The sequence below is a fragment of the Spirillospora sp. NPDC047279 genome (genome assembly GCF_040643285.1).
GTDB lineage: Bacteria > Actinomycetota > Actinomycetes > Streptosporangiales > Streptosporangiaceae > Spirillospora.
In genome coordinates this window covers 57,672-168,678 of sequence record NZ_JBEYUA010000010.1, presented here as the reverse complement: position 1 = coordinate 168,678, position 111,007 = coordinate 57,672, and the positions used below count along the sequence as shown (strand labels likewise).

Annotated in this window: 109 protein-coding genes and 1 tRNA gene (2 of these 110 only partly in view); 57 read left to right on the top strand and 53 right to left on the bottom strand. The window is 69.9% G+C overall.

The window, feature by feature from the left end; all coding sequences use genetic code 11:
• Window positions 1–2,226 carry the 5' portion of a DUF6049 family protein gene (locus ABZ810_RS25965; protein ID WP_358407404.1) on the bottom strand. Its footprint begins 426 nt before the window's first position, so only the first 2,226 of its 2,652 coding nucleotides appear in the window; the start codon lies at window positions 2,224–2,226; its stop codon lies beyond the left edge, outside the window.
• A 75-nt stretch (window positions 2,227–2,301) separates the two neighbouring features.
• Window positions 2,302–2,838 carry a YbaK/EbsC family protein gene (locus ABZ810_RS25960; protein WP_358407403.1) on the bottom strand — a complete coding sequence of 179 codons (537 nt, stop codon included), beginning with the start codon at window positions 2,836–2,838 and terminating at the stop codon, window positions 2,302–2,304.
• Between the two features lie 443 nt (window positions 2,839–3,281).
• Here ABZ810_RS25960 and ABZ810_RS25955 point away from each other — a divergent pair, with 443 nt between their 5' ends.
• Both ABZ810_RS25955 and ABZ810_RS25950 read left to right on the top strand, forming a co-directional pair.
• Window positions 3,282–4,751, top strand: coding sequence for a CCA tRNA nucleotidyltransferase (locus ABZ810_RS25955; RefSeq protein ID WP_358407402.1), 1,470 nt, complete (start codon window positions 3,282–3,284; stop codon window positions 4,749–4,751).
• The gene (locus ABZ810_RS25950; RefSeq protein WP_358407399.1) at window positions 4,751–6,064 is read left to right on the top strand and encodes an adenosylmethionine--8-amino-7-oxononanoate transaminase; all 1,314 of its coding nucleotides are present in this window, start codon (window positions 4,751–4,753) and stop codon (window positions 6,062–6,064) included. Before ABZ810_RS25955 ends, ABZ810_RS25950 begins: the two co-directional genes overlap by 1 nt.
• A gap of 17 nt (window positions 6,065–6,081) precedes the next feature.
• Here ABZ810_RS25950 and ABZ810_RS25945 read toward each other — a convergent pair whose 3' ends face one another.
• Window positions 6,082–7,110: a sigma-70 family RNA polymerase sigma factor gene (locus tag ABZ810_RS25945; RefSeq protein ID WP_358407397.1), complete on the bottom strand. Its 1,029-nt coding sequence runs from the start codon at window positions 7,108–7,110 to the stop codon at window positions 6,082–6,084.
• 107 nt (window positions 7,111–7,217) lie between these two features.
• Here ABZ810_RS25945 and ABZ810_RS25940 point away from each other — a divergent pair, with 107 nt between their 5' ends.
• The gene (locus tag ABZ810_RS25940; protein ID WP_358407394.1) at window positions 7,218–9,572 is read left to right on the top strand and encodes an excinuclease ABC subunit UvrA; all 2,355 of its coding nucleotides are present in this window, start codon (window positions 7,218–7,220) and stop codon (window positions 9,570–9,572) included.
• A 267-nt stretch (window positions 9,573–9,839) separates the two neighbouring features.
• Here the strand turns inward: ABZ810_RS25940 and ABZ810_RS25935 are convergent, their stop codons facing one another.
• The gene (locus ABZ810_RS25935; protein ID WP_358407392.1) at window positions 9,840–11,132 is read right to left on the bottom strand and encodes an MFS transporter; all 1,293 of its coding nucleotides are present in this window, start codon (window positions 11,130–11,132) and stop codon (window positions 9,840–9,842) included.
• Between the two features lie 143 nt (window positions 11,133–11,275).
• Between ABZ810_RS25935 and ABZ810_RS25930 the strand changes: the two genes are divergently transcribed.
• Window positions 11,276–11,671 (top strand): RidA family protein, encoded by a 396-nt coding sequence (locus ABZ810_RS25930; protein WP_358407390.1) that lies wholly within the window; start codon window positions 11,276–11,278, stop codon window positions 11,669–11,671.
• A gap of 49 nt (window positions 11,672–11,720) precedes the next feature.
• Here ABZ810_RS25930 and ABZ810_RS25925 read toward each other — a convergent pair whose 3' ends face one another.
• From ABZ810_RS25925 to ABZ810_RS25915, 3 genes are all read right to left on the bottom strand, one after another.
• On the bottom strand, window positions 11,721–13,502 hold the full coding sequence (locus ABZ810_RS25925) for an ABC transporter substrate-binding protein (protein ID WP_358407388.1): 1,782 nt from the start codon (window positions 13,500–13,502) through the stop codon (window positions 11,721–11,723).
• 231 nt (window positions 13,503–13,733) lie between these two features.
• The gene (locus ABZ810_RS25920) at window positions 13,734–14,813 is read right to left on the bottom strand and encodes an inositol-3-phosphate synthase (protein ID WP_358407385.1); all 1,080 of its coding nucleotides are present in this window, start codon (window positions 14,811–14,813) and stop codon (window positions 13,734–13,736) included.
• A 71-nt stretch (window positions 14,814–14,884) separates the two neighbouring features.
• Entirely contained in the window at window positions 14,885–15,517 is a 633-nt protein-coding gene (locus tag ABZ810_RS25915; protein WP_358407383.1) for a PadR family transcriptional regulator, read from the bottom strand.
• Between the two features lie 189 nt (window positions 15,518–15,706).
• On the opposite strand from ABZ810_RS25915, the gene ABZ810_RS25910 reads away from it, so the two are divergent.
• Window positions 15,707–16,090 (top strand): DUF5318 family protein, encoded by a 384-nt coding sequence (locus ABZ810_RS25910; protein ID WP_358407380.1) that lies wholly within the window; start codon window positions 15,707–15,709, stop codon window positions 16,088–16,090.
• 598 nt (window positions 16,091–16,688) lie between these two features.
• Window positions 16,689–19,241 (top strand): transglycosylase domain-containing protein, encoded by a 2,553-nt coding sequence (locus ABZ810_RS25905; protein ID WP_358407377.1) that lies wholly within the window; start codon window positions 16,689–16,691, stop codon window positions 19,239–19,241.
• A 445-nt stretch (window positions 19,242–19,686) separates the two neighbouring features.
• Here the strand turns inward: ABZ810_RS25905 and ABZ810_RS25900 are convergent, their stop codons facing one another.
• Complete coding sequence (locus tag ABZ810_RS25900) at window positions 19,687–20,100, bottom strand: hypothetical protein (RefSeq protein WP_358407376.1); 414 nt, start codon at window positions 20,098–20,100, stop codon at window positions 19,687–19,689.
• A 36-nt stretch (window positions 20,101–20,136) separates the two neighbouring features.
• Between ABZ810_RS25900 and ABZ810_RS25895 the strand changes: the two genes are divergently transcribed.
• From ABZ810_RS25895 to ABZ810_RS25885, 3 genes are all read left to right on the top strand, one after another.
• A complete protein-coding gene (locus tag ABZ810_RS25895) occupies window positions 20,137–22,392 on the top strand; it encodes a transglycosylase domain-containing protein (protein WP_358407373.1) in 2,256 nt (751 codons plus the stop codon).
• A gap of 116 nt (window positions 22,393–22,508) precedes the next feature.
• Window positions 22,509–23,951 carry a glycosyltransferase 87 family protein gene (locus ABZ810_RS25890; RefSeq protein ID WP_358407371.1) on the top strand — a complete coding sequence of 481 codons (1,443 nt, stop codon included), beginning with the start codon at window positions 22,509–22,511 and terminating at the stop codon, window positions 23,949–23,951.
• A gap of 76 nt (window positions 23,952–24,027) precedes the next feature.
• Window positions 24,028–25,068, top strand: coding sequence for a serine hydrolase (locus ABZ810_RS25885; protein ID WP_358407369.1), 1,041 nt, complete (start codon window positions 24,028–24,030; stop codon window positions 25,066–25,068).
• Here the strand turns inward: ABZ810_RS25885 and ABZ810_RS25880 are convergent.
• Together ABZ810_RS25880 and ABZ810_RS25875 are read right to left on the bottom strand one after the other, a co-directional pair.
• On the bottom strand, window positions 25,043–26,014 hold the full coding sequence (locus ABZ810_RS25880) for a MerR family transcriptional regulator (RefSeq protein ID WP_358407366.1): 972 nt from the start codon (window positions 26,012–26,014) through the stop codon (window positions 25,043–25,045). The two genes, ABZ810_RS25885 and ABZ810_RS25880, sit on opposite strands and share 26 nt — an antisense overlap.
• A 149-nt stretch (window positions 26,015–26,163) precedes the next feature.
• On the bottom strand, window positions 26,164–26,637 hold the full coding sequence (locus tag ABZ810_RS25875) for a hypothetical protein (RefSeq protein ID WP_358407363.1): 474 nt from the start codon (window positions 26,635–26,637) through the stop codon (window positions 26,164–26,166).
• A gap of 257 nt (window positions 26,638–26,894) precedes the next feature.
• Between ABZ810_RS25875 and ABZ810_RS25870 the strand changes: the two genes are divergently transcribed.
• A complete protein-coding gene (locus tag ABZ810_RS25870) occupies window positions 26,895–27,326 on the top strand; it encodes a ribonuclease domain-containing protein (RefSeq protein WP_358407360.1) in 432 nt (143 codons plus the stop codon).
• Window positions 27,327–27,343: 17 nt separating this feature from the next.
• Window positions 27,344–27,793, top strand: coding sequence for a barstar family protein (locus ABZ810_RS25865; protein ID WP_358407359.1), 450 nt, complete (start codon window positions 27,344–27,346; stop codon window positions 27,791–27,793).
• Window positions 27,794–27,808: 15 nt separating this feature from the next.
• On the opposite strand, the gene ABZ810_RS25860 is transcribed toward ABZ810_RS25865, so the two are convergent.
• From ABZ810_RS25860 to ABZ810_RS25850, 3 genes are all read right to left on the bottom strand, one after another.
• Window positions 27,809–28,186: a DUF4190 domain-containing protein gene (locus ABZ810_RS25860; RefSeq protein ID WP_358407357.1), complete on the bottom strand. Its 378-nt coding sequence runs from the start codon at window positions 28,184–28,186 to the stop codon at window positions 27,809–27,811.
• 205 nt (window positions 28,187–28,391) lie between these two features.
• On the bottom strand, window positions 28,392–29,162 hold the full coding sequence (locus tag ABZ810_RS25855; protein ID WP_358407354.1) for a deoxyribonuclease IV: 771 nt from the start codon (window positions 29,160–29,162) through the stop codon (window positions 28,392–28,394).
• Between the two features lie 31 nt (window positions 29,163–29,193).
• The gene (locus ABZ810_RS25850) at window positions 29,194–29,499 is read right to left on the bottom strand and encodes a hypothetical protein (protein WP_358407353.1); all 306 of its coding nucleotides are present in this window, start codon (window positions 29,497–29,499) and stop codon (window positions 29,194–29,196) included.
• Window positions 29,500–29,662: 163 nt separating this feature from the next.
• Between ABZ810_RS25850 and ABZ810_RS25845 the strand changes: the two genes are divergently transcribed.
• The 6 genes from ABZ810_RS25845 to ABZ810_RS25820 all read left to right on the top strand — a co-directional run bounded on the left by ABZ810_RS25845 (window position 29,663) and on the right by ABZ810_RS25820 (window position 32,775).
• Complete coding sequence (locus tag ABZ810_RS25845; protein ID WP_358407352.1) at window positions 29,663–29,833, top strand: hypothetical protein; 171 nt, start codon at window positions 29,663–29,665, stop codon at window positions 29,831–29,833.
• 206 nt (window positions 29,834–30,039) lie between these two features.
• On the top strand, window positions 30,040–30,330 hold the full coding sequence (rpsF, locus tag ABZ810_RS25840; RefSeq protein WP_358407350.1) for a 30S ribosomal protein S6: 291 nt from the start codon (window positions 30,040–30,042) through the stop codon (window positions 30,328–30,330).
• Between the two features lie 58 nt (window positions 30,331–30,388).
• Complete coding sequence (locus ABZ810_RS25835; RefSeq protein WP_358407347.1) at window positions 30,389–30,946, top strand: single-stranded DNA-binding protein; 558 nt, start codon at window positions 30,389–30,391, stop codon at window positions 30,944–30,946.
• 100 nt (window positions 30,947–31,046) lie between these two features.
• Window positions 31,047–31,283, top strand: a complete 237-nt coding sequence (gene rpsR, locus ABZ810_RS25830) for a 30S ribosomal protein S18 (protein ID WP_019631633.1) — start codon at window positions 31,047–31,049, stop codon at window positions 31,281–31,283.
• Between the two features lie 18 nt (window positions 31,284–31,301).
• Window positions 31,302–31,748, top strand: a complete 447-nt coding sequence (gene rplI / locus ABZ810_RS25825; protein ID WP_358407344.1) for a 50S ribosomal protein L9 — start codon at window positions 31,302–31,304, stop codon at window positions 31,746–31,748.
• A gap of 172 nt (window positions 31,749–31,920) precedes the next feature.
• Complete coding sequence (locus ABZ810_RS25820) at window positions 31,921–32,775, top strand: peptidoglycan recognition family protein (protein WP_358407342.1); 855 nt, start codon at window positions 31,921–31,923, stop codon at window positions 32,773–32,775.
• A gap of 12 nt (window positions 32,776–32,787) precedes the next feature.
• Here the strand turns inward: ABZ810_RS25820 and ABZ810_RS25815 are convergent, their stop codons facing one another.
• A complete protein-coding gene (locus ABZ810_RS25815; protein WP_358407340.1) occupies window positions 32,788–32,952 on the bottom strand; it encodes a hypothetical protein in 165 nt (54 codons plus the stop codon).
• Window positions 32,953–33,046: 94 nt separating this feature from the next.
• Window positions 33,047–34,378 (bottom strand): MATE family efflux transporter, encoded by a 1,332-nt coding sequence (locus ABZ810_RS25810; protein ID WP_358407338.1) that lies wholly within the window; start codon window positions 34,376–34,378, stop codon window positions 33,047–33,049.
• Between the two features lie 342 nt (window positions 34,379–34,720).
• Between ABZ810_RS25810 and ABZ810_RS25805 the strand changes: the two genes are divergently transcribed.
• Window positions 34,721–38,626, top strand: coding sequence for a replicative DNA helicase (locus ABZ810_RS25805; RefSeq protein WP_358407337.1), 3,906 nt, complete (start codon window positions 34,721–34,723; stop codon window positions 38,624–38,626).
• A 147-nt stretch (window positions 38,627–38,773) separates the two neighbouring features.
• Here ABZ810_RS25805 and ABZ810_RS25800 read toward each other — a convergent pair whose 3' ends face one another.
• Together ABZ810_RS25800 and ABZ810_RS25795 are read right to left on the bottom strand one after the other, a co-directional pair.
• Window positions 38,774–39,142 carry an MmcQ/YjbR family DNA-binding protein gene (locus ABZ810_RS25800; RefSeq protein WP_358407335.1) on the bottom strand — a complete coding sequence of 123 codons (369 nt, stop codon included), beginning with the start codon at window positions 39,140–39,142 and terminating at the stop codon, window positions 38,774–38,776.
• 3 nt (window positions 39,143–39,145) lie between these two features.
• Complete coding sequence (locus ABZ810_RS25795; protein ID WP_358407334.1) at window positions 39,146–40,063, bottom strand: LLM class flavin-dependent oxidoreductase; 918 nt, start codon at window positions 40,061–40,063, stop codon at window positions 39,146–39,148.
• Window positions 40,064–40,203: 140 nt separating this feature from the next.
• Here ABZ810_RS25795 and ABZ810_RS25790 point away from each other — a divergent pair, with 140 nt between their 5' ends.
• Window positions 40,204–40,686 carry a MarR family winged helix-turn-helix transcriptional regulator gene (locus ABZ810_RS25790; RefSeq protein ID WP_358407333.1) on the top strand — a complete coding sequence of 161 codons (483 nt, stop codon included), beginning with the start codon at window positions 40,204–40,206 and terminating at the stop codon, window positions 40,684–40,686.
• Window positions 40,687–40,690: 4 nt separating this feature from the next.
• Here the strand turns inward: ABZ810_RS25790 and ABZ810_RS25785 are convergent, their stop codons facing one another.
• From ABZ810_RS25785 to ABZ810_RS25775, 3 genes are all read right to left on the bottom strand, one after another.
• Complete coding sequence (locus ABZ810_RS25785) at window positions 40,691–41,779, bottom strand: FAD-dependent oxidoreductase (protein WP_358407330.1); 1,089 nt, start codon at window positions 41,777–41,779, stop codon at window positions 40,691–40,693.
• A gap of 158 nt (window positions 41,780–41,937) precedes the next feature.
• Window positions 41,938–42,738: a metalloregulator ArsR/SmtB family transcription factor gene (locus ABZ810_RS25780; protein WP_358407328.1), complete on the bottom strand. Its 801-nt coding sequence runs from the start codon at window positions 42,736–42,738 to the stop codon at window positions 41,938–41,940.
• Window positions 42,739–42,807: 69 nt separating this feature from the next.
• A complete protein-coding gene (locus ABZ810_RS25775; protein WP_358407326.1) occupies window positions 42,808–43,260 on the bottom strand; it encodes an Lrp/AsnC family transcriptional regulator in 453 nt (150 codons plus the stop codon).
• A 90-nt stretch (window positions 43,261–43,350) separates the two neighbouring features.
• On the opposite strand from ABZ810_RS25775, the gene ABZ810_RS25770 reads away from it, so the two are divergent.
• Entirely contained in the window at window positions 43,351–43,839 is a 489-nt protein-coding gene (locus ABZ810_RS25770) for a DUF2000 domain-containing protein (protein ID WP_358407325.1), read from the top strand.
• A 208-nt stretch (window positions 43,840–44,047) separates the two neighbouring features.
• Here the strand turns inward: ABZ810_RS25770 and ABZ810_RS25765 are convergent, their stop codons facing one another.
• Window positions 44,048–44,632: a GNAT family N-acetyltransferase gene (locus ABZ810_RS25765; protein ID WP_358407322.1), complete on the bottom strand. Its 585-nt coding sequence runs from the start codon at window positions 44,630–44,632 to the stop codon at window positions 44,048–44,050.
• 68 nt (window positions 44,633–44,700) lie between these two features.
• Between ABZ810_RS25765 and ABZ810_RS25760 the strand changes: the two genes are divergently transcribed.
• Window positions 44,701–45,282, top strand: coding sequence for an alpha/beta hydrolase (locus ABZ810_RS25760; protein WP_358407319.1), 582 nt, complete (start codon window positions 44,701–44,703; stop codon window positions 45,280–45,282).
• 12 nt (window positions 45,283–45,294) lie between these two features.
• On the opposite strand, the gene ABZ810_RS25755 is transcribed toward ABZ810_RS25760, so the two are convergent.
• The 4 genes from ABZ810_RS25755 to ABZ810_RS25740 form a co-directional block, all read right to left on the bottom strand.
• On the bottom strand, window positions 45,295–46,182 hold the full coding sequence (locus tag ABZ810_RS25755; protein WP_358407318.1) for a hypothetical protein: 888 nt from the start codon (window positions 46,180–46,182) through the stop codon (window positions 45,295–45,297).
• 191 nt (window positions 46,183–46,373) lie between these two features.
• Window positions 46,374–47,915 (bottom strand): DHA2 family efflux MFS transporter permease subunit, encoded by a 1,542-nt coding sequence (locus ABZ810_RS25750; RefSeq protein WP_358407316.1) that lies wholly within the window; start codon window positions 47,913–47,915, stop codon window positions 46,374–46,376.
• A gap of 76 nt (window positions 47,916–47,991) precedes the next feature.
• On the bottom strand, window positions 47,992–48,585 hold the full coding sequence (locus ABZ810_RS25745; protein ID WP_358407313.1) for an NAD(P)H-dependent oxidoreductase: 594 nt from the start codon (window positions 48,583–48,585) through the stop codon (window positions 47,992–47,994).
• Between the two features lie 175 nt (window positions 48,586–48,760).
• Window positions 48,761–49,123: a nuclear transport factor 2 family protein gene (locus tag ABZ810_RS25740; RefSeq protein WP_358407310.1), complete on the bottom strand. Its 363-nt coding sequence runs from the start codon at window positions 49,121–49,123 to the stop codon at window positions 48,761–48,763.
• 133 nt (window positions 49,124–49,256) lie between these two features.
• Here ABZ810_RS25740 and ABZ810_RS25735 point away from each other — a divergent pair, with 133 nt between their 5' ends.
• Window positions 49,257–49,766, top strand: coding sequence for a helix-turn-helix domain-containing protein (locus ABZ810_RS25735; RefSeq protein WP_358407308.1), 510 nt, complete (start codon window positions 49,257–49,259; stop codon window positions 49,764–49,766).
• A gap of 810 nt (window positions 49,767–50,576) precedes the next feature.
• Here ABZ810_RS25735 and ABZ810_RS25730 read toward each other — a convergent pair.
• Both ABZ810_RS25730 and ABZ810_RS25725 read right to left on the bottom strand, forming a co-directional pair.
• Entirely contained in the window at window positions 50,577–51,329 is a 753-nt protein-coding gene (locus tag ABZ810_RS25730; protein ID WP_358407305.1) for an SDR family oxidoreductase, read from the bottom strand.
• A complete protein-coding gene (locus ABZ810_RS25725) occupies window positions 51,326–52,156 on the bottom strand; it encodes an NAD(P)-binding domain-containing protein (protein ID WP_358407302.1) in 831 nt (276 codons plus the stop codon). The genes ABZ810_RS25730 and ABZ810_RS25725 overlap by 4 nt, the downstream gene beginning before the upstream one ends.
• A gap of 91 nt (window positions 52,157–52,247) precedes the next feature.
• On the opposite strand from ABZ810_RS25725, the gene ABZ810_RS25720 reads away from it, so the two are divergent.
• Window positions 52,248–56,144 (top strand): BTAD domain-containing putative transcriptional regulator, encoded by a 3,897-nt coding sequence (locus ABZ810_RS25720; protein WP_358407299.1) that lies wholly within the window; start codon window positions 52,248–52,250, stop codon window positions 56,142–56,144.
• Here ABZ810_RS25720 and ABZ810_RS25715 read toward each other — a convergent pair.
• From ABZ810_RS25715 to ABZ810_RS25705, 3 genes are all read right to left on the bottom strand, one after another.
• Entirely contained in the window at window positions 56,110–56,886 is a 777-nt protein-coding gene (locus ABZ810_RS25715; protein WP_358407297.1) for an alpha/beta hydrolase, read from the bottom strand. The two genes, ABZ810_RS25720 and ABZ810_RS25715, sit on opposite strands and share 35 nt — an antisense overlap.
• A 201-nt stretch (window positions 56,887–57,087) precedes the next feature.
• Window positions 57,088–58,233: a class I SAM-dependent methyltransferase gene (locus ABZ810_RS25710; protein ID WP_358407294.1), complete on the bottom strand. Its 1,146-nt coding sequence runs from the start codon at window positions 58,231–58,233 to the stop codon at window positions 57,088–57,090.
• Entirely contained in the window at window positions 58,230–59,096 is an 867-nt protein-coding gene (locus ABZ810_RS25705) for a helix-turn-helix transcriptional regulator (RefSeq protein WP_358407293.1), read from the bottom strand. The genes ABZ810_RS25710 and ABZ810_RS25705 overlap by 4 nt, the downstream gene beginning before the upstream one ends.
• Window positions 59,097–59,253: 157 nt before the next feature.
• On the opposite strand from ABZ810_RS25705, the gene ABZ810_RS25700 reads away from it, so the two are divergent.
• The 5 genes from ABZ810_RS25700 (at window position 59,254) to ABZ810_RS25680 (ending at window position 64,210) form a co-directional block, all read left to right on the top strand.
• Window positions 59,254–60,699, top strand: coding sequence for an MFS transporter (locus ABZ810_RS25700; RefSeq protein WP_358407290.1), 1,446 nt, complete (start codon window positions 59,254–59,256; stop codon window positions 60,697–60,699).
• 7 nt (window positions 60,700–60,706) lie between these two features.
• Window positions 60,707–61,573, top strand: a complete 867-nt coding sequence (locus ABZ810_RS25695) for an alpha/beta hydrolase fold domain-containing protein (protein ID WP_358407288.1) — start codon at window positions 60,707–60,709, stop codon at window positions 61,571–61,573.
• The gene (locus tag ABZ810_RS25690; protein ID WP_358407286.1) at window positions 61,570–62,058 is read left to right on the top strand and encodes a hypothetical protein; all 489 of its coding nucleotides are present in this window, start codon (window positions 61,570–61,572) and stop codon (window positions 62,056–62,058) included. Before ABZ810_RS25695 ends, ABZ810_RS25690 begins: the two co-directional genes overlap by 4 nt.
• A gap of 104 nt (window positions 62,059–62,162) precedes the next feature.
• Complete coding sequence (locus ABZ810_RS25685) at window positions 62,163–63,659, top strand: AlkA N-terminal domain-containing protein (RefSeq protein ID WP_358407284.1); 1,497 nt, start codon at window positions 62,163–62,165, stop codon at window positions 63,657–63,659.
• Between the two features lie 20 nt (window positions 63,660–63,679).
• A complete protein-coding gene (locus ABZ810_RS25680; RefSeq protein WP_358407282.1) occupies window positions 63,680–64,210 on the top strand; it encodes a methylated-DNA--[protein]-cysteine S-methyltransferase in 531 nt (176 codons plus the stop codon).
• Here the strand turns inward: ABZ810_RS25680 and ABZ810_RS25675 are convergent.
• Window positions 64,207–64,734 (bottom strand): DUF3995 domain-containing protein, encoded by a 528-nt coding sequence (locus tag ABZ810_RS25675; protein WP_358407279.1) that lies wholly within the window; start codon window positions 64,732–64,734, stop codon window positions 64,207–64,209. The genes ABZ810_RS25680 and ABZ810_RS25675 overlap by 4 nt on opposite strands.
• A gap of 145 nt (window positions 64,735–64,879) precedes the next feature.
• Between ABZ810_RS25675 and dnaN the strand changes: the two genes are divergently transcribed.
• Window positions 64,880–66,043 carry a DNA polymerase III subunit beta gene (dnaN, locus tag ABZ810_RS25670; protein WP_358407278.1) on the top strand — a complete coding sequence of 388 codons (1,164 nt, stop codon included), beginning with the start codon at window positions 64,880–64,882 and terminating at the stop codon, window positions 66,041–66,043.
• Window positions 66,044–66,245: 202 nt separating this feature from the next.
• Here the strand turns inward: dnaN and ABZ810_RS25665 are convergent, their stop codons facing one another.
• Together ABZ810_RS25665 and ABZ810_RS25660 are read right to left on the bottom strand one after the other, a co-directional pair.
• Complete coding sequence (locus tag ABZ810_RS25665) at window positions 66,246–67,253, bottom strand: hypothetical protein (RefSeq protein WP_358407275.1); 1,008 nt, start codon at window positions 67,251–67,253, stop codon at window positions 66,246–66,248.
• A gap of 171 nt (window positions 67,254–67,424) precedes the next feature.
• Window positions 67,425–67,988, bottom strand: coding sequence for a helix-turn-helix domain-containing protein (locus tag ABZ810_RS25660; RefSeq protein ID WP_358407272.1), 564 nt, complete (start codon window positions 67,986–67,988; stop codon window positions 67,425–67,427).
• A gap of 128 nt (window positions 67,989–68,116) precedes the next feature.
• Between ABZ810_RS25660 and ABZ810_RS25655 the strand changes: the two genes are divergently transcribed.
• From ABZ810_RS25655 to ABZ810_RS25645, 3 genes are all read left to right on the top strand, one after another.
• Window positions 68,117–68,785, top strand: coding sequence for a phenylalanine--tRNA ligase beta subunit-related protein (locus ABZ810_RS25655; protein ID WP_358407270.1), 669 nt, complete (start codon window positions 68,117–68,119; stop codon window positions 68,783–68,785).
• Window positions 68,779–69,660, top strand: a complete 882-nt coding sequence (locus ABZ810_RS25650; RefSeq protein ID WP_358407267.1) for an EamA family transporter — start codon at window positions 68,779–68,781, stop codon at window positions 69,658–69,660. Before ABZ810_RS25655 ends, ABZ810_RS25650 begins: the two co-directional genes overlap by 7 nt.
• A 142-nt stretch (window positions 69,661–69,802) precedes the next feature.
• Window positions 69,803–70,357, top strand: a complete 555-nt coding sequence (locus tag ABZ810_RS25645) for a snapalysin family zinc-dependent metalloprotease (protein ID WP_358407265.1) — start codon at window positions 69,803–69,805, stop codon at window positions 70,355–70,357.
• A gap of 374 nt (window positions 70,358–70,731) precedes the next feature.
• Here the strand turns inward: ABZ810_RS25645 and ABZ810_RS25640 are convergent, their stop codons facing one another.
• Window positions 70,732–71,661: a helix-turn-helix transcriptional regulator gene (locus ABZ810_RS25640; RefSeq protein ID WP_358407263.1), complete on the bottom strand. Its 930-nt coding sequence runs from the start codon at window positions 71,659–71,661 to the stop codon at window positions 70,732–70,734.
• Window positions 71,662–72,002: 341 nt separating this feature from the next.
• On the opposite strand from ABZ810_RS25640, the gene ABZ810_RS25635 reads away from it, so the two are divergent.
• On the top strand, window positions 72,003–72,581 hold the full coding sequence (locus ABZ810_RS25635) for a hypothetical protein (protein WP_358407260.1): 579 nt from the start codon (window positions 72,003–72,005) through the stop codon (window positions 72,579–72,581).
• 149 nt (window positions 72,582–72,730) lie between these two features.
• Here the strand turns inward: ABZ810_RS25635 and ABZ810_RS25630 are convergent, their stop codons facing one another.
• Together ABZ810_RS25630 and ABZ810_RS25625 are read right to left on the bottom strand one after the other, a co-directional pair.
• Complete coding sequence (locus ABZ810_RS25630; protein WP_358407257.1) at window positions 72,731–73,297, bottom strand: hypothetical protein; 567 nt, start codon at window positions 73,295–73,297, stop codon at window positions 72,731–72,733.
• A gap of 550 nt (window positions 73,298–73,847) precedes the next feature.
• Window positions 73,848–73,979 carry a hypothetical protein gene (locus tag ABZ810_RS25625; protein ID WP_358407255.1) on the bottom strand — a complete coding sequence of 44 codons (132 nt, stop codon included), beginning with the start codon at window positions 73,977–73,979 and terminating at the stop codon, window positions 73,848–73,850.
• Window positions 73,980–74,043: 64 nt separating this feature from the next.
• Between ABZ810_RS25625 and ABZ810_RS25620 the strand changes: the two genes are divergently transcribed.
• The 4 genes from ABZ810_RS25620 (at window position 74,044) to ABZ810_RS25605 (ending at window position 77,570) form a co-directional block, all read left to right on the top strand.
• On the top strand, window positions 74,044–74,178 hold the full coding sequence (locus tag ABZ810_RS25620; protein WP_358407252.1) for a hypothetical protein: 135 nt from the start codon (window positions 74,044–74,046) through the stop codon (window positions 74,176–74,178).
• A 220-nt stretch (window positions 74,179–74,398) separates the two neighbouring features.
• Complete coding sequence (locus ABZ810_RS25615; protein ID WP_358407250.1) at window positions 74,399–75,526, top strand: hypothetical protein; 1,128 nt, start codon at window positions 74,399–74,401, stop codon at window positions 75,524–75,526.
• 14 nt (window positions 75,527–75,540) lie between these two features.
• On the top strand, window positions 75,541–76,551 hold the full coding sequence (locus ABZ810_RS25610) for an aspartyl/asparaginyl beta-hydroxylase domain-containing protein (RefSeq protein ID WP_358407248.1): 1,011 nt from the start codon (window positions 75,541–75,543) through the stop codon (window positions 76,549–76,551).
• 2 nt (window positions 76,552–76,553) lie between these two features.
• Window positions 76,554–77,570, top strand: a complete 1,017-nt coding sequence (locus ABZ810_RS25605; protein ID WP_358407246.1) for an NAD-dependent epimerase/dehydratase family protein — start codon at window positions 76,554–76,556, stop codon at window positions 77,568–77,570.
• Here the strand turns inward: ABZ810_RS25605 and ABZ810_RS25600 are convergent.
• Complete coding sequence (locus ABZ810_RS25600) at window positions 77,567–78,289, bottom strand: helix-turn-helix domain-containing protein (protein WP_358407244.1); 723 nt, start codon at window positions 78,287–78,289, stop codon at window positions 77,567–77,569. The genes ABZ810_RS25605 and ABZ810_RS25600 overlap by 4 nt on opposite strands.
• Before the next feature lie 232 nt (window positions 78,290–78,521).
• Here ABZ810_RS25600 and ABZ810_RS25595 point away from each other — a divergent pair, with 232 nt between their 5' ends.
• Entirely contained in the window at window positions 78,522–80,012 is a 1,491-nt protein-coding gene (locus tag ABZ810_RS25595) for an MFS transporter (RefSeq protein ID WP_358407242.1), read from the top strand.
• Window positions 80,009–80,332, top strand: coding sequence for a helix-turn-helix domain-containing protein (locus ABZ810_RS25590; RefSeq protein ID WP_358407240.1), 324 nt, complete (start codon window positions 80,009–80,011; stop codon window positions 80,330–80,332). Before ABZ810_RS25595 ends, ABZ810_RS25590 begins: the two co-directional genes overlap by 4 nt.
• 201 nt (window positions 80,333–80,533) lie before the next feature.
• On the opposite strand, the gene ABZ810_RS25585 is transcribed toward ABZ810_RS25590, so the two are convergent.
• The gene (locus tag ABZ810_RS25585) at window positions 80,534–81,268 is read right to left on the bottom strand and encodes a class I SAM-dependent methyltransferase (protein ID WP_358407239.1); all 735 of its coding nucleotides are present in this window, start codon (window positions 81,266–81,268) and stop codon (window positions 80,534–80,536) included.
• 300 nt (window positions 81,269–81,568) lie between these two features.
• Between ABZ810_RS25585 and ABZ810_RS25580 the strand changes: the two genes are divergently transcribed.
• Window positions 81,569–82,588 (top strand): methyltransferase, encoded by a 1,020-nt coding sequence (locus ABZ810_RS25580; RefSeq protein WP_358407236.1) that lies wholly within the window; start codon window positions 81,569–81,571, stop codon window positions 82,586–82,588.
• Window positions 82,589–83,008: 420 nt separating this feature from the next.
• Entirely contained in the window at window positions 83,009–85,030 is a 2,022-nt protein-coding gene (locus tag ABZ810_RS25575) for a KedN5 family methylcobalamin-dependent radical SAM C-methyltransferase (protein WP_358407234.1), read from the top strand.
• A gap of 367 nt (window positions 85,031–85,397) precedes the next feature.
• Here the strand turns inward: ABZ810_RS25575 and ABZ810_RS25570 are convergent.
• The 5 genes from ABZ810_RS25570 to ABZ810_RS25550 all read right to left on the bottom strand — a co-directional run bounded on the left by ABZ810_RS25570 (window position 85,398) and on the right by ABZ810_RS25550 (window position 87,614).
• Window positions 85,398–85,485 (bottom strand) — tRNA-Ser (locus ABZ810_RS25570).
• A 10-nt stretch (window positions 85,486–85,495) separates the two neighbouring features.
• Window positions 85,496–85,933, bottom strand: a complete 438-nt coding sequence (gene tadA / locus ABZ810_RS25565; RefSeq protein ID WP_358407849.1) for a tRNA adenosine(34) deaminase TadA — start codon at window positions 85,931–85,933, stop codon at window positions 85,496–85,498.
• A gap of 34 nt (window positions 85,934–85,967) precedes the next feature.
• Complete coding sequence (locus ABZ810_RS25560; RefSeq protein WP_358407233.1) at window positions 85,968–86,405, bottom strand: hypothetical protein; 438 nt, start codon at window positions 86,403–86,405, stop codon at window positions 85,968–85,970.
• Window positions 86,406–86,494: 89 nt separating this feature from the next.
• Window positions 86,495–86,980: a tRNA adenosine deaminase-associated protein gene (locus tag ABZ810_RS25555; protein WP_358407230.1), complete on the bottom strand. Its 486-nt coding sequence runs from the start codon at window positions 86,978–86,980 to the stop codon at window positions 86,495–86,497.
• A 151-nt stretch (window positions 86,981–87,131) separates the two neighbouring features.
• Entirely contained in the window at window positions 87,132–87,614 is a 483-nt protein-coding gene (locus ABZ810_RS25550; protein WP_358407228.1) for a hypothetical protein, read from the bottom strand.
• Window positions 87,615–87,697: 83 nt separating this feature from the next.
• Between ABZ810_RS25550 and upp the strand changes: the two genes are divergently transcribed.
• From upp to ABZ810_RS25515, 7 genes are all read left to right on the top strand, one after another.
• A complete protein-coding gene (upp, locus tag ABZ810_RS25545) occupies window positions 87,698–88,336 on the top strand; it encodes a uracil phosphoribosyltransferase (RefSeq protein WP_358407226.1) in 639 nt (212 codons plus the stop codon).
• A 345-nt stretch (window positions 88,337–88,681) separates the two neighbouring features.
• Window positions 88,682–88,942, top strand: coding sequence for a hypothetical protein (locus tag ABZ810_RS25540; protein ID WP_358407224.1), 261 nt, complete (start codon window positions 88,682–88,684; stop codon window positions 88,940–88,942).
• A gap of 76 nt (window positions 88,943–89,018) precedes the next feature.
• Complete coding sequence (locus ABZ810_RS25535) at window positions 89,019–89,177, top strand: hypothetical protein (protein ID WP_358407223.1); 159 nt, start codon at window positions 89,019–89,021, stop codon at window positions 89,175–89,177.
• Between the two features lie 7 nt (window positions 89,178–89,184).
• Window positions 89,185–89,712: a PH domain-containing protein gene (locus tag ABZ810_RS25530; RefSeq protein ID WP_358407220.1), complete on the top strand. Its 528-nt coding sequence runs from the start codon at window positions 89,185–89,187 to the stop codon at window positions 89,710–89,712.
• 167 nt (window positions 89,713–89,879) lie between these two features.
• Complete coding sequence (locus tag ABZ810_RS25525; RefSeq protein ID WP_358407219.1) at window positions 89,880–91,274, top strand: helix-turn-helix domain-containing protein; 1,395 nt, start codon at window positions 89,880–89,882, stop codon at window positions 91,272–91,274.
• Between the two features lie 203 nt (window positions 91,275–91,477).
• A complete protein-coding gene (locus ABZ810_RS25520) occupies window positions 91,478–92,179 on the top strand; it encodes a FadR/GntR family transcriptional regulator (protein WP_358407217.1) in 702 nt (233 codons plus the stop codon).
• A 280-nt stretch (window positions 92,180–92,459) separates the two neighbouring features.
• Window positions 92,460–93,695, top strand: coding sequence for an MFS transporter (locus ABZ810_RS25515; protein WP_358407215.1), 1,236 nt, complete (start codon window positions 92,460–92,462; stop codon window positions 93,693–93,695).
• An 807-nt stretch (window positions 93,696–94,502) separates the two neighbouring features.
• On the opposite strand, the gene ABZ810_RS25510 is transcribed toward ABZ810_RS25515, so the two are convergent.
• Together ABZ810_RS25510 and ABZ810_RS25505 are read right to left on the bottom strand one after the other, a co-directional pair.
• Window positions 94,503–94,802, bottom strand: coding sequence for a type II toxin-antitoxin system VapB family antitoxin (locus tag ABZ810_RS25510; protein WP_358407212.1), 300 nt, complete (start codon window positions 94,800–94,802; stop codon window positions 94,503–94,505).
• A gap of 18 nt (window positions 94,803–94,820) precedes the next feature.
• Window positions 94,821–95,672: a neutral zinc metallopeptidase gene (locus tag ABZ810_RS25505; protein ID WP_358407210.1), complete on the bottom strand. Its 852-nt coding sequence runs from the start codon at window positions 95,670–95,672 to the stop codon at window positions 94,821–94,823.
• Window positions 95,673–95,897: 225 nt separating this feature from the next.
• On the opposite strand from ABZ810_RS25505, the gene ABZ810_RS25500 reads away from it, so the two are divergent.
• Window positions 95,898–97,337: a DUF2079 domain-containing protein gene (locus ABZ810_RS25500; RefSeq protein WP_358407207.1), complete on the top strand. Its 1,440-nt coding sequence runs from the start codon at window positions 95,898–95,900 to the stop codon at window positions 97,335–97,337.
• 200 nt (window positions 97,338–97,537) lie between these two features.
• On the opposite strand, the gene ABZ810_RS25495 is transcribed toward ABZ810_RS25500, so the two are convergent.
• Window positions 97,538–98,167: a helix-turn-helix domain-containing protein gene (locus ABZ810_RS25495; protein WP_358407205.1), complete on the bottom strand. Its 630-nt coding sequence runs from the start codon at window positions 98,165–98,167 to the stop codon at window positions 97,538–97,540.
• A 120-nt stretch (window positions 98,168–98,287) separates the two neighbouring features.
• On the opposite strand from ABZ810_RS25495, the gene ABZ810_RS25490 reads away from it, so the two are divergent.
• The 4 genes from ABZ810_RS25490 (at window position 98,288) to ABZ810_RS25475 (ending at window position 105,900) form a co-directional block, all read left to right on the top strand.
• Entirely contained in the window at window positions 98,288–100,075 is a 1,788-nt protein-coding gene (locus ABZ810_RS25490; protein ID WP_358407203.1) for an ABC transporter ATP-binding protein, read from the top strand.
• 2 nt (window positions 100,076–100,077) lie between these two features.
• The gene (locus ABZ810_RS25485; RefSeq protein WP_358407200.1) at window positions 100,078–101,793 is read left to right on the top strand and encodes an ABC transporter ATP-binding protein; all 1,716 of its coding nucleotides are present in this window, start codon (window positions 100,078–100,080) and stop codon (window positions 101,791–101,793) included.
• Window positions 101,794–102,609: 816 nt separating this feature from the next.
• Entirely contained in the window at window positions 102,610–105,393 is a 2,784-nt protein-coding gene (locus tag ABZ810_RS25480; RefSeq protein WP_358407198.1) for a restriction endonuclease, read from the top strand.
• A 123-nt stretch (window positions 105,394–105,516) separates the two neighbouring features.
• On the top strand, window positions 105,517–105,900 hold the full coding sequence (locus ABZ810_RS25475) for a DUF4282 domain-containing protein (RefSeq protein WP_358407195.1): 384 nt from the start codon (window positions 105,517–105,519) through the stop codon (window positions 105,898–105,900).
• Here the strand turns inward: ABZ810_RS25475 and ABZ810_RS25470 are convergent.
• From ABZ810_RS25470 to ABZ810_RS25440, 7 genes are all read right to left on the bottom strand, one after another.
• The gene (locus ABZ810_RS25470; RefSeq protein ID WP_358407193.1) at window positions 105,897–106,169 is read right to left on the bottom strand and encodes a hypothetical protein; all 273 of its coding nucleotides are present in this window, start codon (window positions 106,167–106,169) and stop codon (window positions 105,897–105,899) included. The genes ABZ810_RS25475 and ABZ810_RS25470 overlap by 4 nt on opposite strands.
• A complete protein-coding gene (locus ABZ810_RS25465; RefSeq protein ID WP_358407192.1) occupies window positions 106,166–106,468 on the bottom strand; it encodes a hypothetical protein in 303 nt (100 codons plus the stop codon). Before ABZ810_RS25465 ends, ABZ810_RS25470 begins: the two co-directional genes overlap by 4 nt.
• A gap of 96 nt (window positions 106,469–106,564) precedes the next feature.
• The gene (locus ABZ810_RS25460; RefSeq protein WP_358407189.1) at window positions 106,565–107,374 is read right to left on the bottom strand and encodes a helix-turn-helix transcriptional regulator; all 810 of its coding nucleotides are present in this window, start codon (window positions 107,372–107,374) and stop codon (window positions 106,565–106,567) included.
• 50 nt (window positions 107,375–107,424) lie between these two features.
• On the bottom strand, window positions 107,425–107,949 hold the full coding sequence (locus ABZ810_RS25455; protein ID WP_358407187.1) for a DUF6879 family protein: 525 nt from the start codon (window positions 107,947–107,949) through the stop codon (window positions 107,425–107,427).
• Complete coding sequence (locus ABZ810_RS25450; RefSeq protein ID WP_358407184.1) at window positions 107,924–108,175, bottom strand: hypothetical protein; 252 nt, start codon at window positions 108,173–108,175, stop codon at window positions 107,924–107,926. Before ABZ810_RS25450 ends, ABZ810_RS25455 begins: the two co-directional genes overlap by 26 nt.
• 79 nt (window positions 108,176–108,254) lie before the next feature.
• Window positions 108,255–108,788, bottom strand: a complete 534-nt coding sequence (locus ABZ810_RS25445) for a guanylate kinase (RefSeq protein WP_358407182.1) — start codon at window positions 108,786–108,788, stop codon at window positions 108,255–108,257.
• Window positions 108,785–109,642, bottom strand: coding sequence for a GntR family transcriptional regulator (locus ABZ810_RS25440; RefSeq protein ID WP_358407181.1), 858 nt, complete (start codon window positions 109,640–109,642; stop codon window positions 108,785–108,787). The genes ABZ810_RS25445 and ABZ810_RS25440 overlap by 4 nt, the downstream gene beginning before the upstream one ends.
• A gap of 223 nt (window positions 109,643–109,865) precedes the next feature.
• Between ABZ810_RS25440 and ABZ810_RS25435 the strand changes: the two genes are divergently transcribed.
• The 4 genes from ABZ810_RS25435 to ABZ810_RS25420 all read left to right on the top strand — a co-directional run.
• Complete coding sequence (locus ABZ810_RS25435; protein WP_358407178.1) at window positions 109,866–110,009, top strand: hypothetical protein; 144 nt, start codon at window positions 109,866–109,868, stop codon at window positions 110,007–110,009.
• Window positions 110,010–110,048: 39 nt separating this feature from the next.
• Complete coding sequence (locus tag ABZ810_RS25430; RefSeq protein ID WP_358407176.1) at window positions 110,049–110,354, top strand: WhiB family transcriptional regulator; 306 nt, start codon at window positions 110,049–110,051, stop codon at window positions 110,352–110,354.
• Window positions 110,355–110,357: 3 nt separating this feature from the next.
• Window positions 110,358–110,675 (top strand): hypothetical protein, encoded by a 318-nt coding sequence (locus ABZ810_RS25425; protein WP_358407174.1) that lies wholly within the window; start codon window positions 110,358–110,360, stop codon window positions 110,673–110,675.
• Between the two features lie 95 nt (window positions 110,676–110,770).
• Window positions 110,771–111,007: the 5' end (the start) of a DUF2637 domain-containing protein gene (locus tag ABZ810_RS25420; protein ID WP_358407173.1), read on the top strand. 888 nt of this gene lie beyond the right edge of the window; the window shows 237 of its 1,125 coding nt (coding positions 1–237); it begins with the start codon at window positions 110,771–110,773; its stop codon lies beyond the right edge, outside the window.

Here is a 111,007-nt window from a genome sequence, read left to right as displayed (position 1 = left end):
TCCGGGGAACCCTGTCCCCGGGGATCCGGTCGTCCCTGCTGGTCCCATTCCGGGTGACCCGTCACCGGCTGCCTCCGCTTTCCGGCGGCGCCTTGCTCGCATGGCCCGCACTCCGACGCCCACGAAGAGTACGGCAAGTCCGCCGCCGGTGATGAGCAGCGCCCACCGTCCGTACAGCGTGCTCCGCACCGTCAGGTCCTCACCGGTGCCGTAGGCCCGCCCCCGTTCACCGGTCGGCGTGTACAGCTGGATGCGCACCTTGAAGTTGCCGTTGCCCGATGCCTGGACGGGGATGCGAGCGGTGTGCTTCTTGCCCGGGTCGAGCTCGATCACCTGCTCGTCCCTGGGCTCGAGCCGGCCGATCTGGAGCCCGGGGCTCTGCGACACGACCTCGAACCGGAACCGCACGCGCCGGCCGCGCAGGTCGTTGGCGATCGTGATGGGGATGCGCCCCGAACTGCCCGCGACGCTCACCCGGTCGTTGGTCGGGACGACGACGTGGACCTTCTCCATCTCGGCCTTGAGCTCGTTCGACACCATCGTCCGCGCCTGCACGGCCTGGGGGCCGCGCCCGCGCCAGTGCGACGACTCCAGCCGCAGGATGGCCCGCTGGTAGGGGTTGACCTCCGGGTTGAGGATCGCGCGGAAGGTCGCGGCGCGGCGGGCGATGGCCTGGACGTCGCGCAGGTAGAGCTCGCCGAGCTCGTAGCGCTCGTAGGCGCTGGAGTAGCCCTGGAAGGCCGCGTCGCCGGGCGCTGCCGCCGCGGTGTCGCTCACGCTGGTGCGCTCGTCGAGCCAGTCGGCCTTGGCGCTGTAGACCAGGAGACGCTTGGCCAGCTCGGGGTCGGGGTTCCAGCGCCGGCTGGGCGCCACGACGAGCGTGCGCCGCGTCGGCGACTCGGCGGTGATCATGGCGGTCTCGGCCAGGAACCGCTGCTCGACCAGCAGGGCCGACCCGGGCGAACGGGTGTCACCGCTGATGATGTCGCTGAGCCCCTCGTCGTAGATGACCGCGCGCATCTGCCCGCCGTCGGTGGGCACGCGCGCCGCCGCCGTCGGCGTGAGCGTCTGTGCCTGCGACTGGTATTCGCGGCTGCTCATCAGGAACGCGCCGGTCTTGGGGTCGAGGCCGGCCGACTTGGCCAGCTGGGTGAGCGTCTGCTTGCCCGCGGCGCCGGACGGCGGCCAGGCCACCGGGACCGTCGGCTGCCGGCCCAGCACCTGCGTGTTGACCGCCCTGGAGTCGTTGTAGGCGGTGGTGAGGTGGGCACCGAGCTTGTGGCGGACGAGCGCCACGGCGTCGGGATCGGAGTACGGCAGGTTGAAGAACGGTTCGTTCTTGGACGTCTCGCGCAGCGCCGACAGCCAGTTGACGGCGTCCTTGTTCTGCGGGCGGCGGGTCGCCTTGGCGTTGCGCGACGGCGCCCTGACCGTGTAGCCGTTCTTGGCGGTCATCGCCTGCGCGTCGTCGAGCAGCGCCGGGTCGATCGCCCACGTGACCGAGGACGTCCTGGCCTCTCTCTTGGCCGCCGACGCCGCGCCCACCAGGCCGGAGAGCCGCCCGCCGGCCGCCATGTCGCGCGCCAGCCGGTCGTTCATGAAGTTCTGGTCGTTGGCGCGGTGCACGCCGCCGATGATCGGCCACACCCAGGCCACCTGGAGCGGGGCGGCGAACCCCTTGCCCTTGGGCACGTAGGTGACGAACGTCGTCTGGCCGGCGACGGGCTGCCCGTTGCTGGTGACCTCGACCCCGATCGGGTACGCGCCGAACCCGCTCAACCCCATGCTCGCGGTGTTGCCCGTGATCGTGAACTTCTGGCTGCCGCCCGCCCCGGCCGCCTGCTGGAGGGGCTGCTCGTCGGCGACGCCGCCGAGCTGGCCCGGCGAGCCCGACGCCCACTGGGCGACCTGGCCGCGGCTGCCGGCGGGGCTGGCGGAGTAGCGGAGGTTGACCTGGAGCCCGGGCAGCGGCTGGCCGGACTTGTTGGTGACCGTGCCCGTCACCCTGATCGTCGCGGCGGACGACGGCGCCGGGCGCGCGATCTTGGGGCTGACCGACTCCAGGACGAGCGACACCTGGTCACGCTGCGACGTTTCGCGGTTGGACTGGCGGGAGGCGCGCTCCTGACCGCGTTCGCGCGGCTCGAGTGCCAGGGCCGGGGCCGCCGAGGCCAGGATGCAGGACAGCGTCGCGGCCAGCGCGGCCGCGCGGTTGACCGTTCTCACGCCATGTCCACCCGAAGGCGACGGGCGTCGCATTCCCGCATCACGGCCTCGATGTTAGCCGTGACACCGCTCCGCTCAGACCTTCCTGGCCACCTCTGTTGATCGAATCTGGTCAGCACCGGTCGCAAGATCCACCGGCTTGGCGCCGCTGAGGGCGAAAAGATCGAGCGCACGGATGCCGAGCGCGGTCGAGGCCTCGCCGGTCGCGGTGTAGACGACGTCGTCGACCGGCAGGCCGCCGACGGTCTCCTCGTCGATCAGCAGCGGCATCGACTCGGGCAGCAGCAGCGGGCACACCAGGCCCGCCGCGTACGCGGTGACGGTGTTGACCAGATCGGGCCGGGCGGGACGGATCAGCCGCGCCCCCACCGCCAGCCGGATCCGCTCGGTCGGCGGCCGCACCCCCGCCGGGACGATCACCCCCACCAGGAACCGGTGGCCGCGGTGGACGTCGTTGCAGGCGTAGACGCGGGTCACCAGGCACCGGCTCGCAGGGAGGCCCAGTGCCTTGGGCAGCTGGTCGGCGTTCGCGATCGCGATGGGAAGACGCACGATCTCGTGGACGGTCTCCCGTTCGAGAAGCGCGCGGTGAATGGTGAGAGCGTCCTTCATCTCAACAGCTCCGTCCTGCGGGGCGGACCCCGCACAACCCCCGATCGAGACCTTCTGCCCCCGTCACCCCTCAGAGTCAGGGGGATCTCCCCACCTACCCAGGGTCCGGGGCTTAATCCTCGCCGTACGTTCTGTGAACCGGTGCGTCCCATGAACCCTGTAGGTCTCAAGAACCCTGTACGTCTCATCGACCCTGCGCGTCCCGTGCGCCCAGGGCGTTCGGCCCGGTGCCGGGCGTGACCGCCGCCCTACGGACACCGCTACCGTTGGTCGTACGGGAGGATCCGGCCCGCGGTCGCGTCCGCGTCTTCGTAGGGGTGTCCAGAACGTAACTCGGGGATCGCGCCGTGTGAAGAGGCCTCTTACCTTTCTTCCGCACCGGGTCGTCCACGCCCGGATCGTCCAAAGTCTTTTGTCAGCCGCTCACCAAGGAAATACGCTCGATGGCCGTGCCTGAAGAGAACGTCAACCCGTCGGAGCCGCAGCGGGTCGCGATCGCCGAGTTGCTGCGCCAGGTCGCGCCCGTGGCCGACGAGCTCGGCGCACGTTTCGCGGCCGCGGGGCACGAGCTGGCCCTGGTCGGCGGCCCGGTGCGGGACGCGCTGCTGCGCCGTCCGGGCAAGGACGTCGACCTGACCACGGACGCGCCGCCGGACCGCATCCTGGAGGTCATCGGCGGCTGGGCCGACGCGGTCTGGACGATCGGCATCGAGTTCGGCACGGTCGGCCTGCGCAAGGACGGCCACGAGCTGGAGATCACGACCTACCGCAGCGAGTCGTACGACCCCAAGTCGCGCAAGCCCGAGGTCTCCTACGGCACGTCCCTGGTCGAAGACCTGCGGCGCCGCGACTTCGCGGTGAACGCCATGGCGGCGCGGCTGCCCGGGTACGAGTTCGTCGACCCGTTCGGCGGGCTCACCGACCTCGGGCGCAAGGTGATGCGCACGCCGGGCAAGCCGGAGGACTCGTTCAGCGACGACCCGCTGCGCATGATGCGGGCCGCCCGGTTCACCTCCCAGCTCGGCTTCACCGTGGCGCCCGACGTCGTCCAGGCGATGACCGACATGGCCGGCCGCATCGAGATCGTGTCCGCCGAGCGGGTGCGCGACGAGTTGTCGAAGCTGATCTGCGGCACCTACCCGCGCGAGGGACTGGCGCTCCTGGTCGACACCGGCCTGGCCGCCCAGGTGCTGCCCGAGCTGCCCAAACTGCGGCTGGAGATCGACGAGCACCACCGGCACAAGGACGTCTACGAGCACTCGCTGATCGTCCTGGAGCAGGCGATCGCGCAGGAGGAGGACGGCCCGGACCTGGTGTTGCGGCTGGCCGCGCTGCTGCACGACATCGGCAAGCCGCGGACGCGCCGCTTCGAGGCCGGCGGGCGGGTCTCGTTCCACCACCACGAGGTCGTGGGCGCCAAGATGACCCGCAAGCGCCTCACCGAGCTGCGCTACCCCAAGGACGTCGTGTCCGACGTGTCCCGCCTGGTCGAGCTGCACCTGCGCTTCCACGGGTACGGCACCGGCGAGTGGACCGACTCCGCGGTGCGCCGGTACGTGCGCGACGCCGGGCCGCTGCTGTCACGGCTGCACAAGCTGACCCGGGCCGACTGCACGACGCGCAACAAGCGCAAGGCCGACCGCCTGCGCCGCACCTACGACGACCTCGAGGCCCGGATCGCCCGGCTCTCCGAGGAGGAGGAGCTCGCCTCGATCCGCCCGGAGGTCGACGGCAACGAGATCCAGGAGATTCTGGGGATCACGCCGGGCCCGCTGGTCGGCAAGGCCTACCGTTACATGCTGGAGTTGCGGCTCGACCGCGGCCCGATCGGCAAGGACGCGGCCGTCGCCGAGCTCCGCCGCTGGGCCGTCGAGCACGGCCACATGGACGGTGCCGCGCGGAACGGGGAGTGATGATCGATCTCAGGCTCGGCCGCATGAGCCCGCACGAGGCCGAGCGGCTGCTGGCCTACGACCGCGAGCACGTGTGGCACCCGTACGCGCCGATGCCCGCCGCCTACCCGGCCGAGCTGGTGGTCTCGGCGGCGGGCGTCCGGCTGACCCTGGCCGACGGCTCCGAGCTGATCGACGGCATGTCGTCGTGGTGGGCGGCGATCCACGGTCACAACCACCCGGAGATGAACGCCGCGGTCACCCGGCAGCTGGGCAAGATGGCGCACGTCATGTTCGGCGGGCTGACGCATCCGGCGGCGATCCGGCTGGCCGAGCGGCTCGTGGACCTCTCGCCGGAGCCCCTGACCAAGGTGTTCTTCGCCGACTCCGGCTCGGTCGCGGTCGAGGTCGCGATCAAGATGGCGTTGCAGTACTGGCGGTCGCAGGGCAGGCCCGAACGCCACCGCCTGCTCACGGTGCGCGGCGGCTACCACGGCGACACGTTCGGCGACATGGCCGTCTGCGACCCGGTCAACGGCATGCACCATCTGTTCTCCGACGTGCTGCCCCAGCATGTGTTCGCGCCGGCGCCGCCGCTCGGCTACCTGGCCGAGCCGGACGAGGACTACCTGGCCGGCCTGGCCGACCTGGTCGGCGCGCACGCGGGCGAGCTCGCCGCGATCATCGCCGAGCCGATCGCGCAGGGCGCCGGCGGCATGCGCTTCTACGCGCCCGAATACCTGGGGGCGCTGCGCGACCTGGCCGACGAGCACGGGCTGCTGCTCATCCTCGACGAGATCGCCACCGGGTTCGGCCGGACCGGCGAGTTGTGGGGATGCGACCACGCCGAGGTCGCGCCCGACATCATGTGCGTCGGCAAGGCGCTGACCGGCGGCTACCTGACGATGGCCGCGACCCTTTGCAGCGACCGGGTCGCCGAGGGCATCACGTCCGGCGAGGCGGGCGTCCTGATGCACGGGCCGACCTACATGGCCAACCCGCTCGCCGCCGCGGCGGCGAGCGCCTCGATCGACCTGCTGCTCTCCCGCGACTGGCGTACGGAGGTCGACACGATCGAGGCGCTGCTGACCGCCGGCCTCGAGGACGCCCGCGATCTTCCCGGCGTCGCCGACGTGCGGGTGCTGGGCGCGATCGGCGTCATCGAGGCCCGCGAGCCCGTCGACGTTCCCGCCGTCCAGAAGGTCGTCATGGAGCACGGCGTCTGGCTGCGGCCGTTCGGCAGGCTGATCTACGCGATGCCGCCGTACGTCTGCACCGAGGACGAGATCGGTCACATCACCGAGGCCATGTACGCCGCGGCCGAGTCGCTCTGAGCGGCGTCCCCGCCTGATCAGGCGTCCACGCGGGGCGGGAGCCCGAACAGCGGGAACAGCCGGTCGGTGTCGCGGAACGAGTGGATGGCGGCGACGCGGCCGGCCACGATCTCGACCACCTGCAAGGCGAACGGGGCGAAGCCGTCGCCGCCGGTGCTCGGCCGGTACTGCCCGAACGCGGGGCAGCCGTTGGCCACCGTCCGGATCAGCCTGGAGCCGCGGCAGCCGACGCCGGGCCCGAGCAGCCAGGCCTGGATGGCGTCCGGCCCCTTCATCCACACCGGGTGCGGCGGGAGGCAGAGCGTCGCGTCCACGTGCAGGATCAGGCTGAGCGCTTCCATGTCGAAGCGTTCGAACGCGTCGACGTACCGTTCCACCAGCGCGTTCTCGAGGTCGTCCGAGACGGGGGCGGCGGGCGGGCCGGCCTCGCCCCGACGGGCGGCGAGCGTGGCGCGCGCCCGCTGGAGGGCGCTGTTGACCGACGGGACGCTGCTGTACTGCAACTCGGCGATCTCGCGGGCGGACAGCCCGAGCACCTCGCGCAGGAGGAGGACGGAGCGCTGCGTCGACGGCAGGTGCTGCAACGCGGCGACGAAGGCCAGCTGCACCGACTCGCGTCCCACCGCCACGTCCGCCGGGTCGGTGCCGCGCGAGCCGTGCCCGGTGATCCGGTCGTCGGGGACCGGCTCGATCAGCCGGTCCGCGGCCCAGGGCTCGCCGGGACCGCTCGCCCCGGAGGACGGGCCGGACAGGTCCATCGGGCGGGCCCGGCGCCGCCCGCCGGCGAGCATGTCCAGGCACACGTTGGTGGCGATGCGGTACAGCCAGGTGCGCAGGGACGAGCGGCCCTCGAACCGGTCGAGGCTCTTCCACGCCCGGACCATCGTCTCCTGGACCGCGTCGTCGGCGTCGAACGCAGACCCCAGCATCCGGTAGCAGTAGCCGGTCAGCTCGGTCTGGTGACGCTTGATCAGGAGGTCCAGCTCGGTGCCGTCCGCGACCGCCTCCAGGAGCGGCTCCCCGCCGCCCGCCGATCGATCGTCCATGTCGTCCCGTTCGCCGGTACGTGCGCCCTCGGGCCCGTTATGGGCGCTGTGCCATCACGGTACACCGGGTGCCTGACCTGCCCGGACGCCGTTGTAGCGTGGAGATCATGGACGCCGGAGGCGGAGCGGACGACCCGTACGTCCGGGTGCGCGGGGCCCGCGTGCACAACCTGCGGAGCGTGGACGTGGCCGTGCCGCGCGACGCGCTCGTCGCGTTCACCGGGGTGTCCGGCTCGGGCAAGTCGTCGCTGGCGTTCGGCACGCTCTACGCCGAGGCCCAGCGCCGGTTCCTGGAGTCCGTGGCGCCGTACGCCCGCCGCCTCGTCCACCAGGTCGGCGCCCCCGACGTGGACGAGATCACCGGCCTCCCGCCCGCGGTGGCGCTGGAGCAGCGCCGGTCCGTGCCGTCCTCGCGGTCGTCGGTCGGCACCGTCACCACGGTGTCCAACTCGCTGCGGATGTTGTTGTCGCGGGCGGGCGACTACCCGCCCGGCGCCGAACGGCTCGACTCCGACTCGTTCTCGCCCAACACCCCCGTGGGCGCCTGCCCGCACTGCCACGGCCTCGGCCTGGTGCACGAGGTCACCGAGGAGTCGCTCGTCCCGGACCCGTCACTGTCGATCAGGGACGGCGCCGTCGCCTCCTGGCCCGGTGCCTGGCAGGGCAAGAACCTCCGCGACATCCTGGACACGCTGGGGTACGACATCGACCGGCCGTGGCGCGAGCTGCCCCAGGACCAGCGCGACTGGATCCTCTTCACCGACGAGCAGCCGGTCGTCACCGTGCACCCCGTCCGCGAGGCGCACCGCATCCACCGTCCCTACCAGGGCACCTACTCCAGCGCCAAGCGCCTGGTCCTGCGCGCGTACGCCGAGTCCAAGAGCGAGAGCCGCCGCAGGAAGGCGGCGGAGTTCCTGGTGAGCACCGTCTGCCCGGTGTGCGGCGGGCGGCGGCTCAAGCCCGAGGCGCTCGCCGTCACGTTCGCCGGGCGCACCATCTCCGAGCTCGCCGCCCTCCCGCTGGCGACGCTCGCCGCGGTCCTGCGCCCGTACGCGGACGCCGCGGACACCGGCCCCGCGGCCGTCCTGTCGCGCGACCTCACGGCCCGCATCGAGGTGCTCGTCGAGCTCGGCCTCGGCTACCTGTCCGCCGACCGGCCCAGCCCCACCCTGTCGGCCGGGGAACTGCAACGCCTCCGCCTGGCGACCCAGCTGCGGTCCGGGCTGTTCGGCGTGGTCTACGTCCTGGACGAGCCGTCGGCGGGCCTGCACCCGGCCGACGCCGAGGCGCTGATGTCGGTGTTGCGGCGGCTGAAGGACACCGGCAACAGCGTCTTCATGGTGGAGCACGACCTCGACGTCGTGCGCCGCGCCGACTGGGTGGTGGACGTCGGGAAGGGCGCCGGCGTCAACGGCGGCCGGATCCTCTTCAGCGGGCCGATCGACGGGCTGCGTGAGGCCGCCGGCTCCGTCACCCGCCGCCACCTCTTCGGCGAGGTGGTCCGCCCGGCGCGTCCGGCCCGTTCCCCCGCGGGGCTGATCCGGCTGCGCGGGATCACCCGCCACAACCTGCACGGCCTGGACGTGGACGTGCCGATGGGCCTCTTCACCGCCGTCACGGGGGTGTCCGGCTCGGGCAAGTCGACCCTGATCGACGTCCTGTCCGAGACCGACGAGGCCGGACGGGTCGTCCGGGTCGACCAGAAGCCCATCGGCCGGACGCCGCGTTCCAACCTCGCCACCTACACCGGGCTCTTCGACGCGGTGCGCAAGCTCTTCGCCGCCACCGGAGAGGCCAGGGCGCGCGGCTACGACGCCGGCCGTTTCTCGTTCAACGTGACCGGCGGGCGGTGCGAGACCTGCCAGGGCGAGGGCTACGTCTCGGTGGAGCTGCTGTTCCTGCCCACCACGTACGCGCCCTGCCCCGACTGCCACGGCGCCCGCTACAACCCGGAGACGCTGGAGATCACCTACCGTGGCGTGACCATCGCCGGGGTGCTCGGCATGACCGTCGACGAGGCCGCGGAGTTCCTGGCCGACGTCCCGGCCGCCGCGCGTTCGCTGCGGACCCTGCGCGAGGTGGGGCTCGGCTACCTGCGCCTCGGCCAGCCCGCCACCGAGCTGTCCGGCGGCGAGGCGCAACGGATCAAGCTCGCCACCGAGCTCCAGCGCACGCGGCGCACCGGCGCGCTCTACCTGCTGGACGAGCCGACCACGGGCCTGCACCCGGCCGACACCGAGGTGCTGATGCGCCAGCTGCACGCCCTGGTCGACGGCGGGAGCACGGTCGTGGTGGTGGAGCACGACATGGACGTGGTGGCCGGCGCCGACCACGTCATCGACCTCGGCCCCGGCGGCGGCGCCGAGGGCGGCCGGGTCGTCGCGCGGGGCACCCCCGCCGAGATCGCCGCTTCCCCCGACAGCCGCACCGCCCCCTACCTGAAAACCCGCGTCACCACCTGACGTCAGACGGTGCGGACCAGGCGGCGGGGTGAGGCGTGGGCCCGCGCGTCATGGGGCACGGAGTCCGTCCGAGCCGAGGAGCGACGTCCGTCCGCGCTGGGGGGCTTGGAGTCTGTCGGCGCTGGGTTTGGAGTTCGTCCGCGCTGAGGTCCGGTGCTGGTCCGCGCTGGGCTTGGAGTCTGCCGCGCTTCTGCCGCGCTGAGGCCCGGTGTGGTCGGCCCTGAGGCCCGGTGCCGGTCCGCGCTGAGGCCTGGTGCTGGTCCGGGGTCAGCTGGGGATCGGTGACCGGGGGCGGGTGACGCGGGCAGAGGCGGCGCGGTAGGCGGCGGCGCCGAGGGCGTAGGCGACGACGATCAGCGCCAGGGTCGGGTACGAGACGCCGTCGGCGGGGAGCCAGGTGGCGGCAGCGGCGGCAGCGGCGGCGAACGTGGCGTTGAAGAGCATGTCGTAGACGGCGAACACGCGGCCGCGGTAGGCGTCGTCGATCGACTCCTGGAGGATCGTGTCGACGCACAACTTCACGCCCTGGGAGACGACGCCCAGGGCGAAGGCGCCCGCCGCCCAGAAGGGCTCGGTGAACGGCATGCCGAGGAGGAGCAGCGACACCGCGCCGCCGGCCAGCAACCCCGCGATCCACGCCTGCTTGCTGATCCGGCGGACCACCAGCGGCGTGATCAGCGCGGCGGCGAAGTAGCCGGCGCCGGAGACCCCGAGCATGATCGCGAACTTCGTGAGGCCCTCGTCCGCGTCGGTGGTGAAGTGGTTGCGGCACAGCAGCAGCGTCATGATCAGGATGACGCCGTAGACGAACCGGTGGAACGAGATCGCCCCCAGCGCGAGCGCGGCGGACGGCCGGTCGCGGATGTGCCGGGCGCCGTCGGCCAGGCCGTGCAGCACGTTCCCGAGCGCCTCGCGGGTCTGCTCGGCGGCCTGTTCCAGGTGCGGGCCGAGCAGCAGGCGCGGCAGCGTGGTGGCGATGAGCCCGGCGAGCAGGAACAGCCCGGCGGCGCAGACCAGGATCAGCGCGGTGCCGTCGTGGCCCGCGCCGAACACCTGGCGCAGCAGGTAGCCGGCCCCGGCGCCGATGAACGCGATGATCGTTCCGGACGTGACGGCGAACGCGTTGGCCGTGACCAGGTGTTCGCGCCGGACGACGTGGGGCAGCGCGGCCGACAGCGCGGCCAGGAAGAACCGGTTGACCCCGAGGACGAGCAGCACGCCGAGGAAGAACACGGCGCCGTCGCCGCCCGACGCCACCAGCGCCGCGACGCCGAGCACCATCAGGGCGCGCAGGATCGGGGCCCAGACCAGGATCTGCCGCCGCTGCCACCGGTCGATGAAGACCCCGGCGAACGGGCCGAGCGCCGAATAGGGGAGCAGCGTGATCGCGAACGCGGCGGCCGCCTTGCCCGCCGACGCCTGCCGTTCGGGGGAGAAGAAGACCCAGCCGGCCAGGGCGACCTGGAACACGCCGTCGGTGAGCTGGGAGGTGAGGCGCGTCGCGTACAGCCGCCGGAAATCCCGGCCGCGCAGGATCACCCGTAGCTCGCTCGCCCTCACCCGATCACCCTACGCGCAACCCGCCGATGCTCCCGGCGCATCCGTGCCGGTGGTCCACGTCACCGGGGCGTCCCTTGCGCTTCCTATTCTGGATATTTATTATCCAGGATAGGAAGGCGATCGCAGGGAAGAGGAAACGAACGATGGCGCACACGATCATCAACCCGAGCGGACTGCACGACCCGGTGCGCTTCGGGTACGGCCACGTCGCCGACACGCCGGGCGGGCTGGTGTTCGTCGCCGGCCAGTACGCCTCCGACGGCACGGGCGAGGTGGCGACCGACGACTTCGACGAGCAGGTGGGGCTGGCGCTGGCCAACCTGCGCACCGCGCTCGGCGCCGCCGGCCTGGACTTCGAGCACGTCGTCCAGCTCCGCACGTACATCGTCGATCACGACCTGGCGAAGCTGGAGATCCTCGGCCGGCGGATCGGCGAGATCTGGGGCGACCGGCCACCGCCGCAGACGCTCACCGGCGTCGCCGCGCTGGCCCTGCCCGCGATGAGGTTCGAGGTCGACGCCGTCGCCCTGCGCCCCTGACCCTCCGGGCGGACGTTCGGCTCCGCGCGGGCGGAGCCGAACGCCCGGGTCAGTCGGCCAGCCAGACGCGCGTGTAGTCGTAGCCGGTCGCGGTGGGCAGGTAGCGCGCGCCCTGGACGCGGCCCGAGCGGAAGATCGGGAAGGACCGGTTGAGCAGCGGGATGATCGCCGCGTCCTCCATGATCTTCTGGTCGGCCAGCTGCCAGTAGCCCGCCGCCCGGCCGGGGTCCGGCGCGGTGAGCGCGGAGTCGATCAGGGCGTTGACCTGGGGGCTGTCGTAGCCGCCGAAGTTGGTGGAGTTGGGCCCGTACGCGCGGCCGTCGAACAGCGGCTGGATCAGCGAGCGGCCGTTGTTGCCGTACCAGTCGGGCGTCCAGCCGGGCGCGGCGATGTCCCAGGCGCCCTCGCGCGTCTTGGCCGGGTCGGCGAGCGTGCTGCCGTAGTAGTTGCCGCCGGTGTCCGGGATCAGCTTGATCTTGATGCCGCAGCCTTCGAGGTTCTCCTTGAGCGACTCCGCGATCCTCTTGTGGGAGCCCTGGACGCGGTAGGGGAACTTCAGCGTCAGGCCCTCGGGCACGCCGGTGCGGGCGAGCAGCAGGCGGCAGCGCGCCGGCTCCCCGCTCTCGCCGGCCGTCGCGTACCGGTTGGACGAGAAGTGGCCGGCGTTGCCCGGCGGGATGATCGTGTGCAGCGGCTCGGCCACCTCGGGACCACCCACGATCTTGATGAGCGCGGTGCGGTCGACCGCGTACTGGAGCGCCTGCCGCACCTCGCGCCTGCCGAGCGCGCCGCCGCCCGTCCGGCCGCGGGTGTTGAAGACCAGGTACGGGCTGCTGCTCGGGGTGTCGCGGATCGCGAACCGCTCGTCCCGGCTCCTGCGCAACCGCGCGATCGCGGTGGTCGGGACCGGCTGGTCCCAGGAGAGGTCGGCGGTGCCCTGCTCGAGCTGGCGCTGGACGGCGTCGGGCGACTCCTGCCCGAGGGTCAGCCGGATCTTCTCGACGTGCCGCTCGCGCAGCGGGTCGGTCTCCTTCCGCCAGGCCGGGTTGCGGGTCAGCTCGTACGAGAGGCCGGGCCGGTAGGAGGTGATCTGGAACGGGCCGTTCGAGATCGTGTGCTGCCGGAACTCCGCGCTGTCGGGCACGTGCTCGTCGTACTCCCTGGGCGCCGCCGCGGTGAACTGCAACGTCAGCAGGTTGAGGAAGTCGCTCGCCGGCCGCTTGAGCCGGAAGACGATCGTGTCGTCCCCCTCGGCCTTCACCCCGGAGATCTCGTGCTCGTTCTGGTACGCGGCCATCGCGGCGGCGTCCTTGGCGTTCACCTTGGCGAAGCCGCGGCAGTAGCCGTCCATCCCGCGAAGGGTCGAGGTGTAGTAGCCGATGCCGCCGGACGGCGACGCGGGATTGCAGAGCCGCTTGAGCCCGCGGACGAAGTCGGCCGCGACGACCGGCCGGGCCGGCCGGGTGTTCCAGCTGACGCCGGACCTGAGCTTGATCGTGTACGTGCGGCCGTCCTTGCTGATCCCGCCGTTCTCCCTGGTCGGGATCCGCGCCGCGACGTCGGCCTGCACCGGCACGGTCTCCTTGAAGTCGTTGGAGGCCCTGGTGCCGAAGAGCGTGCGCGCGTAGGTGCGGTTGAGGCCGTACGAGCCGGTGCTGGCGGCGCTGGCGGTGTCGAGGTGCTCGACGTCGGACGACCCGATGATGCGCAGCGTCCCGCCCTCGCGGGGCGGGCCCGCCTTGGTGCCGTCCTCGCCGCCCCCGCCGCAGGCCGTCAGGCCCAGCGCCAGACCGGCGAGCCCAGCGGTCACCTTCAGGCCTTCGCGTGCCATGCACGTCCTCCTCGCCCCGGCGTATGGCGGTATGACCAATTACCAGCGGTGTCAGAGTAGGGCCAGAGAGTGACAACGGCCGCTACATCGGCATTTCTCATATAGAAGTAAGGACGCCCTGACAGTGATGTCCACTGCCAGGGCGTCCTGGGACGTGCTTTGTGACGAGACTCTCAGCCTCGCTCAGCGCTCGTGTGAACGCCTCGCTCAGCGCTCGTGTGAACGCCTCGCTCAGCGCTCGATGTCGCCGCGGATGAAGGCCTCGACGGCGTCGCGGGCCTGGTCGTCGTTGTACTGCTCCGGCGGCGACTTCATGAAGTAGGAGCTGGCCGACAGGATCGGGCCGCCGATGCCGCGGTCCTTGGCGATCTTGGCGGCGCGCACCGCGTCGATGATGACGCCGGCCGAGTTGGGGGAGTCCCAGACCTCGAGCTTGTACTCCAGGTTGAGCGGGGTGTCGCCGAAGGACTTGCCCTCGAGGCGGACGTAGGCCCACTTGCGGTCGTCCAGCCACGGCACGTGGTCGGACGGGCCGATGTGCACGTCGGCCTTGGCCATCTCGTGCGGGATCTGCGAGGTGACCGACTGGGTCTTGGAGATCTTCTTGGACTGGAGGCGCTTGCGCTCCAGCATGTTCATGAAGTCCATGTTGCCGCCGAAGTTGAGCTGGTAGGTGCGCAGCAGCTCAACGCCGCGGTCCTCGAACAGCTTGGCCATCACGCGGTGCGTGATGGTCGCGCCGACCTGGGACTTGATGTCGTCGCCGACGATCGGGACACCGGCGTCGACGAACTTCTGGGCCCACTCGGGGTCGCTGGCGATGAACACCGGGAGCGCGTTGACGAAGGCGACCTTGGCGTCCAGCGCGCACTGCGCGTAGAAGCGGTCGGCCTCCTCCGAGCCCACGGGCAGGTACGAGACCAGCACGTCGACCTCGGCGTCCTTGAGCGCCTGCACGACGTCGACCGGCTGGGCGTCGGACTCCTCGACCATGTCGAGGTAGTACTCGCCGAGGCCGTCGAACGTGTGGCCGCGCTGGACCATGACGCCGGTCGGCGGCACGTCGGCGAACTTGATGGTGTTGTTCTCGCTGGCGTGGATGGCCTCGGAGAGGTCCATGCCGACCTTCTTGGCGTCCACGTCGAAGGCCGCGACGAACTCCACGTCACCGACGTGGTACTCGCCGAACTGAACGTGCATCAGGCCGGGGACTCGCGTCTCGGGGGCCGCGTCCTTGTAGAACTCGACACCCTGGACGAGCGAAGAGGCGCAGTTGCCCACACCCACGATGGCTACGCGCACCGAACCCATCCGGTTGCTCCATTCTCTCTGGCGGAACATGTGGTGTTCTTCACCCGACCCCGAGGGGGTGGGGACCGCGCTCAGCGGTCCGTCTCCCGAGGCATGTCCTGAATCGATTTCGAAGTCTGTGCTTCTTGCTGTGCTTGCTGTTCCTGCTCCGCCCGCTCGCGCCCGATGAGCTCGTTGAGCCACCGGACCTCGCGTTCGACGGACTCGAGCCCGTGGTTCTGGAGCTCGAGGGTGTAGCTGTCCACCCGCTCACGCGTCCGCGCCAGCGCGGCGCGCACACCCTCCAGCCTTTCCTCCAGCCGGCTGCGCCGGCCTTCGAGGATCCGCAGCCGGACGTCGGCGCGGGTGTGCGAGAAGAAGGCGAAGTGAACGCCGAACCCCTCGTCCTCCCAGGACGCCGGACCGGCCTCGGTCAGGAGCTGCTGGAGCCGCTCCTTGCCCTCGGCGGTGAGCTTGTAGACGATCTTGGAACGCCGGCTCTGCAGTGCCAGCGGCACGGTGGGCTCCTCCGGCCGGTCCTCCATGATCAACCCGTTGGCCAGGAGCTGCTTGAGGCACGGGTAGAGAGAGCCGTAGGAGAAGGCGCGGAACATGCCCAGCAGGGTGTTGAGCCGCTTGCGCAGCTCGTAACCGTGCATCGGGGACTCGTGCAGCAGGCCGAGCACGGCGAGCTCGAGCACGCCTTGTCCCTTCCTGCCGCTCATGTCCCACTCCCGCAGAGCCGATGTCTCGCTGTGATGTATCGAGTGAATGTATCGACTCGATACATCTGAAAGATACGTACGGGCGCCGATCCTGGCAAGTCGGTACGGAGAACACGTACCTGTACGTGATCTTCCAAAGGGCGGATTCGGGTCGTACCCTGCTGACATGCGGGGTCGGAGTCACCGCCCATGAGACCCAGGCTCGTCGTCGACTACGGCCTGGCCAGGCGGGCGACCCTGGCGGATCTGCGCACCGGAGCGTTGACGAGGGACGACGCCTGTGACGCGCACCCCTATCTCCTCCGCGCCGCCAGGTACCACGGCGAGCCCACCGACCACGACTGCCCCGTCTGCGGGCGCGAGCGGCTCACGCACGTGACCTATGTATACGGAGACGAACTGGGCCGTTACGCGGGGAGGGTCAAGGTGACGGCCGATCTTGCGGAGATGGATCGTGAATACGGAGAATTCAGGGTTTATGTGGTCGAAGTGTGCCAGGGTTGCGCCTGGAATCACCTATCGGTGTCATACGTCCTCGGACATGGAGACGAGCCCCGCAGCCAGCGCGGATAGCTCCCGACCGCCTCGCCGCCAGCGAGGATCGTCACCGTAGAGGGCGCCATGACCGTGCACGGCAGTAACCCGCTCACCAGCCTGCACAGTACTCTTCGGACGACGCACCAGCCGTTACCCCCGTTGATGAGGTCGCGTGAGTAATCCAAGCCAGCCCCGACCAGAACCCGGGTCGCCGCGGCCGGGCGGGCAGCAGAATCCCCGCCTTGGCCCGTCAGGCGCTCCTGGCAGGCCGGGTGCCCCGCAGCAGTCCGGACCGCCCGTCCGCCCAGGTGGCCCGCCCGGCCGCCCGGGCCCCGGAGCATCCGCCGCGCCGGGTTCTCCCGGCATGCCCGGACGCCCCGCGGCCCCGGGCCGACCCGGCGGACCGAACGGCGGCCCCAACGGGCGTCCAGGAGGCCCCAACGGTGGCCCGAACGGCCGTCCCAACGGCGCCGGCGCGCCGAACGGCAACGGCCGTCCAGGACCCGGCGGCAACGGCCGTCCCGGGCCGAACGGCAACGGCCGTCCCGGCGGGCCCGGCGGCCCTGGGCGTCCCGGACGTCCCGGCGGACCGGGACGCGCGGGCGCGGCAGGCGCGGGTGCGGCGGGTGCCGGAGTGGCGTCGCGCGCGGAGGCCCCCGGCCGGCTCGGCGGCCCACGCACGGGCGGTCAGCGCATGGGCGCTCCCGGCCGTCCCGGTGGCGGCCCGTTCGGGCGCGGCCCCGGCGGCAGGGGAACGGGCGGACGCGGACCGGGCGGTCCCGGCGGCCGTGGCCCCGGCGGTCCCGGCGGGCCGAACGGCCCCAACACGCCCCGCGAAGGCTGGCAGCGCATCCTGCTCGGTCCCGGCGTCAAGCGCGAGGGCTGGCGGCGTTACCTGCCGCCGTGGCGCGCCGTCGTCGGCGTGATGCTGCTCGGCTTCGCCGGCCTGTGCACGCTCGTCGCGGTCGCCTACGCGCAGACCCCGACGCCCGCCGAGCCCACGGTCCAGGGTGTGAAGGACCAGGCCTCGATCTTCTACTACGCGGGCGGCAAGAAGGAGATCGGCCGTATCGGCAAGAAGCGCGAGAGCGTCCAGCTCGGCGCGCAGGGGGAGAAGCCCACCAAGGGCAAGGTCCCCGACTTCGTCCAGGACTCCGTCCTCGCCGCCGAGAACCGCAGCTTCCGCAGCGACCGCGGCGGCATCTCCATCAAGGGCACCGGGCGCGCGGTGTACGTCAACCTGACGGGCGGCTCGGGCGGTGGCTCGACCATCACCCAGCAGCTCGCCAAGAACTACTACTCCGACGTCAACAACCGGACGATGAGCCGGAAGTTCAAAGAGCTCTTCATCTCGATGAAGCTCGAGGAGAAGCACTCCAAGGACGAGATCCTCCAGCTCTACCTCAACACCATCTACTTCGGCCGCGACACCTACGGCATCCAGGCCGCCTCCCGCGAGTACTTCGGCAAGAACGTGTGGGAGATCAAGCCCGACCAGGCCGCCTTCCTCGGCGGGCTCATCCAGAACCCCAACCGCGACCCGGCCGAGGACAAGAACAAGGCCTGGATCACCGAGCGGTACCAGTACACGCTCAACGGCCTGGTGACGATGGGCAAGATGCAGTCGTCGCAGGCCGACGCCTACAAGCCCAAGCTGCCCGCCATCAAGGCCGCGGGCGCCAGCGGCAACCTGTTCGGCGGGCAGAAGGGCTACATGCTCATGCGCGCCAAGCTGGAGCTCGAGCGCCAGGGCATCGACAGCAAGACGCTGACCACCAAGGGCCTGCGCGTCTACACCACGTTCGACGCGAGGCTGATGGCCGAGGCCCAGCGGGCGGCGGAGCACGCCGTGCCGCAGGTCAATCCCAAGAAGCTGGCGAAGAAGAAGATCCGGGTCGGCCTGATCTCGATCGACACCAAGAACGGAGAGGTGAAGGCCTTCTACGGAGGCCCGAACTATCTGAACCAGGCGTTCGACAACGTGTGGCAGGGCAAGGCGCAGGCGGGATCGGCCATGAAGCCCTACGTGCTGGCCACCGCGCTCGAAAAGGGCTACAGCCTCAAGAGCCTGGTCGAGGCCCGGTCGATGGTGCCCATCGACACCCAGGGCAACGTGACCCCGGGCGGCGTGAAGTTCAAGACGGGCCACTCCAAGCCGGTCATGGACCTCATCGAGGCGACCCAGTGGTCCAACAACACCGCGTACGTGCAACTGGGCTTCAAGGTCGGCTACCAGGACGTCTACAAGATGGCGACCCAGGCGGGCGTGGCCAGCACGCTGCTCGACCCGCACAAGGGCGGCGCCGGCATGTTCCTGGGCGCGAACGACATCCGGCCGGTCGAGCAGGCCGCCGGCTACGCGCCGTTCGCCAACGGCGGCAAGTACCACCAGCCGCACGTCCTCAAGAGGGTGCTCAACCCCGACGGCAAGACCGACTACAAGAAGCTCAAGTGGGACAACCACGAGGTCTTCAGCGCCGACGTCGCTGCGAAGGCCACGTACGCCATGCGCAGGGTCGTCAGCGGCGGTACGGCGACCGCCGCGCGGCTGCCGGACGGCCGTGAGGCCGCGGGCAAGACCGGTACGACCGACCACAACGTGGCCACCTGGTTCGTCGGCTACGTGCCGCAGCTGTCCACGGCCGTGACGCTCTTCAACGACAACTTCGACAAGCAGTTGAAGCGCAAGCGCTCGCTCATCCTGCCCGGCATCGGCGAGGTGCAGGGTGGTACCGTCCCCGCCACCATCTGGCGGGAGTACATGAGCGAGGCGACCAAGGGCCTGGACGCCGAGCCGTTCCCGCAGGCGACGATGGACGGCACGGTCTACAAGTGGGCCAAGCCCCCGGTGAAGAAGGAAGAGAAGGACGACGACAAGCCGGCCTTCTGCAAGCTCCCCATCTTCAAGGACGACCCGCGCTGTAAGGACGACAACGGGGAAGACCCGACCGACCCGACCGATCCCACCGACAAGCCCGCGTGCCAGACGCCCATCCCGGACGGCAATTGCGATCCCAACAAGCCGCCCCGCCGCCCGCCGCCCGACTGGTGGTGCCAGGCGCACCCCGACCTCGCGTCGCAGTACCCCTCCTGCCGCAAGCAGGATGACGACGGTGGCGACCCGACCCAGCCACAGACGCAACAACGGACGTTGTTCGTGCTGCCGACGGGCCGGACCGAGGACTGACGGCCGGACGACGAGTCCGGTGCACGGCGTGAAGGCGTGGCGGACCCCGCGACAGGCGGGGGACGCCACGCCTTCGGCGTTTGCGGGGGTCGTTTCCGAGGCGGTTTTCGGGCGCGTTCGAGGGGGATTTCGGGGTGGGCCGCGGGGTGGGAGTGAACCGTGATGCTTCGGGTACGCGTACCGAGATCGAGGGCCCCATGGGGCCGCCCGCACCCGCGCTGACGGTACGCCATGGGGCAAAGGTGGGCATTTTGCCTGTTCAGATGGCCCCGAAAGGCGAGAGCGGAGCACGCCGGTCACATCGTCACCGAGGCGCGCAGTACCCTCGGACGACGCACAGCCGTACCCCACTCGAACGAGGACGCGTGTGAGTTACCCAAGCCCATATGGACCGGACTACGGAGAGAACCCCGGTGGCCGGGGCTCGTCGTACCGCCCCGGAGGGTCAGGCACGCCGGGCAGGGAACAGGGCGGAACTCCCTCTGGCACACCCATGCCCGGCAGGCCGTCGCAGCCGCCGGCGCGCGGTGGCGGCCCCGGCCGTCTCGGTGGTCGCCGGGCGGCGCCCGGCCGCCGTGGGGCGGGTGCGGGCGGCGGCGCCGGCGCGGGGGCGGGTGTCCCCGGCGGCCCCGGACGGCCCGGGCGCGGCGGCCCTGGCGGTCCCGGCGGCCCTGGCGGTCCCGGCGGCCCTGGCGGCCCCGGCGGTTATGGCGGGCCTGGCGGCCCCGGCCGTCCGGGCAGCGGTCCCGGCGGGCCCGGCGGCCCCAGGGGTGGCGGCGCCGGCGGTCCGGGTGGGCCCGGCGGTCCGGGTGGGCCCGGCGGCCCGCGCGGCGGTGGCGGCGGGCGCAGGCGTTCGCATGCCGCCGGTCCGCGCCGCGAGGGCTGGCGCAGGTACGTGCCGTCCTGGAAGATCGTCGCCGGTGTGACCGCGCTGATGTTCTTCGGCGCCACGACGCTCATCGGGGTCGGCTACGCGATGACGCCCATCCCGGACGCGCCGCAGGACGGCGTGACCGACGAGGGGTCGGCCATCCTCTACGGCGACGGCAAGACGCCGATCGTCCGGCTGGGCGCCACCCGCGAGTCCGTGCCGCTGAGCAAGGTGCCCGAGCACGTGCGGACCGCCGTGCTCGCCGCCGAGGACCGCGGGTTCTACTCCGAGCACGGCGTCTCGCCCAAGGGCCTGGCCCGCGCGGTCCTCAAGACCGCGGTCGGCGGCGACACCCAGGGCGGTTCGACGATCACCCAGCAGCTGGCCCGCAACTACTACAAGGGCCTCAGCCAGGACCGCACGATGAGCCGGAAGTTCAAGGAGATCTTCATCTCCCTGAAGCTGGGCCGCAAGCTCGACAAGAACAAGATCCTTGAGATGTACCTGAACACGGTCTTCTTCGGCCGTCAGGCGAACGGGATCCAGGCCGCCTCGCGCGCGTACTTCCGCAAGGACGTCAGCCAGCTCAACGTGGCCCAGGCCGCGATGCTGGCCGCGATGATCCAGCGGCCCAACTACTTCCAGACCCGCGGCGACGGCGACGCCAACCAGGCGCTGCGCTACCGCTGGAACTACGTGCTCGACGGCATGGTCGAGATGGGCAAGCTCAGTCAGGCGGACCGGCAGCGCATCCAGTTCCCCAAGACCCAGTACCGGTGGACCGACGCGACCGCGACGTCGCAGACCACGTTCATCCAGGAGCGGGTCATGGAGGAGCTCTCGCAGGTCAAGGGCGTCCCCGAGGACGTGCAGAACGGCGGCCTGCGGATCACCACCAGCCTCGACCCCAAGTGGATGGGCTACGCCAAGGACGCCATGAAGGAGGCCGGGGTCGCCCGCTGGCCGAGCAAGATCGGGGCCGGGCTGATCGCGGTCGACCCGAAGAACGGCGAGATCAAGGCGTTCTACGGCGGCAACCCCGAACGCAGCCAGGTCGACACCGTCTTCACCCCGGGCGCGCAGGTCGGCTCGTCGTTCAAGCCGTACGTGCTCGCCACGGCCCTCAAGGAGGGCCAGAGCGTCAAGTCGACGATCATGGGCAGGTCGCCGCAGACGTTCGACGTCCAGGGCGACAACGTGCCGCGCGGCCAGGGCTACACCGTCAACAACGACGAGGGCGACCCGCCGATGGGCGTCATCAACCTCGTCACGGCCACCGAGAAGTCGGTCAACACCGCGTATGTGAAGCTCGGCCTCAAGCTCGGCATCGACAACGTGATCGACACGGCCGAGGGGTTCGGCGTCCCGCCGAAGTACTTCAAGAACTTCCACGGCCAGCAGGGCGCCGTCGCGCTGGGCGTCACCAACATCCCGGCCGTCTACCAGGCCTCCGGCTACGCCGCGTTCGCCAACGGCGGCCGGCCGGTCACGCCGCACCTGATCACGAAGGTGGAGCTGCGCAAGCCCGACGGCAAGATGGAGACGCTCGACCTGCCGTGGGACAAGCAGAAGAAGCCGATCCTGACCAAGGACCAGGCGGCCCAGGCGACGTACGCGATGAAGTCGGTCGTGCGCAACGGCACCGCGACCCGGGCCAGGCTCAGCGACGGCCGCGAGGTCGCGGGCAAGACCGGCACGACGGAGAAGAACGCGGCGGCCTGGTTCGTCGGGTACGTGCCGCAGCTGTCGACGGCCGTGACGATGTACAACGAGAAGAGCAGCCAGTCGATCAAGGGGATCCCCGGCTTCCAGGGCAACAGCATCTACGGCGGCACGATCCCGGCGCAGATCTGGAAGAACTTCATGGAGAAGGTCATCGCCGGCGAGAACATGCAGCCCCAGGCCTTCGACGCGCCGACCTACTCCGACAGCACGCCCAAGACCTGGGACACGCCGCCGCCGGCGCCGTCCCCGACGCCGTCCGAGACGCCGTCCTGCGATCCGGGCACGCCGGGCGCGCCGGGCAGCCCGACCGGGCAGCCCTGCCCGTCGCAGTCGCCCACCACCTCACCGTCGCCGACGACACCGCCCGACGCGGGCCGGCAGCCCTGCGACCAGTGGGGCATGCCGGTGGGCTGCAACCCCGACATCCCGCCGTCCGACCCGCCGCCCACGTGGTGGTGCGCGCGGCATCCCGACGCCGAGCAGTGCCGGGACACCGACCAGGACCGTCCCAACCAGCCCCAGACGCAGAGCCGGACGAGCGGGTCGGCTCCCTGACCCCAGGCGACCCGCCGGAGCGCCGATGAGGACCCGCCTGACGACCCGTCGTCCCTGAACGCCAGGGACGACGGGTCGTTCGGTTCGCGTCCAGGCAGGGGCACTAGGGTTCGACCATGTCGTCGTCCACCCCCGCCGCCTCCGCCACGCTCGACGACCGGCCGGGCGGCAACGGGCGCCTCATGCGCCTGCTGCCCGTGCTGACGGGCGTGACCGCGCTGACCTGCGTGCTCGGCTGGCTGCAGAAGCAGCCGTGCGCGTCGGCGGGGTTCGACTTCGTCAAGACGACGACGCGGGCGTGCTACACCGACATCTACCCGCTCTACTACGTGCGCGGGCTGAACGACGGCAAGGTGCCCTACTTCGACTCGTTCACCGGCGACGACATCACCTACGTCGAGTACCCGGCGCTGAGCGGCTTCTTCATGCAGCTGGTCGCGATGATCGTCCGGCCGTTCGGGATCGAGACGCGCGGGATGGCGTTCTACCACGTCACGGTGCTGCTGCTCGCCGTCCTGGCGGTCGCGACCGTGCTCGCCACCGCGTACGTCGCCGGGCGCAGGACGCTGAAGGCCGGGCTGATGGTGGCGCTGTCGCCGGCGCTGCTGCTCACCGCGTACATCAACTGGGACCTGCTCGCCGTCGGGCTCACCGCGCTCTCGCTCGCCGCGTGGGCGGCGCGCAGGCCGGGGCTCGCGGGGGCGCTGCTCGGGCTGGCGGTCGCGGCGAAGTTCTATCCGCTGCTCTTCCTCGGCCCGTTCGTGCTGCTGTGCGTGCGCGCCGGGCAGTGGCGGGCCATGGGCCGCCTGCTGGGCGGCACGGCGGTGGCCTGGCTCGCCGTCAACCTGCCGGTGATGATCTTCGCGTGGGACGGCTGGCTGGAGTTCTACGGCTTCAGCCGGGAACGCGGCATCGACTGGGGCTCGATCTTCTTCTACTTCCGTGACCACGGGGTGCCGTCGGTGACCGACACCAGCGTGCTCAACCTCGTCGGCACCGGAACGTTCCTGCTGCTCGCCGCGGGCATCGCGGTGCTCGCGCTCGCCGCGCCGCGACGGCCCCGGCTGCCGCAGCTGATGTTCCTCGTGCTGGTCGCCTTCATGCTGCCCAACAAGGTCTGGTCGCCGCAGTACGTGTTGTGGCTGCTGCCGCTCGTCGTCCTCGCCCGGCCGCGCCTGCCGGCGTTCATCCTGTGGCAGGTGGGCGAGGTCGTCTACTTCTTCGGCATCTGGTGGTACCTGCTCGCGATGTCGTACCAGCGGCCGGGATCCGACCTGTCCACCACCCTGTCGTCGCTGCTGCACCTCGACGTGCCGCCGGGCGGCATCGACGACGGCACCTACCACGTGGCGCTCTTCGCGCGTTTCCTGACGGTGCTCCTGCTGGCGGTCCTGGTCGTCATCGACATCCTGCGCCCGTCCAGGGACGTCGTCAGGCAGGACGGCGCCGACGACCCGGCGGGCGGCGTCCTCGACGGAGCCCCCGACGCCTTCAGCCTCACCACCCTGCGCACGCGGCGGCGGCGGCCCGCCCGGCCCGCCGCCGTGGCCGCGACCTGAGAACGGACCCGCCCCCCACCACTCGCCGCCGATTCGCTGGCTTGAACCAGCCTCTGACCGGGGTATTCACCCGATCATGCGGATCATCACGGCGATGCTGCTCGCCGTCACGCTCACCCTCACCCCAGCCACCACCGGGGTGCCCACCGCGCTGGCCGCCGTCCAGAACACCACACCCACCCACGCTCGACCACACCCCGCCAGCGCCGCTTTCACCCATGCCCGACCACGTGTCGCTGGTGCCGCGTCTGCGCAGGCCCGGTCGCGTGTCGCTGGTGCCGCGTCCAGCCACGTTCGGTCGGGTGTCGCCGGTGGCGTGTTCGCCGCGCCGGCCGGCGTCGTGCGTTCGCTTGCGGCGGGCGGGGGGCCGCGGAAGGTGCGGGCGGCGTCCGGCTACCTCGTCGACGCGGAGACGGGGCGCGTGTTGTGGAGCCGCCGGGCGGGCGGCAGGCGCGCGATCGGGAGCATCACCAAGGTGATGACCGCCCTCGTCGTCCTGCGCGCGGGCCGCCTCGACCGCAGGATCCGCGTCAAGCCCGGCCACCTCGCCTACGCCGCCGCGTGGAACGGATCGACCGCGCGGCTCCGGCCCGGAGACCGGTTCACCACGCGCGAACTGCTGAACGCGATGTTGCTGCCCTCGGGATGCGACGCCGCCGCCGCGCTCGCCGACGCGTACGGCGGGCAGCGCAGGTTCGTGCGCCGCATGAACCGCACCGCGCGGTCGCTCGGCCTGCGCCGCACCCGCTACGCCGACAGCGCGGGCCTGCACCCCGCCGGGTACTCGACCGCGCGCGACCAGGTCAGGCTCGCGCGGCACGCCATGCGCGACGCCGCGTTCCGGCAGATCGTGGTGCGCGGCAGGTACGTTGCCGGCGCGAGCAAGGGCCACCGGCGGTACGTGTGGCGGAGCACGAACGAGCTCGCCGGTGTCTACCAGGGCATGCTCGGCATCAAGAGCGGCCACACGGCCGCCGCGGGCTACAGCTTCGTCTTCGCCGCGCGCCGCGACGGCCGTACGCTCGTCGGCGCCGTGCTCAACAGCTCGCCGACCGATCCCGGCGCGCGCTTCCGTGACGCCGTCCGCGTGCTCAACTGGTCCTTCCGCCGTCCGTGAGACGGCCGGGGCGTCCTAGGGCGTGGCGCAGCGCTGCGATGAACCATTCGAAGACCGGCGTGAGCGTCGGCGGCACGGGCCAGCCGTTGACGGTGGCGAGCAGCTGCCAATACCGCTCGGCCGCCGGCTCGTTGCCGACCTCGAGGCGCGTCAGCAGGTGCCGCCGGAACTCGGGGCCGTCGGAACGGCCGAACGCGGTGGCGTACGCGGCGACGAGGTCGCCGACGACCCGCTCCGCCTCCGGCGACTCCGGCGTGACGCCCGCGGTCCTGGCCCCTTCTACCTTCGACGTCACCGTCCGCGTAAGGTCGCCGTGCAGGCCGTCCTGGAAACCGGTGTCGCGTTCGGACGCCTGGAACTCGGCCATCCGCCGGACGCTCGCCCGGAATGCCGGGTCCTGGACGAGTTCGGCGAGCTCGACCCACGCGTTCACCTGCTCGGGCTCGGGGTCGTCGGAAAGCTCGGGCATCGCGGACCGCATCATGGCCACGAACTCGGGGTTGGCGTCGAGGCCGCCGAACGTCTCGTCGATGAATTCGTCGATGATCCGCCGGCGTTCGGCGTCGGAGAGCTTGGCGAGCTTGTGCATGAGTTCCATCTCCTTGGGGCCTGATCCGCGCCCGGCCACCGCCCGCAACACGGCGCGGCGCAGACGCAACGTGCTGATCTGCGCGTCCAGCGCCTCGACGTGCGCCGCGGCGACCTCGGCGATGGTGACCTCGCGGCCCAGCACGCGCTGGATCGTGGTGAGGTCGATCCCGAGTTCGCGGAGCGTGCGCACGAGGTCCAGCCGTGCCAGCGCGTCCAGGTCGTACAGCCGGTAGCCGGCGTGGGTGCGTCGTGCCGGCGGCACCACTCCGCTGTCGGAGTAGAACCTGATCGTCCTGACCGGAAGCCCGGTCCGCCGGGCCAGCTCTCCGATCGTGTAGAGGGTGTCGCCGTCCATGTCCCCACCTTGCGGTCTCCAGCCACTGGAGACTCAAGTCGTCGATCCGACCCTCCCACGAAGGCCCGGCGGACACTGATGCCGGACGTGGAAAGCCGAGATCGCGCACGGGTGTCCGTACGCGATCTCGGTGGCGCCGTGGTGGGCTGTCAGCCCTGGTAGGAGGGGTCGGGGATGGACGGGGTGCCGCCCTCCTTGTGAGCCTTGCGCGCCTCCTCGACGAACTCGCGGGAGAACAGCGCCGAGAGCGTCGCCACGCCGCCCCGGTGCACGCGGACCTCCGCGCTGCGCATCTCGCCGACGAGCCGCACGCGCCGGCCGGAGCCGTTCGTGCCGGTCCAGTCCTTGACGCGGCCGCGCCGGACGAAGCGCAGGTCCCAGCTGTCGATGTCGGCGTCGTCGTCGACGAGCACCTTCACCCAGGCGTGGTCGAGGTCCAGCCGGATCTCGACGTCTCCGGTGGGGATGCGCGGCGACCGCAGGTCCAGCACGGCGCCGCCGCGGTGGGCGCGCACCTCGATGTGCCGGGCGGTGGTCCAGTGGCCGAGCCGCTTGACGGTCCGGTAGTCGGCCTGGACGTGCTCGGTGGCCTGGGGTGCTTTCTCGGTCTTCGTGACGTTCATGGTGGGTCTCCTCCCGAAACGGGTACCGACTCTGTAGTCGAGCGACTCTCCGAAAGAGTCTCTCGATATAAGAGAGAGTAGAAAGGCGAGCAATGCCTGTCAAGTGAACGTGCTCGCCGAGGTGATCCGAGCAGGTCAGCGCGTCGCTGGCGGGAACGGCGGAGGCGCTGTGCGACCATCACGAACGTGAGGAGTGCCGCGATGACGGCGGACACCGCCGCCCCGCGATGACGGCCAAGGCCGTCACGCGAAGAGCGGTGACCTGCCTGCTGATCCCGCTGATGCTCGCGCTGCTGGGCCTCGGCGCCTGCACGCGCGGCGGCGACACGTCCGGCGGCGGCACGTCCGGCCGTACGTCCGCCGCCGGGACCGGAGCGTCGTCCCCGACAGCCGGCGGTCGCGCCACCACGATCCCGGACGTCCGGGAGAGCGACCTGCCCGCCGAAGCCCGGCGGATCCTGCGGCTGATCGACCAGGGCGGCCCGTTCCCGTACCGCAAGGACGGGTCCGTCTTCGGCAACCGGGAGCGGCTTCTGCCCCGCGAGGCGCGCGGCTACTACCGGGAGTACACCGTTCCCACGCCGGGCTCACAGGACCGCGGCGCACGGCGCCTCATCGCGGGGAAGAACGGGGAGCGCTACTACACCGCCGACCACTACCGCAGCTTCGTGCGGGTGGCCGGCCCGTGATCCGGCCGGGAGACGACGTGGACGCGAAGAACGCACTGAACGAGCTGCTCGCGGGACGGCTGGAACCCGGCGTCTTCCAGTGGCGGCCGCCCGGCTCGCTCGACTGGGCCGGCCGGGCCGAACGCGCCGGCCTGCGGGTCTTCGCGCTGGACGGGCGCACCGTCCGCGACAAGGAGTCGTTCCTGCGCAGGTGCGCCGAGGTCTTCGAGTTCCCCGACTGGTTCGGCGCCAACTGGGACGCGCTGGAGGACTGCCTCACCGACCTGTCCTGGGCGCCCGCGCCGAAGGGCTACCTGATCGGGTACGAGTCGTGGAACGACCTGGCCGAGGCGGACCAGGGATCCTTCCGTACGGCCCTCGACGTCTTCGCCGAGGCCGTCGAGTCATGGCGGGACAGCGACACCCCCATGACCGTCCTGCTCTCCAGCGCGGAGGCCGAGGCGGAGGGCGTCCCCTGGCTCACCTGACCCGAGGGCGGGCCGTCAGTAGCCGCTGCTCGTGCCGGCCGCACCCCAGAGCGCGAAGCCCCAGACGACCACGAAGAGCACGTACAGCAGGCCGAGCACGAACATGAGGTAACCCATGATCAGGCCGGCCACGGCCAGGCCGTGCCCGCCCTCGCCCGTACGCCGGATCTGGCTGTGCGCGACGTGCCCGAAGATGATCGCGAGGATCGAGCCGAAACCGCAGGTGAAGATGCCGATGATGCCGAGGATCATCGAGGCGGTGGCCATGCCGTTCGTCCGGACGGCGACCGGTGCGGCGCCGTAGTAGTGGTGCTGCACCTGGGCGGGCGGGTACTGCTGCGCGTAGGGGTCCTGGGATCCGTAGCCGTAGGGGTCGTAAGGGGGCTGGGCCATCGACTTCCCGATCTTTAGCGCGCCCGTCGCCGCGAATGTCGCGAGCGTGCGCTGAGGTGTGGACTGCGAGGATTATGCCAGCGCGGCACAGGGGGGTGCGTGGGTCATTTCAGGGACTTCGCGGTGTTAGATGCGACACCACGGCCTGAAGTTCCCGCTGGAAGGCGCCCCTTTTACGCCCGTGCGCCCACCTCGGGCGGCCGGTTCAGGCCAGCTGCGAGCGCAGCCAGGCGATGTCGGCCGCCTGCCCCTCGGCCGGCGTCTCCACGACCACCGGAGCGCCCGCCGCGCGCACCACGGTCAGGATCAGCTCCGTGTCGATCGTCCCGGTGCCCAGATTGGCGTGCCGGTCGGCACCGGAGTCGAACGCGTCACGGCTGTCGTTGCAGTGCACCAGATCGATCCGCCCCGTGATCGACTTGATCCGGTCGACCGCGTCGATGAGCTCCTCGCCCGCCGCGTGCGCGTGGCAGGTGTCGAGGCAGAAGCCCAGCTTGTCGTCCAGCCCCGGAACGCCCGACAGCACCTCCCACAACCGTGCGATCCGGTCGAACTTGCGCGCCATGGCGTTGCCGCCGCCCGCGGTGTTCTCGATGTAGACCGGGATCGGGCACTCGAGCCGCTCGAAGACCTTCCGCCAGTTTTCGAAACCGACCTCGGGGTCGTCGTCCTTCAGCACGTGCCCGCCGTGCACGATCAGCGCCTTCGCCCCGATCGACGCGGCCGCGTCCAGCTGCTGCTGGAGGTTCTTGCGGCTCGGGATGCGGATGCGGTTGTTGGACGTCGCCACGTTGATCGTGTACGGGGCGTGCACGTAGACGTCCACGTCGGAATCCCGTACGGCCTCGACGCCCTCCGGCAGGACGGGCTTCTTCCAGCCCTGCGGGTCGCCGAGGAAGAACTGCACGACGTCGGCCTCGACGGCCTGGGCGTTGTCGAGCGGGTTGGTCTGGTCGACGTGGGCTCCGATGCGCATGCCACCGAGCCTAGCCGCGCCCAGGGACGGTTTACGGGTTGAAGCCGCCGTGCTTCAGCGCGAAGGCGGCGCCGACGAACGAGGCGACCATCCCGACCACGTTCAGCCAGCGTTCCCCGGTCGTCACCGAGACCAGCTGCGAGTACAGGGCCAGCGGAAGCCCGATCACGCCGGCGAGCATCCCGAAGAAGTGGGTCGCCGGTATGAATCCCAGCACCAGCGCGGCCAGGCCGATGACGATGGCGGACACCGCGAGGGAGTTCTCCAGCGGGTGCCGTTCGCCGTCGGTGTTGAGGCTGATGGCCGAACGCTTCTGACCGGCGGCTTCCGGTGGCATGGGCCACGCTCCTTCCGGCTCGTCGTGACGCGGGACGCATATCGAGGTCCGTAGAGAGATTCCCGGGAGACCCGAAGATCAACCGGCGGCTCGGGGGCGGAAAATGTCGGCCGGACCCGGTACCGTCGAACATGAATTCGAAGACGACCGCAGGAGGTGCACGGTGACGGCGAGCGAGTTCACGATCATCGGCGACGCCGAGCTCGTCGAGGAGCTGTCGGCGCTCACGACGCAGACCGCCAGGATGCGCGCCAGGATGCACGAGATCATGGCCGAGCTGGAGCGGCGCCGCTGCGTGGCCAAACCCCCTGCCAGAGCCCAAGCCCGCCACTGACGCCGGGGGCGGTCGCTCCTGGGGCGGGCGGGTCGCGTGTTACCTGCGCAGGACGCCTGACACGCTGCGAACTCTTGGTAGCCTGTATCGGTCTCGCGGACGGCGGCCGGTCACCATGGCCGGCGGAGCCACCGCGGGAGACGCAACAGCCCTCCTGTCACGGAGAGACCGTGACCGCACCAGTCCAGAGGAGGTAGGGACACAGCATGCGTCGTTACGAACTCATGGCCATCCTCGACCCGGCCATCGACGAGCGCACCGTCAACACGTCGCTCGACCCGTTCCTGAAGGTCGTCAAGGACGACGGCGGGAGCGTCGAGAAGGTCGACATCTGGGGTCGCCGTCGTCTCGCGTACGACATCCAGAAGAAGAACGAAGGCATCTACGCGGTGGTCGACCTCACGGCCGAGCCTGCCACGGTCAAGGAGCTCGACCGGCAGCTCAACCTGAGCGAGACGATCCTGCGTACGAAGGTCATCCGCCCCGAGGTCCACTGAGCCAGGCGCACCGCGTCAGGCCCCAGCCCAGGCCCACATATCCGCCGGAGCGAGCCCAATGGCAGGCGACACCGTAATCACGATCGTCGGGAACCTCGTGGAGGACCCGAACCTGCGCTTCACCCCTAGCGGCCAGGCGGTCGCGTCGTTCCGCATCGCGTCGACCCCGCGGTTCTTCGACCGCCAGGCGAACGAGTGGAAGGACGGCGAGGCCCTCTTCCTGACCTGCAACGTCTGGCGGCAAGCGGCGGAGAACTGCGCCGAGAGCCTCCAGCGCGGCATGCGGGTGATCGTGCAGGGGCGCCTCAAGCAGCGGTCGTACGAGACCCGTGAGGGTGAGAAGCGCACCGTCTTCGAGGTCGAGGTCGACGAGGTCGGCCCCTCGCTGCGCAACGCCACCGCCAAGGTCAACAAGACCCAGCGGCAGGGTGGCGGCGGCGGCTTCGGTGGCGGCGGGGGCGGCGGCTTCGGCGGCGGTGCCGCCGGGGGCGGCGACTTCGGCGGCAACCAGGGCGGCGGCGGTGGCGGAGCCCCCGCCAACGACCCCTGGGCCACCGGCGGTTCCGGCGGCGGCGGTGGCGGGGGCGGCGGCTTCTCCGACGACCCGCCCTTCTAGACCAGCCGTTCCAGGGACGACCCGCCCTTCTCGGCAAGACCAGCAATCCAGACAGACGTCCATTCCCGCGTGAGCGGGGCTCTCCCTAAGGAGCACCACGATGGCGAAGCCACCTCCTCGCAAGCCGAAGAAGAAGGTTTGCGTTTTCTGCCAGGAGAAGATCTCCTACGTCGACTACAAGGACACCGGCCTGCTGCGGAAGTTCATCTCCGACCGCGGCAAGATCCGGGCCCGTCGCGTGACCGGCAACTGCACCCAGCACCAGCGCGACGTCGCGACGGCGATCAAGAACGCCCGCGAGATGGCGCTGCTGCCGTACACCAGCACCGCTCGCTGAGTCAGGGGGATCTGAATCATGAAGCTCATCCTCACTCAGCAGGTGTCCGGCATCGGCGAGCCCGGTGACGTGGTCGAGGTCAAGGACGGCTACGGCCGCAACTACCTCGTGCCGCGCGGGTTCGCGATCAAGTGGACCCGGGGCGCCGAGAAGCAGATCGAGTCGATCAAGAAGGCACGTTCGGCCCGCGAGATCGCGACCGTCGAGCACGCCAAGGAGGTCGCCGACCAGCTCAAGGCGCTCAAGGTGACGCTGCGCACCCGTACCGGCAGCAACGGCCGCCTGTTCGGCGCCGTGACCGCCGCCGACATCGCCGAGGCCGTCAAGTCCGCCAAGGGCCCCGACCTCGACAAGCGCCGCATCGAGATCGGCAACCCGATCAAGACCGTCGGCCAGCACCGCGTCAGCGTGCGCCTGCACGCCGACGTCAGCGCCACGATCGACGTCAACGTCGCCGAGGCCTGACGACCACGCACCACCGGAACGGCCGGGACTCCCCAGCGGAGTCCCGGCCGTTCCGCGTTCCCGGGCGGGATCGCCCTTTCTTGTGAAACGTCCCTGAACCGCCGCGTCCTTGGTCATCCATGAGGCCGCCACTACGTTCCGTTGGTAGATCATTACCGTCGGGGAGGGTGGCGTGTTCGGATTCGCGGGGGGATGTTCAGACGATCACGGGCTCGGGGACGGCCTCCCGAGCCGGCGGGCGGTCCTGGGCGCCGCGAGCGTCCTCGGCCTGGGGGTGTTCGATCTGGTCGACAATGTCGCCATGGCGGAGATCGAGAGCGGGAGTCCCGGCCCGGCCGGGCCACGCGTCCACACCCGCCGCGAGTGGGGCGCCAGGAAGCCCAGGAAGGCGACCAAGATCCTCAAGAGGGTGCCCGACCGCATCATCGTGCACCACACGGCGACGCCGAACACCAGGGATTACTCCCTCGCCCACGCGTACCGGCTGTCGCGCGACATCCAGCGGTTCCACATGAGGAGCCGCAAGTGGAACGACACGGGCCAGCAGCTCACGATCAGTCGCGGCGGGCACGTGATGGAGGGGCGGGACGGCAGCCTGGCGGCGATCCTGTCCGGACGGCACGTCCTCGGCGCGCAGGCGCTGCACCACAACGACCACACCATCGGGATCGAGAACGAGGGCAACTACATGAGGGCCCCCGTGCCGGGGTCACTGTGGACGTCGCTGGTCACGGTGTGCGCCTGGCTCTGCGCCGAATACCGGCTCGACCCGAACCGCGCGATCGTGGGACACCGCGACTACGGCAAGACCAGCTGCCCGGGCGACGTGCTCTACGCCAGGCTCCCCGAGTTGCGGCGCGCTGTGGCGATGTACCTGTCCGATGGCGGCCCCAAGCCCAAACCCCGTCCCGAGCCCCCCGTCCCGGACGTCCCCGAGCCCGAGATCATGGAGGAGCCCATGATCACTCCGTCGAGTGATCTGGACGTCCCCGATGATCTCCCCCCGATGCGCAGGCCCCCTTCCTGACGGCCCCCCGTCTCAGGATTCCGGCGTGGTGTAGCGCGTACGCCGGCGTGCGATCTCCGGGTCGATGCCCTCGACCAGTGACCAGATGCCGGCGACCCGTTCCACCAGCGTCTCGGGCGGCAACCCCGCCAGCCCCTCTGCCGCCAGGTCGTCGATCGCCTGGGCCAGACGGGCCATCCGCTCTCCATGTGTGGAACACATGTTCGAATACTAGTGGCAGCGGGTAGGAAGAAGGGCGGACTTCGCCGTTTCCGTCCCGGCAATCACACCGTCACCGCGTGGCTCCGGTGACCAGCCACGCATCGCCCCGCGCACGGAGGCTCAGCGTGACGAAGCGCGTGAACATCCACAGGCCGATCGCCAGCCACAACCCGACGAGTCCCGCCTCCAGCCGGTACGCCACGAACGCCGCCGGAAGGAACGCCACCGTCGCGATCACCGTCGTCCACGCCAGGTAGGCACCGTCGCCCGCCCCGATCAGGATGCCGTCCAGAACGAACACCACGCCCGCGAGCGGCTGCAGGAGCGCCACGATCAGCAGGGACGTCAGCAGGAGATCCCGCACCTGGTCGTCGGAGGTGAACAGCCCCGGAAGCCACGGCCGCACCAGCAGGATCGCCAGCCCGAACACGACCCCGCAGGCCACGCCCCACTCGACCATCCGCCGGGTCCCGGCCCGCGCGCCGGCGGTGTCGCTCGCGCCCAGGTGGCGCCCGGTGATCGCCTGCCCGGCGATCGCGATGGCGTCGAGGGCGAACGCCAGCAACGTCCACACCTGGAAACCGATCTGGTACGCGGCGATCTCCGGGTCGCCCATCCGGGCGGCGATCGACGTGCCCACGATGAGGACGATCCGCAGCGCGGCCGTGCGCAGCAGCAGGCTGACACCCGCCGTGGCCGACGCCCGCAGCCCGCGTACATCAGGCCGGATGGACGCTCCGTGCCGCCGCGCCCCCCGCAGCACGACCACGGTGTAGACCGCCGCGCTCCCGGTCTGCGCGATCACGGTGCCCCAGGCCGACCCCGCGATGCCCCAGCCGAACCACAACACGAACACCACGTTCAGCAGCAGGTTGAGCGCGAACCCGCCGATCGACACCAGCAGCGGCGTACGGGTGTCCTGCAGGCCGCGCAGCACGCCAGTGCCCGCCAGGACGACGAGCATGCCGGGAATCCCGAGCAGGCTGACCCGCAGGTACGTCTCCGCGTACGGCGTCACCGACGCGGACGCCCCGAACAGGTCGACCAGCCAGGGCGCCAGCGGCCACCCGGCGACGACGAGCACCGCGCCGATCGTCAGCGCCAGCCACATCCCGTCGATGCCCTGCCGGACGGCCCCGCGCAGGTCGCCGGCGCCGACCTGCCGCGCCACCGCCGCCGTCGTCCCGTACGCCAGGAAGACGCACAGGTAGACGAGCGTGCTCAGCGCCTGCCCGGCGACTCCCAGCCCGCCCAGCTGCGCCGTGCCCAGATGGCCGACGATCGCGGTGTCCGAAAGGAGGAAGAGCGGCTCGGCGACGAGCGCGCCGAACGCGGGCACCGCGAGCCGCAGGATCTCGCGGTCGTGGGCGTTCTTCCGGAGCCGTGGGGGTGAGCCGACCATGGCCTCCAGGCTAGCAAGATGTAAGGCTTATAGGAAATATGTCTCTTACATCACGACGGTAGGCCGACGAAGCGCCGACTTTCTTTCCCGCACACCCGGTGGACGAAGTCATCGCAGGTCAAGGCCATCATGCCGGAGTCGCTCCACGACAATCCCCAGAGTTGTCCCCAGGTCGTGCACAACGAATCGGGCACCTCTGCACAGCGACTCCACAGGCCCGTCCACAGATCACTTTGCTCCCTCGGTGTGGGAACTCGGAGAATGTCAGACCCGGACGATAGACCTGAGATGCGGGGTCGCTGGCGGGGCAGCTGAGTCCAGAATCAACGAGGGGTGTCCAACGTGAGTGTTGCCGAAATCGGTGGCTCGGAGCCCTCTGCCGAGTTCGAGCGCACTCCACCGCACGACATCAACGCCGAGCAGGGCGTGCTCGGCGGCATGCTCCTCTCCCAGGACGCCATCGCCGAGGTCATCGAGGTCCTGCGCACCCAGGACTTCTACCGCCCCGCGCACCAGATCATCTACGACGCCGTCCTCGACCTCTACGGCCGCGGTGACCCCGCCGACGCCGTCACCATCGTCGGCGAGCTGACCAAGAGGGGCGAGATCGGCCGCGTCGGCGGCGCCCCCTACCTGCACACGCTGATCTCCTCGGTCCCCACCGCCGCCAACGCCGGCTACTACGCCAAGATCGTCCACGAACGTTCCGTCCTGCGGAAGCTCGTCGAGACCGGCACCCGCATCGTCCAGATGGGCTACGCCGCCGACGGCGCCGACGCCGACGACGTCCTCGACCGCGCCCAGGCCGAGGTCTTCGCCATCGCCGAAAAGCGCGCCGGCGAAGACTACGTCCCGCTCAGCGAGATCATGCCCGGCGCCCTCGACGAGATCGAGGCCATCGGCAGCCGCGGCGGCCAGATGACCGGCGTCCCCACCGGCTTCAGCGACCTCGACTCCCTGACCAACGGCCTTCACTCCGGGCAGATGATCGTGGTCGCAGCCCGACCTGCCATGGGAAAAGCGGTAGGAATCGGCACCGAGCTCCCTACCCCCAGTGGTTGGACGACCATGGGCGAGGTGGAGGTCGGGGACCTCCTCATCGGCGCGGATGGCAAGCCCACCCGCGTCGTCGCCGCCACCGAGGTGATGCACGACCGTCCCTGCTATGAGGTCGAGTTCTCCGATGGCGAGGTCCTTATCGCGGACGCCCAGCATCAATGGCGCACCACAACACGGGCGAGCCGTCGTCAGCAGACCGAGAGAAAGACGACGTGCCACTGGCCTGACGACATGATCAACCGGGTGCGCTGGGCCACTGCGGACGCCAACGAGCAGCCCGTCCAGCTCGTCACCCACGCCGAAGCGGTTGGCGTCGTCGGCGCGGAGTTCAAGCACGCGCTCCACTCGGTGACCCGCGAGCTCGGGCGCCGCGGTGAGTCCGACACCGGTCTCTCCGAGCGGCAGCCCCGCTATACGAGCACCAGCCTCTATCGGGGACCGCTCAAGCGTGCGGTCCGCCCGAAGAGCGCCGCAACGACGGCAGAGCATCGCCCCATCAAGACGACCGAAGAGATCGCGGCAACCCTTCGCTGTGACGGCGACAACCGGCCTAATCACGCGGTCGCCGTGTCGGCCGCTTTCCAACTGCCCCGGGCAGACCTTCCCATCGCCCCGTACGTGCTCGGCGCTTGGCTGGGAGACGGTTGCAGCACGCAGGCGCAGATCACATGCTTCGACGAACGGATCCTGGAGGAGATCGCGGCTGCAGGCCAGCCTGTCAGCCGTCATGCCGCGCCGGGAAGCTTCGGGCTCCCGGGGCTCGCTACCAAGGTCAGGGCACTGGGGCTGTGGAACGACAAGCACGTCCCTGAGATCTATCTGCGTGCGTCCGAGGAGCAGCGGCGGGCTCTGCTCGCCGGGATGCTGGACACGGACGGGCATGTGTCGGAGATCGGGCAGGTGCAGCTCGCGTTCGCCAACAAGCGGCTGGCCGAAGGTGCTCACGAGCTGATCTTGAGCCTCGGTTACCGCGCCACGATGACGACCGAGCAGGTCGGCTTCGATTCCTCCCAGCCGTCCACGTTCTACCGGATCGACTTCACGCCGACCGAGACGGTCTTCCGGCTTCCGCGCAAAGCGGCCCGGCAGCGCACGACCGTTCACCCGAAGGCCGGGGTCCGTTACATCGTGGACGTGCGGCGCGTTCCGAGCGTCCCGGTGCGGTGCGTCCAGGTCGACAACGCCGACCACATGTACCTGGTCGGTCGATCGTGCATCCCGACCCACAACTCCACGCTCGCGCTCGACTTCGCCCGTGCGGCCTCGATCAAGCACGGCCTGACCTCCGCGTTCTTCAGCCTGGAAATGGGGCGCAACGAGATCACGATGCGCCTGCTCTCGGCCGAGGCCCGTGTCGCCCTGCACGCCATGCGTTCCGGCACGATGCAGGACGAGGACTGGACGCGCCTCGCGCGCCGGATGAGCGAGGTCGCCGAGGCGCCGCTGTTCATCGACGACTCGCCCAACATGTCGATGATGGAGATCCGGGCGAAGTGCCGTCGCCTCAAGCAACAGCACGACCTGCGCCTGGTCGTCATCGACTATCTCCAGCTGATGACGTCCGGCAAACGGGTCGAGAGCCGCCAGGTCGAGGTCTCGGAGTTCTCCCGTTCGCTGAAGCTCCTCGCCAAGGAGCTCCAGGTCCCCGTCATCGCGCTCTCCCAGCTCAACCGTGGTCCTGAGCAGCGAACCGACAAGAAACCGATGGTCTCCGACCTCCGTGAGTCGGGTTGTGTGACCGCCGCGACAAGGGTCATGCGCGCTGACACTAACGAAGAGGTCACCATCGGCGAACTGCTCGGCTCCGGAGTTCGGGACGTGCCGGTGTGGGCGCTCGACGATCGGCTGAAGTACGTGCCGAGGACGATGACGCACGCTTTCTCGAGTGGTCGCAAGGAGGTCTTCCGGGTTCGGCTCACCTCGGGCAAGGAGATCGAAGCCACGGCCAACCACCCATTCCTGACCTACACGGGCTGGACGGCGCTGGGAGACCTGGTCCCTGGCGAGCGCATCGCCACCGCCCGCCACGTTCCGCCGCCCTTGGAGATCAAGCCGTGGCCGGCCGAACGTGTCACCCTGCTGGCGCACCTCATCGGGGACGGCTCGTTCGTCGAACGTCAGCCCATCCGCTACGCGAGCAAGGACGAGGCATGTCTTGCCGCGGTGACCGAAGCGGCTCGGCATTTCGGGATCAGCGCGGTGCGCGATGACTCCGAGGCCGCGCGTGTCACGACGCTCCGTCTGCCGGCGCCCTTCCGGTTGACGCATGGGCGCCGTAACCCGATCGCCGAATGGCTGGACGGGCTTGGACTCTTTGGCCTGCGATCACATGAGAAGTTCGTGCCCGCTCCGATCTTCCAGCTGCCGAAGGAGCAGGTCGCCCTGTTCCTCAGGCACCTCTGGGCCACCGACGGCTGCGTTCACTGGAATGCGGAGAAGAGCAGTTGCCGTGTCTACTACGCGTCGACCAGCCGGCGCCTGGTGGACGACGTCTCCCGGCTTCTCCTGCGTTTCGGCATCTTGTCGCGGGTCAAGACCGTCACCAGGGGCGAGCATCGCCCGGGTTATCAGCTGCACCTCTATGGGGCCGAGAACCAGCTGGCGTTCTTCACGGCCGTGCGGGTTCACGGTGCGCGAGGCGTCATTGCGGCCACCGCTGCCGAGCGGCTGCGTGAAGTGCGCGGCAACACCAACGTCGACACGGTGCCGCGCGAGATCTGGCACGACATCCGGGAGATTCTCGCCGAGCGTCGGATGACCCACCGCGACTTCGCGGCGGCGATCGGCACCCAGTTCTGTGGCAGCGCCTTGTGGAAGCGCGCGCCCAGCCGGGAGCGGTTGGGACGGGTCGCGACCGTGCTGGACGGCGCGGAGCTGGAGATGCTGGCGACCAACGACGTGTTCTGGGATGAGGTCGTCTCGATCGAGAGTCTGGGTGAGCAGGACGTCTACGACGCCTCGGTCCTCGGACTGCACAATTTCGTGGCGAATGGGATTTCCATCCACAATTCGATCGAGCAGGATGCGGACATGGTGATCTTGTTGCACCGTGAGGATGCGTACGAGAAGGAGTCCCCGCGTGCGGGTGAGGCGGACCTGATCGTGGCCAAGCACCGTAATGGTCCGACCGCGACCGTGACCGTGGCGTTCCAGGGGCACTACAGCCGCTTCGTCGACATGGCCCAGTAGCTGCGGCATCCGCGCAAAGCTCGCTGGAGCGGCGTTCGTGCTGGAGCCCGCCGGCGAGAGAACGCGGACGTGCGGTTCGGGTGGCTGGTCTGCGCGGGTGGCCGGAGTGCGGTTCGGGTGGTGGCTTTGCGGGTGGGCGGGCCGTGGTCAGGGTGGGGGTGGAGGGGGATCCAGCTCGGCTGTCAGGCACCGGGGAGCCGTGATGCGGTAGGCGTCAGTGATGATCTCGCGGACCTCGGCCCAGTCGACGGGGACGTCGAGGTAGACGCCCAGCCAGCCGTGGCCGCCGTAGGGCGGCTGGAAGAAACGGTCGGGCTCGGCGGCGACCAGGGCTTCGAGCTCTCCCGGCGGGGAGGGGCACCAGAAGCCGATCCGGCCTTCGGGTTTGCGTTCGGAGCAGGTGACGAGCGCCTTCCCGCGGACGGCCCACGCGGGTTCGCCGTGGTTGAGGCGCTCGGTCACCTGCGGCAGGGACAGGCACAGTTCGCGCAGGCGGTGGAGTGGGTCATCGCTCATGCCTCACATCTTCGCCCTGGCGGTGGCCTCTCGAACGGCGGGGGCGATCTCTTCTGCCCAGCGGCCGAGGGTGACGTCGAGGGGTGCGTCGTTGACGGGGAAGTGCACGAAGCCCGAGGCGTGGTGGTCAAGGACGGCGGTCGTGAGCTCGTCGACCCACTGGGCGGGGGAGCCGCCGATCCACCGGCCGTCCTGGTCGCGGGTGGTGCGGAGCGGGTCGGTGGTGATGCGGCCGGGCAGGTTGTAGACGGTGGCGATGTCGGACGGATCGCGTCCGGCGGCGGCAGCGGCCTCGTCGATGACGGGGCGTGAGTCGCGGTGGCGGGGGCTGAGCCAGTCGGCGGCGTGGCCGGGGATCCAGCCGTCGGCGTGCCTGCCGGTGACGGCGAGGGATTTGGGCCCTACGGATCCGGTCCAGATCGGCGGTGCCGGGAGCGCGGCCGGTTCGAGCTCGGTGACCTGGTAGAACTCGCCGTTGAAGGTCACCGGGTCGCCGCCGCCCGAGAGGGCGCGGACGAGGACGATCGCCTCTTCGAACGCGCGGACCGCGGCCGCGGGGCCGAGGCGGGGTGCGCCCAGCCGGGCGATGTCGTCCCAGAGGCCGCCCGCGCCGAGTCCGAGGACGAGACGGCCGCCGGTGAGCGCCGTCAGTGAGGTGACCGTGCGGGCCAGCATCGGGGCGGGGCGGGTCGGCAGGTTGGTGACGCTGACCAGGCCGGAGATGTCGGTGGTGCCGCCGAGGGCGACGCCGATGATGGAGTACGCGTCGAGTCGTTCGGCGAAGTAGGGGTGGTCGGAGACGGTGAACAGGTCCAGGCCCTGGCGGTCGGCCTGGGCGGCCAGCCGGAGGGACTGCCGTGCGTCCGCGACCGCGGTGCTGATCCCGACGCCGAACAGTGCCTTGTGCTCCCGCATCGTCATGCCTTTCTCTGCACAGTTGGTTCGTGTTACGAATTATCTGTACGTGATGTGGTCGGTCGAGGGTATTGCAGGTCGAACGGGGTCCGCTGGTGATCGTTTGGCTGGCGCGAGGAGTCCGATGGCTGTCGTATTCTGGATGAATGGGAAAGGCCGTAGGCGCGCATATGGGGGTCGTCGCCGCACTGGTGCGTTCCTCATTTCTCGTCAATGCCGTGTACGCGGCGTCGGCCCGGGAGTACGGGCTGACGCCCCAGCAGGGCCAGCTCCTCTGCGTGCTGATGCCGCAGCCGTACGGGATGACCGAGCTCGGCGGGATCCTGGGCCTGGCCAAGTCGAGCCTCACCGGTCTGGTCGACCGGACCGCGCGCAGCGGACTCGTGCGCCGGGAGGCCGACCCGGACGACGCGCGCGCCGTCCGGGTCGCGCTCACCGACGAGGGCGCCACGCTGGTCGAGGAGTTCTACGCCGAGACCTGCCGGCGGGTCGATCTGCTGCCGACCGGTCTCGACGAGGGCGAACGTGTCCAGCTCGCCGAGCTGCTCAGCCGGCTGGTGAGCGACAACGAGGTGCCCGTCGTCTTCATGGAGCTGGACGAGGGGACGCCGGGCGCGAACGGTCGTTGAGCCTTCAGGTCAGGTTGAAGAGTTCCTGGAAGCGGCCGATGAAGATGTCGGTGCCCTTGTACTCCGAGACCGCCGCGGCGGGGAGCACGGCGGGCCCGTCGGGCGAGGGCACCTGGCCGACGCCGCCCTCGGGCCCGAGGGGCAGCAGGACGACGGGGATCGGCGAGGGCTGGTAGGTGGCCGCGGGCTCCTCGCCTCGCACCTGGGCGATGATGTTCTGCGCGACGACCTCGGCGTGCTTCATCGCGAAGCCGGCCATCTTGGCCTCGGCGATGGCGGTGATGTCGCCGAGGGCGTAGATGTGGGCGTGGTCTTCGACGGTGAGCCGTTCGGTCACGCGGACCTGGCCTTGCGGCGTCCGGGTGGCGACGCGGCCGTCGCCGAGGTAGTCGCCGTTGGTGTTCACGCCGTACGCGCGGAACCAGATGTCGGCGGAGATCCGGCCGCCGGTGGTCTCGACGGTGAACGTGCCGACCGTGCCCGGTTCGGTGGGCGGCGGCGCGGTGAGGCCGGTGCCGAGCCGCACGTCGATGCCCAGGTCGTCCAGCTGGCGGTGCAGGTCCTCGCGCAGGTCGGGGTGGAAGCCGGTGAGCAACTGCTCGGCGGGGTCCACGACGGTCACCCGCTTGCCGGGCCAGGCCGCCTTGATCTCGCCGGACAGTTCGAGGCCCACCGGCCCGGCGCCGAGGATCAGGACATGTTCGGCGGACGCGAGTTCCTTGTGGGTGCCGCGCAGTTGTTCCAGCGCCTCGTCGGCCACGTCGGTGGTCATCTTGGCCGGGTACGGATAGCTGGAGCCGGTGGCCAGGACGAGGTAGTCGGCGTCAAGGCGTTCGCCCGAGGCGAGGGTGACCCCGGCGGGGTCCACCGAGGTCGCACGCTCGCGGACGACGCGGCCGCGTTCGAGCAGCGTCTCGTAAGGAAAGAAGATGTTGCCCGCCCAGTCGGGCTGGACCAGCGCCCGCAACGCGCCCGCCGAATGCACGAACGCGTCCTTCGGGTCGACCAGGACGACATCGGTGTCCTGGTCGAGCGCCTTGGCGACCGCGGCGCCCCCGTAACCTCCGCCGATGACCACAACGGTACGGCTCATCGATCTCACTCCCTCAGTTTTGTTCGTAGTACGAACTAAGCTATGAGACGTGACGATAGTAGTTCGTGATACGAACTTCAACCACAGGCTGAGAAAAGCGACGACCCCGCGGCCGGTGGCACGCGGGGTCGGTCGAAGGCCGTCAGGCCGTCAGGCCGTCAGCCTGGCAGGGAGAGCGTCTCGCCCGACTCCAGGAGCGTCTTCAGGCTCGAGAGAATGGCGGGCCAGCCGCCGCTCACACCCTTCAGCATCTCGCTGTCGGGCTCGAAGTCGTCGTGCACGACCGTCAGCTTCACGGTCTCGTCGCCGGCGGGCTCGATCTCGAAGGTCACCTTGGACCGCTTCTCCTTCTGGAGTTCGGCGAGCTTCTCGTCGCTCCAGCCGAAGTACTCGGCCATCTCGGGCTGGTAGTTGTGCCAGGTGTAGGCCAGGCGTTTGCCGGGCTCGGCCTCCAGGACCTTCTGGTCCCAGTCCTGGAACTCGTGCTCCGGGTCCATCCGCCACCTGATCGGCGAGCCGACCCTCCAGTCGGAGTCGGGGCCGGTGCCGTCCATGTAACGGCTGATGAAGGCGGGGTCGGTGAGGGCCTGCCAGAGCTTCTCCGGCGTGGTCCTGATGTACGTCACGTACACGAACTGGGTGTCGCTCACGGGGCTGTCCTCCAGCGCTCTCTTGAGGTCGGCGAGCGCGCGGGCCCGCCTCCGGTCGTACCGGTCGATCCAGCGTTCGGCGATGTCGTTGATGGGAGCGGCGTTGAGGTAGTGCAGCTTTTCCCTGCCGCGCTTGATCGTGGTCACCAGGCCGGCCGATTCGAGGACGCTCAGATGCTTGGTGACCGCCTGCCGGGTCATGTCCAGCTCGGTGCACAGCTCGCGCAGGCTCTGGCCGTTGCGGAGGTTCAAGGCGTCGAGCAGCTGCCGGCGGCTGGGGTCGGCGAGCGCCTTGAAGATCGCGTCCATCGTCGTCCATCACTCAAATCAGGCAACCATTCGGTTGCGTTTCAGATTAGGCAACCAGAAGGTTGCCTGTCAAGGCAGGACCCGGAGCGGGGTGCGGATGTGGTCGTACACCAGGGACGTGCGCACGTCGGCGATGTTGCGGTGTCGCGAGACATGGTCGAGGACGAAGTCGCGCAGGTGGCCCGCGTCCCGGACGGCCACCTGGATGATGAAGTCGTCGCCGCCCGACACGACGAAGACCGCGAGCGTCTCGGGAAGCTCGGTGACGTACGTACGGAAACCCTCGACCGCCTCCCTGATCTTCGGTTGCAGCCGGACGTTGATGAGCGCCTGGATCGGACGGCCGAGCCTGGCCGGGTCGACCTCGGCGTGAAAACCGGTGATCACCCCGCGCCTGCGCAGCGCCCGCACCCGTTCCAGGCAGGTGGACGGGGCGATGCCCAGCCGGTCGGCGAGCTCCCGGTTGGTCTGGCGGCCGTCGCGTTGCAGCTCGTCGACGATGGCCGCATCAAGTTCGTCCATCACGCCCCCTCGAGGTCAATTGCCGAACTATCTTCGGAATCCAGCCCATCCGAGTTGAGATCCATGCGGTTCATCTCCGATTCTCCTGGCATGACTTCGGACGAACTCCAGAGGGTGCCCACGACGTTCACGCCCACCTGGATCGACACCATCGTTCAGCGGCCCGACCTGCCGACCAGGGAGCAGGCCCTCAAATGGGTCATCCTCGTCGACCGCGACCTGCCCGCCGGCCTCCAGGTGAACGCCGCGGCCTGCACCGCCGCCGCCACCGGCAAGGCCGCCCCCGGACTGGTCGGCTCCGGCGGCGCCGACGCCGCGGGCAGCCCGCACGCCGGCCTCCCCTGGACGGGCTGCACCGTCCTCGCCGCGACCGCCCCCATCGTGAAGACCGTCCGCGCCACCGCCCTCGCCGAGCCCGACCTGCTCGTGGCCGACATGGTCGCGGTCGCCCAGCGGGTACGCGTGTACGACGACTACCTCACCGAACTCGCCCGAACGCAGGACGACGACCTGACCTACCACGCCGTAGGCATCGCCGGCCCGCGCCCCCTCGTCGACCGCTTCCCCCTCCTCCGCTGACCAGCCCCACCTCCTCCACCAGCCCAACTCGCTCTACGAGGCCGTGCCGCGCTGCGAGGCCGCCCAGTTGCTCTGCGAAGTCCCAGTTGCTCTGGGAGGCCGGCCGTTCCGCTGGTCGGTCTTCTCCGGAAGGCCGGGCTGCTTCGCGAGGCCGGTGTTGCTTGCTGGTGGCTGCTTGCTCAGGGACTACTCGTTCAGGGCGGGTTGCTCACGTGGGGGGAAGGAGGAGCAGGTAGCGGACGATGTGTTCTGCGGAGGACGAGATCGCCGTCTCCCCGGTGAGGTGGAAGCCGAGCCGTTCATAGAGTGCCCGCGCCCGGAAGTTGTCGTCGTGCGTGAAGAGCTGGATCCGCTCGAGGCCGCGCTCGCCCGCCTCGGCCATGACCGCGGAGAGGAGCCGCCCGCCGATTCCGCGGCCCCACTCATCGGGGTGAACGGAGACCATGCTGACGTGGCAGAGCCCGGGGATCGCCTCTCCTCGGCCGCCGTCCAGCCGTCCGCCCATCCCGGCGGCGGCGCCGACGATGGCCCCGTCCGCTCGTTCGGCCACGAAGAAGAACGTCCGCTCGTCCGCCAGCCGCTCGCGTGTCCGTTCCCATCCAGTCTCCGAAGTGGGCCCTAGGGGTGGGCGGCTGCCGTCCGTCACGGCTTCACTCACTTCAGGGTGGCCTTCGCTGTGGTCTCCTGTGCCCGGGGAGAGGCGGGCCGCGTCGGCTTGGGCTACGACCAGGGACGCGGCGTTCACGTCGGTGGGCGTTCCGGGCCGGACGAGGACGTCAGGGGGCGCTGCCATGCCGGCAGGCTAGGCAATGTCGCGGGCGGGCGCGCGGAACGCGATGGGTGATTTGTAGAGTTCGCGCCATGTGGAACCGCAGCTTCCTGATCCTTCACGGCGTGGAGAACCGGCGTCCCGCCGAGCACTGGCAGTACGACCTGGCGCAGCGCCTCAGGGAACGCGGGGAGCAGGTCTTCTACCCGCAGCTGCCCGACACCGACACGCCCGCTCTGGCCGGCTGGATCGAGGCCATCGAGGCCGAGCTCGGGATGATGCGCGGCGAACGGGTCGTCGTCTGCCACAGCCTGGCGTGCGCGGCGTGGTTCCACGTGGCGGCGCGGCGGGGTGACGCGCCCGGGGCCGACCGGGTGCTGCTGGTGGCCCCGCCCGAGCCCGGCGCGTACTCCTGGGACGCCATCGCCGGGTTCACTCCGGCGGCACTCGATCTGACCAGGCTGAAGCTCTCCGTCCAGACGCCTCGGCTGGCGTGTTCCGACGGCGACCCGTACTGCCCGGAAGGTGCCGACGTGGTCTTCGGGCAGCCGCTCGGGTGCGACGTCGACCTGTTGCCGGGCGCCGGGCATGTGGCGGTCCCCGATGGTTATGGGCCGTGGCCGTCCGCGCTGGAGTGGTGCCTGGATCCGGTGGCGCGGCTGGTGGCCAGCTAGCTCCTGGCGGGTCTAGATCCTGCCGTTGCGGCGGAGGAGCTGGAGGTTGTGGACGGTGATGGCGCCGCGCCAGTCCAGGACGCCGGCCGGTGAGATCTTGGCGTACTCGACGGTCCAGCCGCCGTCGTCCTTCTGCTCGCCGGCCAGACGGTCCAGGTCGGCGGCGATGGCCTCAGGCGCGAACAGGGAGCGGGCGGGACGGTCGGGGTACGGGGCGAAGTCCAGCGGGCGGAGGTATTCGTCCTCCGTACCGCCTTCGACGTGGACCTTTCCGTCGGCCGGGACGTACTTGCCCATGCGTTGCAACAGCTCGGGCGCCTCGGGGTGGGTGTCGTGCACAGCGTCCAGGACGTGGATCGCGAAGCTCAGGATGTAGGCGGGCGGCGCCTCGTCGAGCGCGGCGATCTGGTCGAGGCAGTAGCGGGTGGCGCGGGCCAGCCAGGGGTGGGCGGCGACGGCCGGGTCGTGCGCGGCGACGCGGTGCGCGGCGGCCGTGCTGATCGCGCTGATCTGGAGCGCGGAGGTGGAGGTGTCCGCCCCGGCCCACCAGGGCGCGGACGCGGTGGTGAAGGTGAGCGGCAGGGCGAACGGGACGCCGCCGTCGGGCAGCGAGATCGTCTGCAGCCAGTCGCAGAGCTCGGCGGCCCGCGGTGTGGTGGCCGGTGCCACCTCCTCGAACACCTCGAACGCGTGGAGGGCGGCGCCCGGCTGGCTCTCGGGTGAACGCAGGTCGGGTTCGAGGCCCCAGCCGTACCCGTTGTCGGGGTTGCGGTAGGCCTCCAGGGCGGCGAGGACCGCGGTGGTGTCGGTCTCGCCCATCAGGAGCTCGAAGCGGCGGCGGTCGAGGACGCGTGCGTGGCCCGCCATGAACGTCGTGGCGGCGGTCAGGTCGATGTTCATGACTCCATCGTGCGCCCCCGGCCGGTCGTGGTCTTGTAGGTTTCGGACCTCCCGTTCGATGTTTTCCAGGCGGCTCGATCTTGTTTGACGTGAAACACGCGCGACGGCCGCCGCCCAGGTGAGAGGGGGCGGCGGCCGCGCCGTTCGGGCCTTGCGACCCGGTGATGAGAGCCGAGCCTGCGGGCCACCGTTCAGGACTTGCGGCGGGGGAGCAGGAACGCCGGGATCAGCGCGAGGACGATCACGGCGAGCGCCCATCCGTAGGTGTGCTGGAAGGCGTCCGCGAGGGCGGGGGCCAGCTCGCGCCGGGTCGCGTCGGGCACCTGGACGCCGAGGCCGCCGACCGACGCGCCGCGCGTGGAGATCGCGTTCGTCAGCAGGACCGAGGCCACCGCGGTGCCGACGGCGCCCACCATGGTGTTGATGAGGCTGACGGTGGTGCTCGCCGCGGGCGCCTGGTCGTGGGACAGGCCGCGCGCGGCCGCCGCCATGGTCGGCATCATCGTTGTCCCGCCGCCCGCCCCCATCACCGTCGTCGCGACGATGAGCAGCCAGTACGGGGTGTCGGCGGCGAGCGCGAAGGTCAGGAGCGCGAACCCGGAGGCCGCGGCCGTGATGCCGGTCAGGACCACCTTGCCCGGCCCGAACTTGTCGGAGAGCCGCCCGGCGACCTGCATCGCGCTGCCCGAGGCCAGTGCCCCGGTGACGCCCAGGAGCCCGGCCATGGTCGCGGTCTCGCCGCGGACGATCTGGTAGTAGAGCGGCAGCAGGAGCATCGAGCCGAAATATCCGGACGCGAACAGCGCCAGCGTGCCCGAGGCGGCGGCGAACGACCGGGCGCGGAAGAGCCCGAGGTCGATCAGCGGGGCGCGGGCGGTCAGTGCCCGGGCCACGAAGGCGACGATGAGCAGGGCCCCGGCCACGATGGGCACGACCACGCCGGGGGAGCCGAAGTCATGGCGTTCGCCGCCGCTGGTCACCCCGTACAGGAGGGCGGCCAGGCCCGGCGACAACATCAGCAGGCCGGGGACGTCCAGCGGGCGGTGTGCCCGCGGCGTGTCCCGGGGAAAGATCCGCGCGGCCAGGGCGATCACCACGGCGCCGACCGGGATGTTGATGAAGAACATCCAGCGCCAGGACACCTCGTCCACCAGCCAGCCGCCCAGGACCGGCCCGCTCAGCGGCCCGACCAGGATCGCCAGGCCGAGCAGGCTCATCATCCGGCCCAGCCGTTCGGGGTCGGCGGCGCGGATGAGGATGGTCATCCCGACCGGCATGATCATGCCGCCGCCCAGGCCCTGCAGGACGCGGAACGCGATGAGCGACTCGATGTTCCAGGCCGCGCCGGCGAGCACCGAGCCCAGCGTGAAGAGCACGATCGCCGCCAGGTAGAGGCGCCGGCCGCCGAAACGCCCGGTGGCCCACGCGGTGGCGGGGATCATCGCGCCCAGGGCCAGCGAGTACCCGGTGGCCACCCACTGGACGGTCGCCAGCGGCGCGGAGAAGTCCTGGGTCAGGCGGTTGATCGCGATGTTCACGACGGTCATGTCGAACGTCGTCATGATCGAGCCGAGCACCAGGGTCAGCACGATCGCGTTCACTCGCGGCGCGGCGGCGTGGGCGGCGGCAGGTGGCGACGGTGGCGTGGATCGCGGCGGTGGTGTGGATCCGGGCGGCGGCGCGTCCGATCCGCCGTCGCGCGAGCCCGCGGAGGACGAGGCGGTCACGGTCATCTCGAGTTCCTCGAAGGGGAGGGTGAGGCCGGCCCGGCGGTGCGGCCGGGCGTCGGCGCCTCACGGGGAGCGGTGGTCAGGCGGCGTACGGCCGCTGCGCCTTGGCGTCGCGGAGCGCGTGCGCCCACCACGTCAGCTGGTCGAGCATCGTCTTCGCGGCGGCCGTGCACTCCTGCGGGTTCCGGTGCGTCCCGTCCTCCTCGAACTCGCCCCACGAGTTGTGGAAGCTGACGGTCTCGCGGATGGTGACGGCGTGCAGCTCGGCCAGGACGACCCGGAGCTGCTCCACCGCGCGCAGGCCGCCGGACATCCCGCCGTACGAGACGAAGCCGACCGGCTTGGCGTGCCACTCCCGGTTGTGCCAGTCGATCGCGTTCTTCAGCGCCGCGGGGAAGCTGTGGTTGTACTCGGGGGTGACGATCACGAACGCGTCCGCGGCGGCCATCCGGGGAGTCACCGCGGCGAGCTGCTCCTTGACGTCGCCGGAGGGTCCGCGCCCGAAGTCCGGGAACACGGTGGGCAGCGGCGTCTCGGTCAGGTCGATGACGTCCACGTCCAGCTCAGGATGCTGCGCCGCGTGCGTGGTGAACCAGTTCGTCACGGTGGGACCGAAACGTCCTTCCCGCGTGCTGCCGATGATCACTGCGAGCTTCAGGGGGGTGCCGCTCATCGTTCTCTCCTCATCCGGACTGCGTTTCTCGGGATGAGGACGACGCTAGGGATCCCGCCGCGCGCACGAATCTGTCACGTGACTGGCCTGGATGACTGACCCCTACCTGAACGCGCCGGACGGCCCGCGCGGTCTTCGCGCGGGCCGTCCGGACGTGTCTCAGCCGGCCGAAGTCTCAGCCGGCCGAAGTCTCGGGACGGTCGATGATGCGCAACCAGGTGCCGTCGGGCTGGCGGCGCGCGACCTGGACCCGGCCGCCGGTGCCGTCCGCCGGGCGCGTCGATGTCAACGCCAGGTCGCCCTGGAAGACCGTCGGCAGCGGCTCCTCGAACTCGAACCGCGGCTTGGCCGCCAGCATCTGCTCGAACACCGCCCGGATCGCCGCACGCCCCACGGTCCGGGCACCGGGCGGGAACGCGAGCACCGCGTCCTCGGCGTACAACTCGGCGAGGCCCTCGGCATCGCCCTCGTTCACCCGCCGCACGAACAACCGCGCGATCTCCTCCGGGCTACCGGCCTTCTCACGAGTCAGCGTCATGGTGATCGAACCCCTCTCAACTGTGTTCCACCCTCCACGATGCGCCCCCTCCGCCCATAAGTCCAAGACCATGTCTTTTCTGATCGTCAGAAGCCCCAGTTATGACAGGACGAGGTGGTTACCTCTTGTAACCATGAGCTTCAACAGGCACTATCTGGACATGGACGAGCTGAACGCGATGTGCCCGGACGGCGAGGGCGACTACGACGTCCTCCAGTGGGACACCCGGGAGGACTGCGAGGTCCGGCAGATCCTCGACCGGGTGGCCGACAAGTGGTCGCTCCTGGTCATCGCCCTCCTCGACCGCCGCAGCCTCCGGTTCTCCGAACTGCGCCGCGAGATCGACGGCATCAGCCAGCGCATGCTCACCGTGACGTTGCGCCAGCTCGAACGCGACGGCCTCGTCCACCGCACCGTGCACCCGGTCGTGCCGCCCCGCGTCGACTACGCCCTCACCCCGCTCGGCGCGACGCTCCACGAGACCATCCGCTCCCTGGTCACCTGGACCGAACGCCATCAGAACGAGATCGCCGCCGCCCGAGCCGCCTACGACGTCCGCATGGCCGCCGAGAAGCAGACAGCCGCCCAAGAATCCGCCGAACGCACCGCCAAAGCCCGCGCCGCCCTAACGCCCAACCCCTGACCGCCCCACTCGAACACCCACCCTTATCCACACCCTGTGGACAAGCCTCCCCCCGCCCGACGCCACCCCACCCCACTGTCTCGCGCCACCCCGTCTCGCGCGGCCAAACCGCCCGCGATACTCCCGCGTGACCCGACCCCAGCACTGCCACACCGCCCCGCTGCTCGCGCCGCCACGCCACCCCGGCCGCCACGCACCGTGCCCCGTCAACCTGTACCCGCGCTGCTCGTGCCGCCGTCCTGCTCGTGCCGTCGCGTTGCCTGCGCCGTCGCGCTACGCGCGTGACCTTGCCGCCGCGCTGCTCCACCACCACACGACCCGCGCCACTCGTACCGTCGCGCCACCACACTGCCAGCGTCGTCCAGGAAACGTTGGTGAACGCGCGCCGCCCGCGCTGCCACGCCACCTACATGGCCCGCGCCGCCGCGCTATTCGCGTGACTCTGCCGCCGCGTTGCCACACCACACGACCCGCGCCACCCGCAGCGCCCACACGACCCGCACGACCCGCGCGACTCTGCCTCCGAGACCCGCGCCACCTGTCTTCGAGGCATCCGCGCCGCTGCGTCACGCGCGTGATCCTTCCTTTGTGCTGTCACGTCACGCTGGCCGCTGGCGCATGTGGCCCCCACGCGCTGCCTTGCCACTCGCGTGATCCCGGCAGACGGGCGCGCAATGGCTGCGCGTCCCGCACCGGACCGTTCGAGGCGACGATCTGTACGTTCATACGGGTGATGCCGCGTGCCGCGCCAGCGCGAGCGGCTGGCGCGGCGTGTGGCGCGAAGGTCTGGAGGGCGCGATCGGTCTCGGGTCAGGCGGCTATGTGGCCCAGGCCTCCATCGACCTCAAGGACGGTGCCGGTCGTGAAGGTGGCGTCGAACGCGAGGTAGAGGACGGCGGCGGCGATCTCGGCGGGATCGCCGTGCCGGGACATCGGGGTCGCCTCCTCACCCGCCTTCTGGTTGGCGGCCCTCTCCTCCGCGGTGAGGCCCGCGATGCCCATGGTGGGCGTCTGGGTGAAGCCCGGGCTGACCACGTTGACGCGGATCCCGCGCGCCAGGAACTCGGCCGCGAACGACTTGGCGAACCCGCGCACGGCCGTGACCGACCCCGTGGCCACGCTTGACTGCGGGAAACCCAAACCGTCCAGGACGGCGGTGGTGAAGACGAACGACCCGCCTTCGTTCACCAGGGGCAGGAGCCGCTGGGTCGTGAAGAACGCGCCCTTGGCCTTGATGTCGAAGACGCGGTCGTAGACCTCCTCGGTGACGTCCTCGATCGGGCCGAACGTCGCGTACCCCACGTTGACGAACACCAGGTCGACCGTGCCCAGCGTCTCGGCCACGACGTCGCCCAGGGCGCCGATGTCGGCCATGCTCGCGGCGTCCGAACGTACGACGTGTGCGGCCCGGCCGGCGAGATCGGTACGTGCGCTCTCGACGTTGGCCTCGTCGCGTCCGGTGAGGAGCACCTCGGCGCCGCCGTCGAGCAGGGATCGCACGACGGCCATGCCGATGCCGTGGGTACCGCCCGTGACGACGGCCTTCTTGCCCGCGTACCTCATCGGATCTCCTTGACCAGTTCGGTGAGCACGGCGCCTTCGCCCGCGGCGATGATGTCGCGCATCGGGGTGAGCAGGTGGGTCAGCAGCGCGTCGTCGACGCCCTCGGCGCGGCTGCCCTGGGCGATGTTGACGAGCCCGACGGCCTGCATGTCGAGCGGCGACTCCTCGTCCTCGGACGGTTCGAGGACCGCGGCCATCGCCCGCAACCAGGGGATCAGCAGGGACGTCGTGAACTCGGGCGCACGCTCCGGGCCGACCATGGCGGTGGCGTGCCGGGCGCCGGCGATCGCCCCGTACATCGCCGACAGCAGCGCCAGGTCGTTCAGCGCGGCGAGCCCGGCGTCCTCGCCCACGTACACCGGCGCGGCCATGGCCGCCAGCGCCGCCTCGTACCGCTCGTACGCCGTCCCGGACCCGCTGTAGAGGACGAACGCCCCAGGCTTTCCGATCATCGAGGGCACGGCCATGATGCCGCCGTCCAGATAGGCGCCGCCTCGCGCGGTGACCCATGCGCCGGTGCGCCGCGCCTGCTCGGGCCGCCCGTTGGTCAGGTTGACGATCACGCGGTCCTTCACCATGTCGGCGTTGGGCTCCAGCAGGGCGTTCGCCGCCTCGTAGTCGAGGACGCACAGGATCACCAGATCGGAGGCCCAGATCGCATCGCCGGCGGTGGCGGCGCGGGTGGCGCCCGCCGCGACCAGGTCGTCGGCCTTGGCGGCGGTACGGTTCCACACGGTCGTCGGGTGGCCCGCGTCCAGGAACGCCCGGGCCAGCGCCCCGCCCATCGAACCCAGGCCGATCACGCTCACGGACTGCTTGTCGCTCATATGCGGATCTCCATTTCAGAAGGGATGCCGTCACTGTGCGCGGGCGCTCTCTCGATCGGCTCTCGGTCTGCTCACGGGTAACGTGATCGGCATGCGGTTCGGGGTGCTGGGCCCGCTCGCGGTGTGGGCGGCCGACGGTTCCCCCGTGCGCGTTCCCGAGGCGAAGGTCCGCATGTTGCTGGCGATCCTGCTGGTGAACGCGAGGCAGGTCGTCTCGACCGACCGGCTCGCCGAGGACCTGTGGGGCGAGGAGCCGCCCGGCAACCCGGCGGGAGCCCTCCAGAACAAGGTGTGGCACCTCCGCCGCGCCCTGGAGGCGGCCGAGCCCGGCGCCCGCGATCTTGTGGTCTCCCACCCGCCCGGCTACCTGATCAAGACCGATGAGATCGACGCCGACCACTTCGAGGCGCTGCTCTCGCGGGCCGGACGCCTGGACGACGACGCGCGCGAACGTGCGGCCCTGCTCACCGAGGCGCTCGCGCTCTGGCGCGGGCCGACGGCGTACGCGGACTTCGCGGACGAGGAGTTCGCCCGGTCCGCGATCACCAGGCTGAACGAGCAGCGGCTCGCCGCGCTGGAGGAGCAGGCCGCCGTCCGCCTAGACCTCGGCGAACACGTCCCGCTGACCGCCGAACTCGCCGACCTCGTGGCCCGCCATCCGCTCCGCGAACGCCTACGCGCCCTGCAAATGCGCGCCCTCTACCGCGCAGGCCGCCAGAGCGAGGCCCTGGCCACGTACACCGACCTCCGCGCCCGCCTCCGCGAAGACCTAGGCCTGGACCCAAGCCCCGCCCTGACCACCCTCCAACAAGCCATCCTCACCCAAACCCCCACCCCGCCCCCGAAACAAACCCCACTCCACGACGACACCCCATCCCACGACGACACCCCATCCCATGACGGCACCCCGCCCCACGACGACACCCCACCCCACGACCTCGTGCCGGACCGTGACCGCGCGCCGGGCAGCCGCGACAACGCCCAGGCCCGCAACCTCGCCCCGCGCAGCGACGACGCCCAGAATCGCAACCTCGGCCAGGACCACGGCCTCGTTCTGGACAGCGGCCCTGGCTCGGGCAAGGGTCTTGCTCCGGTGCTGCCGCGCCTACGGACGAACCTGCCCGCTGCGGTCACCGAGCTGATCGGGCGCGCGGACGAGATCGAGCACGTTCGCGGTCTCTTCTCGTCGGGCAGGCTCGTCACGCTCACCGGTCCCGGCGGCGTGGGCAAGACGCGGCTGGCGATCGAGACGGCCGCCACCATGGCCGCGCTGGCGGGCACCGACGCGGATGCCGCGCCAGCGGACGCCGACATGGACGCGGCAGCCATTGGTTCCGGGAGGAGTACCGCCTCAGCGGTCTCTGGCGTGGAGGCCGCAGCAGCAGGCTCGGGTATGGACGCCACGTCGGGGGACTTCAGCAGGGCCGCCGCAGCAGCAGCGGGCCCCGGCACGGACGTCGTCGCGGCCGGCTCGGGCGTGGAGGTTGTCTGGCTGGTCGAGCTGGCCACCCTTGAACGCGGCGCGGCGGTCGATCGGCTGACCGATCTCGTGACCACCACGCTCGGCCTGCGCGACGACGCGGCGCCCGCGGACGATCCCGCTCTGCTGATCGCCGCCGCGCTGCGGGGGCGTCGCGCGCTGCTCGTTCTCGACAACTGCGAGCACGTCATCGAACCCGCCGCTGAGCTGGTCGCGTTCCTCCTCCGAACGGTCCCCGACCTGTCCGTGCTGGCGACCGGCCAGGAGCCGCTCGGCATCGACGGCGAGCAAGTGTGGCCCGTTCAGCCGCTCGGCCTTCCCAACCTCGGCTCGGCACCGCGCGAGTCGAGCGCCGTCCGGCTGTTCCTGGCGCGGGCGAAGGCCGCGGCGCCCGACTTCGAGCTCACACCCGCCAACGAGGCGGCGGTGGTCGAGATCTGCCGCCAGCTCGACGGCATCCCGCTGGCGCTCGAACTGGCGGCGACCCGGCTGCGCGTGCTCGGGGTGACGACGTTGCGCGACCGGCTGGACGACAGGTTCCGCGTGCTCGCGTCCGGACGGCGTGGTGCCCCGCCCCGCCAGCAGACGCTCCGCGCGATGATCGACTGGAGCTGGGAACTGCTCACCGCCGCCGAACGCGCGGTGCTGCGCCGCCTGGCCGTGCACGCGGACGGCTGCACGCTGGAGGCCGCCGAGGAAGTCTGCGCTGGGAACGGTGTGGCGACCGTCGACGTCCTGGACCTGCTGGCCAGGCTGGTCGACCGCTCGCTGGTCTTCGTCGTCGAACGTCCGGACGCCGAGAGCGCCGGCGGCCCGCGTTACCGGCTGTTGGAGTCCGTGGCCGCCTACTGTCAGGACAAGCTCCGGGAAGCCGGTGAGTCCGACGAGGTCAGGCGGCGGCACGACGCCTACTACGTCGCGCTGGCCGAACGCGCCGCAGATCATCTGCGCGGCCATCACCAGCGCGAATGGCTCGAACGGCTCGACGCCGAGGCGGCGGGGCTGCGCGCCGCGCTCCAAAGCTCCGCCCACCGCGGCGATGCCGACCTCGCGCTCCGCCTGGTCAATGCCCTCGCCTGGTACTGGTTCCTGCGAGGCCGGCTCAGCGAAGCGAACCGTTCCCTCACCCTCGCCCTAACCACCAGCCCCACACCACCCCTGCCCGAACGCCCCCAACCCCCCGCCTCCGAGACGGCCGCGTTCGAGGCGGCCGCGTCCGAGGCGCTCGCGTCCGAGATGCCCGCGTTCGAGTTCGAGAACGAGGCGCTCGCGGCCAAGGCCGCCGCGTCTGTGATGCCCGTGCTTGAGGCGCCTGCGTCCGAGGCCCCGACGTCTGCGGTGGCGGCTGGCGGGGTGGGGTTGTTGCGGGCTGAGGCGACGATCTGGCGGATCGCTCTTGGCGTTCAGGCTGGAGAAGTTCCGCCGTCCGCGGAGCGGCTGGACGCCGCGCTTGCTCTCTTCGCGAACGAGGACATGAACGCTGGCGAGGATGCTGACGAGGACGAGGACGAGGACGTTACTGAGGGAGAGAAGGTCAACGGGGGTGCGTGGGTTCGGGCTCGTGGTGAGTGGCTGCTTGGGTTTGCGCTCTTTGGCTACGGTGACGTCTCGGTCAGTGAGGATCTGGTGGGGCGTGCTCTGATCGGGTTTCGCACGGTCGGTGATCGTTGGGGGATCGCGGCGGCTCTCAGCATGCGGGCGCGTCAGGCTGTGCTGCGGGGCGACTTCGCCGCCGCGACGCGGCAGGCGTCCGAGAGTGCCGCGCTCTTCGAGGAGGTCGGCGATCGCTGGGAGCAGCTGGGCGTCAGCGATGCCCTGGGTGCGGTCGCCGAGGTCGCCGGTGACTACGAGCAAGCCGAGAACCTGCATCGGGACGGGTTGCAGGCCGCCGAAGAGCTGCGGCTCTGGCCCGAGGTCTCGCGCCGCCTGACCCGACTCGGCCGGATCGCGCTCCTCGACCACGACTACGAGACGTCCGCCGACCTGCACGAACGGGCACGGCGGCTGGCCGCCGAGCAGTCGGACGAGTCGGCCGAGGAGTTCGCCGAGATCGGGCTCGGCCTGGTGGCGCGGCGGCAGGGCAGGCTCGACGCCGCCGAGGGGCACCTGCTGCGCTGGCTCGAATGGTGCAGGCAGCGGGGCGGTCACCACGGCGTCGCGCTCATCCTCGCCGAGCTGGGCTTCGTCGCCGAGCAACGCGGCGACGCCGCGGCGGCGATGAAGCTCCACCGGGAGGGGCTCGGCACCGCGCGCAAGACCGGCGACCCCAGGGCGGTCGCGCTCGCGATGGAGGGGCTGGCCGGCGCGCACGCGCTCGCCGGCGACCATAGCGAAGCGGCCCGCTCGCTCGGTGCCGCCCACGCGCTGCGCGAGTCCGTCGGCACGCCGCTGCCCCCGGCCGAACGCGGGGACGTCGAACGCGTCACCCTCGCCGTACGCGACGCGCTCGGGTCCGCCGCCTTCACCGCCGCGTTCACGGACGGCGCACGAAGTCCGCGACCAGCGTGACGAACTCGGCGGGCTTCTCGATCGGCGCGACATGCCCGCAGTCGATCTCGGCGTACGCGCTGCCGGCGATCGCCGCGTGCAGCCCGCGCGCGTTCTCCACCGGGACGGTCGCGTCCCGGGTACACCCGATCACCAGCGTCTCGGCGCGCACCAGCGGCAGCAGTTCGCGGACGTCCAGGCGCAGGTTGAGGTCGAGCTGCCGCAGGACGCCCGGCGTCGGCCGCATGTACGCGGCGTTCTGCTCGACGGCCTCCCGCCCGATGGAGTTGAGGAACGCGCCGCTGAACGCGGTGAGCGTCGCGAATCGGCCGAACGCGGGCGGGTTGTCGGCGATCTCCCGCCACACGGTCATCATGGTGCGCAGGTACTCGTCGTCCAGGTGACTCCAGCCCGCGGCCAGCACCAGCCGCCGCACCAGTTCGGGCCGCGTCGCCGCGACCGCCGCGGCGATGGGGGCGCCGAGCGAGAAGCCCAGCAGGTCCACCGGTGCCGCCCCGGAGTCCTCGATCACCGCCGCGACCTGCGCGGCGAGCGCCTCCACGGTCAGGTCGCCGCCGTCGTCCTCGGCCTTCTCGCTGCCCGCCACGTCCGGCAGGATCACGGTGTTGCGGTCGCTGAACTCGCCCACCAGCCCGTCCCACATGGACGAACCCGGCCCGGTGCCGTGGAGCAGCACCAGCCCCTGGCCGGTGCCCTCCGCCCGGTATTCCACCCGGGCCCTTCCAACGGTGATCGCGGGCATGTCCTCGTCCCTTCTCCTCAACGTTCGATCACCGACGACGCTGCCAGCGTCCGGTGCCGCTGAGGAGCGGAGCGTTCTGGCTAGGACCGGCAGCCCTGGGCTGCGCGCCCGGATCAGTTCCCGGGCGAGGCGACGGGCCGCCGGTCCGGAGGCTCCCGCCTGGCCTGGAGCGCGCGAGTGTTTGACGTGAAACCAGAGCGGCTAGGTGCCGGTGAGGCGCCAGAGAGAGGTCACCTCGGCGGCGCGGGCCTCGTGGAGGGGGTCGTTCGCGTCGGCGGCGCGAGGATGGCGGGGCTTGACGTCCAGGCGGTCCACCACGTCGAGGCCGGCGTCCGCGATCAGGGCGAGCAGGTCGTCGCGGGTCCGCAGGCCCAGGTGTTCGGCCAGGTCGGAGAGGATCAGCCAGCCCTCGCCGCCCGGTTCCAGATGGTCGGACAGTCGGCCGAGGAAGCCGCGCAACATCCGCCCGTCCGGGTCGTACACCGCGTACTCCAGCGGCGAACTCGGACGGGCGGGCAGCCACGGCGGGTTGCAGACCACCAGCGGGGCACGGCGGCCCGGCGGGAAGAGGTCCGCCTCGACCACGTCCACCCGATCGGCCAGCCCGAGCCTGGTCACGTTGTCCCGCGCGCATGCCAGGGCGCGCGAGTCCTGGTCGGTGGCCACGACGCGGCCGACGCCGCGCCGGGCGAGCACCGCCGCCAGCACCCCGGTACCGGTCCCGATGTCGAACGCGAGGTCGCCCGGCGGCAGCGGCGCCTCCGCGACCAGGTCCACGTACTCGCCCCTGACCGGTGAGAACACGCCGTAGTGCGGATGGATCCGGTCGCCGCCGAGCGCCGGGATCGGCACGCCCTTCTTGCGCCACTCGTGCGCGCCGATCAGCCCCTGCAACTCGCGCAGCGAGGTCACGTAGGGTTCGCCGGCCGGACCGTGGGCCTCCGTGCAGGCCTGCACGACGTCCGGTGCCCGCCGCAGCGCGATCACGTGCCCGGCGTCGACCTGGATCAGGAGCATCCCGAGCGTGCGCGCACGCTGCGCCTGCGCCTGCCTGTGCAGGTGGAACGCCTGCACCTGGGACGGCTCGGGCGCGGACCGCCGGCGCCGCCCGGCCCTGCGCGGCGTCCGATCGGCTCGGCGGATCATGGCCTGGAGCAGTTGCCGCGCGTTCTGGAAGTCGCCGCGCCACAGCAGCGCCGTGCCTTCGCAGGCCAGCCGGTACGCGTCGTCCGCCGTGGTGGCGTCGTCGGCGATCACGACGCGGCGGGGAGGCGCCGCGCCGCTCTCCGAACGCCAGCGCGCCGAACGCGGAGCCCCGTCCTCGGTCCACTCGACGACCGCGTTCATGCGGCTCCGACCAGGTCGGAACTCGAACGGCGGGTCGAGGACGCGGCGAGGTCGGCGAGCTTGCCCTCGTCCACCGAACCGGGCTCCGCCGCGTACATCATCAGCCGGCTCAGGTCGGGATCGCCGGGCAGGTGCAGGGTCTCGAACGGCAGCACCAGCGCCCCGACGCGCGGGTGCGTGATCCGCGCCTCCCCGTGCGTCAGGTCGACGACCCGGTGCTCGTCCCAGAGCCGCCGGAAGTCGCCGCCGCGCTCCAGCATCTCGTCGATCAGCATGCGCAGCCGCCGGTCATCCGGATCCTGGCCCGCCCGGAACCGCAGGTGAGCGACGTTGCGGCAGGCGACCGCCTCCCAGTTGCCGCCCAGCCGTTCCCGGTAGCCGGCGTTGAGGTGGATCTGGTGCGTCCAGGTCCGCTCCTCCGGCGTCACCTCGGCCAGGTCGACGAAGATCTCCGCGGTGAGACGGTTCCACGCGACCACGTTCGTGTAGTGCCCGACGACGTACGCCGGGGCGTGCGTGATCGAGTCGAGCAGATGCTGGAGCGGCGGACGCAGCCGGGGCGGACCTCCGCGGTGGCCGATGCGCGGCGGATGCGCCAGCCGGTGCAGGTGGTCACGTTCGTCGCCGCCGAGCCGCAGCGCCCGCGAGATCGCGTCGAGGATCTCAGCGGACACGTTGTCGGCGTTGCCCTGCTCGAGCCGGACGTAGTAGGCGACGCTCACCCCGGCGAGCTGGGCCAGCTCCTCCCGCCGCAACCCCGGCACCCGCCGCCGCCCACCGTACGAGCGCAGGCCCGCCTCATCAGGTCGCAGCCGAGCCCGCCGAGACCTGAGGAATTCCCCCAGCTCGTTCCCCTCCGCCATAAACACCGAGCGTAGCCCCACCCGCGACCCGCCCCCGCCCCCGCCCGGCAGCGGGTGGTGGCTGCTACTGGTGGCTGCCACTGGTGGTGGTAGGCACGGCGGGCGTACGAACGAGCGGGGGCTGGGTGGGTGGTCCGCGGCGGCCGATCTTGGGGGCATGACGACTTTGACCGATGTCGCGGCGACACCCGCCGCGACCCACCGGATGACCTCACGGCAGCGGCTGGTTCTGGTGCTGCTGCTCGGCGTGCAGTTCATGCTCGCCATCGACTTCTCGATCCTGAACGTGGCGTTGCCGGTCGTCGGCGAGGGGCTGGGCTTCGGGCTCGACTCGCTGCAGTGGATCGCGACCGCGTTCGCACTGCCCGCCGCGGGCTTCACGCTTCTCTTCGGCCGCGTCGCGGACCTGTTCGGCCGCCGTCGCATGCTGCTCGCCGGGATGGCGCTGCTGGCCGTGGGCTCGCTGCTGGGCGGGCTGGCCACGTCCCCGGCGCTGCTGCTCACGGGACGCGTCCTGCAGGGCCTGGCGACGGCGATCGCCACCCCGGCCGCGCTGTCGTTGATCACGACCTCGTTCACGGAGGGGCCGCTGCGCAACCGGGCGCTGGGCCTCAGCGGGGCCCTGATGTCGGCCGGGTTCACCACGGGCGCGGTGCTCGGAGGGGTGCTCACGGACCTGCTGAGCTGGCGCTGGGCCTTCCTGATCAACGTTCCGATCGCCGTGTTCGTGCTGGTGGTGGCGCCGCTCGTGATCACGGAGGCCAGGTCGGCGACCGGGGCGGCGCGGGGTGGCCGGCTGGACGTTCCCGGCGCGATCACCGTGACCGGCGGGCTGCTCGCCCTCGTGTACGGGATCACGGCGGCGGGCGAGCGGGGCTGGTCCGATCCGTTCGCGCTCGGGGCCCTCGTTCTCGCGGCCGTTCTCCTCGCGGCGTTCTGGTTCGCCGAACGCCGCGCACCCGCCCCGCTGGTGCCGCTGCGCGTGCTCGCCAAGCGCACGGTGACCTGGGGGAACGTGGGCGGCTTCATCGCGTTCGCCACCGAGACCTCGCTGGTCTTCCTGATGACGCTCTACCTCCAGCAGGTGCTGGGGTTCTCCGCGCTCGCCACCGGGCTCGCGCTGGGCGTTCTCGGCGCGGGCACGTTCGCGGGCGGTGTCGCCGCGCCGCGCATCATGACCCGCCTGGGCGGCCGCTGGACGCTGGCGGCCGGGCTCGCGCTCCAGGCCGTGGCCACCGCCACGCTGCTCGGCCTCGGCACGTCCCGCGACGGGCTGGCGCTGATGCTGATCGCGACCGCCGTCGGCGGGTTCGGCAACCTCGTGGCGATCGTGGCGTTCATGGGCATCGCCACCTCCGGCCTGCCCGATCACGAACAGGGGCTGGCCACCGGCCTCGCCACCATGACCCAGCAGGTCGCCATCACCCTGGGCATCCCGGTGATGAGCGCCGTCCTCACCGCGGCGCACGGTGGCGGCATCCTCGGCGGCATCCACGCCGCGACCGCCGTCAACGCCGCCCTGACCCTCACCGGCGCCGTGCTGGCAGCCGTGTTCCTCCGCCGCCCCGCCACGACCGGCGCCACGCCCGGCGCCGAGGACTGACACCGCCATGGATCTCGAACTGAACGACGAGGCGGTCAAGACCACCGGTGCCGCCGATGCCGCTGCACGCGCACTGGCCGGCACGGACGGGGTCCGGGTGGCGTCGGTGATGGCGCCGGGGGCCGGCGCCGGGGTGCGGGTGCCCGTTCGCATCTATCAGGCGGACGGGGCGCCGCGCGGGTGGCTGGTGTGGGCGCACGGCGGCAGTTGGACGGCGGGCTCGGCGGCCGGCTGGCATCACGCGACCGCCGACCTGGCCCGTGCGGCCTCGGCCACCGTGGTCAGCGTCGACTACCGGCTGGCGCCCGAGCACCCGCACCCGGCGGCGCTCCTGGACGTGCTGGCCGCCATGGACCTCGCGCTCGCCCTGACCGACGGCCCGATCTCGGTGGGCGGCGACAGCGCGGGCGCCACGCTGGCCGCCGCGGCGGCTCTGGCCTGGCGGGACCTCGGCAGGCCGCGGCTGGCCGCGCAGGTACTGGCCTACCCGCCGATCGACCCGGCGGCGCGGGCCGCCTCGTACCACCGTGCCCCCCACGCCCACCCGAGCCGGGCCGGCCTGATGGCGGCCTGGCGGGCCTACCGGGGAACGGGCGAACGGCATCCGGCCCTCACCCACGCCACGCCCTGGTACAGCACGCCCGCCGAGGCCGACGACCTCGGCGGGCTCGCCCCGGCGATCCTCGCCGTGGGCACCGCCGACCCGGTCGCCGACGACGTACGCGGCTACGCGCGCCGGCTGCGCGAGGCCGGGAACGCCGTCACCTTCCGGGAGTTCGCCGGGGCCCGCCATGGGGTGTTCCTCGTCGAGCCCGGGATGCGCCGCTGGCTGGCCGCCACCTACGCCCTCACCTACGAACGGAGCACGTCATGAGCACCACCAGCGAGCTGCTGCGGCACTTCGCCGACCTGCGGGACGGCACGCACGGCGGCGCGGTGTCCCGGCGGGAGAAGGAACGCCTCTTCCGTGAGGCCTCAGAACTGATCGACCCGTACGCGCGGACCGCCCTGCGAGAGATCGACTCGGAGCTCCTCGACGGCACCGGAACGATCGCCGCCACGGGTCCCGGGCGTTCGCCCGACGGCGGTGTCCACAGCGTGTGGACACTGAGCTGGCCGGAGCAGCGCGCCGGCGGCGTCGAGCCGATCACGATCATGGCGTTCTACGGGGCGGGGTTCCACCATCCGCACCTGCGCGGCGCGACGCTCGGCGACTGGCCGCTCAACGTCTTCACGCCCGAGCAGGCCGCCGCCGCGCTGCCCACGTTCCGCGCCATCGTGGCCGCCGACCTGCACAATCTCGTCTTCCAGCGCGACTACCGGATCGTGCCCGCCGTCATGCGTGACCAGGGTGGCTGACCGGTATTGACGCCCGGATAGTGCCCGGTCGGTGATCTCCGGCGCCGGAGGGTGATGTCGGATTCTCGCTAGTGGAAGCCGCCTGCCTCGGTAATGCTGGAGGCATGCATGAGGATGTCGAGCGGTGCGTACGGGCCGTGCAATCCAAGGACGCGCGCTTTGACGGGTGGTTCTTCACCGGGGTCGTGACCACGGGGATCTACTGCCGGCCGAGCTGCCCCGTCGTCCCGCCCAAGCCCGCCAACATGCGCTTCTACCCGAGCGCGGCGGCCGCTCAGCAGGCCGGGTTCCGCGCCTGCAAGCGCTGCCGCCCCGACGCGAGCCCCGGCTCGCCCCAGTGGAACGAGCGCGCCGACGTCGTCGCCCGCGCGATGCGGCTCATCGCCGACGGCGTGGTCGACCGCGACGGCGTGCCCGGGCTCGCCTCCCGCCTCGGCTACAGCACCCGCCAGATCGAACGCCAGCTCCAGGCCGAGCTGGGCGCCGGGCCGCTCGCCCTCGCCAGGGCACAGCGGGCCCAGACGGCTCGGCTGCTGATCGAGACGAGCGCGCTGCCGATGAGCGACGTGGCGTTCGCCGCCGGGTTCGCCAGCATCCGCGCGTTCAACGACACCGTGCGCGAGGTCTTCGCGCTCACCCCGAGCCGGCTGCGCGACCGCGTCGCCCGGGGCCGTCCCGCCGCGGAGCCGGCCGCCGCGGGGGAGTCGGTCGCCACCCTGACGCTGCGGCTGCCGTTCCGCGCCCCGCTCTGCCCCGACAACCTCTTCGGCCACCTGGCCGCGACCGCCGTGCCGGGCGTGGAGGAATGGCGGGACGGCGCGTACCGGCGGACGCTGCGGCTGCCGAACGGGTACGGCATCGCCACCCTGCGCCCGCTGCCCGACCACGTGGCCTGCACGTTGTCGCTCACCGACGTCCGCGACCTGACCATCGCGATCAGCCGGTGCCGCCGCATGCTCGACCTGGACGCCGACCCGGTCGCCGTCGACGACCTGCTGAGCACCGACGCGGTGCTCGCACCGCTGGTCGGCAAGGCGCCCGGCCGCCGCGTGCCGCGCACCGTCGACGCCGCCGAATTCGCCGTCCGCGCGGTGCTCGGCCAGCAGGTGTCCACGGCCGCCGCGCGCACGCACGCCGCCCGCCTGGTCACCGCCCACGGCGAACCGGTCACCGACCCCGAAGGCGGCGGCCTGACCCGTCTGTTCCCCGACCCGGCGGCGCTGGCGGAGCTGGACCCGGCCGCGCTGGCGTTCCCGCAGTCCCGGCGTACGACCCTGACCACGCTGGTCGCCGCCCTGGCGGCGGACGAGATCGACCTCGGCGTCGGCAGCGACTGGGCCGCCGCCCGCGCCCGGCTCGCCGCGCTGCCCGGCGTCGGGCCGTGGACGGTCGAGACGATCGCCATGCGGGCGCTCGGCGACCCCGACGCCTTCATCCCCGGCGACCTCGGCGTCCGCGCGGCGGCCCGCGACCTGGGCCTGCCCGCGACGCCCGCCGCCCTGACCGAACGTTCCGCCGCCTGGCGCCCCTGGCGCGCCTACGCCGTCCAGTACCTGTGGGCGACCGGCGACCATGCCATCAACCGGCTCCCCGCCGCCTGAACGCGAGAGGATCGACGACGATGTCACACCGCACGCACACCGTCATGGAGAGCCCGTACGGGCCGCTGACCCTGGTGGCCACCGACGGCGTGCTCTCCGGGCTCTACATGAACCTCCAGCGGCACCGCCCCCAGGAGGAGACCTTCGGCGACCGTGAGCCCGACAGCGGCGCCGTGCCGTTCGGCCCGGTGGTCGAGCAGCTCACCGCCTACTTCGCGGGCGAGCTGACCACGTTCGAGGTGCCGCTCGCGATGCGGGGAACGCCCTTCCAGCAGACGGTGTGGGCGGCCCTCCAGGAGATCCCGTACGGCGAGACGATCTCGTACGGCCGGCTGGCGGAACGTATCGGCAACCCCGCCGCCTCGCGGGCCGTGGGCCTTGCCAACGGCAAGAATCCGATCAGCATCATCGTCCCGTGCCACCGCGTCGTGGGCTCCACCGGAAGCCTCACCGGCTACGGCGGCGGCGTGGAGCGCAAGCGGCGCCTGCTCGACTTCGAGAACGGCGTCCGGGCCGAGTCCGGCTCCGCCGCCTCAGCCACCCTCTTCTAGAACGGCCCGGTGCCGAGGCGGGTGGCGCGCCGGTGAGCGAAGGCCGCCAGGGCGAACAGGATGCCCCCGGCCAGGAACCAGGGTTCGTACAGGAACGTGACGAAACGCTCCTCCGCGGTCAGCTCGCCGGCCGTCCGTTCCCCCGCCGCCAGCGCCACCCAGTCGATCATGGTCGGCAGCGCGTGCACGACCATGAGGACGGCCGCCGCCCAGGCGCCGGTCAGCAACGTCCGGCGGCGGAAACGCCCGCCCCACGGCCTGGTCAACGCGAGCGCCAGAGCGGCCGCCGCGAACGACACCGGGATGGCGATCACGTCGATGACCAGCAGCGCCGTGCTGTCGAAGATCGACTGTCCGGAGGGCAGGCCGGCCCGTCCACCGGCCAGCCAGTAGACGTGGACGAGCGCGAACAGCACACCCCAGCCGGCGGCGGCGTACGCGGCTCCCGTCCGCAGGCGGGAACGGCCCGTCCCACCCCTGTGGACGACGTTGTGGCGGGTGGGATCGATCACTCTGGTGGTCATGGCGTCAAGCGTCGCGGCGGCGGAGGAACGGCGCTTCCCCCGGCGGAGCGGGCCGGGTCCCCCGTACGGGTGAATCGGGCGCGTCCGGTTTTGTCCCTGGCTGCGATTAACGTTCGTGTTGCACGCGAGAGGTGAGGGGACGGTCATGGTGGAGTTCCGAGTCGAACGGCAGAAGCTCGCCGAGGCCGTGGGCTGGGCGGCGCGCACCCTGCCGAGCCGGCCCGCGCTGCCCGTGCTGGCCGGGATGCTCATCGAGGCGACCGAAGACGGCGGGCTCGTGCTCGCCGGTTTCGACTACGAGGTCTCGGCCAAGGCCCGGATCGACGCCGACGTCGCCGAGCCTGGGCGCGTCCTGGTGCCGGGCCGCCTGCTCTCCGACATCGTGCGCAACCTTCCTCCACAGCCTGTGGATTTCGCCACCAAGGGCTCGGAGGTCGTGGTCCGCTGCGGCAGCGCCGAGTTCGGGCTGCAGATCATGCCGGTCGAGGACTACCCGACGCTGCCGTCCCCGCCCGCCCGCGCGGGCACCGTGCCCGGCGACGTCTTCGCCGAGGCGGTCGCGCAGGTCACGCCCGCCGCGGGGCGCGACGACACCCTCCCCATGTTGACCGGCGTGCGGCTCGATCTCGAGGACGACACGATGTGGCTCGCCTGCACCGACCGCTACCGGATCGCCGCCCGCGAGCTCACCTGGTCGCCGTCGGAGTCCGGCTTCGAGGCCGGGATCGTGGTCCCCGCCAAGACGCTCGCCGACACCGCCAAGGCGATCCGCCAGGGCGACGAGGTGGTCGTCGACCTGGCCGGCGCCGCCGACACCCTGGTGGGCGTCGAGAGCGGCGGCCGCAGCATGACCACCCGCCTGCTGGACGACCAGTACATCAACTACCGCAGCCGGCTCCGCGGCGACTGGACCACCGAGGCCCGCGTCCGGACGGCGCCGTTCGTCGAGGCGCTCAAGCGCGTCGCGCTGGTCACCGAACGCAACACCCCGGTCCGGCTCGCCTTCTCCGCCGAAGAGGTGCAGATCAGGGCCGCGTCCGGCGATTCCGCCCGTGCCAACGAGTCTCAGTCGGTACGCATGACCGGCAACGAGATCGACATCGCGTTCAGCCCGCAGTACCTCCTCGACGGGCTCGCCGGCATCCGCACCGAGTGGGCCCGCCTGCAGTGCACCGGCCCGACCAAGCCCGCGCTCCTCACCGGCATCCCCGACCGCGACGCGGACGACGAGAACGCGGGCGACCCCCAGGACACCACCGAGGACACCGGCTTCCGCTACCTCCTCATGCCCATCCGCCTCAACAACTGACCATCCCCAGGGGCCTGCAAGCCGCAGTTCACACCTGCCGCGCCTGCCTGCTACGCGCCTGCCGACGGGTCGCGTCTGCGGGCTTGCTCGCGGACCGCGCGTGAGAGGCCGGGGAGTGTCTCGAAGTCGGCGCCCGTGGCGAGCGGCGTCCAGGTGCGTGCCTGGGCGTCGCGGAGTAGGGCGGTCGACGTTGAGAGACGCCCTAGTTGTCGGTTGATTGGGCGCTGATGGCGGAGTCGCTGTCGACCTGGCCGGTGCGTACGACCTGGTGGGAGCCCACCAGGCAGACGCCGTCGGGGGTCGCGGTCGAGGCCAGCCAGACCGTGGTGGCGCCGTTGGGCCGGGGGACGGCGGTGACCGTCCACCGGTGCCCGTCGTAGTGGGCGAGCTCGCCCTCGCCGCCCGCGACCCAGACGTCGTCGGGGGCGGAGGCGGCGACGGTGTTGGCCGCCGTCACGGGGGCCTTGACGCGCTTCCACCTGCGGCCGTTCCAGTGCAGGACGCGGTCGCGGCCCACCGCCCAGGCCTGGTCGGGCGCCACGGCCGTCACGTCGGTGAGCGGGAAGCGGGTCGCCGGCGCGGGGACGCGCGTCCAGGCCTGGCCGTCGAAGTGCATGATCAGGCTGGACCGGTCGTCGGCGCCGACCGCCCAGACGTCGCCGGCCGCGAGGGCCGAGACGGCGAGCAGCTTGCCCTTGGGGATCTCGGGCATGGCCGCCGGGAGCCAGTCCGTGCCGGTCCAGTGGAGGGCGACGGTGCCCGCGACGCCCCAGGGAAAGCCGTGCCCGACGGCCCAGGCCTCGCCGCCGGCCGCGGTCACGTCGGTGAGGACGTAGCCGGTGGCGGGCTCCGGGGTGTCGGCGGCCGACCAGGACGAGCCGTTCCAGTGCCTGATGAGCGGGACCTCGGCGCCGCGCAGCCGGTCGTACCCGCCGCCCACCGCGATGGCCCGCACCGGGCCCGAGGTCAGTGCGACGCCCTGGACGCCTGCGCCGATCAGCGCGGCGTCGGGCTCGGGGCCGCTCGGTACCGTCCAGGCGGCGCCGTCCCAGCGGGCCAGCAGCGGCTGCTGGCCCGCGTGGCCCGCCACCCAGATCTCGGCGGGCGACGCGGCCGCGACGCCCGAAAGCAGGTGTGGTGCCTCGACGACCGGTGAGGCGAGCGTTCGCCAGGTGGCCCCGCCGGGGAGCACCATCACCGCGCTTTTCACACCGGCGCGATCATGGCTCTCTCGTCGGTTCACCGCTTATGGCCCCTTTGGGAGAGATGGCATGTCTCGTGCCGGATCATCGACCGGAGACGGGTGGCTTGACAAGCGTCCGGACGAACCTGCAACGAATGAGTGGTGAGGGCTCGTTCCAGCGTGCCCCGCCATGCGCGGTCACGGATCCAGTACGGCGAGGGTGAAGCGCACGTCAGCGGCCGTTTCGTTGCCGTACGCATGTGGTCGGTCACCCACGAACACCGCGGCCGTTTCGGCCTCGAGGACGGTGCGGTGACCGTCCACGTCCAGTGTGAGCCTGCCGTGCCGTACGTGGATGAGTTCCTTCGTGCCAGGGATGTGCGCCTCGCTCTCCCTGACCTCTCCGGGTTTGAGCGTCCAGTCCCATAGTTCCAGGGACGGCCGCGGATCGCTGCCCGCTAGGAGAGTTCCGCTGCCGCCGTCCGGGCCGCGCCACAACACCACGTGCCGGTCGACGGGGAACAGCCGGATGAGAGGCTCCTCCCGTACCTGGACGAGGTGGGTCAGCGAGACGCCGAGCGCGTCGGCGACCCGGATCAGCGTGCTCAGGTTGGGGTTGCCGCGGCCCTGTTCGAGGCCGACCAGGACGCCCTTGCTGACCCCGGCGCGGGCCGCGAGCTCGTCGAGGCTCCAGCCGTGCCGGGCGCGCAGGGAGCGCACGGTCCTGGCGACCGCCTCGCCGATCAGTTCCTGCTCGCTCACGCCGGCCTCCCGTCCCGCCCAGGTTAGAGCCCGCCGGCAGTCGGTCGTTATAGTGGTATCAAGAGTGCATTAAAATGACCGTGTCGGAACGGCCGGACGGCGGCTGCCGCACCGAGGAGGGACGCCCCATGCTGGATCAGATCATCGTCGACCAGGCCGTACGCGAGCTGCGTCCCGACTTCGCCGTCCTGGCCATGACCGCGGAGGGCCTGGTGAACGGCCCGAGCGACGACGTGGCGGCGGGCTGGCTGGCCACCGCGGCCGAACGTGCCCCCGACGCCGACACCGACCCGCACGTGCTCGCCTGGCGGGAGGCCTATCAGGCGTTCGGCGCCAAGCCCAAGCGGACCAAGCCCTCCGTCGACGCCCTGATCCGGCGGGCCGACGCGCTGCCCGTGATCAACAAGGTCGTGGACGCCTACAACGCGGTCAGCGTGGAGTACGTGCTGCCGATCGGCGGCGAGGACCTGGACGGCTACCGCGGCCCCGCCCGCCTCGTCCGCGCGACCGGCGACGAGACGTTCGACGTGATCGCGAGCGGCGAGCCCGCCGTCGAGCACCCCGCCGCGGGCGAGGTCGTGTGGCGCGACGACGACGGCGTCACCTGCCGGCGGTGGAACTGGCGGCAGTGCGTCCGCACCCGGGTCACCGAGGACACCAAGAACGTGCTCTTCCTGCTCGAACGCCTCGAGCCGTACCCCCTCGACCGCCTGCGCGAGGCCGGCGACGACCTGGCCGCCCGGCTGCGCACCATCTCCCCAGGCGTACGGATCCAGAGGCGGCTGATCGGATGGTGACCGCGCTCGCCCTGAGCGCGGCCCTGGCCTACGGCGTCGCCGACTTCCTCGGCGGCGCCGTCGCGCGGCGGTCGACCGCCCTCCGCGCCCTCCTCTGGTGCGTGCCCACCGGCCTGGCCCTCGTGCTGGCCGGCACCCTGCTGACCGGCGGCACCCCTGACACACGCTCCCTCGCCTGGGGTCTCGGCGCCGGCCTCGCGGGCGGCACCGGCCTCATGACGTTCTACCGAGCGCTCGCCAAGGGCCCGATGAGCGTGGTCGCGCCCGTCTCCGCGCTCACCGCCTCGCTGCTGCCGGTCGTCGTCGGCGTCCTGCGCGGCGAACGGCTCGACACCGCCGTCATGCTCGGCGTCGCCCTGTGCCTCGTCGCCATCGGCCTGGTCAGCATGGAGGAGGGACGTCCGGAGGCGGCCGACGTCCAGGCCACCGGCCTGCGCCGCCACCTCGACAGCGGCCCGGTCATGGCGGCCGTGTCGGGCGCCTGTTTCGGGATCTTCTTCATCCTCCTCAAGGAGGCCGGCGACGGCGCCGGTCTCTGGCCGCTCGTCGCCGCGAGACTCGGCAACCTGCTGGTCGTCGTCGCCGCGTTCGTCGTCCTCTTCCGCCTGCGCGGCGGCGACACCGGCCCCAAGGTGTCGGGCCGCGTCCTCATCACGCTCGCCCTGATCTCCGGCGCGCTCGACGCGGGCGCCAACGTGCTCTACTTCCTCGCCGTCCGCGACGGCCTGCTCAGCCTGGCGGCCGTGCTGACCTCGCTCTACCCGGCCGTCACCGTCCTGATGGCGAGGATCGCCTACAGCGAGCGCCTCCGCACGGTCCAGCAACTCGGACTCGCCCTCGCCGCCGCCGGAGTCGCGCTCGTGACCGTCGGCTGACCACGCCTGACTCGGACATCTGACAGTGGACCGCCGGTTTTTGCGACACATCACGCCACTTGTTGGGCCAAATCGCTACAAATACGCTCAGGCCGTCCTGACCCGGGTCATCCGCAGTTAAGGCCCAGAGGAGGCCCCCGCAATGCTGCGACGACAAGGCGTGCGAGCCCTGATCGGTGCCACCGCCGTCACCCTCACCCTGACCATCGCCCCAGCGGCCAACTCCGCCGCGGCGCTGGCCACGACCCTCTACTACGACGACAGCCAGGCGGCCGAGTTCAAGAGCGCGGTGGCCGCCGGCGCCCAGGCCTGGAACTCCAGCGTCACCAACGTCCGGATCACGAAGGCCCCCGCCGGCCGGCGGGCCGAGATCGTGGTCATCGCCGACAACGGCTGGCCGCGCGCCAACCTCGGCCCGGTCCGCCCCGGCGGCCGCGTCACGATCTGGTTCGGCCGCCAGGCCGTCCAGCAGGGCTACAACCCCACCCGGATCGCCTCGCACGAGATGGGACACAGCCTCGGCCTGCCCGACCGCAAGCCCGGCCCGTGCTCCTCCCTCATGTCCGGCTCGACCGGCGGCGTCTCCTGCACCAACGCCCTCCCCAACGCCACCGAAAGGGCTGGAGTCGACCGCAACTACGCCGGCACCACCGTCCCCGCCACCCGCACCGGAAGCGTCCTCGTAGACGCCCCCTGACCGTGAGCCCGTGGGCGGGGACCGCGTTCCCCGCCCACGGCCCTCACCCGACCCCCAAGGCGCGCCGGCGACCCCCGCACGGCCCCTCTCTTCCGGCCCCTCGCACCCGGCGACCAGGGCTACTCCGGACCGCTCCCACCCCGCAACCTCAAGGCGCCCGCGCCGTACCGAACGCCGACCAGCGCTCGCCCCCGCGGCACCTCGACCGCCGACCGGCGCCACCACGATCAGGTCCCGCTCCGCGGCCTCAAAGGCACGTCGCACGCCGACCACGCCCACGACGGGTCCCGTTCCGCGACCTCGCGGGAGTACCGCGCAGCGCCATGCCCCGACGCGGGCCACCGCTCAGGCGCGGCATCTCGAACGCGCGGTGGTCAGCTGGGTGGGCCCGGGGGGAGATTGTGGGGGCGGCAGGCGCGGTGGCTGCTGGCGGGCTCCGGAACGTCGCGGCGGATCAGGTGGTCGGTGCCGTAGCCGCGCCGCTGCTGGAAGACCCAGTAGGACTTGTGGGAGCGGCTCGTCCACTTCTCGAAGATCATCACTTCGCGCTTGCCGTCGCCGCCGGTGGCGTTGACGATCAGGTCGCCGGGCTCCAGCCGCGACGCGGGGATGACGCGGCAGTACGACGCCAGCAGGCTCGCCGAGTTGGGGCCCGGCTTCGGCAGGCGGAGCGCCATGGACGCGTAGCCCGAGCCGTCCGTTCGGTAGCCCTGGTAGCTGGCCGCCTGGTCGTACGGGATCCGGTTGGCGGTGCGCGGCTTCCAGGTGCGGGCACGTGCGAGGGCGTGGTTGCGGGAGATGTTCGCGACGGGTTTCTTGACGGTGGCCGGTGAGACGCTCTGCGGCACGCTGGTGGACGAGCGCGGCTGCGGCTCCTCCGTTTTCAACGCCGCGCCCAGCGCCGTTCCCCCGGTCGCGCCCACCACGACGCCCACGGCGATGACGAGGGACGTACGGCGGCGCGAACCCGCCTTGGCGGGTGCCGACGCCTGCGGTGCGGCCTCGACGGGGGCGGGCTCCGGCTCAGGTGAACGTCTCGCCTGGTCCGCCACCTCCCAGAGCACTTCGAGGCGGCGCTGGTCGGCGCCGCACAGGGCGGCGAGCGAGGTGACCGAGTCGAGCGGGATCCAGGTCTCGCCGCTCAGCCACCGTCCCCAGGACGATCGGCTCGCGTGCGTCTTGCGTTCGAGGGCGCGCAGGTCATAGCCCGCCTCCTCCTTCAGCGTGCGCAGCTCGGTGAGCAGGACGCGTACGGCCTCCGGCAGGTCTTCGCGCAATGGAGCCGGTGGTCGGCTTCGGCTCATCCGTTCACTCCCGAGGTCACGAGGGCGCGGCTACGGCCGCACACACTATGCCGCGTGACAGCCAATGGGGCGGCGGAATACACAAGATCACACTGTGTTATTCACTCCTAACGAATTGTGACGTCAGGGGTCCTTGGAATAGTGATTTCCTGTCCCACTCCTGTCCCACGAGACCTACGTCTCTGCTGGTCAGCGCGGTGAACGTGTCTCCATGTCCCAACTTCCAGTCGTTTCGGGGCGAGGTGCTGCGAGTCCTCCATAAAGTCTGCCGGGTCGATCGATGACGAGCCCATTCGGCGCCACCGAAGGCGCAATTCCGCAATCTGTGACGGAGGACATTCATGGCTGCTCCCCGAGCCATTCTCATCGGAGTCACCTCGATGGCACTCGCCGGCGGTACGGCGTTCGCCGTGTACGGGGCGACCGCGGACACCAAGCCGTCCGGTGCGGCGCCGGTCGCCCAGACCGCGACCAACCAGACCGTGGCGGCCGCCGCGGTCCCGAAGGTCACCCGCGCGCAGGTCATCTCCCGCGCCAAGACCTGGCACCCCCACACCAGCAAGCGGGTGCGCTACAGCCAGAACCGCACCCACGGCGGCTACCGCACCGACTGCTCCGGCTACGCGTCCATGACGCTGCGGCTCCCCAAGCCCGGGCCGAACACCGTCGGCCTGGCCTCGAAGACGTACAGCACCCGCATCAAGATGTCCCAGTTGAAGAAGGGTGACCTCGTCATCGACGCGATCGGGAGCAACACCACCCGGCACGTCGTCATCTTCGAGAAGTGGGCCAACAGCAAGCACACCGCCTACTGGGCGTACGAGCAGCGCGGCGGCTACGGCACCGACTACCGCAAGCGCACGTACGGCCTGGCCAAGGGCAGCCAGTACAAGGCGCACCGCCCGAAGAACATTCGCTGACCACTCTGGTGCACGAGAACGCCCCGGTGTCTCCCCCTCGCCCCGGGGCGTTCTCGCCTTTCCGGCCCCAAGAACCCCCCAACCCGCACACGGCACCGGCCTCGCGCGGCTCCGTGAGCTGGCGGGTGGGCCGTCGCCTGCTTGCTTGGTCAGACGTCGGCGGGGCCGAAGGGCGGGAGGTAGATCTCGTCGTGGTGGGTGACGCGCAGGCTCGGGTTGTGGGTGGTGTCGACGGTCACCTGGCCGTAGGTGTGCAGCTCGGTGAGGTGGTCGAGGGGCGGGAGCTCGCCGAAATCGCCGTGCGTCAGGGTGAGGGATCTCAGACCGGGCAACTCCCGCAGCCGTGCGGGATCCCGCACGTCGACCACCGTCAGGATCAGGTGGTCGACAGGGGTGCCGCTCAGCTCGCCGATGTCGACCACCGCCGGACCGCCCAGCAGGAGCAGCTCCCAGCGGCGGCCCGTCAGGGGACGCAGGTCCATGCCGTTCTCGTCCCACAGCAGGGCTTGCGTCACGGCAGTGAGGTACCTGACCGGCTCGAACGTTCCCACCCAGGTGTAGTCGGTCGTGAGGCGGCGACGCCCGAGGATCGGGTCGGCGGGCGGAGGTGTCGACGACTCGGTGCCCGCGAGCACACGTCGCCATGCCGGCCATAGGTTGATCCAGAAGTCCGCCCAGTCCTGGTCGGAGTCGGATGGGTTCGCGCCGCGGGTCATTCCCTGCTCACCTCCACAGCGGACCACACCGATGCCATGGCCGGGCCCGTGCAACCGGGCAACGTCCTGGACCCACCCCAGCGCCCGCCAAACGGGACTGTACAGCTTCGGCCCTGTCGCATTTCGGTGGTGACGGCCCAGTTGTTGGGCCTCAACCCGCACTGAGACCAGAACTGGGACTGGAAAACGCTGAGGGCGGGACCCAGGGGTCCCACCCTCATAGCGTCAGGCCAGGTGAACGGCCGGTATAAGTGGCGGTGGTGGTGGGATTCGAACCCACAGGCCGGTCGGACATGTAGTCGTGCCGATCCATACCTCAGTGCAGTTGCCCAGCCAACTCCAGGTCGCCGGCGGCGATGAGGTTGCCCAGCACTCCAGCAGCGGCCATGTTCAGATGGTTCACCACTTGCTGGAGTGCCTTACGGATACTCACGTTTCAGCATTCCGAATGCCGGCCAGGCCACCAAAATTTGCCCCAGAGTGGCATCCAGGAGCGATTTGGTCGAACCTATGGTGTACGCCTCGACCGGTTCCTACCGATGGCCTGTTGTCAGTGGCCAGCGGCCGGTTTTATCGCGCCGACAACTTGCTTCAGCTGCTTCGAGTGCACGGCAACGGTGACATCGGCGACACCTAGGTACAGGGTCGCCATCAGGCGGCCCAACTGGGTCTGGATCAGCATTTAACGGTCACCAAGACTGAGTCCGCAGGGATCAAAAGTCCACAGTACGAAGGAGGTGCACATCATGGCTTACGAAGATGCCCTTGCTGCCGCTCTCGCACAGATGCCCGCAGACGACCTGACGTCACTCGGTGACGTTTCCAGCGACATTGTCGCCGACGGTGACTCGCGGGTGGCCTGGGCCATCGACTGCCACTGACACCGTATTTCGCTCTGTTGACATCGCGAAGTACACACGCACCGGGCCGCCGTTCGGTGGCGGCCCGGTGCGCCGCAAGCCCAGCCTCACGGCACACAATCTCTGCAGCCACCGGGAGTGAAAGACCGTGACCGAAACCACCGCCCGGGTCGCAGAAATCCGGAAGCCTTCACCGGCCGCACAGGGTGGAGTCACCAGGTTTCTCGACCATTACGTCGCAGTGCAGCCTGACGATGACGTCTACATTCTCTATACCGGAGACGCGCGGGAGTCGGCGGCATGGGTGGCCGCGGATCTCCAGGTGCGCGGAATCGCCACGCGCGTGGCCGGAATGCACGCGGAGACCGACGACGGGCTCGAGGCTCGGCTTCGCGGTCTGCTCACCCGGCCCGATGACGTGCGGTCACGGCTGGTCCTGATGACCATCGAGAAGGACTCGATGTCGCACTCGCTGAAGCTGCGCAGGACGCTCGCCCCTTACGACGAGTCCAGGACCGCCGTCTTCAGGCTCATCAACGCCTCGCCCGAGTTCTTCGAGCACGCCGTCAACGTGACGCCACAGCTTCTCTCCTCGATCAACGGCGGGATGCTCACGAGGATGATGCCGGCAGGCCACCTCCGCATCCAGTCGTCGAGCGGGACGGATCTCGAGGTCACGGTCGACTCGTCTCGTTACCGATGGCTGAGCAACCGGGGCGTCTGGCGGGAGGGGACGTTCGTCATCCTGCCGGCCGGCGAGATCAGCACCTTTCCCGCCGACATCAACGGGACCTTCGTCGCGGACGGCGCGTTCAACGTGACCGCTTTCACCAGGACCGACGCACGGCTCCGGGACCACCCGGTTACGTTGGAGATCGAGCACGGCCGGGTCGTCTCGCATTCATGCCCGAGCCCGGTGATCTCACGGCTCATGGAACATGCGCTCTCGCGGGAGAACGCCGAGCGCATCGGCGAGCTCGGGTTCGGGACGAACGTCGGCGTCCAGGACTTCATTCCCATGAACTCCCACATCAACGAACGACGTCCCGGCGTTCACCTGGGTCTCGGCCAGCACGGGCAGAAGATCGAGGTCGTGCCCTACCTGTGCGAGATCCACCTGGACCTCATCACCTCGGACTCCACGGTCACGATCGACGGCGACGAGGTGATCCGTTCCACCGGGCTCATGGACTTCTCGACCAGCACCCATCCGCCGATCGTCGAACACGAAATCGATGATCAGGACATCGACGGTGACTGTTGCGGGGTCATCGCGCGTGAGGTGGCCAAGGCCAAGGAGGAGTACGTCAAGTCCTGCCGCGTCGACAACGGCGACAGAGGGGCCGGGTCCGACACCGTGCGCTCATAGGAAGGAGCGACCAAGTGACCACCCATGATTCGCCGGAGGCCGTGAAGTTGCGGTCCGGCTACGACGTGGAGCGGCTTGTTCAGGACTTGGCGAACGTCTCACGAGCCTCCTGGGCCGCCAAGACACGATATTCGTCCACCGCGGGCGGCCCCGGCGCTCCGCGCTCCTCGAACGGGTGGTCGTGCCTTCCCCTGCGGAGCCCGGGGGGTCGGCCTTCACGCACCGACCCCGGCGGCCCGGGGGTCCTCGACTTCGCGTACACCCCGGCCTTCGAGCGTGTTCCCTATGTCCAGGAGATCCTCAGCGGCCTCCCCGGGAACCACCGCCAAGTCTCACTCCTGGAGCTGGCGCCGGGCGGATCGACCCATGTCCACCGCGACCATCCCAGTGGATTCGCCTTCGGCTGGATCCGCCTGCACATCCCCATCACCACCAACGACCGGTGCTTCATCACGATCGACGGCAAGCGGCACCACTGGCGCCCGGGGGAACTGTGGTACGGCGACTTCTCCCGGCTCCACCATGTCACCAATGACGGAACGCTGGCCCGCGTTCATCTCGTGGTGGACATCGAAGTCAGCCCCCAGGTCACCGAGATCTTCCCGCCCGGTTTCCTGGCGCGGCTGGGCAAGGACCGCATCCTGCACAACAGGCCGGAGGTCCCCCTGCCGGACTGTCCCGATCTCACCCATGTCTTCAAGATTCCCGTGGGCGAGCACCTCTTCGCCGACGAGCCCTGGCGGGCCTCCGCCGACGACCGCTGCGTCGTCACCGTTTCCGCCGGTGAGCACGGGCGCCTGAACCTGTCGACGACCGACGGCCTGGAGGCGACGCTCATCCATACCGGAGAGCACACGTTCCGGTACGCGGGCTGGACCGACGCCCACACGCTGACCATCGACGCCGCCGCTGGACGAGCCCCGGTCGTCACCTGGCGGTTCCGGGAGGGCGCCGCCACTGTCGCGGAGACCACGATCGTTGGACAACGGCCGTGTCTTCCCGCGATGACCACGACGGTGCAGTAGCCATGCGACTGCTCGTCCTCGGCGGCACACATTTCGTGGGCCGTGCCATCGTCGAGGCGGCGTTGCGGCGCCGCGACGAGGTCACCGTCCTGAACCGGGGGTCGAGCCGCCCGTCCCCGGACGGCGTGACCCCGCTAGTCGCCGACCGCCTCGATCCGGAAAGTGTGCGGCGCGTGCTGGGCAACCGTGAATGGGACGCCGCCATCGACACCTGGACCGGTGCACCCGTCCATGTGCAGCAGGCCTGCCGGCTGCTCGCCGACCGCGTCGACCACTATGGCTACGTGTCGAGCCGATCGGTCTATACCTGGCCGATTCCCCGGCGCGCCGACGAACGGGCCCCGGTGGTCGACGCCGCTCCCGACGACGGCGCGGTGGGGGACTACCGGAGGGTCAAACGGGGCGGCGAGCTCGCCGCCGTCGAGACTTTCGGCGACCGGGCCCTGGCGGCCCGCGCCGGTGTGGTGCTGGGCCCGTACGAGAACACCGGCCGGTTGACATGGTGGCTGGGCCGTGCCAGACGTGGCGGACCGGTCCTGGCGCCGGGCGCCCCCGATCAGCCGGTGCAGTACGTCGACGTTCGTGACCTCGCCGGATGGATGTTGTCGGCCGCCGACCGCCGCATCGGCGGAACGTACAACGTCATCAGCCGACCGGGCCACACCACGATGGGCGAGCTGCTGGGCACCGTGATCGACGTGACCCGCGGCGGCGCCGAACTCGTCTGGGCCCCTGCCGGCCTCATCCGCGAGCAGGACATCAGCCCATTCACCGACCTGCCGATCTGGCTGCCGGACGACGAGGAACACGGCGGTTGGCATGACGGCGACGTGACCGCTGCCTGCGAGGCGGGACTGGTCTGCCGCCCGGTACGTGCGACCGTGGCGGACACCTGGGCGTGGCTCCAGGCCGAGGGGGAGCCGCCCCGGCCTCCGGGCAGGCAGGGCGTGGGGCTCGACCCGCGTCGAGAACGACGGGCTCTCGCCGCTCTGCGTGCGGAGACGTCCCGTCCCTGTTAGCGCCGGCTCGCGTCGTTCGCCGCGATCAGAGCGTCGCCCAGGCTGGTGCGACGGTAGAGGACGACCTGGCCGTTCCGGGAGCTGGTGATCAAACCGCTCTTGCGCAGCACGGACAGGTGGTAACCGACGTTGCCCAGGCTGCGCTGGTGCTGGCGCGTGAGCTGGGTCGTGGTCACGGGCTGGTGCATCGCCTCGAGGAGTTCGGCTCGCGTCCGGCTGATGAGCTTGCTGAGCGCGTCGCAGCCGGAGTCGGCGCGCTGATTTCCGAGAACGGCCCTTCCGCGGGAGGGGTAGACCACCGCACGGTGCCAGGGCGGGTCGGTGCTGAACGCCAGCGCCCCGAAGATCGTCGGGATGAACAGCAGTCCGGTGCCGTCCGAGGGACTTCGCTGCTCCCAGGGGACCTCCACCTCGATCGACCCGCCCTCCTCGTACGCGCTCCAGCGAACGCGCGGCGACAGGTCCTCGACGGCCTCCGCCCAGCCGAACGCCAACAGGCGCCCCGCCCGATGGAGCAGGTCCTGCTCGAGGATGGCGTGGATCACGGGCCATTCCGGCTCGATCAGTTCACACCACGCCATCTCGAGACCGACACCGAGGCGGGCGACCGCGTCGGGTGCCCGGATGATCGCGAGCACGTCCGGTGACATCGGCCGGGTCCTCTCGGCGATGGCGCGGTGGAGCTCGGTTCTGGCCTGCGAGACCGGAGTGGCGCGCATGGCCGTCAGCTGGCTGTCGAAGGTCTCGTGCGGGCTGGTCGGAGGTGGTGCGAGGAAGTCCGGATGATACCCACTGGTCTGTCCGAGACTGGCCAGTGCGCGAACCTGCGGAATCCGCCTGCACAGATCCTTGAACCGATCCCGGGTACGGCTCGACCATGACTTCAGGGCGGAGTCGCTGCGGTAACCGCTGAGAATGTCCAGCGCGCGGCAGGTCTCACTCGCTGGTGATATGGCGAACCTGCTGACGGCCAGATCTTGGGGGTTGACGTCTATCCGCAGCATCTTTCCATCGTCCTCGAAAGTCTGGCTGCCCGTCAACGAACCCATGAAAGATGATCGCATGAGAGCGATCTCGGACTCGGATCGGCAGGGCTATCGGGAACTCTTTTCCGTCCATCCATTCCGCGCGCTGTTCGTCAGCAGATCGCTGCTAATCGTCACCGAGACAATGAAGGCCCTGGCGCTCTCTTTGCTGGTGTTCGAGCGCACCGGTTCTCCGCTGCTGGCCGTCGGCGCGTACATGGGGGGAATACTCGCCTACCTGGTGGGCGGGATGTTGCTGCTGTCGGTGGCCGACGCATTTTCCGCACAGCTGATCATCACCGGAACCCACCTGTTCCGTTTCGCCGTCATCTGCCTACTGCCCCTCTCGGTCCTCCCCGTACCGATCATTCTGGTTCTGGCCGTGGCGACCGGCGTATTCGGCCCCGTCGCGGAGGGCAGCGCGGCCTCGTCGCTGACCACCATGCTCGACGGCCGCGACTACGTGTCCGGCCGGGCCCTGTTCACCGCCTCGGCGGGCGCGGCCCAGATCGTCGGCCACGGGGCCGCCGGACTGTTGCTCGTCACGCTGAGCCCCGGCGGAGTGCTGATCATCGCGGCGGTCGTCTGCCTGGTCGCGGCCGGCGGCTCCTGGGTCGGCCTGCGGAACGCCGGGGTGGGCTCACGGCGGCGCGGGCTGCCCGGCACCGGCGGACCCGACGTGCCGTCGCCGCTCAGCAGGTTCCGCCTGTCGGCCCCGAGAGCTACCTGGGGCGTCAACAAGGCGCTGCTGGTCGACCAGCGGGTACGCGGACTCCTGCTGGCACAACTGGTGCCCTGCTCGCTCGCCGTGAGCGCCGAGGGCGCCGTGATCGCGTACACCGCCGGCATGGGCAGGAGCTCGGCCGGACTGATGTTCACCGCGATCACCACCGGGATGCTCGTCGGCAATCTCCTGGTCGGCCGGCTCGCCGGTGCGTGGGCCGAACGCCTGGTCCTTCCCCTGGTGCTCATGACCGGCTGCATGATGACGGTGTTCGCCCTTCGCCCCGCCCTCGCCCTCGCCGTCGCGTTCATCGGGATCAGTTCGGCCGGACTCGGCTACGGCGTGGGGCTTCAGGCGCGTTTCCTCAAAGCACTGCCGGAGCACGCCAGGGGCCAGGCGTTCGGACTCCTCAGCACCGGCATGCTCACCGGGCAGGCGCTGACCATATTCGCCGCCGGTGCGCTGACAGCCGCTTTCGACGCCGGTCCGGTCATCGCCGCGTTCGGAGTACTCGTCATCGTGTCGGGCCTCGTTCTGGCCCCTTATCTCCGCAGAACGGATCCGGAGCCGCTTCATCCAGCCGGCCACCCGTCAGATCAGCCGATAGAGAGGGAATTGGACATGACTTTTATTCGAACAGAACCGAACTGCGAAGAGCCCCCAACCACAGACAGGAAGAAGTATTGGCAATGAATCCCAAGGTGGAAGACATGCTACGCCTGATATCACGACGCTGGACCCTGCCGGTGATGAATGAGCTCACCAAGGGAATTCGGTCGCATAACGACCTGGCCCGGGCAGTCGGCGCCGACAACAAGCAGTTGGCGCGCGTGCTGCAGCCGCTCGTACACAAGAAGCTCGTCTATCGCAAGGTGCACGCCACGACGTCACCGGTACGCGTCTACTATTCGCTCACGCCGCGGGGAAAAGCCATCGCCGGCTTCTGTTCGGAGCTGAACCTCGCGATCACCACGGCCATGGATCCGGATCTCAGAGGTCAGCGAGCGGGCTAGCGAACGATCCGGCACACCCGATTTGGCAGGCCAAGGCCCGGCAGGCGCCGACCCGCCACCGAAAGAACCGGTACGCGGCCATCAGCCCGCCGACCGACCGTCTCTCCGCCCCAGCCGTACCGCCCCGCTCCCGCAAAGCTCCCCCGCAGACGAACGACCGTAAAGCTCCCCAGCAGACGAACGACCGACCGGCAGGAGCCCTCAAGCCGGACAGGCACCGGACTCCCATCTGAAGTCACGCGGCGGATTCAGGCTCAGTGTGTAGAGAGACACGACGTAACGACTGAACCGATTGACAGGATCTGCGGACCAGGTCCCCCAACGCGCTTTGAGGTCGAGTCCGGCCAACCGCGCCATCAGGTCGAACTCGGCCAGCGATGTGTACCGCAGCTGACGATGGCTGATCCGCACATTCTCTCCGCGGCCCGCCAGACGGGCCCGTGAGTAGAGTTGGGTGACCTGGTCATAACTCTCCAGGAGCACCACCACATCGCCGTCGGCGAGATCGATGGACACGACCTGGTCATGTGGTGAGGGCGGCAGGGGCGTCTCGATGAGAAAGACGCCGCCGTCCCCGAGCGCCTGGCTGACATTGGCGAAACATGCCACCTGGTCGTCCTGGCTCACCAGTTCGAGCATTCTGCTGCACAGTGAGTAGATCAGTTCGTGGGGGCCGCTTTGGAAGTCACGAAGGTCGCCGAGGATCGTCGACAGAGAGCAGCCGGCCTCCCGGGCCCTGTCCTGCAACGAGTCCAGTATCTCGGCCCGGGGATCGATCACCGTGACGTTCCGCCCGGCGGCCGCCAGGCCGACGGCGACCCTGCCCGACTCGACGCCCAGTTCCAGGACCGAATCACCGTCGGCGACGAGCCGGGCCAAGGCGGCCACGATCAGGTCGACGCGCCCTTCACCGTCCAGGGCGGCCCACTCGGTCATGAAGGCTCACCTCCACCGGTCTCGTACGGCTCTCCCATGGTCGGGCAGCCCTTCGTGCTCTTGGAATGGTCTGAGCCGGCCGGCTCCGGCGGTTTCCGGGGTTCATCATCGCTGGCCTGTACGGGCCGAACCAGCCCTTCGACCTGAGCAGAAAGGCCGACGTGGTAGGGGTGTGGCCCGGCTCCTGGAGGACGTGTCACCTGAGGACGGCGATGTCCCTAGAGCGGAAATGAACCGGCGACCTAGCATGAACCAGGCCTTATCGCGCAGCACGAACGATCAACCATTCAGGGAGATCAAATGACCAGTGAGCCGGGTAACGGCAGAACGCTCCTGGAGATCGCCGATCTGGTCACGCCGATGACGATCCGGGTGGCGGCCACTCTGGGCATCGCCGACCACATCACCGCCGGTCTCCAGACCGCGGAACAGTTGGCCGCCGAAACGGATACGGACGCGGACGCTCTGAACCGAGTTCTCCTTCATCTGGTGGGGGCCGGTATCCTGACGAAAGATGGAACGGGCCGTTACGGACTGACGGGTGTGGGCGAACAGCTGCGCATGGACGACCGCCTGCACCTGAACGGCGGCTCGGGTCGGCCGCCTTGGCTGGACATGAAGACCGCGATAGGCCGGGCCGAATTGTCGTTCGTACGACTGCTCGACACGGTCCGGACAGGCGAAGTCGCTTATCACCGTCATTACGGAACCACTTTCTGGCAGGATCTCAGCGACGAGTCGTCGTGGGATGACGAGCTCTACGCACTGGCGGCCCAGCAGATCGTGTTCGACGGCGACAAGGTCGCGAAAGCCTACGACTGGGGGGCGCTCGGCGACGTGGTGGACGTCGGCGGCGGGGACGGCACGCTGCTGGTCACCTTGCTGCGGGCTCACCCCGGCCTGCGGGGAACCCTTGTCGACCGTGCGGCGGCGCGCGCCTCGCAGACCATCCGTGAGGCGGGGCTGGACGACCGGGCGCAGACGATCGTGGGCAGCTTCTTCGATCTGCTCCCCCGGGGCGCCGGTGGCTACATATTGTCGCGGGTCCAAAGCGACTGGTGCGACGCGGACGTCCGGACCATTCTGGGCCGGTGCGCCGAGGCCGCCGGACCGGGCGGGAAGGTCTTCGTGGTGGACGAGTTCGCCACCGATGAGCAAGCGCAAGCCGATACCGCCACCGATCTGCGGATGCTGGTGTACTTCGGCGGCAGGGAACGCACCAGGGCTCAGGTACGCGACCTCGCCGGCGAGGCCGGCCTGTCCGAGGAGTCCATCATCCGCGTGGGCGAATGGACCATCATGAAACTCACCGTGTGCTGAAGGCGCCGGGCCGTCCGGTGGCGCACGCCGCACGATCCTGTGGTCACTCGATCCGCCGCGCCGCCAGAGAAGCGAGCGCGCCCTGCAGATTATGCCAGGCGCGACGAGGTGGGAAACTTCGAGGCTCTGCCGATGGTGGGCACCCGGCGAATCCATAGCACGGACCCGCCTTTGCCACTTTCCATTGCCGAGGGGCGGATGGCCTGCTCGGCATTCCCGCCTGACGACGCGCGGAAATCACCCACTGGCGGCCGCGCACGGTCGCGCCCCAGAACCGGTGACCTGAATGCCACCAAGGGGCGAATCGGCAACCAGGCGACCGAGGCGGGTCTAGCGCCTATTTAACGACCAAATGGATGATGAGGCAAATGCAGGACGACATGCGCTGAGTGACGGCGACAGATTCCCCTGGAGAGCCGCATGACCACTGGCCGGGTTCCGATTTACATTCTGCAGCAGGGCGTCTGGGAGATGCCGCTGGAGTCCATGCCACTGGCCGCGGGATATCTCAAGTCCTATGCCTGTGCCGACGAGCGGGTCGCCACCAGGGCGGAGATCAAGATCTGCAACTATCGGGGTGCGATACCGCTTCCGGTGATGGCCGCCGATCTCTTCCGCAACGGGCCGCCCGCGGTTCTGGCGTGTTCGGTGCTCGGCTGGAACTACCGCTCGTTCGGCGCGCTTGCCGAGACGTTCAAACAGCTCAACCCCGATGGCTGGGTCATCTTCGGCGGAACGCACGTGGCGCATCAGGCCGAACGGGTCTTCGGCATGTACCCCGCCGTCGACATCATCGTCAACGGAGAGGGAGAGCTCGTCTTTAGGGACCTCGTCAACGCCTACCTGGACGGACGGTCCAGACACGACCTGGGCGACATCACCGGAATCTCGTTCCAGGACCCGTCCGGTCACACCGTCACCACCCAGCTGCGAGACCGGATCGACGACCTGGACATCGTTCCGTCTCCGGTGCTCACGGGTGCGATCGATCTCACCGATGAGAACGGGCGTTTCCGTTATGACGTCGCCATCATGGAGACCAACCGGGGCTGCCCGTACAAATGTTCCTTCTGCTACTGGGGCGGGGCGATCGGTCAGCGTGTCCGTGCGTTCTCCCGGGAGCGCCTCCGGGCCGAACTCGAGCTGTTCGCCAAGCTCGGCGTTCACACGATCGCGTTGTGCGACGCCAACTTCGGCCTGCTGCCGATAGACGAGGAGTTCGTCGACGACCTGGTCGAGATCCGCGAACGGTACGGCTATCCCCGGGCCCTGGAGACCTCGTGGGCCAAGAACAAGTCCAAGGTCTTCTACTCCATCGTGCGCAAGATGACCCGGGCCGGACTGCGCAGCTCCTTCACCCTCGCCCTGCAGACGCTGAACGACTCCGCGCTGCGGCACATGAACCGGAAGAATATGCGGGTGAACGAATGGGAGGACCTGGCGGCCTGGCTCGGCAAGGAAGGGCTCGAATGTTACGCCGAGCTCATCTGGGGCGCCCCGGGAGAGACGATCGAGTCGTTCCTCGAAGGATACGACCGGCTCGCTCACAAGGTCTCGCGTATCGCGGTCTATCCGCTCCTGATGCTCCCCAACACCGACTACGTGGAGAAGAAGGCGGAGTACGGGATCGTCTCGGTGCGCGGTGACACCGACGACTTCGAGTACGTCCTCAGCCACGACACTATGACGTTCGATGAGAACCAGCGCATGCAGCGCTTCCTTCGCTGGGCCCGGCTGATGGCGGAGTACACCGTGTTGCGTCACATCTGGCTGCCGGCCCTCGTCCTCGGTGGGATGACCCAGTCCGAGGTGCTGCGCAACTTCGAGACGTGGGTGGAACGAACCGACGATCCCGCCGCGGCGCCTCTGATGACCGCGATGGAACTGGTGGCCGCCGACCAGGACGCCTACGGTCAGGCGCTCAGCTACCTGTACGGAATGGGCGACGGCAAGCGCCTGCTGAGGCGGTGGTGGTCGGAGTCGATGCGTCCCCTTCTGCCGGCGGAGACCGCCGGATTGCTCGACGAGATCTTCCGGTACGACCTGCTGACCATGCCGGTCTATCAGCGCGACGACGACGAGCGTCCCGAGGAGCGGGAACTGCCGCCGCTGATCGGGATCCGAGGCGAGATGTACCACCTGCGGTCCGGCGTCACGTTGCGCTACCCCGTTCCGGAGATCCTCGCGGCGCTCCGCGCCGAGCGCGAGCCGGACCTCTCACCGCGCAAGACCACGATCGACCTCTACTACAAGGCGGGGTTCGAACACTTCGCCGGGACCACCAACCACGAGGAGATCGTCTACTTCATGGGCCAGACCCAGGAGCAGGTCGCGGCCTCCGAACCGGCGGTCGTCATGGACGAGGAAGCCGTGTTCGAGGAGGACGAGCGCGAGTCGAGGACCTACCTGGCGGTCGTCGCGAGCAAGGGCGGTTGCTCGTGACGCGAGCACGTCAGCCGCGCCGGGAGCCTGTCGTTCCCGTGTCGGGCCGCTGTGGTCGGCGCATTCGCGCCCTTCCCAGCGGCCTCTGACAACTGCTCATCGGCTGAGCCGTGACGGCTGTTTCCGGCTGCCCGGCCCCGGCCAACCCTCCTGACCTGGAATGACCGCGCGGATGCAGCGGCGTAGGTAGGAGCGGGTGTGGCGGGTCTCCTGTGGGAGTTCGCCGAGGACCACGACGACGTCCCCGAGGGGAGCCAAGGGGCGGCCTAGGAACGGCAACTGGGACTAGAACGGAGACTAAAAGCGCTGAGGGCGGGACCAAGTGGTCCCGCCCTCATAGCGTTTGCCCTGGTACGGGCCAGTTGGGTGGCGGTGGTGGTGGGATTCGAACCCACGGAAGCTTGCACTTCACACGCTTTCGAGGCGTGCGCCCTCGTCCACTAGGCGACACCACCGCGGGAGAGCCTACCCGACTCTGCGGTGCTGGAAGAACTCGGTGAGCAGGGCCGCGCAATCGGCGGCGAGGACTTCGGCGATGACCTCGGGGCGGTGGTTGAGGCGGCGGTCGCGGACGACGTCCCAGAGGGAGCCGACGGCGCCGGCCTTGGGGTCGATGGCGCCGTAGACGACGCGGTCGACGCGGGCCTGGACGGAGGCGCCGGCGCACATCGTGCAGGGTTCGAGGGTGACGACGAGGGTGCAGCCGGAGAGGCGCCAGCCGCCCAGGGAGGCGGCGGCCGCGCGCAGGGCGATGATCTCGGCGTGGCCGGTGGGGTCGGCGGAACGTTCGCGGTCGTTGTGGCCGGTGCCGATCACCTCGCCGGACGGGCCGAGAACGACGGCGCCGACGGGGATCTCGTCAGCCTCGTACGCCAGCCGGGCCTCGGCGAGCGCCAGGCGCATCGCGGGCGCGTACTCCTCCTCGGGAGGGGTGAGGTCAGTCACGGAGCCGGTCGAACTGCTCGCCGAAACCCGCGATCTCGGCGACGGTCAGGAGGGCGTCGCCGGGCAGCGCGCGCTCGCCGAGGTCGCTGAGCCGCTTGCCGTCGACGCCGAGGTCCTCGAGCAGCTCGGGGTCGCCGGCGGCGTCGCCGTCGGGCACGTCGCCGACCAGCTGGTGGAACAGCCCTCCCAGGCCGTCCTCGCGGGCGGCGGAGACATAGGCGCGCGGGTCGTCCTCGCCGTCGAGGCGGACGACCGCGAACCACTCGTCGTTCTCCTCGATGAGGAGGAGCACGGGATCTCCGTAGGACTCGACGGCCGCCTCGCGCATCAGGTCGGCGACGTCGTCGACGCTCTCGGCCTCGGCGAGCACGGCCTCGGTGCCGAGCCAGCCGTGCGGAGTCTGGGCGAAGACGGCGGCGAAGTAAGACACGTGCTTATTGTGACCCAACGGGTTGCCGCGGACACACCCTTGTTTGTCCAGTTCCGCCGGACATGGCGAGATCGTTGCCGGATCCGGCGTCAGGCGATGGCGTCGAGCGCCCTTTCGAAGGGCTGGGCGAAGCCGAGCCGGCCGGCGATGCTCAGCAACATCTCGTCCGGGTAGAGCTCGAGGTCGCCGGAGATCGCGCCCAGCTCCATCTCGTCCAGCCCCAGGTCGGCGAAGATCGACATGTCGCCGACGGGCAGCACCTGGTCGAGTTCCTCGTCCTCGGGGATCGGGATGTCGAGGTAGTCGAGCACCTGGCCGGCGAGCGGCCAGTCCACCGAGGCGGTGACGTCGGAGAGGAAGACCATCACCTCGTCGCCCAGCAGCCGGATCCCCACGAAGAAGTCGTCGCCGACCGAGACGAGCCCGATCGTGCCTCCGAGGCTTGGCTGCTGACGCAGCGCGTGGATCAGTCCCGTCAGGTCCTCGGTCAGCGCCACCGGGAGGATCTCGGCCTCCCAGCGTTCGTCTTCCCGATACACCACGACGGCGAAATCCGTCGCGTCCACATCCGTCATTTCCACCCCACCGGCGCGGTTCCTGCCAGGGAATGCTCCCAGATGCGGCGCGCCCTCGCGTACCCCACCCGCAAACTGGCGACATGGCCGTCCGGTCGGGTGGGCCACAGCGCTGGTCCGAGCGCTGCGGAACGAACCTACTTGATCAGGCTCAGTTCAGGCGGAAAGTACGGTGCCGCAACGCCGCGTGGATGCGCGCCCGCCGCGACCTGTGAGGGGTCACGCGCTCGCGCAGCTCGCGCGCCTCGGCCAGCTCGCGCAGGAAGATCGCGCGGCGGCGCAGGTGATCGCGTACCTGCTCCTGGGTTATCGGTTCGTCACCGGCCGGGGAGGGAGCGCCGTCGGCCTGGGGCAGGGAGTCCCGGTCGTCGGCGGACGAGGGCGCGGCGCCGGTGAACGACGCGGCCGGGTGCCCGGACCCGGCGGGGCGGGCGTGCCGGGCGGTGGGCACGAGCCGCAGGACGAACGGGTCGAGGACGACCGGAATGGCGTCCGCGGCCCTGCTCGCCGAGAGGCCCTCCGCCTCGGAGGTCTCCGCGGTGTCCGGCTCCGCCCCCGTTTCCGCAGGTGGGGACGGGGACGTATCTCGTGCCGCGGTCGTATGGTTCGGCTTTGTATCGCGATCTCGGTTCATACCGGCATACTGCCCAGCTCAGGTGACTCGTATCCTCCTGGGTACCACATGGCAGGCCATCCCCTGTGGGCTACCGTGAGCGCATGCAGACCCTCGCCGTGGATCACCCGCTCGTCGCGCACAAGCTCACGACGTTGCGGGACGTGCGAACCGACTCGCCGACGTTCCGTCGCCTGGCCGACGAGCTGGTGACGCTGCTGGCGTACGAGGCCACCCGTGACGTGCGCGTCGTTGAGGCCACCGTGCAGACGCCGCTGGAGCCGGCGCAGGGGGTCCAGCTCGCCAGTCCCAAGCCGCTCGTGGTGCCCATCCTGCGCGCCGGCCTCGGCATGCTCGACGGGATGACCCGCCTGCTGCCGACCGCCGAGGTCGGGTTCCTCGGCATGATCCGGGACGAGGGCACGCTGCAGGCCCAGACGTACGCGACGCGCCTGCCCGACGACCTCTCGGGCCGCCAGTGCTACGTCCTGGACCCGATGCTGGCGACCGGCGGCACGCTCGCGGCGGCGATCCAGCTGCTGCTCGACCGGGGCGCGAACGACGTCACCGCGCTCTGCCTGCTGGCCGCCCCCGAGGGCCTGAAGTACATGGAGCAGGCGTTCGCCGGCACGCGGGTACCGATTCGCGTGGTCACCGCCGCGGTCGACTCCCACCTCAACGAGCAGGGCTTCATCCTTCCCGGCCTCGGAGACGCTGGAGACCGCCTCTACGGCGTCGTCTGACCGCGGGGGCGTCCGGGGTGCGAGCGGGCAGCCACGGCGCGTCCTGCGCGTTCTGACGCCTGTACGGAGCGTTCCGGCCTCTGTACGTGGCGTACGTTCCCAGCCTGCAAGGCCACGAGACATGGCCGGGCCTCGATTCCGGCCGTTCGTCCGGGTTTTCCGGATCGGCCGCCGCACGGGCTTGATCCGGCTCGCACTGATCGTCGCGCTTCGTGAGCGGATGTTCGCCCGCGTGTCACCCTGGGTAATAAGCTGCTACGGAACGTCAATGATCGTTCCCCTCCGTCACCCCGGCACAGGGGACCGTTGGACCGGGGCGGCGTGAGCGAGGCTCGAGGAAGCGTGATGGCTCACCAAGGGGATGGCGAACTGCCCGGCTACGAGGAGATCGACGAACGCCTTACCGCGGAGTTCGCCGGTGTTCACGCGACGGAGACTGTTTCACGGTGTGTCGCGGCCGCCAGGCACGGTGCCGAGGAGGTCACCGGGGCCGCCGCGCCCGACCTGGTCGAACGGATCGCACGCAAGCACCTGCAGGTTCTCGCCGTCGTGGCGGCGGAGAAGCTTCGGCACGCCACGCGCACGAGTCTGGGCAACGCGCCATAGCCCTTGCTTTGTCGAGGATCGCGGCTGTGCAAAACTGACCTGGGGTCGGTGGGTCATCGTGGTCCGGGAGGCTGTCTTGCCCGCGAAGAAGTACGTCACATGGGTCGCCGTGGCCTTCGTCGCGTTCTACGTGTTCAAGCAGCCCCAAGGGGCGGCACAGTCGGTGAACAACGCGGCGAACGGCCTTGCCAACGCCGCCGATTCACTGGCGTCCTTCGTCACCGCACTCGGCTGAGGTACACATGAGACTCGTGACGCCCGGTGACTCCGCGCCGGCGTCGGTAAACAAATACCTTCTCCCGCACGAGACGCAGGTCATCACCGTGCGCCGGCACCCCGCGGTGCTGATGGTGCCGGTCGGCCTGGTCCTCGGCGGGTTGATCGTCGCCGGTGTGCTGAGCAACACCGTCGCCAGCGACGCCGGCTCGGTCATCACCTGGATCTGGTGGGGCTGGCTGATCCTGCTGGCCTGGTTCGTGTGGCGGGTGGCGGAGTGGTCGGTCGACTACTTCGTGATCACCAACCAGCGCATGTTGCTGACCACGGGCCTCATCACGCGCAAGGTCGCGATGATGCCGCTGGCCAAGGTCACCGACATGAGCTTCAAGCGCACGATCGCGGGCCGGATGCTCGGCTACGGCGAGTTCGTGCTGGAGTCGGCCGGTCAGGATCAGGCGCTTTCGGCCGTTCCCTATCTGCCGTATCCCGAGCAGCTCTATCTTGAGGTCTGCGAGATGATCTTCCCCAACAAGAACCCCTCCGACGACTGATCGCACCTCGCGCGTCCCTCCTCCGGACGCCTCGTGTACGGCCGTTCGCGGCGGGCCAGAGGTGATCACTTTTCTTACCGCTTCGTTACTCTCGATGTGCGATAACCCGCAATGTGCAATCATGTCGGCACCCCAGCCGCCTGATTACTTCCGCTAAGTGAGTCCACATGCCGGGTCCAGGCAACGTCGGCGAGCGTGTCCGCAACCTGCGGCTGACCAGACGCCTCTCGCAGGCACAGCTCGCTGGTCACGACCTCTCAGACAGCTATATATCTTTGATCGAGTCGGGCAAGAGGACGCCCACCCCGACCGTTCTTCGCATGCTCGCGGAAAGGCTCGGGTGTACTCCCGAGTACCTCGCGGAAGGCGTCGAACCAGAGCAGCGCGCCCATCTCGAGGTACGGGAGAGGCATGCACATCTCGCCCTCCTCGATGGCGACCCCGCGGGCGCCGAGACCGCGTTCGACGAGGTTCTCGCCCGCAGTGACGACCCCGACCTGACCTCCCGCGCCCGGTGGGGCCGAGCCCGCGCGCTCGAGGAGCTGGGCCGCACCGAGGCCGCCATCGCGCTCTTCGAGGAGTTGCGCGAGCAGGCCGAGCGCGACCCGGGCCGGGCCAGCTGGCTGCCGCCGGTCATCGCGCTGGCCCGCTGCTACCACACGGTCGGTGACCTCGGTCAGGCGATCGCGCTGGGCGAGCGGGCGCTGGCGCGCCTGCAGCACCTCGGCCTCACCGTCGGGCAGGAGTACACCGAGGCGGGGCGGATCCTGCTGCTCGCCTATGTGGACCGATCCGACCCCGAACGTGCGCACGCGCTGGGCCGCCGCCTGCTGGCGTCCGACGAGGCCGCGTCCGGGCAGCCCAGCACGCGCTACCGGCTGGCGAGTTCCCGGGCGCTCGAGGAGGGCGCCGTCGGCGACTCGCTCTACCTGGCCGACCAGGCGCTGGCCGTCCGCGGCGGTGCGCCGGTACGCGCCCAGGCCCTGCTCAACCTGGCCGCCGCCCGGGCCCTGCTGCGCGGCGTGACGCCGTTCAGCGCCGGCACGGTGGCCGAGCCCGAACGCGTCGCCGCCGCGGAGGCCCTCGACCTGCTGGGCGGAACGTCCGTCCTGGAGGGCGCGGAGGCCACCGAGAGCACCATCGAACGGGCCCGCGCGCTCGTTCTCGTCGGCGAGCCGGAAGCGGCGATCTCCTCGCTCGAGGAGTTCCTCGACACCGGCCTGGCGCTGTCCGCGCCCGAGGCCGTGCCCGCCCCCGAGCCGGGCGACGACCTCGCCGCGCGCCTCCGCAAGACCGTCCAGGCACGCCTGGTGCTGGCTCGCGCCCGCATCGCCCAGGACGACGGCGCCGCCGCCCTGGTGGTGCTCAACTCGGCGGGCGGCCAGATGGACGGGATTCCGCCCGGCCGTCCGGCCGCGCACATCTACCGGGAGCTCGGCGAGCTCTTCGAGGCGGCCACGGAGCCCGAGGCCGCCGCCAACGCCTACCGGCAGGCCCTGGAGGCCGTCGGCCTCCGCCCTTCACGGCCGCAGGCGGCCGCCTGCGACCTGCCCAGAGTCTGACCTAGCGGCCGGTTCGAGCCGTGGCCCCGCACCCTCACCGGGTGCGGGGCTATGGGCTTGCTCACATGGTGGGGCCTGTGACCTGGGGATATGTCAGGGTCGGGAATACAAGCACGGGTTTCATGGTCCTAACATGGAGACATGGGATGATTGGCTGACCGGAGGTCAGCGGCCGCCATCCTTTCCGGAGCAGAGGGGGGATCATGACGCTGCGCACAGCCCGGCGTTCGTCGCTGGTCGAGCAGGTGATCGACCAGTTGCGAGACGAGATCGCCACCGGGGTGTGGGCCGTCGGCGCCAAGATCCCGCCGGAGCCGGTGCTCTCCGAGAGCCTCGGCGTGGGCCGCAACACCGTCCGCGAGGCGGTCCGCGCGCTCACCCACGCCGGCCTGCTGGAATGCCGTCAGGGCGACGGCACCTACGTACGGGCCACCAGCGAGCTGTCCGGCGCGGTGCGGCGCAGGCTGGAGACCGCCGAGCTCATCGAGATCCTCGAGGTCCGGCGCGGGCTCGAGGTCGAGGCCGCGCGGCTCGCCGCCGTCCGCCGCACCGAGGCCGACATCGCCGCGATCGACGAGGCGCTGGCCCGCCGGGACGCCACCTGGGCGGGCGGAGACCACGCCGCGTTCGTCGAGGCCGACCTGGCGTTCCACACGGTCGTCGTCGAGGCCACGCACAACCAGGTGCTCACCGACCTCTACCGCGACTTCAGCGTCGCGCTCCGGGCCAGCATCGGCGCCGCAGGCAACCTCCTCCAGCACGCCGACATCCCGCACGCCCCGATCGCCGACGCGATCCGGGCCGGCGACGCCACGGCCGCGGCCCAGGCGACCCACTCCTGCCTGGACGAGATCCTCCGCTCGACCGAACGCCCGCCCGCCGACGCCGTACCGGCTCCCGTCTGACCACGGAGCCGCTTCGGCGCCCCGGCCTGATCTCCCGCGGCCGGCGTTCCCAAGGCCGGCGCCCCGGCGCCGCACCGGGCCCGGTCGTCACAGCAGGCGTCAGGCCGACGCCCGGACAGGCGAAATCATCCGCCAGAACGGCCCCGGACGGACGAGCGGCGCCCGCTGGGGCGCCCGCCCTGGCCGCCCAGTTCTCCCAGCTTGCCCCGCATATGTACGCGCACGACCCGAAGGCGATATGAGTACCTCCGCACGATTCAGCCGACCGACCTTGTTCTGGATGCTCGCCGGACTGGTCCTCCTGACCCTCAACCTGCGGGCCGCCATCACCGGCATCTCGCCGATGCTCGGCGACCTCCAGGACACGTTCGGGCTGTCCGGCGTCGAGGTGAGCGTTCTCACCACGCTGCCCGTGTTGTGCCTCGGCGTCTTCGCCTCGGTGGCGCCCGTGCTGGCGCGCCGTCTCGGCACCGAGGTCGCCATCACCGGCTCGCTCTTCATGATCACCGCCGGGATCGTGGTCCGAGTCGTCCCGTCCTCGGTCGCGCTCTTCGCCGGCACCGTCCTCGCCGGAGCGGGCATCGCGATGGGGAACGTGCTCATGCCCGCGATCATCAAGCGCTACTTCGCCGACCGGGTCGGCTCCCTCACCGGGCTCGCCATGATGCTCATGGCCGTCAGCGGCGCCATCGCCGCGGGCCTCGCCGTTCCCCTGGACAACGCCGGCGGCTGGCGGCTCGCCCTGGCCGTGTGGGCCGTCCCGTCCCTGATCGCCGCCCTCGTGTGGGGACCCATCGCCCTCCGCGGCCGCCGCACCCGCGAGCCCGCCGCGAGCACGCCCGCGACCTCCGAGCCGGGCTCGCTGCTGCGTTCCCCGCTGGCCTGGTCGGTGGCGATCTTCATGGGCATGGCGTCGCTGATGTTCTACGTCCTCATGTCCTGGCTGCCCGTGATCATGCAGGACCACGGCTTCGCCCCCGCCACGGCCGGGATGATGGTCTCCTCCATGATGATCATCGGTATCCCGCTGGGCTTCGTGGTCCCGGTGCTGGCCGCACGCCTGCGTGACCAGCGCCTCCTCGTCGTCGGCGTCGCCGCCGCCATGGTGGCCGGCCTGATCGGCATGCTGCTCGCCCCGGAAGCGGGCTGGCTCTGGGTGACCGTCCTCGGCCTCGCCACCGGCAGCGCGTTCCCGCTGGCCTACACGCTCCTCAGCCTCCGTTCCCCAACCCCCGCGGTGGCCGCCCGCCTCTCGGGCATGGCCCAGACCGGCGGCTACCTCCTCGCCGGCTTCGGCCCGCTGGCCGTCGGCGTCCTCCACAGCGTCACCGGCGGCTGGGAACTCTCCCTGATCCTCCTGCTCGCCCTGGTCGTCCCCGAAGCCATCTTCGGCCTGATGGCCGCCCGCCCCGGCTTCGTCCGCCCCTCCCGCACCCACCCCGAAGGCCACCTGGAGCACATCATCGAACCCAAAGACATCCCCACCCCAACCCCCACCCCCGCCAACGCCCGCTAACCACCCCACTCCACCCCCGGCCGCAAGACAGGCCCCCTTACCAGCCCTGCGCCAACCCCACCCGCCCCAACCCACCCGCCCATCACACCCGCCCGCCGCGCTCCCCTCGCGCTCGCCCATCATGCTCGTCTGCTGCACCTGCCCATCACGCCTGCTCATCACGCCCGCTCGCCGCGCCCGCGCGTCACGCCTGCCCGCCGCGTCCATCCGCCACGTACGTCCGCCGCGCTTGCGCGGCGTGCTCGTCTGCCGCGTACGTCTGCCGCGTACGTCTGCTTCACCTGCCCATCACGCCCGGCCCGCTGCGCCTGCGCGTTACGTCTGCCCGCTGCGTCCACCCGCCGCGCTCGTCCGCCGCGCTCGTCCGCCGCGCTCGTCCGCCGCGCTTGTTCGTCGCGTCCGTCTGCCGCGTACGTTCGCCACGTCCGTCCGCTGCGTACGCCCGTCGCGTACATCTGTCGCGCTCGCCGTCCGCCGGCCGTGCCAACAGCCAGTTACGCCAGCTGGCCGCCGCGCCAGCAGGCAGGTGCGCCGTGGGTGGACGCGCTGGCAGTGAGCCGCGCAGCCAGGCACATGCGCAGCACGCGACGGCGCAAGCAGGCAGCCGCGCTGTCGGGCAGGTGCGTAGGCAGCGGCAGGGGGCTTTTGCGGGCAGATATGCCCTACGGGCAGGCATGGCAGCCTGGCGTGCCCGAGCAGTTGCGTGGTGGTCTGGCGCGTGTACGTGCAGGTGTGAACGTCAGGCCTACAGACCAGTGGGCTCTTTGCTGCGGGCAGGCAGGTGTGAGCGCGCGGCTGGGGGAGCGGTCAGGCGGAGTCCAGGTCCAGGACTCGGGCGTGGAGGACGAGGCGTTGGTGGAGGGCCGCGCGGAGGGCTCGGTGGAGGCCGTCCTCCAGGTAGAGCTCGCCGTTCCACTGGACGACGTGCGGGAACAGGTCGCCGTAGAAGGTGGAGTCCTTGGCCAGCAGCGACTGCAGGTCGAGCTCGCGTTTGGTGCTGACGAGCTGGTCGAGCCGGACCTGGCGCGGCGGGATCTTGGCCCAGTCCCGGGACGAGAGTCCGTGCTCGGGATAGGGCCGCCCTTCGCCAACCGCCTTAAAGATCACGCCTCCGAGTTTACGGGGTCAGATGGAACCCGAGAAGGTATCGCATTGACGCGGGTCGCCGGACTGGTAGCCGGTGGTGAACCATTTGCGCCGCTGTTCGGAGGTCCCGTGGGTGAATCCGTCGGGCTGGACGTACCCCTGGGTGCGGCGCTGGATGCTGTCGTCGCCGACCGCCTCGGCGGCGCTGAGGGCCTGCCGGACGTCGGTGTCGGTGAGCTGCTCGAGGAAGCCCGTGGAGACCGCGTTCTTGGCCCAGGCGCCCGCGTAGCAGTCGGCCTGGAGCTCCACGCGCACGGCGCCGCTCTCGGCGCCTCGAGCGCTCGACCTGGACTTGCCGAGGGTGCCGAGGAGGTTTTGGACGTGGTGCCCGTACTCGTGGCCGACCACGTACGCCTGGGCGAACGGGCCGCCCTCGGCGCCGAACTGCTGCTGGAGCTGGTTGAAGAAGTTGAGGTCGAGATAGACCTTCCTGTCACCGGGGCAATAGAAGGGTCCTACGTCCGAGGTGGCGTAGCCGCAGGCCGTCTGCGTGGCCTGGCTGAAGAGCTGGGTCTTGGCCGGCGTGTAGCCGTTCAGGGTCTGCTTCCAGTAGCTCTGGATGCTGTTGACCGTTCCGACGATCCGGCAGTCCTCGGACTGGTCGGCGTCCGCCCCCGTACGGCATTTGGCGGCGAGGTCGGTGCCGGAGCCCGTCTGCTGCGCGGGCTGGTCGTTACCGCCGGTGATGTCGATGCCGAAGAAGAGTCCGACGACCAGCGCGAGGATACCGACGGCGCCGCCGCCGATCGCCAGGCCGCCCTTGGGTACGCCACGGCCGCGCGTGTCCTCCACCTGGGAGCTGTCGAGCTCAGCGTCGTCCCTGAAGTCCATGCCGGCGTTCCCCTCTGGACGCGCTGCCTGCCGCCCACGTCCCCCGTAGACGGGCTTTCCCTGCTCAGGGCCATGGCTAACGCTGCGTGACGGTCCTGCGCCCCCACGATTCGGACGCCCTAAAAGCCTCACTCCTGTCATACCGTGATATGTCCGCTCAGGAGTTCGAGGAGTTCCCCCGCCGATGTCCGTCCCCGCCGTTCCCGAGCCGTCCCGGGCGCGTTCATGACGTACGCCGAGACCGCGGTCGCCGTCGACGAGGCACCGGAGGCGAGGCGTTCACGGTTCGACCCTCGTGACAGGCCGCGGCTCGACCCGTACGTGCTGGCGGTTCTGTTCTTCGTCGCCTACGCCGTGTTGTCGGTGTCGCGCTTCGTCCAGATGGAGTCGCGCTCGTGGGACCTGGGGATCTTCGAGCAGGTCGTGCGCTCGTACGCGCACCTCGAGGCGCCGGTGGCCGATCTGAAGGGGCCCGGTTTCGCCATTCTGGGTGACCACTTCAGCCCGATCCTGATGCTGATCGCCCCGTTCTACCGGCTCTTCCCCACACCGGTGACGCTGCTCGTGGCGCAGGCGCTGCTGTTCGCCGGTTCCGTGATCCCCGTCACCCGCGTCGCCGCCCACCTGCTGGGACGTGCCCGCGGGATCGCCGTCGGAGCCGCGTTCGGCCTGTCCTGGGGCGTCCAGGGCGCGATCGACTTCGACTTCCACGAGATCTGCTTCGCGGTCCCGCTGATCGCGCTGTCCCTCGAGGCCGTCCTGCTGCGGCGCTGGCGGACGGCCCTGCTCTGGGCGATCCCGCTCCTGCTGGTCAAGGAGGACCTCGGCCTGACCGTCGCCGCGCTGGCCCTGATCGTGGTGATCCGCGCCTGGCCCGTGGACCGTTCCGCCGTCCGTCTCGGCCTGGCCGTCGCGGGCGTCGGAGTCCTGGGCTTCCTGCTCACCGTGGGAGTGATCATTCCGGCGTTCAACGCGGGCGGCGGCTACGACTACTGGTCCAAGCTCGATCCGGAGAACAGCACGCCGGGCACCGCCGTCCTCAACGGCCTCGGTGAGAAGTCGCGGACCGTCCTGTGGATCCTGGTGCCGACGACGGGCCTGCTCGCGCTCCGCTCACCGCTCCTGATCGCCGCCGTGCCGACGCTCGCCTGGCGGTTCGCCTCCCAGGAGCCGAGCCACTGGGGCACGGCCTGGCACTACGACGCCGTCCTGATGCCCATCGTCAGCCTGGCGCTCGTGGACGCGATCGCCCGCACCCGCTTCTCGTCCCGGCTCTGGCAGCGCTCCTACGCCTACCACCTGCCGTTCCTCGCCCTGGCCGTCGCGCTCGCGCTCACCACGACCCGCCCGCTGGCCATCCTCTTCCAGACCGCGACCTACACCTCCACGCCCACCGCCAAGGGCGGCGAACGGGCGCTCTCGGTGATCCCGGACGGCGCCAGCGTGGAGGCGAACGTCCGCCCCATCGCCCACCTCACGGGCAGGTGCAGGGTCCTCTGGGTCGGCAACACCGCGGGCCTCGTACCCGACTACATCGCCTATCACGACGCCGGCCAGAACGCCGAGTCTCTGATCGACTACGCCCGCGTCCTCCACCCGACCGCCACCTACAAGGTCGTCGCCCACGACACGGGCTTCTGGATCCTCCAGCGCACCTCACCCTGAACGCGGATGGCTCCAGCGACCCTGAACGAGGGAAGGCGCCAGGCCTGGACCGATCGTTGGCGACCGCGCCCTCACCCGGCTCCTGGACGTGCCGAGGGGCGGCACCCGCGCGGGTGCCGCCCCTCGATCCTTGTCAGCGCACGTCGACGTAGTCGTCCGTCGACTACTTGGTGCCCCTGTAGTAGGCCGTCGGATCGGGACTACGCGGGATCTTCGTGGTCCGAGGACGGCCAGATGGCGCGTAGCGGGCGCAAGCCCTCCTCGACGTAGTCGGAGATAGGGCGGTCACCGCCGTCGAGGTACCACTGTTCGAGGGCGGCGAAGTAGCCGAAGACCAGGGCGTTGGTGGCCACCCGAGCCTGGGTCTCGCTCAGCTGTCCGGTCGAGGCGACCAGTGGTGTGAGCCGCTGGCTCGTGCGGTCGGCCGAGGCGCAGGCGGCCATGCGCACCGACGGTTCGGTGAAGTGGTAGCGGACCCTGCGCCACGGGCCTTTGCCGGCCGGAGCGTCGTCGCCCGCGTCCTGGGAGCCGAACGAGCGCTCGGGTGCGGCCTCGTCGGCGCGGACGGCTCGGAGCAGGCTGCCGATGGGGTCGCGGGGGTCCACGATCTCGTCGAGCTCCTCCGCGCTCATGGTGTCGAACTCGTCGACGACGACGATCCCCTCCTTCGTGCCGAAGAGGCGGTAGACCGTCGAAGGCGAGACCTCGGCCGCGGCCGCGATCTCCTCGATCGTGACGGCGCCGAAGCCCTTCTCGTCGAACAGATCGAGGGCGCGTTCCTGGATGGTGTGCATGGCCTTGAGCCGCCAGCGCTCGCGAAGTCCGCTCATGTGATCAGCCTACAGGCAGTCACTATCCAGAGCATGTCACTGTCGATCAGACATTGACTGTCTGCAATTAGATTCATAGAGTCACTTGCTAGAGATAGTGACTTTCTCAACGGGGGAACGATGACCATCACCGACCTCGCCGAGGCGAGGGAGCAGTCCGCCCCGCCACCGGATACCGGTTCCACTGAGGAACAGAGCCTGGCGGCGCTCCTGCGCCCCCATGCCTGGAGCTTCGCCGCCGTGGTCGTCCTGCAGGTCTTCGGTGCCGTCGCGGGCTTGGCGCCGCTGCTGGCGGTGGTCGAGCTGGGGCGCGCGTTGTTGTCGTCCGGCCCGATCGATCACGGTCAGGTCTGGTTCGTGGTGATCGCGGGTGCGGTGGGCCTGTTCGTCCGGCTGCTGTTCACGGCCGCCTCGTCAGGGCTCGGGCACCTGCTCGACGGCCAGGTGCAACTGTCGTTCCGCCGGCGGCTGGCCGGGCGCCTGGGGCGCGTGCCGATCGGCTGGTTCTCCCGGCGCCGGACGGGCGAGCTGGCCAAGGTGGTGGGCGAGGACGTGAGCGCGGTGCATCCGTTCATCGCCCACGCGCCCGGCGAGCTCGTGTCGGCGTTCGTGGTGCCGCTGGTGTCGCTGGTCTATCTGTTCGCCGTCGACTGGCGGCTCACCCTGATCACCCTGGTCCCGGTTCTGCTGGCGGTGGCGCTGGTCCCGCTGATGATGACCCCGACCCGGCAGCGCGAGCAGAACGAGTTCGACGCGGCCATGGGCCGGATCGCCGATTCGGTCGTGGAGTTCGTCCAGGGCATCGCGGTGGTCAAGGCGTTCGGCGGAGGCGACCGCGCGCACCGCAGGTTCCTCACGGCGGTGGACGACTTCGCCGACACGTTCCTGCGCTGGGTGCGGGGCCTTTCCCCCGTCGCCGCCGGGATGCAGGTGGCCCTGTCACCGCCGTTCGTGCTGCTGGTCGTGCTGGTCGGCGGCACGGTCCTGATCACGAGAGGCGGGATGGATCCCGCCGACCTGCTGCCGTTCCTGCTGCTCGGCCTGGGGCTGACCGCCCCGGTCGCGGCGCTCGGCCACGGCTTCGACGACATGCAGGCCGCCGGGCGCGCGGTCGGCCGGATCAAGGACGTGCTCGCGGTGCGATCGCTGCCGGAGCCGGAACGTCCGATCGCGCCGCGGGGCCACCGGGTGGAGCTACGGGACGTCCGGTTCGGGTACGACGACGGCCGCGAGGTGCTGCGGGGGATCGACCTGGTGCTCGAGCCGGGCACGGTCACCGCGCTCGTCGGACCGTCCGGCAGCGGCAAATCCACACTCGTCCAGCTGCTGCCCAGGTTCTTCGACCCGACACACGGCACGATCACCCTGGGCGGTGCCGACCTGCGGGAGGTCGGCGGTCGCCGGCTCTACCAAGCGGTCTCCTTCGTCTTCCAGGACGTGCGGTTGCTGCGCGCCCCGGTGGCCGACAACATCGCGCTGGCGGTCCCGCACGCCGACCGCGATCAGGTGGTCCGCGCCGCCCGGCTGGCGGGCGTTCACGACCGGATCCTGGAGTTGCCGCACGGCTACGACACGGTGATCGGGGAGGAGGCCGGGCTGTCGGGCGGCGAGGCGCAGCGCCTCGCGCTCGCCCGCGCGCTGCTGGCCGACACCCCCGTCCTGGTGCTGGACGAGGCGACCGCGTTCGCCGATCCGATGACCGAACGGGCGGTGCGCCACGCACTGGCGAGCCTGCGCGGCGACCGGACGATCCTGGTCATCGCCCACCGGCTGGAGACCATCGCCGACGCCGACACCGTCGTCATGCTGGAGGACGGGGTGATCGTTGAGCGCGGCGCGCCCGCGGACCTCCTGGCCGGCGACGGCCCGTTCGCCGCGTTCTGGCGATCCCACCGAGGAGACGAGTAGCGATGATCCGAATGCTGCTGCGCGTGCTGGGCCATCAGTACGCCGCTCCGGTGCGCCGCACCGTGGCCCTGATGACCACCACCGCGATCCTGGAGGGCCTGTCCTACGCCCTGCTCGTCCCCGTACTGCGGGAGCTGTTCGGGAGCGACCCCGAGGACGCCTGGCCGTGGTTGATCGCGTTCGGGACCGCGGTCACGGTTTACGCGGTGCTGCGTTATATCAGCGACCTCGCCGGTTTCCGCGCCGGAACCACGCTGCTGCGCGGCACCTACCACCGGCTCGGCGACCACCTGGCCCGGCTGCCCATCGGCTGGTACGGCCCCGGCCGTGTCGGAGAAGTGTCGGTGCTCGCCAGCCGGGGCGTTCTGGAGGCGATGAGCGTGATCGCGCACCTGCTCGCCCCGTTCGTCTCGGCCTCGGTGACCCCGCTGACGATCGTCGTGGTGATGCTGGCGTTCAGCTGGAAGCTGGGGCTGGCCGCACTGGTCGCCGTCCCGCTCGTGGCGGCGATCCAGGCGTGGACGGGCCGCGCGATGGCCGCCGCCGACGCCGAACGCCACGAACGCGACCAGCAGGCCACCGGCCGGGTCATCGAATACCTCCAGGCCCAGCCGGTGCTGCGGGCCGGTGGCCGCACCACCGAACGCTTCGGCCTGCTGGACGACTCGCTGCGCGGCCTCCAGCGCGCCTCCCGCCGATCCGCGCTGTCGGCCCTGCCCGGCGTCGTCGGCCTCACGCTCACCGTGCAGGCGATGTTCACCGTGCTGCTGGCCATGGGCGCCTACCTGGCGCTGGGCGGGAGTGTCGGCGCGGCCGAGGCCCTGGCGATCCTGGTGCTGGCGGCCCGCTGCGCCGACCCCCTCCTGTCACTGGCCGACCTAGGCGGCCGGCTCCGCAGCGCACGCGCCCAGCTGGCACGGCTGGACGCACTGCTGCGCACCGAGCCGTTGCCGGAGCCCAGCGACCCCGTCCGGCCGGAACGCCACGACCTGGAGTTCGACGCCGTCGCCTTCCGGCACGGCGACCGTACGGTGATCGACGGTCTGACGCTGACGGTGCCCCAGGGCGGGCGGTTCGCGATCGTCGGCCCCTCCGGCGCGGGCAAGAGCACCCTGCTCCAGTTGCTCGCGCGGTTCCACGACGTGAACGAGGGCGCGGTGCGCGTCGGCGGCGTGGACGTCCGCGATATCGACACCGGGACCCTGATGGAGCGGATCGCCATCGTCTTCCAGGACGTCTACCTCTTCGACGGCACGATCGAGGACAACATCCGCCTCGGCCGCCCCGGCGCCACCGGCGCCGAAGTCCGCGCGGCGGCCACGGCGGCGCGCCTGGACGAGGTGATCGAACGGCTCCCCGGCGGCTGGACCACCGACGTCGGCGAAGGCGGCGCACTGCTGTCGGGCGGCGAACGCCAGCGCGTCTCCATCGCCCGTGCCCTGCTGAAGGACGCCCCCATCGTCCTGCTGGACGAGGTCACCTCCGCCCTGGACCCGATCAACGAAGCCGCCGTCCAACAGGGCATCCAGCGCCTGATGGCGGGCCGCACGGTGGTGATGGTCGCCCACCGCATGCGCACCGTCCAGACCGCCGACCGCGTCGTCTTCCTCGACAACGGCCGCATCGTCGAAGAAGGCACCCACCACGACCTGCTGAACCGAGGCGCCCGCTACGCCGAATTCTGGGACCTCTCCCCGACCCCGACCCCGAGCAACTAGGAACCCACCCGACGCCAGGCGCCCGGTCGACCGTCCCGCAGCGGCCGAATCGAGACTGGAACTGAGACTGAACGCGTCGAGGGCGGCACCTGCACAGGTGCCGCCCTCGACGTTCTTGCTGATCAAGCTGGCGGAGGATACGAGATTCGAACTCGTGAGGGGTTGCCCCCAACACGCTTTCCAAGTCTGTAGATCACCGTCCACCCATGATCGCGCTCATCCGAATCGCCAGCTCATCGGTCATCTCGCTCATTGCCACGGTCGCCAGCGAACTCGCCTGAACACCCCCGGACAACGTCCAAATGAGACCCGAACTGAGACCCTGCATCTGCCGGCCACGATGACGCCATGGAGGACCGAGAGTCCCCCAGAGCAGGGATAGCCTGCTGCCGGACCTGGCCGACCTTCTGATCCGTAGAAAGATCAGAGGCATCCAGGCCCGTCCACACCCGTCCTCTGACCAGCGACGCAGCCTCCCGCATGTCCACGCCAGTCCAAGGTCATCCAGCGCCGTTGTTAGCACCCGCGTTAGCACGCGCACCGCCCCGGAGGGCGCGCCCGCGCGAACGGCGAGACGGTGTGACAGACAGATTCGCGCGGGCGTGCCCTCCGGCTCGCGGGGGGCTGGGGGCTGCGAAGCCCCCGCTTCGGACACGCTGAGCCCAGGCTTCCCGGACAAAGCGCCACCGCCTCCGGAAGGAGGGGCGGCGGCGTCCACTAATGGACAGGCGAGCGGCCATGTTGTCTCAGGTGCCGCCCAAAGATCTTGTGAGATAATGTATCTGAGCGCTATTCATGATCGATTGAGGCAGCATCATGCAAATAGCTTTCTTCGATTCCGGACACGACGAGCTAACAAGCCAGAGAAAAGGCAGCTTCTTTGAAGCCTTTACCAAGCGCCTTGTTGAACTTTCTGGATACAAAGACGTCCAACTTAGAAGCAAGCGATCCAGCCTCGAATATGACATAGAGGCGACTTCTAAGCTGCATGATCGGCCCTTGCTTGGCGAAGCCAAGGCACACGAAGCTTCTATGTCAGGAAAGGAAGCTTCCGCCTTTGTTGGCAAACTACTTCCTGTCGCACTACAGGGTAAGGGTCTAGACGGGCTCTTTATATCAACCTCACCTTTTACTCCGGAGGGCGAGGATTATCTCCGGTCTGTCAGGGGAGGGGCCCTGGCTCAGACTGGTATTAATCTTCGCACGTTGGTTGGCGACGAGATCGTCAAGTTCCTGGAGATCAACAATATTTGCATAAGCGAGGATCGGCTACGCAATGCCGCCCGTGCAACTACGGGCCTTGAGCCATGTGACACCTGGCTGGTAGTTGGTCAACGCGGTGACTTTCTGCTTGCGACTTGTGGCAATAGTGTGGCCTCTCCTCCAACCCATTTTGCCACCTTTTCTTTGGCTGGCGAGGTCCTCAATCTGCTTCCCGACGAGGTGAAGCGGCTCGCCTCACAAGTTGCCGACTTGCAAGGACTGACTTACTCCACGAAGATTGCTGGTAGCGAGTACGGCACTAGCGAACGGCATACCTTGCCACCGATTGTGGCTGGAGCTGGATGGTTCGACTACAAGTTTCCTAGCCCTCCTGAGTGCTTCATCGGTCGAAATCGTGCGCTAGTAGAGATCGGACGATTCATCGAGCAAGTTCAGAATGAGTCGACCGCGCTCAGGGCGGTGCAGATTTTGAGCCGTTCCGGTGTGGGAAAGAGTTCCCTGCTACTGAAATTGGCCGATACTGAAGCGGCAGAAATCGCGGTCACAGTGGATGGGCGCAATCTGCGCACTCCCTCCGACCTGCGACTGATGGCGGTGGAGTTGGTAAACAAAGCCCGCCAGGCAGATCTTTCGAGTCTGTCTGAAGTCATCGGCTTCCCACGCACACAGGAAGAGGTCCCCGAAACTTTCCATATAGTAGGGGAGGCCTTGCGGAAAGAGGGCAAAGTAGCTCTGCTCCAAGTCGACCAGTTCGAAGCGCTTCTTTCGAGGCCGGCGGTATTTCAGTCACTACTTGACCTGGTGCTTTCGTGCACCACTTGGGCGGCACCTCTTGTGTGGGTCATGGCGCGAAAGAACGATCTTGCGGCTACCTACGATGAGGGAGCAGCCATCGATCTCGCGCAGTTGAACCAGGTCAGTCAGCCCATACGCCTGGACGACTTCACGCCCTCTGAAGAGCAAGTACTTCTCGATCGACTCACCGAGGAACTCGGTGGAAAGCTATCCCGCGAACTTTCAGAGGCGATACTCACTTTTTCTTCAGGCTTTCCTTGGCTACTGAAGCGAATCTGCGCCCACGTCATATCGATGAGCAAGGATGGAGCAAGCCAAGCGGAGTTGAGCAGGGGAGGCCTGCGCGCAGAAGATCTATTCAATGAGGACCTAGCAGGCCTGGAGGAAGCAGATAAAGCCCTTCTCCGCACTTTCGCTGCGCATATGCCGAACACGGCGAGCGAGCTAGCCCGTAGGCTTGAGGGCGAGGTGGGATTGGATCGCCTCACTCATAAGTTGAACGACTTCCTAGGGCATAAGCTACTGCGCCTTTCGGGAGACGTCTACGACACCTACAATGACGTCTTCAAAGCCTATCTCCTGACAGAGCGCGTGCCTTTCCAGACGCGCTATGTCTTCCGGGTGACACCCGGGCCATCACTCGACCTTCTCCTGAAGATCGCCGAGGATGGACCAATGGAGATCGGGCCTTTTATGCGGCATATCGGTGGCAATTCCACCGCCACTTCAAACAAACTCCGAGAGCTCCGACTACTCGGCATGCTTGATCCTCAAGCGGGGAAAGTATCTCTCTCAGCAGACGCAGCCACCGCCCTTGATAGCGATACAATGGGTGACTATCTAAGGCGAGCTCTGCGCAGTAACGCTCTTGTTGGCAGAGTAATGGACTTGGTTGCCCAACATGGGTCCGTCTCCCTTAGCGAGGTAGAAAGACTACTGCGGTCCGAACTGCCGCACATCCGGGCCAGCGATAACACGTGGTCAACCTATGCAAGCACTCTTGCGAACTGGATTAGATATGCGGGAATGGTCGACATCGAGGGCGACCTGATCCGCCAACGAGAGTCCTTTTCCGACGATCTTGTCCTCAGGAGAGAGTTCAATCTAGGCAACTTCACGCCGGGTGCTTTCATTCCTTCCGTTAGACCCAATAAGGTCAGGCAACTCGTCGAGCGCTTGCAGCAGCAGCCCACAGGGCGCAACGATCTTCGCTCATTCCTGTCAAGGAATATCGTTGCAGCCACCTTGCGCGATGCGAAATCACTCGGTCTCGTGGACGACACAGGCGAGTTCATCTCCCTAGCGCCTCAGGGCCGCGCCATGGCCGCTCGCGCGGACTCGGTATCTGACCGAGACATAGCCATGCTTGCATTGGCGAAACCCAACATTGCGGCGCTTCTACAAGCGGTCGAATCCGCAGGACTTGTCACACCCGAGGAGCAGCGCGAGATCTTGGCTAGATTCGGAAATGCCAATTGGGCGGAGGGTACTTGGAAGTGGCGAATTGGGATCATTAATTCTTGGGTTACGGCCTCCGGACAAGCTAAGTCCAGCCGTGGAGGTTTGAAACCATGCCCGTGAAGCTCGTATCCACAAAAGCGGACGAGCGACGCGGCGCGACGGGACCGGACGGAACAGGCCGCACGCCCGGCGCGCCGGGGCGGGCGGCCGCCGGCGACGCGAAGCGGCGCCCTTGAAGACGTAATGAAAGTTCTCATCTGGGGGTGGCTGGACATCCCCGCCACCGGGAAGATCAGAGGCTCTGGCTACCATCCGCTGGTGACCATGATCCCCCCACCGGAGCTCCGCCCCAAGCCGCCGACTGTCCTTACTGCGTTGACGGACACGCGTTTCACGACTCTCGTTACGCCGTTAGTGGTCTCGTGGATCTACCGAGGGTGCATGGTCGTGGTCGCGATGATGACGGTGTGGTGGATGCTGCTGTCGGTGGCCGTCATGACGTGGCGGAACGGTTGGATGTGGGGTGTCCTCGGCCTGGCTGCCTCGCCGGTGCTTGGTCTGGTGCTGGTGTTGATCGTTCGGGTGGTTTGTGAGGCTGTGCTTGTCCGGTTCCACCGGCGCGGTTAGGGCTGCGGTTGGGGGCGGGCGAGGCGTAGGACCAGGCGGGCGACCTCGAATACCTGGGTGGCTTCACCCAGGATCTGGCAGCCTGCGTCACCTGGGATGCAGAAGTACAGAGGGCCGTGCCAGGGCTGGGCGTGGCAGGCGACGTTCAATCGCTGTTCGACGGCCAGGCGTTGGACTCCCGCGCCGGTGAGTTCGACTTGGGCGCCGCCCTGGCGGAGTTTCTCGCTCAGGGCTTCCAGGCGTTCCCGCTCGGGGCTTGCGGCGCTCATGGCGTCGCCTCCAGGTGGCCTTTGATGGCGGTCAGGGCTTCATAGGGCTTGTCCGCCTCGCAGATTGGGGTGGCGCCGGTCCAGTGGAACCACAGGCGGTTGCCGTCACTGCGGCGGGGCTGACACCACACGCGCACGGGGCGGACGTTGAGGCCGGCGGACGCGACCAGGAAGCCGTTGTGCACGATGGCGGTGTAGTCCTGGCCACGGAGTAGCCGCGCCAGAGTTTCGACCGCGTCCTGTCGCGGGTTGACGTGCTGATCGGTGTCGGCCTCTCGGGGCCGATCCAGGGATGCCACTGAAACCCTCCTCACCTGCCGGAACTGCGTTACTGGAACGCTAGGTTCACGGCCTGTGCAGGGCCTACGAGTGTGGCGGAGTGTGGCACGCGAGTTTCAGGCCAGGCGGTTTGCGGTTTTGGCGAGCTGGGCTCGGGCCGCTGCGCCGTAGACGGCCAGTTCGGCGAACTCCTCGAAGACAGCGGCATACTGAGCGATCTCGGCGGGCTGTGTGATGGTCAGCCAGCCGGAGACGGTCTCGACGGTGACGCGGTCCTGGTCGAACATCCAGAAACCCTCGACTGGCCAGTGCTCGCGGTCGACATCGGCCGGGATGATGCCGAGGGACACGCTCGGCAGCGTCGTCACGTGCTCCAGGCGCGCGAGCTGGTCGCGCGCGACCTCGGCGCCGCCGAGGCGGGTCCAGATGGCCGACTCCTCCAAGAGGAACGCGAAGCGGTGTGCGCCTTGGTGCAGGACTCGTTGCCTGGAGATACGGGCGGCTACGGCCTCGTCCAGGTCAGCGCTGGGGACGTTGCGGAACGAGCCGACCTTGGTGAGGACCGCGCGCACGTAGCCGGGGGTCTGGAGCAGGCCGGGCACGATGCCGGGCTCGTAGACGCGGAAGACGCGCGTGCGCTCGTACAGGGCCGCGCGGGTCTCTTGCAGCCGTCGCAGGCCGGAACGCTGGAGGCGCTTCCACTCCACGAACGCGCCCTCAACGGCGCGCAGCGACGCAATCAGGTCGTCGGTCTGGTCCTCGGCGCCGCACACGCAGCACCACGTCCGAATGTCTTGGGAGTTGGGGGCGCGGGCTGCGTGCTCGATCTTGCTGACCTTGGTGCGGTCCCAACCGGCCGCCGCCGCCAGGCCGCGACCGGTCAGACCCGCATCTAGACGCAGCTCACGAAGTCGATCGGCCAGCACCTGCCGCGCCTGTTGAGCGCTGGACGATGGCGATGTGGTGGACACGAGGGTCAGACCGGCCAGTACTCCGCGTGGTCAATGCCGCGTTCCCAGACCGCCTCAAAGGCGGACGAGCACAGCTTGACCACGGCCGGGTCAGTGGTGGTCTCCTTCAGCACGGGGCGTCCGTCGCCGTCGAAGTGGTTCCACATGACCAACTCCCCGTCGAACAGCCAGAAGTCGGTCCCCGGCAGGCACAGATCAACCGCCAACCGCCGAGGGAGCCAACGCACCTGTTCTCCGGCGTGGACATTGGTGAAGGTGCCGTCGTACTCGAACCGGATGTACTCGCTCACCGGCTCGGACACGATGCGGGCCCGGCGGATCTCGACACCACGACCGGACGCTTGCTGAACGAGCGTGAGCCACGGTCGCCACCATGACCCCGGGTCCGCAGGGTCGTCCCGCGTCCCCGCCTTCCAGGCGTTGAAGTCCGCGTCCTCCTTGGCCACCCAGTAGACATCGCGCATCTCCAGGTGAACGGCGCTGGATCGCGCCGAGCCGAGGAGGTCAGCGGGTGTCGGTGGTGTCGTCATCGAGCAACTCCCTGAGCACGGGCAGGAGGCGCCCCGGGAACCGAACGATGGCCTCGTGTGAGGGAACGCGGTCGCTCCCAGAGGTCGCCAGGAGTTCGGCGATCACTGTTGGGTCCTCCTCCTTCCATCCCTGCGCGAGCACGCTGTTGTCCGTATCGTCGTGCCAGAACGCAGGTGAGTCACCGTCCTTGCTGTCGGGGTCCTTGCCAAGGAAACGTAGCGTCATGGCGACCTCCCAGGTTGGGGGTGTGCCCGAACGTGACACACCCAGCTAGCTACATCAGGGGTGGTCAGCCGGACTGGGACTACATCCGGCTTAGGTAGCGATCGATGTGCTCGGCAGCGGTGTGCGGCGCGGTCTGCGAGGTGTCGAGGAAGACGTCAGATGTGGGGAGAGGCTTGGTCTCGTCCCATGCCTTGAGGCGTGCCTCGGTGTCTCCGGTCGCGCGGGATTGGATGCGCTGCTTGGCGATGTCACGGGGGCACCACAACGAGACGACCAGCCATCGAGTTGACGGGACGGCTTCCTTGACTCGGGGAATGGCTTCGGCCTGGCCGAGGTGCATGACCGGGATGCCGGTCGCGAGGTGGTCTTGCAGGGAGGGGCGGTCCACAACGTAGGTGTTGCCGTAGCGGTGGTTCTCCCAGATGACTTGGCCTTGTTCTCTCAGGTTCTCGACCTCGGCCGCGGTGGCGAGTCGGTAGCCCTCGGTTCGGCCGCTTCCGAGCTTGAGGCGTCGGTAGAGCGAGTACGCGGGATCAAGTTGGTGGAGGGCTCTTGTGACGGTGTCTTTCCCGGAGGCGGGAGGGCCGTACAGGATGACTCCGCGTCCGCTCACGATTCGCCCTGGCTGCTGAAGACCGTCTTGAGTAGTTCCTTGGCCTGTTCCTGGAGAGGCCGGCTGGATGCGCTGTTGTCGATGACGAGGTGCGGCGCCTCGGGTCGGAAGTCGAGATTCACGATGTCCATGTAGGCGGGCCAGTCCGCGAGCTTGGCCGCGTCCCGGGCGGCTCCCCGGTGGCGCACGTAGGTGCGCATGGTCTCTGCGTCGCAGTACACCCAGACCACGGTGGTGATGGCGCCGATCGAGGTGAAGTAGGCCTGCGTCCGGTTGATCCACGCACTGTCGTTGAACTCGCGGATGAACGGAGCGGTGACGATTACGCTCGTACCGCACTCCACGTTCTCGTTCGCGGCGGCGATGAGTGCCTCGTACTCACGAGGCCGGATGTGCTGGACGTAGGTCTCTGACTCGCGGTCGTGCGGAGATCTCCCGAGCAACTCCAGGGCGCCTTCGACCACGGGCCGCGTGAGCGTGTCCTTGTCGAGCATCGGCCAGCCGGTTTCACGCGCGAGGATGCGACCGAGCTCGGTCTTGCCGCTGCCGGCGTAGCCGCCTACGAGAACGACGTGCGGCTTTTCGAGTCGCACCCGGCCTGCTGCTGCCTGGTCTGGCGCGTGGACGATCCGCTTGGAGCGGGACTTGCTGACCACCAGGCCCTCATCGGCGAGCACCTTCATCGCCTCGCTGATCGTGAAGACGCTGACGCCCCACTGATCAGCCAACTCGCGGGTCGACGGAAGCGTGTCCCCGTCGCGCAGCACCCCGGCCTCGATGTCGTTGCGGATGTTGCGCGCGACCTGTTGGTGAAGCGACTCCGACCGTGTCAGCCGGGGGCGTGGGGGTGCCATCGGGGACTCCTTTCCGGGCCGCGTTCGCTGCCCTGATAGGCAGGCTACCAGCTAGCTAACAGCTGTTAGATGCTAGTCGATCTGTATAGAGGCAGGTCAGGACCCTATTTTTCGCGACTTCATTCCTAACAGTTGACCATGCTTCATATCAGTTGTTAGGTTTCTCGGCATCACACCTCGGAGCAGCGGCAACGAGGTGAGGCCCTTCCAAGGAGGCATGCCGATGTACCCGCAGACGAAGAAGATCTGGCCCACCCTCGCGACCGCCGTGCTCGTGATCTTCGCCTTCAACAACCCGGAGAAGGCCGCCCAGCTCTGCAACCAGGCCGTCAACGCGATCAGCACCTTCGCGAACTCGCTCGGCTGACCCCGCCCCGCTGCTCAACTTCCCAAGGAGCTACCTGCGATGAACCACTTCGCGCTGTCCAACCTGGCCATCACGATCACTGACCTGCGTGGCGAGCCCATCGAGGGCGCGCAGTGCCGCTTCGACCCCGAGCTTCACACCGGCCCGGACGTCTTCACCCAGGAGAGCGCCGAGGACCGCGAGGTGCGCGAAGCGGTCGCGATCGGTGTCTGCGAGACCTGCCCGCTGCGGCAGGCGTGCTTCGAGTACGCGGTGACCACCATGCCGGAGTCGGGCGTGTGGGCGGGCTTCACCGCTGAGGAGATCGCCGAGCTGGCGGTCGTCGGCCTGGGCGAGGTGGCCTGATCCATGGCGCTGACCATCACCTCCGGTGAGATGTCCAGCAACATCACCGGCGTCATCGCCAAGCGGCTCAGCGCGCGGCCGGCCGGATGCCCGATCTTCCTGTGGTCGGTGTCGGGCGCCGAGTACCTGGGGCGTGTCTTCACCGAAGAGCAGGCCATCGCCGCTCTTGAGCTGGCCGAACTCAAGACCTACGCCGTCCAGACCAATCCGGTCTTCCGCGACGAGGTCGAGCGGTTGCGCGGCGTGCTGGCCGAGGGCAAGACCTGGCTCGCCACCCGCCCCCAGCCCCTCAACTCCGGTGCACCGCTGGATGCGCCTTGACCGCGTTCGCAGCATCGGGGCGGCCCTGTCTCCGCCAAGAAACCGGCCGCCCCGATGACTCCCAGTCCCTTCGCAGCGACAGGAGCACCCTCATCATGACCGACAGCCTCGCCACACCCCCGCCCTCCTTCGGAAACCCTGACCGCGTCGGCCGGACCCGGACGCTGACCGGCAACGAGTTCGCTGCCGTCGCCACCGTCGCCGCGTGCGTGGTCGTGCTCGGTCTGCTGGGGTTCGTCAACAGCTTCGCCGCCATCGAGGAGGCCGCGCGGCCCTCGTTCGGCTGGTTCGCCTGGACCGTCCCCCTCGGCATCGACCTCGGGATCGCCATC

Coding starts and splice junctions, on each gene's coding strand:
- rpsF (WP_358407350.1), top strand. CDS start 30,040: ATGCGTCGTTACGAACTCATGGCCATCCTCGACCCGGCCATCGACGAG.
- ABZ810_RS25525 (WP_358407219.1), top strand. CDS start 89,880: ATGCCGGGTCCAGGCAACGTCGGCGAGCGTGTCCGCAACCTGCGGCTG.
- ABZ810_RS25735 (WP_358407308.1), top strand. CDS start 49,257: ATGAGCTTCAACAGGCACTATCTGGACATGGACGAGCTGAACGCGATG.
- ABZ810_RS25725 (WP_358407302.1), bottom strand. CDS start 52,156: ATGAGCGACAAGCAGTCCGTGAGCGTGATCGGCCTGGGTTCGATGGGC.
- ABZ810_RS25575 (WP_358407234.1), top strand. CDS start 83,009: ATGACCACTGGCCGGGTTCCGATTTACATTCTGCAGCAGGGCGTCTGG.
- ABZ810_RS25605 (WP_358407246.1), top strand. CDS start 76,554: ATGCGACTGCTCGTCCTCGGCGGCACACATTTCGTGGGCCGTGCCATC.
- ABZ810_RS25500 (WP_358407207.1), top strand. CDS start 95,898: ATGACGTACGCCGAGACCGCGGTCGCCGTCGACGAGGCACCGGAGGCG.
- ABZ810_RS25850 (WP_358407353.1), bottom strand. CDS start 29,499: ATGCCACCGGAAGCCGCCGGTCAGAAGCGTTCGGCCATCAGCCTCAAC.
- ABZ810_RS25600 (WP_358407244.1), bottom strand. CDS start 78,289: ATGCGCGCCACTCCGGTCTCGCAGGCCAGAACCGAGCTCCACCGCGCC.
- ABZ810_RS25770 (WP_358407325.1), top strand. CDS start 43,351: ATGACTTCGGACGAACTCCAGAGGGTGCCCACGACGTTCACGCCCACC.
- ABZ810_RS25720 (WP_358407299.1), top strand. CDS start 52,248: ATGCGGTTCGGGGTGCTGGGCCCGCTCGCGGTGTGGGCGGCCGACGGT.
- ABZ810_RS25580 (WP_358407236.1), top strand. CDS start 81,569: ATGACCAGTGAGCCGGGTAACGGCAGAACGCTCCTGGAGATCGCCGAT.
- ABZ810_RS25705 (WP_358407293.1), bottom strand. CDS start 59,096: ATGGCGGAGGGGAACGAGCTGGGGGAATTCCTCAGGTCTCGGCGGGCT.
- ABZ810_RS25930 (WP_358407390.1), top strand. CDS start 11,276: ATGGCGCACACGATCATCAACCCGAGCGGACTGCACGACCCGGTGCGC.
- ABZ810_RS25630 (WP_358407257.1), bottom strand. CDS start 73,297: ATGACCCGCGGCGCGAACCCATCCGACTCCGACCAGGACTGGGCGGAC.
- ABZ810_RS25800 (WP_358407335.1), bottom strand. CDS start 39,142: ATGAGCGATGACCCACTCCACCGCCTGCGCGAACTGTGCCTGTCCCTG.
- ABZ810_RS25700 (WP_358407290.1), top strand. CDS start 59,254: ATGACGACTTTGACCGATGTCGCGGCGACACCCGCCGCGACCCACCGG.
- ABZ810_RS25765 (WP_358407322.1), bottom strand. CDS start 44,632: ATGGCAGCGCCCCCTGACGTCCTCGTCCGGCCCGGAACGCCCACCGAC.
- ABZ810_RS25540 (WP_358407224.1), top strand. CDS start 88,682: ATGGCTCACCAAGGGGATGGCGAACTGCCCGGCTACGAGGAGATCGAC.
- ABZ810_RS25495 (WP_358407205.1), bottom strand. CDS start 98,167: ATGAGCGGACTTCGCGAGCGCTGGCGGCTCAAGGCCATGCACACCATC.
- ABZ810_RS25855 (WP_358407354.1), bottom strand. CDS start 29,162: ATGCGCATCGGAGCCCACGTCGACCAGACCAACCCGCTCGACAACGCC.
- ABZ810_RS25920 (WP_358407385.1), bottom strand. CDS start 14,813: ATGGGTTCGGTGCGCGTAGCCATCGTGGGTGTGGGCAACTGCGCCTCT.
- ABZ810_RS25710 (WP_358407294.1), bottom strand. CDS start 58,233: ATGAACGCGGTCGTCGAGTGGACCGAGGACGGGGCTCCGCGTTCGGCG.
- ABZ810_RS25475 (WP_358407195.1), top strand. CDS start 105,517: ATGAAAGTTCTCATCTGGGGGTGGCTGGACATCCCCGCCACCGGGAAG.
- ABZ810_RS25740 (WP_358407310.1), bottom strand. CDS start 49,123: ATGACGCTGACTCGTGAGAAGGCCGGTAGCCCGGAGGAGATCGCGCGG.
- ABZ810_RS25885 (WP_358407369.1), top strand. CDS start 24,028: ATGCGGATCATCACGGCGATGCTGCTCGCCGTCACGCTCACCCTCACC.
- ABZ810_RS25635 (WP_358407260.1), top strand. CDS start 72,003: ATGGCTGCTCCCCGAGCCATTCTCATCGGAGTCACCTCGATGGCACTC.
- ABZ810_RS25550 (WP_358407228.1), bottom strand. CDS start 87,614: ATGAACCGAGATCGCGATACAAAGCCGAACCATACGACCGCGGCACGA.
- ABZ810_RS25515 (WP_358407215.1), top strand. CDS start 92,460: ATGCTCGCCGGACTGGTCCTCCTGACCCTCAACCTGCGGGCCGCCATC.
- ABZ810_RS25520 (WP_358407217.1), top strand. CDS start 91,478: ATGACGCTGCGCACAGCCCGGCGTTCGTCGCTGGTCGAGCAGGTGATC.
- rpsR (WP_019631633.1), top strand. CDS start 31,047: ATGGCGAAGCCACCTCCTCGCAAGCCGAAGAAGAAGGTTTGCGTTTTC.
- ABZ810_RS25760 (WP_358407319.1), top strand. CDS start 44,701: ATGTGGAACCGCAGCTTCCTGATCCTTCACGGCGTGGAGAACCGGCGT.
- ABZ810_RS25455 (WP_358407187.1), bottom strand. CDS start 107,949: ATGACGACACCACCGACACCCGCTGACCTCCTCGGCTCGGCGCGATCC.
- dnaN (WP_358407278.1), top strand. CDS start 64,880: ATGGTGGAGTTCCGAGTCGAACGGCAGAAGCTCGCCGAGGCCGTGGGC.
- ABZ810_RS25835 (WP_358407347.1), top strand. CDS start 30,389: ATGGCAGGCGACACCGTAATCACGATCGTCGGGAACCTCGTGGAGGAC.
- ABZ810_RS25620 (WP_358407252.1), top strand. CDS start 74,044: ATGGCTTACGAAGATGCCCTTGCTGCCGCTCTCGCACAGATGCCCGCA.
- ABZ810_RS25715 (WP_358407297.1), bottom strand. CDS start 56,886: ATGCCCGCGATCACCGTTGGAAGGGCCCGGGTGGAATACCGGGCGGAG.
- ABZ810_RS25900 (WP_358407376.1), bottom strand. CDS start 20,100: ATGCGAACGCCTGCGCCCGCCGCCACCGCCGCGCGGGCCGCCGGGCCC.
- ABZ810_RS25960 (WP_358407403.1), bottom strand. CDS start 2,838: ATGAAGGACGCTCTCACCATTCACCGCGCGCTTCTCGAACGGGAGACC.
- ABZ810_RS25950 (WP_358407399.1), top strand. CDS start 4,751: ATGATCGATCTCAGGCTCGGCCGCATGAGCCCGCACGAGGCCGAGCGG.
- ABZ810_RS25425 (WP_358407174.1), top strand. CDS start 110,358: ATGGCGCTGACCATCACCTCCGGTGAGATGTCCAGCAACATCACCGGC.
- ABZ810_RS25910 (WP_358407380.1), top strand. CDS start 15,707: ATGAGACCCAGGCTCGTCGTCGACTACGGCCTGGCCAGGCGGGCGACC.
- ABZ810_RS25435 (WP_358407178.1), top strand. CDS start 109,866: ATGTACCCGCAGACGAAGAAGATCTGGCCCACCCTCGCGACCGCCGTG.
- ABZ810_RS25430 (WP_358407176.1), top strand. CDS start 110,049: ATGAACCACTTCGCGCTGTCCAACCTGGCCATCACGATCACTGACCTG.
- ABZ810_RS25485 (WP_358407200.1), top strand. CDS start 100,078: ATGATCCGAATGCTGCTGCGCGTGCTGGGCCATCAGTACGCCGCTCCG.
- tadA (WP_358407849.1), bottom strand. CDS start 85,933: ATGCGCCTGGCGCTCGCCGAGGCCCGGCTGGCGTACGAGGCTGACGAG.
- ABZ810_RS25690 (WP_358407286.1), top strand. CDS start 61,570: ATGAGCACCACCAGCGAGCTGCTGCGGCACTTCGCCGACCTGCGGGAC.
- ABZ810_RS25940 (WP_358407394.1), top strand. CDS start 7,218: ATGGACGCCGGAGGCGGAGCGGACGACCCGTACGTCCGGGTGCGCGGG.
- ABZ810_RS25490 (WP_358407203.1), top strand. CDS start 98,288: ATGACCATCACCGACCTCGCCGAGGCGAGGGAGCAGTCCGCCCCGCCA.
- ABZ810_RS25650 (WP_358407267.1), top strand. CDS start 68,779: ATGGTGACCGCGCTCGCCCTGAGCGCGGCCCTGGCCTACGGCGTCGCC.
- ABZ810_RS25590 (WP_358407240.1), top strand. CDS start 80,009: ATGAATCCCAAGGTGGAAGACATGCTACGCCTGATATCACGACGCTGG.
- ABZ810_RS25785 (WP_358407330.1), bottom strand. CDS start 41,779: ATGAGCCGTACCGTTGTGGTCATCGGCGGAGGTTACGGGGGCGCCGCG.
- ABZ810_RS25945 (WP_358407397.1), bottom strand. CDS start 7,110: ATGGACGATCGATCGGCGGGCGGCGGGGAGCCGCTCCTGGAGGCGGTC.
- ABZ810_RS25790 (WP_358407333.1), top strand. CDS start 40,204: ATGGGAAAGGCCGTAGGCGCGCATATGGGGGTCGTCGCCGCACTGGTG.
- ABZ810_RS25530 (WP_358407220.1), top strand. CDS start 89,185: ATGAGACTCGTGACGCCCGGTGACTCCGCGCCGGCGTCGGTAAACAAA.
- ABZ810_RS25645 (WP_358407265.1), top strand. CDS start 69,803: ATGCTGCGACGACAAGGCGTGCGAGCCCTGATCGGTGCCACCGCCGTC.
- ABZ810_RS25480 (WP_358407198.1), top strand. CDS start 102,610: ATGCAAATAGCTTTCTTCGATTCCGGACACGACGAGCTAACAAGCCAG.
- ABZ810_RS25595 (WP_358407242.1), top strand. CDS start 78,522: ATGGCGAACCTGCTGACGGCCAGATCTTGGGGGTTGACGTCTATCCGC.
- ABZ810_RS25815 (WP_358407340.1), bottom strand. CDS start 32,952: ATGGCCCGTCTGGCCCAGGCGATCGACGACCTGGCGGCAGAGGGGCTG.
- ABZ810_RS25505 (WP_358407210.1), bottom strand. CDS start 95,672: ATGGACTTCAGGGACGACGCTGAGCTCGACAGCTCCCAGGTGGAGGAC.
- ABZ810_RS25810 (WP_358407338.1), bottom strand. CDS start 34,378: ATGGTCGGCTCACCCCCACGGCTCCGGAAGAACGCCCACGACCGCGAG.
- ABZ810_RS25775 (WP_358407326.1), bottom strand. CDS start 43,260: ATGGACGAACTTGATGCGGCCATCGTCGACGAGCTGCAACGCGACGGC.
- ABZ810_RS25880 (WP_358407366.1), bottom strand. CDS start 26,014: ATGGACGGCGACACCCTCTACACGATCGGAGAGCTGGCCCGGCGGACC.
- ABZ810_RS25915 (WP_358407383.1), bottom strand. CDS start 15,517: ATGAGCGGCAGGAAGGGACAAGGCGTGCTCGAGCTCGCCGTGCTCGGC.
- rplI (WP_358407344.1), top strand. CDS start 31,302: ATGAAGCTCATCCTCACTCAGCAGGTGTCCGGCATCGGCGAGCCCGGT.
- ABZ810_RS25695 (WP_358407288.1), top strand. CDS start 60,707: ATGGATCTCGAACTGAACGACGAGGCGGTCAAGACCACCGGTGCCGCC.
- ABZ810_RS25860 (WP_358407357.1), bottom strand. CDS start 28,186: ATGGCCCAGCCCCCTTACGACCCCTACGGCTACGGATCCCAGGACCCC.
- ABZ810_RS25440 (WP_358407181.1), bottom strand. CDS start 109,642: ATGGCACCCCCACGCCCCCGGCTGACACGGTCGGAGTCGCTTCACCAA.
- upp (WP_358407226.1), top strand. CDS start 87,698: ATGCAGACCCTCGCCGTGGATCACCCGCTCGTCGCGCACAAGCTCACG.
- ABZ810_RS25585 (WP_358407239.1), bottom strand. CDS start 81,268: ATGACCGAGTGGGCCGCCCTGGACGGTGAAGGGCGCGTCGACCTGATC.
- ABZ810_RS25755 (WP_358407318.1), bottom strand. CDS start 46,182: ATGAACATCGACCTGACCGCCGCCACGACGTTCATGGCGGGCCACGCA.
- ABZ810_RS25470 (WP_358407193.1), bottom strand. CDS start 106,169: ATGAGCGCCGCAAGCCCCGAGCGGGAACGCCTGGAAGCCCTGAGCGAG.
- ABZ810_RS25750 (WP_358407316.1), bottom strand. CDS start 47,915: ATGACCGTGACCGCCTCGTCCTCCGCGGGCTCGCGCGACGGCGGATCG.
- ABZ810_RS25745 (WP_358407313.1), bottom strand. CDS start 48,585: ATGAGCGGCACCCCCCTGAAGCTCGCAGTGATCATCGGCAGCACGCGG.
- ABZ810_RS25925 (WP_358407388.1), bottom strand. CDS start 13,502: ATGGCACGCGAAGGCCTGAAGGTGACCGCTGGGCTCGCCGGTCTGGCG.
- ABZ810_RS25955 (WP_358407402.1), top strand. CDS start 3,282: ATGGCCGTGCCTGAAGAGAACGTCAACCCGTCGGAGCCGCAGCGGGTC.
- ABZ810_RS25625 (WP_358407255.1), bottom strand. CDS start 73,979: ATGCTGATCCAGACCCAGTTGGGCCGCCTGATGGCGACCCTGTACCTA.
- ABZ810_RS25450 (WP_358407184.1), bottom strand. CDS start 108,175: ATGACGCTACGTTTCCTTGGCAAGGACCCCGACAGCAAGGACGGTGAC.
- ABZ810_RS25675 (WP_358407279.1), bottom strand. CDS start 64,734: ATGACCACCAGAGTGATCGATCCCACCCGCCACAACGTCGTCCACAGG.
- ABZ810_RS25680 (WP_358407282.1), top strand. CDS start 63,680: ATGTCACACCGCACGCACACCGTCATGGAGAGCCCGTACGGGCCGCTG.
- ABZ810_RS25685 (WP_358407284.1), top strand. CDS start 62,163: ATGCATGAGGATGTCGAGCGGTGCGTACGGGCCGTGCAATCCAAGGAC.
- ABZ810_RS25730 (WP_358407305.1), bottom strand. CDS start 51,329: ATGAGGTACGCGGGCAAGAAGGCCGTCGTCACGGGCGGTACCCACGGC.
- ABZ810_RS25795 (WP_358407334.1), bottom strand. CDS start 40,063: ATGACGATGCGGGAGCACAAGGCACTGTTCGGCGTCGGGATCAGCACC.
- ABZ810_RS25640 (WP_358407263.1), bottom strand. CDS start 71,661: ATGAGCCGAAGCCGACCACCGGCTCCATTGCGCGAAGACCTGCCGGAG.
- ABZ810_RS25555 (WP_358407230.1), bottom strand. CDS start 86,980: ATGACGGATGTGGACGCGACGGATTTCGCCGTCGTGGTGTATCGGGAA.
- ABZ810_RS25890 (WP_358407371.1), top strand. CDS start 22,509: ATGTCGTCGTCCACCCCCGCCGCCTCCGCCACGCTCGACGACCGGCCG.
- ABZ810_RS25655 (WP_358407270.1), top strand. CDS start 68,117: ATGCTGGATCAGATCATCGTCGACCAGGCCGTACGCGAGCTGCGTCCC.
- ABZ810_RS25875 (WP_358407363.1), bottom strand. CDS start 26,637: ATGAACGTCACGAAGACCGAGAAAGCACCCCAGGCCACCGAGCACGTC.
- ABZ810_RS25780 (WP_358407328.1), bottom strand. CDS start 42,738: ATGGACGCGATCTTCAAGGCGCTCGCCGACCCCAGCCGCCGGCAGCTG.